The following is a 107,351-nucleotide window of genomic DNA, read 5'->3' on the forward strand; positions in this document are numbered from 1 at the left end:
CTCTGCCCGACGTCTCGTACGCCGACTTTGCCCGGCAGCTCGGCCTCGCCGCCGAGCACCTCGATGACCCCGACCAGCTCGGACCCGCTTGGGACCGGGCGCTGTCCGCGGACCGACCGACGCTGCTCGACGTACGCGTCGACCCGAACATCCCGCCGATCCCGCCGCACGCGACCTTCGATCAGGCCAAGTCCACGGCCGAGGCGTTGGCCAAGGGCGACACCGATCGGTGGGAGGTCATCAAGGAGGGTCTGAAGACCAAGGCGCGTGAAGTGATGCCGCATCACAGCTGAGTGCGGCTGTCCACCAGCTGGCTGGCCCGGGCGAACCGAGAGCGGCGCACGGCCCGACTCAACCCCGACGGGCAGGCGCCGGCCCGGGCTGGTCCACCTTCTCCGACCGTGGCCGGACCAAGGGGAACACCACCCACAACAGCACGAAGACGACCCAGGCGACCACACCTGCGACGATCCCGGCCGGGAGCCCTGCGGTGATGTCGAAGACCAGGAACGCGACGCCGCCCGTGGTGAGCGCGATCATCCCGAGACCGGCCAGGGCGAACCTGTTCGCCGTGGCCACCAGCCAGGGCCGCTTGCCCCGACGGAACAGCATCCGGTGGCAGGCACCGGGCGTCATGATCAGGGCCGTGGAGAGGACTGCGCCGGTGAGCACCCCCAGGTAGAGGTCGCGCTGGAGCGTGGTGAGGCTTGCGAAGCGGTGGCTGAACGGCACGGTGAGCAGGAATCCGGTGAGCACCTGGATGCCTGTCTGGGTGACACGCAGTTCCTGGATCAGCTCGGCCCAGTTGCGGTCCAATCGTTGCGCGGGGGTCTCGTGGGATTCGATGTCGCGCTCGGACCGATCCATCCCGTCGGCGTACCCGGGCCCGGATCGTGCGAAACCGGGCCCGGGTACGCCGAGATGGGTCAGTGCAGAGACATCCGCGGCTCACCGTTGGTCAAGCCGGTGCTGGAGATCGTGCAGGTGCCCGACTTCGGGCTGCCTGCGTTGTAGGCCTGACGCACGCACGAGCGCAAGGCGAGCTGGCCCCAGTAGTTCGGGTGCAGCGACTCCTGGATGTAGTAGGGGCTGCTGCCCGCGGTAGACGTCGTACGGATCTGGTTGATCCACTCGGTCTTGTTGACCGCCCCGGGCTGGGTCCACGACGTGAGGCCCTCCTCCTCGAGCAGCCCGACGGTGTTCTCGCAGAGCCGACGGCCGTTGAACGCGCTGGCGAGGTTCAGCGTCCTGGTATTGGTCAGTCCGCTGGAACCGATCGCCCCGGTCACGGTGTTGTTGATGGTTGGCAGCAGGGTGCCGTTGGCGTAGTCGGCGTCGGCGTTCCAGAAGCCGCAGCCGCCGGTGCTCTGCCGGGTGTAGCCGCTCTGGCTGTATCGGAAGCCGGAGCCGTTGGGGAGCGGCGAAGGGTAGTTCTGCACGAGCAGGGTCCAGCTGTTGTCGGCGTACCCGGCGTTGCGCATCGCCTGTCGGATGTTCTGATAAGCGGTGGCGATCTTCGCCTTGACTGCGGCCACGTTGGACGACGTCATCTCTGAGGTCACCGTGCTGTCGTCCTTGCAGTAGTTGGGCCACCACGACGGCGAGCCGAGGAAGTCGGCGACGCAGTCGGTGACGATGCCGGCGAAATTGAAGTCGTTGCCGCCGATGGAGACCGCGACCATCGTGACGTTGTGAGTGGCGGCGAAGTTCTGCAGCATCAGCGCTTGGCCCTGCTGGCCGTTGCTGTTGTAGAAGTCCAGACCGGGCTTGAAGTAGCCGCTGGAGTCGGTGTAGGTCGACGTCTCGGCTCCGGAGCAGGCCAGGTTGAGGCCGTTCACCCCGCCGCCGATGTAGATCTCCGCGGACTTGCTGCGGTGGCAGCGTGGAATCTGCTCGGCGGTGTTGGTCGGGTTGTCGTAGTACGCAGTGCCGCCGAGGGCATCGATGTAGGACGGACTGACATTGGAGTTGCCGGCCCAGCGGCCTGCCTCGCCGGAGATGTAGGAGTCGCCGACCGACACGACCCATGGGGTCCCCGAACCGGGCCCGTCGGCCTGCGCGGGAGCGGCGACCCACAGGCCGGCGAACACGAGAGGTGCGAGAAGCAGCGCGAGCGAACGTCGCGTGCGCATGAATCCGAGCATGTATCCCACCTAAGTGTGACGTGGGTCTCACGGTGAGACCGAGGCGAATCTACTCGTGGGTAGCCGGATGCGGAAGGGGTCTGACCGGGCGTGGGTGCCCAGGGGATCGCGGTTGGGCGAGAACGCAAAGCCGCAGGTCAGACGGGCTCTCGTCGGCGGTTTCGCGAGGTCTTCCGCACCGACCCGCGCAACGTCGACACCGACGGCGACCACGCAGACGAGGAGGTCGAACTCGACGGTGGCTCGGAGCGCGTCAGGCGAACCCGCTGCGCGGCTCGTGCCCGTGGCCACATCTCTGCTCGGCCACAAGGGTTGTCGCCCGACGCAGTCATGGTGGACTGACCTCAAGGGAGTCTGAGGAGCTGCGAATGGCCGTGATCGAGGACGTCCGGCCGCTTGGCTCCGAGTTGGAGCGCTCCTACGAGGTGTACGTACGCGGCCGCCTGAAGTTCCGCGTGAAGCAGATCGTCTACGTGGCGTTCTCCCTCGACGAGACCGTCATGGAGTTCGCTTTCCCCAAGGAGGAACGTGCGGCGCTCGTGGAAAGCGAACCGCACAAGTTCCAGATGCCGTCGACCTCGGACCTGCGCTTCCACTGGGTCCGCGCCGACCTTGAGGCCCTGGAACCGACCGAGGCCCGAGAGTTCGTCGTCGACGCGTGGCGCATGGTCGTCCCGAAGAAGGTCTCCCGCGCATACGACCTCACCCATCCGAACGGCCCGGGTTAAGGCCTGGGAACCCGCGGCGAATGATCAGCTCTCCGCCGCGAAAGCGGCAACGTCGCAGGGCCACGTGCGCCCAAGGTCTACCGCTGTCACCGGTAGTCAGAGGCGCAGAGGGAAGGGCAAAGGGATGTCCCGAACGGCTACCCTCGAGAAGGCCTCGAGGCCACGAGATCAATGACGACCTTGCCGTGCACGTGCCGCCCCGCCTGAAGATCGATTGCAGCGCGGATCTGCTCTACCGGAAAGGTGGCCGCGATCGGTACTCGGAGTTGACCGGCCGCAACCAGGCCAGCGATCTCCTCGATGGCGCCCGGCGCTGCGTTGCCGCCGTTCGCAGGTGTGATCCCATCGACTTGGGCGGCAATGGTGGTGATGCGCTCGTCGGGTACGCCGAGCTCGCGCGCGGCCTGCGCCGTGTCGGTTCCGTGGAGGTCCATCGCCGAGGTGACGCCAGCGGGAGCCAACGCGCGGACCCGGTCGACCAGACCATCGCCGTAGGTGACCGGCTCGGACCCCAGGGCGCGCAGCGCATCGGCTGAGCTTGCCGACCCGGTCCCGATCACTCGCGCGCCCGCGAGGCGCGCGAGTTGGACGGCGAACACGCCTACTCCGCCGCCTGCGCCGCCGATGAGCACCGTGTCGGTCGGGCCAGGATTGATCACGGCCAGGGCTGCGGCCGCCGTACAGCCCGCAATCGCGAGGGTGGCAGCGGTGCGGTCGTCGACGCCGTCAGGGGTACGGTGCGCCTCGCCGCCCGCCGCGATGATGCCCGACTCGTCCACGACGACGTAGCTGGCAACGGCGCGGGACAGGGCGCCGCCGAACACCCGGTCACCGACCGCGAAGCGGCGGACGTCGTCACCGACCTGATCCACCACCCCGGCATAGTCGGTGCCGAACCCGCAAGGCAGGCTCAAGCCGAATCGCGCGGCAGTCTCTGCATCAGAGGTCATGAACCAGTCCATCGGGTTCAGGCCAGCCGCGTTGACCCGCACCCGAATCTGTCCCGCTCCGGCCTGCGGTACGGGTACCTCCCGGACGCTCAAAGCCTCCGGCCCGCCGAACGACTCGACGAACTGGACGGCCCGGCTCGTGCTCGCCGACGTGTTGGCGCTCGGTTCTTTCATACTCACCCGTCTCCTAGAGCAACTCGTGAAGCAACGCAAACGGACTACGCATCCGCTTGGATGATCTCAGCCAAGCACAACGGGAGCGCGATCCGTTGTGACCGCCACATGTCCGTGGCCATGGAGAAGGTCCTCACTGGTGGCCAGGTCTGGGTCCCAGTGGACCTCCATGCTCGAGACCGATGGGGCCCGGCACGAGCCTGCGCATCAACCTCTACGACACCTCGACCCGAACGCTGGCGCCCCACGCCCGTCTGGTGATCGTGCCCACCCACGCCGACGCACGCGACGACCAAAGGCATGGCAGCCCTGCTCGACAACCACCGCGCCGCGCTGCTGACGCTGTAACTCCCCCGGATCGGTAGGCGGTCACCTCAAGGTCCTGCTCGAAGCCGGCGTACTGCTCCGCGGGCGATCCCGACGCTCGACCGCGCGGCTCCGGGCGCCTAGTGTCATGGACATGTCGTCTCCCCGAATCACGCTCGGCGCGATCAACAGTGAGGCCACCGATCCTGAGGCACTTGCGCGGTTCTGGGCGGCTGTCATCGGGAGCAGCCAAGAGTCGGCCGGGGGCTCGGTCTATCTGCCTCCGGCCCAGCCGGGTGGTCTCGCCATGTTCTTTCAACCTTTCAACGGTCCCCGGCCTGACCGCCAGACGATGCACCTTGACCTGACCGTCCCTTGGGGGGAGCGGCGTATGGAGGTCGCTCGATTGGAGAAGCTCGGCGCGACCACGCGCTGGCATGTGTTGGACGAGTACCCGCATGTGCAGTGGACGACGATGGCCGACCCCGAGGGCAATCTCTTCTGCCTCGCGGAGCACCCGCCCAAGTCCTGATCCCGATAAGCGATCGGCCGTTGCGCCGACGCACCGCCGCATGCGCTCCGTTGCCCTAGAACCGGAGGAGGGCTACGCAGGACTAGGCGGCGATGCTGCGGCTGGGCCCCTGCGGTACGTCATGGGCCGACCGGCGGCTCAACTGCGAGCGCCGGGCCACGACGCGGCGTCATCCCGAGAGCGACGCTGGCCGCGGCCAGGGCGGCGCCCACGACGAGCACCCACGCGAGCGTGAAGGCGTCGTGGGCTGCAGCGTATGTCGCGGGAGCACCCAGGACGGCGACCAGCACCGCGACCCCGAGGACAGTGCCGATCTGGCGGCTCATGTTCATCACTGCGCTGCCGGTCGCGGTTGCCTGCGCGGGCAGGTCGGCGGTCCCGGACGCGAGGATTGTGGGGAGGGCGAACCCCACGCCGGCGCCGACCAGGACCTGGCCGGCCAGCATCTCGCGCACCCAGTGCGGCTCGGCGCCCACCTGGGCGAGGATCGAGGTGTAGCCGGCCGCGATCAGCAGGCACCCGAGCGCGGCGAGACGTCCCGCCGGGACCCCGCGCCGGGCGAGCCGGGTGCCGGCGTACGCCGTGAGCTGCACCGTGACCGGTCCTGGGGCGATAGCCAGCCCGGTGCGCACCGCGCCGTACCCCCAGACCTCCTGGAACCACAGAATCGTGGACAGCAGGCCCGCACCGAAGGACATGCTGAAGACGAACGATGCGGCGTTCGACCAGGCGAAGGTGCGAACCCTCAGCAGCGCCGGAGACACGACCGGCGAGGGGTGCCTGCTCGTGCGGGCGACGAAGAGGAGGGACCCGACGACCGTGACCGCGAAAGCGGTCAGGCACCTCGCGTCCGACCAGCCCCAGTCCGGCCCCTTGACCACGCCGAGGGCGAGGGCACCGACCGTGAGCGCGAGGACGGCTGCGCCCAGCAGGTCCGGCACCCGGTCCCCGCCTCCGTCGCGCACGTCGGGCACCCAGGCCAGCGTCGCGATGACAGCCGCCGCCCCGATGGGGATGTTCACCAGGAAGACCCACTGCCACGCGAGATGGACAAGCAGGCCGCCCACGACGGGCCCCACCGCGGCTGCGAGTGCGCCGGTCGCCGCCCAGACGCGTACAGCATGCCCGCGGTGCTGCGGGTCCGTGGCGCGCAGGAGGAGGGAGAGGCTGGTCGGCGTGAGTGCCGCAGCACCGGCGGCCTGGAGCATCCGGAACGCCACCAGCCACCAGAGTCCCGGGCTCACCGCGCAGGCGGCGCTCGCCAGCGTGAAGACCACCAGGCCGATCAGGAGGCCCTCCTTGCGGCCGTAGCGGTCCGCGAGGCGCCCGAGCGGAACGAGCAGGGCGGCGTACACGATCGCGTAGGCGTTCAGAACCCAGCTCAGGTCCGAGAGCGAGGCGTTCCCGAGGTCGCGCCCGATGGTGTCGAAGGCGACGTTGACGATGAAGAGGTCGAGGCTGGCCATGAAGGCCGCGGCCGAGAGCACCAGCAGCACCCGGCCTTGGCGAACGCGGCCCGGCGGGTCGGAGGGCACCGCCGACTCTACGGACAGCTGACTCTGGATTTCCATAGTCAGAGGGTGCCAGCCTGAGTATGGTTTGCACAAGTCAGGGGTAGGCTGGGTCTATGGCTTTCGCACTCGCCGGCGCCATGGCGCGCCGTAGCCGCCGGTCTCCCGGCGACCGCTGCCCGATCGACCGGACCATGCAACTCATCGGGACGCGCTCGGCCGTGCTGCTCCTGCGCGAGGCGTACTTCGACACCAGTCGCTTCGATGACTTCGTCCGTCGCACCGGACTCACCGAGGCGGTCGTCGCCGCCCGGCTGCGCGACCTCGTCGATGCTGGCCTCCTGGAGCGGCAGCCCTATCAGGAGCCCGGCCAGCGCACCCGACACGCCTACGTGCTGACGCTCTCCGGTCGCGACCTGATGCCGGCCGTGATCGCACTGGGGCAGTGGGGCGCCAAGCACTTGCCCGGAACCCGGCCCCGAGTCCTCGAGCACCTCGACTGCGGCAAGCGCGTGCGCGTCGTCGCAGAGTGCGACGCTCACCACCGCGTGGGCGTCGACGAAGTCGTGGTCAGTTGACCCGGAGGAATCACCCGAGTACCGCACTGACTGGATAGCGTCCTACGCATGCCCATCAGACTCGAGAACGTCGGTATCGCCGTCCGTGACCTCGAAGCGACGATCGCCTTCTTCACCGACCTGGGGCTCACCGTCCTCGGCCGCGACACGGTCAGTGGAGAGTGGACGGACACTGCCGTCGGACTCGACGGCAATCACGCCAAGATCGTCATGCTTCAGACGCCAGACGGAAACGGCCGCCTCGAGCTCTTCGAGTACATCCATCCTGACGCAATCGAGACAGAGCCCACCCGACCGAACGAGATCGGCATGCACCGCGTCGCCTTTTCAGTCGACGACATCGACGCGGCCCTGGAGATCGCCGCGAGACACGGGTGCCACCCGCTGCGCGGCGTGGCCACGTACGGCGACGTGTACAAGCTCAGCTACGTCCGCGGTCCCAGCGGGATCATCGTCATGCTTGCCCAGGAGTTGAAGCGTTAGACGATCCGATCGCTCCTGTGGGAGCCCGCGAGAGAAGTCGCCGATCGGCGGACGGCGGCCGAAGGTGACCAAGACGCGGCGCATGTGGGCACACCAGGTGGCTAGCGTGGTGTCCATGGACTTGTACGAGGTGATGCGCACGACCGCGGCGGTGCGGGACTTCACCGACGACCCGCTGCCCGACGACGTGCTCCGCACGATCCTCGACAACGCGCGCTTCGCCCCGAGCGGCGGCAACCGCCAGGGGACCCAGGTCGTGGTGGTCCGGGACTCCACGACGCGCGAGCGGCTCGTCGAGATCACCGAACCGGGCGCACGGCGCTACCACGCACAGCGCGCGGCCGGCGAGACGCCGTGGAGTGCGTTCAGACCCAGCACGGTCACCGACGAGCAGGTGGCGCAGACCCGCGTGCCCGCCTCGGTCACCGACCCGATCCGCAGGGCAGCCGTGGTTCTCGTGGTCTGCGTCGACCTGCGTGCGGTCGCGGCGCTGGACCTGCATCTTGATCGGGTCGGCATCGTCGGAGGCGCCTCGGTGTATCCACTGGTGTGGAACATCCTGCTGGCTGCCCGGAATGAGGGGTTCGGCGGAACGATCACCACGATGGCCGTCGCCGAGGAGCCGGCGTTGAAGCAGCTGCTCGGCATCCCCGAGCCGTACGCCGTCGCGGCCGTCGTGCCACTGGGCAGGCCGGTCAAACAGCTCGCCCGCCTGACCCGCGCCGAGGTCGAGGACTTCACCCACCTCGAGCACTGGGACGGCGGGCCGCTCCGAGCCTAGTCTCAGGTCATGAGCGAAGTCGACTTCGCGGCAATCGACGCCGAGCGCGAGCGGATCCGAGCGACGTACCTGCAGCCCGCCGACGGCCGCCCGGCGTCCAGTGCCCGGGGACTGCACCACTTCGCACTGGTCGCCCGCGACGTCGAGGAGACCGTGCGGTTCTACCAGGAACTGCTGGAGTTCCCGCTGACAGAGATCTTCGAGAACCGCGACTACCCGGGCTCGAACCACTTCTTCTTCGACCTCGGCCACGACAACCTGTTGGCGTTCTTCGACTTCCCCGGCCTGGACGTCGGCCCGTACGCCGAGGTGCTCGGCGGACTCCACCACATCGCGATCTCCGTCGAACCCAAGAGCTGGGAGCGCCTCAAGGAGAAGCTCGACCAGGCAGGGATCGAGTACCTGGAGGAGAGCGGCACGTCGATCTACTTCCGCGATCCGAACGGCGCGCGGCTTGAGCTCATCGCCGACCCGCTTGGGGAGATGTACGGCACCGCGGTGCTGTGAAGCACAGGCACCGCGATCCACGCCGGACTACTCAGCCCACCAGGAGGTACGCCGAGAGGCCCAGTCCGGCCGCGCCGATGGCCCAGCGGAGCGGCCGTTCGGGGAGCACCCGGACCAATTGGGGCCCGAGCCAGCTGCCGATCACCCCACCGGTCGCCAGCGCGATTGCCGGCGGCCAGGCGACCGGCGCGAGGAGCATGTAGGCAACCGCGGCCACCACGTTGGCGGTGCTGGTGGCGACGTTCTTCACTGCGTTGGTGATCGCGAACGGTTCGCTCGTGCGCAGGGCGAGCACCGCCAGCAGGATGATCCCCGACCCGGCGCCGAAGTAGCCGCCGTACACGCCGACCACGACGATCAAGAGGTGGCCGCGCCACGACGTGGTCACGGCCGGCAGTTGCTCCGCGCCGAGAGCGGCGGCGCGACGGCGGCGTTGCGACCACCGGCGGATCTGGTCCCTCATCAACAGCAGCAGGGCACCGAGCGCGACCAGCCAGGGGACGATCGCGGTGAAGGTGGACTCGTCCGTGGTGAGCAGCAATGCCGCGCCCAGGGCGCCACCGAGACCGCACTGGAGCATCAACCAGCGCAACCGCCGCCACTGCCCGGCAAGCTCGCGGCGGGAGCCGAGCGCGGCACCGGCCGAGTTGGCGACCAGGGCGACGGTGTTGGTGACGTTGGCGTGCAACGGGGAGAGGCCGATGAGCAGCAGTGCCGGATAGCTGACCAGTGACGACAGCCCGGCCACCGATCCGGTCAGGCCGGCGCCGAGGCCCGCGACCACGAGGAGCAGGGCCTCGGCGTGGCTCACTTCTCTGCAGGCTGGACGGGTGCCTTCACAGCGGTCACGGGGCAGTGTGCGCTGAGCAGGATGCGCTGCGAGGTGGACCCCATCACGAGCTTGCCCACCGGGGAGCGGCGGCGTAGGCCGATCACCAGCAGGTCGGTGGACTCCTCGTAGGAAAGGTCGATGAGCTCGGTGGCCGCGTCGAAGTCGGAGTCGACGCCACGCACGGACACGACGGGGTGGCCGATCGAAGCCTGCGCGAGCGCGAGGTCGGCGGCGAACTCGGCGGTGCCCTCGACCGACGTCGTGACGACCAGCGTGAGGTCGGTCTTGCGGATGGTGCACTCGCGGATGGCGTGGCCGAGTGCGGCGCGCCCCTCCGAGGTCGGGAGATAGCCCACGCAGACGGTCATCGCACGACCTCGGGAACAGGCGTCAGCACTCTGCCGGCTGCCAGGTAGCTGGCCAGGTTGTCCAGGGTCAGCTGTTCCATGGCCGCTCGGGTCTCGACGGTGCCACTGCCGACGTGGGGCAGCAGCACCACGTTGTCCAAGCCGAGGAGAGCCTCGGGAACCTTCGGTTCGGCGGCGAACACGTCCAGCCCGGCGCCGGCGAGACGACCTTCCACGAGCAGGTCGACCAGCGCGTCCTCGTCGACGACGCTTCCGCGTGCGATGTTGATCAGGTAGCCCTCGGGACCCAGCGCAACCAGGGCGTCACGGTCGACCAGGCCACGGGTGCCGGCGCCTCCGGCAGTGGCGACGACGAGGATCTCGACGGCAGCGGCGAGGGATGTCGCGGTCGGGTGATAGCCGTAGTTGCTGCCGGAGAGCTCGGTGCGCTGGTGATAGCTGATCGGACAGCCGAACGCCTCGAACCGGGTAGCGATGGCACGGCCGATCCGGCCCAGGCCGAGGATGCCGACCCGCTTGCCGGACACCCGGTGCATCAGCGGGAAATTGCCTTCGGTCGGCCATGCGCCCCGTCGGACGTAGCGGTCGGCCGCGCTGAGTCCGCGGAGCACGTCCAGGGTCAGGCCGAGGGCCGTGTCGGCGACGCAGTCGGTGAGCACGTCCGGGGTGTTGGACACCAGGATCCCGCGCTCGACGGCCTGCGCGATGTCGGTGGTGTCGTAGCCGACCCCGAAGTTGACCACGGCGCCGAGCGACGGCAGCGCACGCATCAGGTCGGTGCCGACGCCGGTGCGTCCCGAGGTGACCGCGACCGTGACGGCTGCGCCATGCTCGGCGAGGAAGGAGCCACGCTCGCTGCCCTCAGGGAGCACCAGCGCGTCGTACGTCGTCGCCAGCGTCTGGGCGAGCGACGGCTTGAGCGGCCCGACCTGGAGCACGCGTTTCATGAGGTTGCCTCTCTGTCGAGGGCCGGCCGCTTCGGGTCGAAGGTCCAGCCGGGGATGAGGTACTGCATGGCGAGCGCGTCGTCCCGGGCGCCGAGGCCCTGGGTGAGGTAGAGCTCGTGGGCGGCCTGGAGCCGGTCCTCGTCGATCTCGACGCCCAGCCCGGGCGCCGAGGGGACGGTGAGGCAGCCATCGGTGATCGTCAGGGGGTGACGGGTGATCCGCTGGCCGTCCTGCCAGATCCAGTGGGTGTCGATCGGTGCGATCTCGCCGGGGGCGGCGGCCGCAACGTGGGTGAACATCGCCAGCGAGACGTCGAAGTGGTTGTTGGAGTGCGAACCCCAGGTGAGGCCCCAGGCCTGGCAGAGCTGGGCGACGCGGACCGAGCCCGCCATCGTCCAGAAGTGCGGGTCGGCAAGGGGGATGTCCACCGCGCCCGACCGCACCGCGTGCCCCAGCTCTCGCCAGTCGGTGGCGATCATGTTGGTGGCGGTGGTCAGTCCGGTGGCGCGCTTGAACTCGGCCATCACCTCGCGACCGGAGAAGCCGGCCTCGGCGCCGCAGGGGTCCTCGGCGTATGCGACGACGTCGCGCATCGCCCGGCCGTACCGGATCGCGTCGTCGAGCAGCCAGCCACCGTTGGGGTCGAGGGTGATCCGGGCCTCCGGGAAGCGTTCGGCGAGGGCCTTGACGGTGGCGACCTCCTGCTCGCCAGGCAGCACGCCGCCCTTGAGCTTGAAGTCGCTGAAGCCGTAGCGCGCTTGTGCGGCCTCCGCCAGCGCGACCACCGAGTCCGGGGTCATCGCCTCCTGGTGGCGGATCCGGGTCCACGCGTCAGCGCCTTCCGGCTCGCTGAGGTAGGGCAGGCCGGTGCGTTCCTGGTCACCGACGAAGAAGAGGTAGCCGAGGGCGCGGACCCGGTCCCGCTGCTGGCCCTCACCGAGCAGCTCGGCGACCGGCACCCCGAGCGCCTGACCGTGCAGGTCGAGCAGGGCGGACTCGAGCGCGGTGACCACGTGCACCGTGGTCCGCAGGTCGAAGGTCTGCAGCCCACGGCCGCCGGCGTCACGTCCGGCGAAGGCGGCGGACACCGCGCGCAGCACGCTGCGGTACGTCGCGACTCGCGCGCCGACCACCTCGGACGCCGACTCCTCCAGGGTGCGCCGGATCGCCTCTCCGCCGGGCACCTCCCCGACCCCGACACGGCCCTCGGAGTCGCTCACCAGCACGATGTTGCGGGTGAAGAAGGGGCCGTGGGCGCCGCTGAGGTTGAGCAGCATGCTGTCGTGGCCCGCGACCGGCACCACCCGGACGCGGGTGACCACCGGCCCCCGGACCTCACTCACGGGTGAGCTCACCGTCCACCAGGCGCCATAGCTCGAGGGGGTTGCCAGGAGCGACCGCCGCCGGCAACAGTCCGGTCGGAACGTCCTGGTAGGCGACCGGACGGACAAAGCGCTCGATCGCCAACGTGCCGACCGAGGTGCTCCGCCCGTCGGCCGTCGCCGGGAACGGTCCGCCGTGCACCATCGCGTGGCTGACTTCGACGCCGGTCGGCCAGCCGTTGAAGATGACCCGGCCGACCTTGTCCTCGAGCACGGGGACCAGCGCGGCGGCAGCCGGGTGGTCGCTCTCGACGGCGTGCACGGTCGCGGTCAGTTGACCCTCGAGGCTGCCGGCCGCATCGGCGAAGGCAGCCGCGTCGCGCAGCCGGACGACGAGAGAGGACGCACCGAAGACCTCCTCGCGCATGGCCGGCTCGGCCGCGAAGTCCGCCCCCGAGGTCTCGAAGACGTGCGCTTGCCCGGCCGCGGCGAGGGTTCCGTCCTGCTGGCCGGCTCCCACCTCGGAGACCGTGCCCAGGGACTGCAACCGGGCGACGCCCTCGACATAGGCCTGCTGGATGGCCGGGTTGAGCATCGGCAGGGCCGCGCTCTCGACGACCGCGGCGCCGGCAGACCTGACGAACGCGTCGAGGTCCGGGCCGTCGACCCCGAAGACGAGGCCGGGATTGGTGCACAGTTGGCCGACGCCTACGGTCAGGGACGCGACGTACGCCCTGCCCAGGCCCTCGGCGTCCGCCGCCAGGGCTCCGGGCATCAGGAAGACGGGGTTGATGCTCGACATCTCGGCGTACACCGGGATCGGCACCGGGCGGGCGGCGGCCGCGGCCATCAGCGCAAGACCCGCCTGTCGGGACCCGGTGAACCCGACCGCCTTGATGTGCGGGTCGCTCACCAGGGCGATGCCGGCATCGGCCCCGCCCCCGAAGACCATCGAGAACACGCCTTGCGGGAGGTCGCTCTGCGCGACTGCGTCGGCGATGGCTCCGGCCACCAGCTCGGAGACGCCGGGGTGGGCGTTGTGCGCCTTGACCACGACCGGGCAACCGGCCGCGAGGGCCGAGGCGGTGTCGCCGCCGGCCACCGAGAACGCGAGCGGGAAGTTGCTCGCACCGAAGACCGCCACCGGACCGACCGGCACCTTGCGCTGGCGGATGTCCGGCCGCGGCAGCGGGGTGCGGTCGGGCAGGGCTGGGTCGATGCGGGCACCCACCCAACTGCCGTCGCGGACCAGCTTCGCGAAGAGGCGCAGCTGGTTGATGGTGCGAGCCATCTCACCGCGCACCCGCGGCTCGACGATCCCGGTCTCCTGCTGCACGCGGTCCACCAGCGTGTCGCCGAGGGCGTCGATGTTCTCGGCGATCCGCTCCAGGAACGCGGCCCGCTGCTGCGGATCGGTCTCGCGGTAGACGGGGTGGGCCGCGCCCGCCAGCCGGGCAGCCTGCTGCACCTGGGCGAGCCCGGCCTGTCCGTACGCCGGCTCGAGTCGTTCGCCGGTGCGCGGGTCGACGCCGTTGACGCTGCCCTCAGTCCCGTGCACGCGGTCCGCGCCGATGAACATCGCTCCAGTGAGCGAGGGTGCCGTCATTCTCAGATCACCTTCTTGACCAGGTCGGTGAGCTCGGCGAGCTCAGGGGTGGTGAGGTCGCTCAGCGGGGGACGGACCGGGCCCGCGGGCCGGCCCGCGGCGGTCAGCCCCGCCTTGACGATCGACACGCCGTAGCCGGGCTGCCGGTCGCGGATGGCGATGTAGGGGACCAGGAAGTCGCGCACCTTCTCATAGACCGCTGCCCGGTCCTGGGCGCGTGCGGCGGCGTAGAAGTCCAGCGCCCACTGCGGGGCGAAGTTGAAGATCGCCGAGGAGTAGGTGGAGGCACCCAGCTCCATGTAGGGCAGGGCGTAGGTCTCGGCGGTGGGCAGCCCGCCGATCAGCACGAGCCGGTCGGCGTACTGGGAGTAGAGCGTCGCCATCAGGTCGATGTCGCAGATGCCGTCCTTGAACCCGATGAAGTTCGGGAACTCGTCGACCAGGCGACCGATCGTCTCGGCGTTGTAGCGCCCGTTCGCCCGGTGGTAGACGACCACTCCGACCGACGTCGCCGCGCACACCCGTGCCACGTGGGTGTACAGGCCCTCGGCGGTGCCCTCGGTCAGGTAGGGCGGCAGCAGCAGGATGCCGTCGGCGCCGTCCGCCTCGGCCTGTTGGGCCATCTCGATGGCGGTGGCGGTGCCGTAGCCAGCCGAGCCCATCACCGGGAGCCGTCCCGCGGTCTCCTCGATCGTCGCGCGCAGCACTCGGGACACCTCGTCGGCCGTCAGCGAGAAGAACTCACCCGTCCCGCCCGGCGCGAACAGGCCGGCGACGCCGTACTGGCCGAGGAACTGCAGGTGCTCGCGGTAGCCCGACTCGTCGAACCCGTAGTCGGCGGTGGCGTGGGTGACGGGGAACGACACCAGGCCGGCGCCCAGGGCTGTGCGCAGTTCGATGGGCGAGTAACGGGTCATCAGGATCTCCAGGAGGTTCGTCGAGGGCCGGGATTTCGAGCGGATGTGGTGCCCTGGGAAGCGGGTGCCTCCGCGTCATCAGAATTCACGCTAACAGATTGCGGCTACCTATTGGAACATCATCTACATATGTGTATCGTCACCCGCATGATCTGTGCCCGTCGCCACAGCGCCGACCCCCGGGCTGCCCGGGCGCCGTACCCAGGTCAGCCCGCCAGAGCCGGTCACCTCCCCGCCCGAGCTCGCTAGCACCGGAGGAAGTCATGTCCCAAGCCCCATCTCGTCGGCCGGTCCGATCCCGCCGTCGTCGGAGCATCGTCCTGACCGCCCTAGCCCTGGGCATCTGCACCGTGGGATCCGCCTGCGGCGTCAGCTCGGGGTCCAGCAGCTCGGCCGACAACGTGCGGATCGTGCTGCAGAACGAGCCGCCGACCCTGGAGCCGTGCGACTCCTCCAACACCGGCGACGGCGTGGTCGAGCGCTCCAACATCACCCAGCCGCTGATGGAGCTCGACCTGTCCAACGGCAAGCTCAGCCCGCTGCTGGCCACGGCGTGGAAGAAGACCTCGCCGACCACCTACACCTTCACGATGCGCAAGGGTGTGAAGTTCAGCGACGGCTCCACCTTCGACGCGAAGGACGCCGCGTACTCCATCGACCGCACGGTGAACAACACCAAGCTCGGCTGCTTCGTTGACGGCTACGTCTTCGGTGACGAGAAGGTGCAGGTGAAGGCGGTCGACGCCAACACCCTCACGGTCTCGACGGCCAAGCCCGACCCGATCCTGCCGCTGCGGCTCTCGTTCGTCGAGATCGTGCCGACCTCCACGAGCGACACCGCGAAGGTCCGCGAGCCGGTCGGCACCGGCCCCTACAAGATCAAGAGCTGGGATGCCGGTCAGAAGCTGACCCTCGAGGCCAACCCGGACTACTGGGGTCCGGCGCCGGCCTACAAGACGGCGACCTACGTGTGGCGCTCCGAAGGGACAGTGCGGGCGGCGATGGTCAAGGACGGTGAGGCTGACATCGCCACCCAGATCGGTCCCGACGACGGTGCCGGCGACCTCGCGGTCCAGTTCCCCGACGACCAGACCGTGGCGCTGCGCTCGCAGGGGTACATCGCCCCGCTGAACGACATCCGGGTCCGGGAGGCCATCAACTATGCGATCGACCGCAACGGGATCGTGAAGTCCCTGTTCAACAGCGAGTCGACGGTCGCGGCACAGCTGGTCCCCAAGGGGATCACCGGTTACAACGACACGATCAAGCCCTGGCCGACCGATGTGGCGAAGGCCAAGCAGCTCATCGGCCAGGCGAAGGCAGCCGGAGTGCCGGTCACGACGCCGATCACGCTGTACGCCCGCACCGCCCAGTTCCCCAAGATCGCCGAGATCGTCCAGGTCGTGCAGAAGGAGCTGAGCAACGTCGGTCTGAACGTCAAGATCCAGATGGTCGACACCACGCGCTCGAACGAGCTTCAGCAGCGTCCGTTCCCGAAGGGGATAGGCCCGTACCTGCTGGTGATCCAGCACGGCAACCAGGCCGGTGACGCGGCATTCAGCGTCGACCAGTACATGCTGAGCGACGGTTTCCAGAGCGCGTTCGGGACCCCCGCCCTGGACAAGCTGATCAAGTCGGCCGAGGCCAAGTCGGGCCCGGCCCGGCAGCAGGCGTTCGAGAAGGTCTTCGCCTACGAGCCGACTCACGTCAACCAGTTCGCCTACATCGCGCACATGACCGGCATGATGGCGATCGCGAAGGACGTGCACTACCAGCCGGACGTGAACACCGAGAACGAGATGCACCTCGCGGCGATGTCCCCTGCGAAGTGAGTGGCGGGCGGCCGGCCGCAGGCCGGCCGGCCGCCCTACCACCCCTTCGTCCCCCGTGCTTTGATCAACCCCGTCGATCCATGAGGACGTCTGATGCTCCTATTCCTTCGCAGGCGGACGCTGACGAGTCTGCTGCCCTTGCTGTTCGTCCTGATCGGCGTCTTCGTGCTGGCCCGGCTGACCGGCAACCCGACGTCGCTCTACCTGCCTGAGTCGGCCACGCCCGAGCAGCGCCACGTCTTCGCCGCCACCCACGGCTTCAACAACCCGATCTGGCAGCAGCTCCTGGACTACCTCAAGGGCATCCCGCACCTCGACTTCGGCACCTCCCTGCGCACCGGCGAGACGGCCGCATCGATGGCGCTGCGCGCCTTCCCCAACACCCTCCAGCTGGCTGTTGCCACCATGGTGCTCTCGATCGTGATCGCGGTGGTGCTCGGTAGCTGGGCGGCGTACCGACCGAACTCGCTGGCAGACGGGATCTCGTCGGTGCTGTCGATGACCGCGGGCAGCGTCCCGGACTTCTGGTTCGCGATCATGGGGGTCTGGATCTTCGCAGTCATCCTGGGCGTGCTGCCCACCTCCGGCGTGGACAACGGGTTGCTGTCGTGGGTGCTGCCGGTGGCGACCCTGGCCGTGAGGCCGGTGGGCGTGCTCACCCAGGTCGTCCGCGGCGCGATGGTCTCGGCACTGTCGGCGCCGTACGTCCGGCTGGCCCGCAGCAAGGGCGCCACCGACGTCCGACTGGTGACCCACCACGCGTTGCGCAACGCCGCCGCTCCCGCGCTGACCGTCGCCGGTGACCTGGCGGTCGGTCTGGTCAACGGCGCCGTCGTGGTCGAGACCATCTTCGGCTGGCCGGGCATCGGCAAGCTGATGATCGACTCGATCGTCGGCCGGGACTTCGCGGTCCTGCAGGCCTGCGTCCTGCTCACCGCGCTGTCGATCTTCGTGCTGAACATCCTCATCGACCTCGGCTACGCACTGCTCGACGCGCGCGTCCGCGAGACGGTCAAGGCCTAGGAGACGGACATGACCTCACTGATCGACCCGATGGAGTCCACCGCGGACGGGCCCCTGGACCCGCCCGAGGGAGCCGACCCGCGCAGCGCCAAGCTCGGGATGTGGCGTCTCCTCCTGAGGGACAAGATGGCGACCGTAGCGCTCGGAGTGCTCACCCTGATCGTGCTGGCCACCGTGGTCGGATCGCTGCTGATCGGCGGTTCGGCCAACGACCAGAACCTGTCCAGGGGCGCGGTCGGCCCGTTCTCGCTCGACCACGGCTGGTTGTACGTGCTGGGCAGCGACACGCTCGGCCGGAGCATGGTCGCCCGGATGGTGATCGGCGGTCGCACCACCCTTCTGGTCGCCGTGCCTGCTGTGCTGATCTCGCTGGTCGTCGGTTCGTTGATCGGGATGTGGGCCGGCTACCACCGCGGCTGGCGGGAGACCCTCGCGATGAGGGTCGCCGACGTGATCATGAGCTTCCCGTCGCTGTTGATGGCCGTGGTCGTGCTCTACGTGTTCTCCCCGAGCGCCAGCATGATCGTGCTGGTCCTGGCCATCACGCGGATCCCGATCTACCTGAGGACCGCGCGGGCGGAGTCCGCCGAGCTGCAGAGCCGCACCTTCGTGGATGCGGCGCGGACGTTCGGCACCAGGCCCACCTCGATCATCCGGCGCCATGTCTTCCCGATCGTGCTTCCGACCCTGCTCACGGTGGCGACGCTCGACTTCTGCTACGTGATGCTGGCCGAGTCGTCGCTCAGCTTCCTGGGCATCGGGATCCAGCCGCCGGGCGTGAGCTGGGGCCTGATGGTCTCCCAGGGCCGGGACTACCTGCAGACGTCGTGGTGGCTGTCGTTCTTCCCCGGCCTGGCCATCGTCATCACCGCGGTCGCCTCGACCGTGTTGGCCTCGTGGGTCCGGATCGCGACGGATCCGGCGCAGCGCTGGCGACTGACCCTGCCGCGACGTGCCGGCCGCCGCCGGTTGCGGCGGGCCCCGATAGCCGAAGGAGAAGTGCTGTGACCGCGACCTCAGCAGGCCTTGACGTGGCACCCGCCCCGAACGGGGAGGTGGCCCTGGACGTCGAGGGCCTCAGCGTCGACATCCGGACGCCGTTCGGCACGGTCCGTGCGGTGAACGAGGTCTCGTTCGTGGCCCGCCGTGGCGAGACCCTCGCGCTGCTCGGTGAGTCCGGCTGTGGCAAGTCGCTCACGGCGACCGCCGTGGTGGGGCTCCTGGACCCGGTGACCGACATCGCAGGCGGCGCCGTACGTCTCAACGGCACCGACCTCATCGGGCTCCGCGGGAAGAAGCGCCGTGATCTGGCTGGTCCCGAGCTCGCCATCGTCTTCCAGGACGCGCTGACCGCGCTCAACCCGGTCTACACCGTCGGCACGCAACTCGCCGAGCCCTTCCGCATCCACCGTGGGCTGTCGAAGAAGGAGGCGCGACGGGCCGCGATCGAGCTGATGACCAGGGTCGGCATCCCCGAGCCTGAGACCCGGGTGGACGCCTACCCGCACCAGTTCTCCGGCGGCATGCGGCAACGACTGCTGATCGCCATCGCGGTGGCGCTCTCGCCGGCGGTGCTGCTGGCCGACGAGCCGACGACGGCGCTCGACGTGACGGTCCAGGCGCAGATCATGAAGCTGCTGCGAGATCTCCGGGCCGAGCGAGACATGGCGGTCGTGCTGATCACCCACGACCTCGCCCTGGTGGCCGAGCAGGCCGACCGCGTGGCGGTGATGTACGCCGGCAACGTGGTGGAGTCGGGCCCGGTCGCGGAGGTGTTCACCTCGCCGAAACACCCCTACACCAAGGGCCTCCTCGAGTCCGTGCCGGTGGCGGCCGAGCGCGGGGCAGACCTGAAGTCCATCGGTGGCTCACCACCTGAGCTGCACTCGATCCCGGAGGCCTGCGTGTACCAGGACCGCTGCCCGCTCGTTCGCGATCTCTGTCGTACGGCGCGGCCGCCACTGTTGCAGGTGGCCCGCGACCACGTGTCCGCCTGCCACTTCTCCGAGGAGGTGAACTCATGACCAGCGCCTCCCAGGAGCCGTTGCTCGAGGTACGCGATCTCAGCAAGGTGTTCCCCGTCAGGCATGGTGGGAAGACTCGTCAGCTCCGAGCGCTCGACGGCGTCAGCCTCCAGCTCGGCCGCGGAGAGACGCTCGGACTGGTCGGCGAGTCGGGGTGTGGCAAGTCGACCCTGGCCCGGACGCTGCTGATGCTCGAACGTCCCGACGGCGGCTCGATCCGGTTCGACGGGGTCGACCCGCTCTCGCTGAGCGGCAAGGAGATGCTCGACTTCCGGCGGCGGGTCCAGATGGTCTTCCAGGACCCGTTCGCCTCGCTGAACGCCCGGATGTCGGCGGGTGACATCGTCTCCGAGCCGTGGCGCACACACCGCGGGATGTACAAGACCTCACGCGACCGGGCCGCCCGCGTCCGCGAGCTCCTGCACCTCGTCGGGCTTCGCCCCAGCGATGCCGCGAAGTACCCCCAGGAGTTCTCCGGTGGTCAGCGACAGCGCCTCGGCATCGCGCGTGCGCTCGCCCTGAACCCCGACCTGATCGTGTGCGACGAGCCGGTCTCGGCGCTCGACCTCTCGGTGCAGGCGCAGGTGCTGAACCTGCTCAACGACCTGCAGAAGGAGCTCGGCGTCGCCTACCTGTTCATCTCCCACGACCTCTCGGTGGTGCGCCACGTGGCAGACCGGGTCGTGGTGATGTATCTGGGGCGGGTGGTCGAGCGCGGCACCACCGAGCCGACCTTCGACCGTCCGGTCCACCCCTACACCAGCGCGTTGATGTCGGCGGCCCCGTCACTCGACCGTGCGAAGCAGCGCAACCAGATCATCCTCGAGGGCGAGATCCCCTCACCGTTGAACCCGCCGTCGGGATGCCGCTTCCGGACCCGCTGCTGGCGGGCGACCGAGGAGTGCGCGACCACGATCCCGCCGGTCGCGCCCGACCCGCTCGACCCCACCCACGAGGCCGAGTGCTTCCACCCGCTCACTGACCAACCCGCGACCGTGGCGTCGTGAGCGGGCTGACCCCGCTCGGATTCCTCGTCATCGCCCTCGTCGTCCTCGTGGCGGCTGCACTTCAGGCCTCGATCGGTTTCGGGATGGGCATGCTCGCGGCCCCGGTGGTGGCCATCGTCGACCCCAGCCTGATCCCGGCGACGTTGCTGTTCCTCGCCCTGGTGGTGACGTCGATGACGGTGCTGACCGAGCGGCGGCACGTCGACATCGGCGGCACCGGCTGGGCCATCGCCGGGCGGGTGCCGGGAACTGTCGCCGGCGCAGTGCTGGTCGCGGTGCTTCCCGAGCGGGGACTCGCCCTGCTGCTCGCGGCCGTGGTCCTGCTGGGCGTCGTGCTCGCCACCCTCGGCTGGGCCCCGCAACCGGCCCGACCCACGCTGGTGCTGGCCGGCGCGACCTCCGGCCTGCTCGGTACGGCGACCTCGATCGGCGGCCCGCCGATGGCGCTGGTGTGGCAGGGCAAGTCCGGCCCGGGCCTGCGTGGGTCGATGAACTCCTTCGGCCTGATCGGCGGGATGCTCTCGATCACGGTGCTGTTGGCATCCGGTGCGGTCAGCGGCGAGACCTTCCGGGTGGCCGTGCTGCTGCTGCCGATGCCGATCCTGGGCTTCTGGGCCTCGCGCTACATCAACCGGTTCCTGGATCCGCGCAGGCTTCGTCGTACGGTCATCGTGGTGTCCTGCTTCGGCGCGGTCATCCTGATCGGCCAGCAGTTGGCCGGTCTGCTCGGGTAGCGCCGCTCAGCGGACGCGGTTGCGCAACGGACGGCCCTCGGCGAGGGCGTCGACGTTGTCCGTGATGTCGCGGGCGCGTCCGGCGAAGACCTCCTCGGTGTGCCCGGACTGGTGCGGGGTCAGCACCACGTTGTCGAAGCCGGCGAAGTCCAGGTGCGACGGCGGCGGCCGGTCCGGGTCGCGTGGGTTTCGCCACCACACGTCCAGGGCTGCACCCGCGATGGCGCGATCGGTGAGCGCATCGTGCAGTGCCTGCTCGTCGACGACCCCACCGCGGCTCACGTTGACCAGGATCGCGGTCGGCCGCATCCGGGCCAGCGCAGCACCATCGATCAACCCGAGGGTGGCGTCGTTGAGTGGGACGGTCAGCACGACGACGTCGGAGGACTCCAGCAGCGCATCGAGGTCGTCCCCGATCCGGACGCCCTCCAGCCCGGCCGGCACCGGCGCGGTGGTGTCGCGACGTACGGCGCGCACGTCCATGCCGAGGGCCAAGCCCATCCTGGCGACGCTTGTGCCGATCTCACCGAAGCCGACCACACCGAGGGTGAGGTCCGCGAGCACCCGGCCGAAGGGGAAGTCGGGGGTGACCATCAGGTTGCGCCACACGCCGGCGCGCATGTCGTGCTCGGAGCGAAGCACTCCTCGCAGCAGCATCGTCGAGACCATCAGCACGTGCTCGGCGATCGAACGCCCGTGGTGGAACGTGTTGGCCACCCGGACGTCGCTCGGGAGGATGTCGAGCGGGATCTTGTCGAGGCCCGCGCCGGTGACGTGCAGCAGCCGCAGGGCCGGCATGGTGGACAGCAGGGCAGGGGAGACGGACGAGCAGACCAGGACGTCCGCGCTCGGTGCCGCCGCCGCGAGCGCAGGGTCGTCGCCGAAGGCGAAGGTCCAACGGTGCGGGCTCGAGCCTCCTCGGGTGAGCACCTCGGCGAAGCGGGCCATGATGGGTTCGGTGACGAGGACCTCCAACCCGGTCATCGCGCCCTCACCACCGCTGCGGCGAGGGATCGAAGTCGGGCTCGAACCGCCGCATGTACCCGGTGTCGTCACGGGTGCGTACGTCGCACCTCTGGTACTGCTCGTGCAGGCGGGCCAGCCGGTCGCGGTCGAGCTCGACCCCGAGCCCGGGGGTGGTCGGCACCTCGACCGCACCGTCCTTGAACACCAGTGCCCCCGGAACGACGACGTCGTCCTCAGCGTCCTTCCACGGCCAGTGGGTGTCGCACGCGTAGTCGAGGTTGGGCGTCGCCGCGGCCAAGTGCGTCATCGCCGCGAGGCTGACGCCCAGATGGCTGTTGGAGTGCATCGACAGTCCGATGCCCCAGGTCTGGCAGATCGATCCGAGCGTCTGCGAACGGCGCAGTCCGCCCCAGAAGTGGTGGTCGGACAGCACCACCTGGACGGCGTCCTGGGCGACCGCAGGGGGCAGGTGGTCGAAGCTGACGACGGCCATGTTGGTCGCCAGCGGCATGCTCACCTCGCGCGCGACCGCCGCCATGCCCTCGATGCCCAGGGTGGGGTCCTCGAGGTACTCCACGATGCCGTCGAGGTCTCGGCCGACGCCGATGGAGGTCGGCACGGTCCAGGCGGTGTTGGGATCAAGACGGAGCGGGTGCTCGGGGAACTCCGCGCGCAGGGCCTTGATCGCCGCGACCTCCTCCTCGGGATGGAAGACCCCGCCCTTGAGCTTGATCGCGGAGAACCCGAACTCGTCGATGATCCGACGCGCCTGGGCGACGATCCCGTCCGGATCCAGGGCGGCGCCCCAGTCGTCGTCCGCGGCGCCGGGGTGGCCGGCCCACTTGTAGAACAGGTAGGCGGAGTACTCGACCCGATCGCGCACCGCACCCCCGAGCAACTCGCTGACGGGAACCCCGATCAGCTTGCCCTGGACGTCGAGCGCGGCGACCTCGAACGGCGAGAGCACCCGGTCGGCGGTGGACGAGGTCATCACCATGCCGCCCATGCCGTGCCCACCGAGACCGTCGTCGGCAGCGAGCGACCGGGTCACCGCGCGCAGCATCGCGTTGAGGTCGAAGACGCTGAGCCCGACGATCAGATCGGCGGCGCGGCTGAGCCGCTGCAGGTGCGGGAGGTCGCCGTAGGACTCGCCCAGGCCGTAGGTGCCGTCCTCGGTGACCACCTCGATGACCGCGCGCAGCGCGTACGGCTCGTGCACGCCGACCGTGTTCAGCAGCGGCTTGTCGCGGAAGGCCACCGGGGTCACCCGGACGGCGGTGATCCGGTGGTCGGCGGGCGGGGGCGGCGTACGGGGGACATCCACGTCGCCATCATGCCACCTGTCTACGTGTGTGGACAAGTGTCGCCCATGAAGACATCAGCTCCAGGCGATGCGGCTCTGCATCGGCGCCACCACCCGGGCGATCTTGTCGCTGGCGGACCGCAGCAGGGCGATGATCTCGGCCTCGCGCTCGGGCGAGAGTCGAGCGATCGGGATCGATGCGCTGATCGCGTCCGTCGCGGGGTGGGCGTACTCCAGCGCGATCGCGAAGCAGCGCAGGCCGAGGGTGTTCTCCTCGTTGTCGATCGCGTATCCACGCTCCCGGGTCGCGTCGAGCTCCTTGTCGAGGGCGTCCGCCTCGACGAAGGTGTGCGGGGTCAGCGGCGTCAGCGTCTGCGGCAGGTGCTGCTGGATCTCCTCGCGCGGTTGCGCCGCCAGGATCGCCTTGCCGAGCGAGGTGGAGTACGCCGGCAGGCGGCGCCCGACCCGGCTGTAGGGGCGGAGGTACTGGCTGGACTCGCGAGTGGCGAGATAGACCACGTCCTCGCCGTCGATGCGGCCGAGGTGGAAGGTCTCGTCGGTCTGCTCGCGCAGCTCGTCGAGGAAGGGCGTGACCAGCGGCAGGTAGGGGTCGGTGTCGAGGTACGTCGTACCGGCGAGCAGCGCCCGGATGCCGATGCCGTAGAGCGTGCCGGACGTGTCCGCGCGCACCCAGCCATAGGTCACCAGCGTGCGCAGCAGCGCGTGCAGGCTGCTGCGGGGGACGCCAAGGGCTTCGCTGAGCTCACGCAGACGCACCGGCTTGTTCTGCCGCGCCGCGAGGAACTCGAGGATTTCGACGGTCCTGGCCGCGGACTTCACCTCGCGAACACCCGGACCACCGTTCGGGGACGCGTCGCGAGCTGCCGCGTCGATGCTGGGGGGCGTGGTCATCTTGACTCCGTTCGAAGGCCTGGGTCGCAGCATAGTCGCCTATGAAGCAACCGGTTCACATATGTATACATCAAGCGCGTTTGTGGGCATCTCCTTTCGGGACTGCTAGCGTTCGGTTATGGAGACATCATCTACCCACGTAGATGCGATGCTGGCCTCCGAGCCGTCCGGCTCGCTCGGCGGCCGGGTCGCTGTCGTCACCGGCGGTGGCAGCGGGATCGGTCGCGCCATCGCCGCGGCCTTCGCCCGCGCCGGCGCCCAGGTGGTCATCGCCGGGCGTGGCGGCGACCGGTTGCGCCTGGTCGCGGAGGACCTCGGTCCGGCCGTGCACCCGGTGGTCGCTGACGTGACCGACGAGAACGACGTCCGCCGACTGTTCGACGAGGCGACCCGCCGGGCCGGTGCGATCGACCTGCTCGTCAACAGTGCCGGAGCGTTCGCCGGCGGGGTCGTCGACGACCTCAGCCTGACCGAGTGGCGCACGGTGATGGAGGTGAACGTCACCGGCACGTTCCTCTGTGCCCGGGAGGCCTTCCGGCACATGCGGCTGCGAGGCGGCCGGATCATCAACGTCGGCAGCATCGCCGGGTCCCGGGCCAGGGCGCACTCGACCGCCTACGCCGCATCGAAGCACGCGGTCTGGGGCCTGACCCAAGCGCTGGCCCTCGACGGTCGCGAGGACGGCATCGCGGTCAGTTGCCTCAACCCCGGGAACACCGCGGTCGAGCGCCGGGCTGACGCGGTGGCGCACGCCGGCCGGCCCGAAGGACCCGAGCCGATGATGGACCCCGAGCAGGTCGCCCGGCTGGCGCTGCTGATGGCGACCGTGCCCGCCGACGTCAACCTGCTGGAGGCGACGATGCTGCCGGTCGCCCAGAGCTACCTCGGCAGGGGCTGAGCGTGCTTATGCCGATCGGGTATCGACACCGTCCGAAACAGTCTTGGACGGCAACGAAGCAGCCCTCCTACGTTGGACCGGCCAACCCACATCGATCCCCGGAGACCACCAGATGAGCATCTCGAGCGCCCCACGAAGCGCGCTGTCCGAACCGAACGCCGCCCTGCGCGCCCTCGCCCCGGGTGCGGCCACGATCGACCGGGTCGAGTCGCTGCACCTGTCCTCGATCGCGTTGCCGCTGGCGACACCCATCAGCGATGCGAAGGTGCTCACCGGTCGGCAGCAGCCGATGACCGAGGTCGCGTTCCTCTTCGCCGAGATCCGCACCGAGCAGGGTCACGAGGGGGTCGGGTTCTCCTACTCCAAGCGAGCGGGGGGAGCGGGCCAGTACGCCCACGCCTGCGAGATCGCGCCGGTGCTGATCGGCGAGGACCCCAACGACATCGCCCGGCTCTGGACGAAGCTGGCGTGGGCGGGTGCCTCGGTCGGGCGCAGCGGGCTGGCCACCCAGGCGATCGCGGCGATCGACATCGCGCTGTGGGACCTCAAGGCGAAGCGGGCCGGGCTGCCGCTGGCGAAGCTGCTGGGCGCGCACCGCGACTCGGTCCGCACCTACAACACCTCGGGCGGATTCCTGCACACGCCGATAGAGCAGGTGTTGGAGAACGCGACCGCATCGCTCGCCGCGGGCATCGGCGGGATCAAGCTCAAGGTCGGCCAGCCGGACTGGCGCGCCGATCTCGCGCGACTGGAGGCGGTGCGGGCACACCTCGACGCCGACGTGCCCCTGATGGTGGACGCCAACCAGCAGTGGGACCGCAGTACGGCGATGCGAATGGGACGTCTGCTCGAGCCGTTCGGGCTGGTCTGGATCGAGGAGCCTCTCGACGCGTACGACGCCGAGGGGCACGCCGATCTTGCCCGCGCGCTGGACACCTCGATCGCCACCGGCGAGATGCTGTCGAGCGTTGCCGAGCACGTCCGGCTGATCGAGGCCGGTGCCGCGGACATCCTCCAGCCCGACGCTCCCCGGATCGGCGGCATCACCCAGTTCCTCAAGCTGGCGGCGCTCGCCGAGCATCGACAGCTGCAGATCGCCCCACACTTCGCCATGGAGATCCACGTGCACCTTGCCGCGGCGTACGAGAGCGAGCCCTGGGTCGAGCACTTCGACTGGTTGGCGCCGCTGCTCGAGGAGGAGCTGGAGATCCATGACGGGCGGATGCACGTGTCGGACCGTCCCGGCCTGGGCTTCACGTTGAGCGAGCGTGCCCGGGCGCTGACGGTCGCCTCGCGGACGTTCGGGCCTGGCGCCCGGTGACGCCCATGCCGTCATGAGCTTCTCGTTCGAGCAGCTACGTGGCTTCGTCGCTGTGGCGGAGGAGCGCCACTTCGGTCGCGCGGCGGCCCGGCTGAACATGACCCAGCCGCCGCTGAGCCGACAGGTCCAGAAGCTCGAGAGGACCGTCGGGGCCGCGTTGCTCGACCGCGCGAACCGTCGGGTGCAGCTGACCCCGGCGGGTGCCGCGTTCCTGGTGGAGGCGCGTCGGCTGCTGTCCTTCGGCGACACCGCGTCCGAGCTTGCACGTCGGGTCGCGGCGGGGTCGGCCGGCACCGTCCGGCTGGGGTTCACCGCGGCCTCGACCTTCCGTGCGCTGCCGGACCTGCTCGGACGCATCTCGGCCGAGCTTCCCGACATCGACGTCGAGCTGCGCGAGATGATCACCCGTGAGCAGGCCGCGGCGCTCGCCAGCGGTGAGATCGACCTCGGACTCGCCCGGCCGTGCTTCGACGCCGCGGTGCTGGACAACGTCGTGGCGGAGCGCGAGGACCTTGTGGTGGTCGTTCCCGTCGGGCACCGGTTGGCTGCACTGGGTCGACCGGTCGCGGCCGCGGACCTGGTCGACGAGCCGCTGATCATGCACTCGCCGCAGGACGCGGCGTACCTCCACCAGCTCGTCCTCAGCGTGGTCCCGGTCCAGCGCAACGTCGTGCATGCGGTGAGCCAGCTGGTGACGATGCTCGCGCTGGTCTCCGCCGGCCGCGGGCTGGCGTTCCTGCCGGCCTCGACTCGGTACCTCAATGTCGCCGGCCTGGTGCACCTCCCGCTCGCACCACCCTGTCCGGCGGTCGAGCTGCATCTGCTCTGGCCGAGGGACTCGGAGAACCCCGCTCTGTGGAAGGTCCTCGAGGTGCTCAGACCCGCCTGACCGTCCCGCTGACCACGCCCTCACCCACGTCCCGGAGTCGCCATGTTCACTGCCGTACCGCTCGTCGCCTGGCTGCTCACGATCCTGGGGCTGCTGGCCATCGTGGGCCTTGACCTGGTCGTCATCGCCCGCCGCCGCCGCGAGATCACCGTCTCCGACGCGGCTCGCTGGGTCGTGCTGTATGTCGGGCTCGCGGTTGCCTTCGGGGTGGTGCTCCTGCTGTGGGGGCCGCCGGACACGGGGAGCCAGTTCTTCGCCGGTTACGTCACCGAGTACAGCCTGAGCGTCGACAACCTGTTCGTCTTCGTGATCATCATGGCGAGGTTCGCGGTGCCGCCGCTGGCGGTCGACAAGACGCTCTACATCGGCATCGTGCTGTCACTGCTGATGCGCGCGGTGTTCATCGTCGCCGGAGCAGCCGCGATCGCGGCTGCGACCTGGACGTTCTACGTGTTCGGCGCCTTCCTCGTCTACACCGCCGTGAAGCTCGTGCTCGAGGGTGAGAACGACGAGGCGGACTTCCAGGAGGGCCGGCTCCTACGACGACTGCGCCGCGTCCTGCCGTTGACGGCCGACTACCACGGCGACCGGATCGTCGTTCGCGCCCACGGGCGTCGGATGGCGACCCCGCTGGCGATCGCCATCGCGGCCATCGGCGTGGCGAACGTCGTCTTCGCCCTGGACTCCATCCCGGCCATCTTCGGCCTGACCCAGGACACGTTCGTGGTGCTGACCGCCAACGCCTTCGCGCTGATGGGCCTGCGTCAGCTCTACTTCCTGATCGGCGGGCTGCTGGGGAAGATCGTCTACCTCAACGTCGGCCTGTCGGTGATCCTCGCCTTCGTCGGGGTGAAGCTCCTCGTCGAGGCACTGCACGGCTCGGGGGTCGACCACCTCGGCGCGGTCGGCCTTCCGGAGATCACCACGGGCTTCTCGCTGATGTTCATCCTGGTCGTGCTAGGTCTGACGATCGCCGCGAGCCTGGCACGGGATGCGTGGCAACAGCGGCTTGCCTGGCGGCGAGGCAGTCGAGGTGTCGACGTGATTCCCGCTGCTCGGCGTAACAGGGACCAGGCGTCATGGCCGACAAGCGGCGCCAACCGCGACCGACACCCCTGACCCGCCAGATCCGCGAATGGGTCCGGGCTCCGTTGCGCTGCTACCGGCGCACCTGCCCGCATGCTTCCAACGCCGATGCCTCAGATGGGCTGGGCGGGGGGCTGTCGCTGGGCACCGCCTCGGTGGCAGCCTGGGAGAGCACTCCATGACTCGGCGGAGGGAGACTCGTGATGACCACCCCGGCCACCCCTGCCCCGGGAGGCCCAGCTGGCTTTGCGGGTGTCGAGCACCTGGTGGTGCTGATGTTGGAGAACCGCTCCTTCGACCACATGTTGGGCTACCTGTACGCCGAGGCCGGGAACGTGTCGCCGGCCGGGGACCCGTTCGAGGGCCTGACCGGCAGCGAGTCGTGTCCGGGCAGCGACGGCCAACCGGTTCCGGTCTACCAGCTGACTCCCCAGACCCAGGACGTGTACTTCTACCCGGGCGCCGATCCGGGCGAGGGGTATGCCGCGACGAACAGGCAGTGTTACGGATCATCGGGCCCACCGGCGGCCGGTGCCACGGCGCCCATGAGCGGCTTCGTGACCGACTACGCCTCCGCGATCGCCGCGAACAGGGCCAAGGGCTGGTACGTCTTCGCGGGCACCGCCGAGTCCTGGATCATGGGCTGTCACACCCCGGCCACACTGCCGGTGCTCTCCGCTCTCGCCCGAGGCTTCGCGGTCTGTGACCACTGGTACGGCGCGGCGCCGACGATGACGATGCCGAACCGGGCGTTCGTGTGCGCGGGCACCAGCCAGGGACACATGGATGACGTCACCAAGGCGTTCACCTGTCCGTCGATCTTCGGGTCATTGGGTGCGGCGAACCTCGCCTGGAAGATCTATGGCTACACCTCGGCGCCGTTGACCAAGTCCGACTTCCCCGACACCAAGACCGCCCCGGCGGCCAACTTCGGTCACTTCGCCGACTTCGAGGCCGACTGTCGGACCGGGTCGCTGCCCGTCTATGCGTTCCTCGAGCCCTCCTGGGGGTCGGACGGCAACAGCCAGCACCCGAACTACAACCTCGCCCTGGGCGAGCAGCTGCTGCTGGAGACGTACCGCGCCCTACGGGACAGCCCGGCCTGGGAGCAGACACTGCTGGTGATCACCTACGACGAGCACGGTGGCTGCTACGACCATGTGTCCCCGCCCTGGGGCGCGACGCCGCCGGACCAGACCGTGGGGGAGTACGGCTTCGACTTCACCCGCTTCGGACCTCGGGTCCCGGCCGTGCTGGTCTCCCCATTCATCGAGGCCGGCACCGTCTACCGGGCTCCTGGCCAGACACCCCTGGACCACACCAGCATCCTGGCCACCATCGAGAAGAGATGGGGCATCGCCCCGCTCACCGCCCGCGACGCCGCAGCCCCTGATCTGGCCGGGGCGCTCACCCTGACCACAGCACGCACCGATGACCCACTGGCCAGCGTCACCGCCCCGCCGGCCCCGACGAACCCGACCGGCCTGGTCGTGCAGGCCTCGCACCTGCAACAGATCCAGGCCGCCCTGATCGCCGACCAGGCGGGCAGGCCTCCCGAAGAGCTCGCCGTACTGCAGACCAACGCCGACTACCAGCGCTACATAGACGAGCACGGGTAAGAAGCGGTCGATGTGCATAGCGCCTGCCGGCGACCGGACGAGCTCCGACTTCGGTCCGTCGAGCAGATGGCGATCGCCGACCCCTGGTCCTTGACCAGGCTACCGACCGAGTAGCGAACCACTGGTCGCGATCACACCACCGTGCGTCGGTGAGGTATCCCCGTTCGTCGCGACAACTCCCCACCTCGTCGCACCTCGCCCCCAGATGATGTACCACTGCCCGCTGGTGCTGGAACCATCCCAAATGCTTGTGACCCCACTCACGTCCCTCGGGAGGACATCCATGAGATTGACCGCCTTTGCTCGCCCCTATGTCGCCACCGGCTCGATGATCGCGGTCGCAGCCGCCATGCTGGTCGCCAGCGGAGCCGTCGCTGGTTCCCAGGCCGGCGCCGCTCCAGCTCGTCCACTGAGCACCGTCACTACCTGGGCCTCGGCCGACGACAAGGCCGGTGGCAGCCTCACCGATGTCACGTTGCGCGACCTGGTGCACACGACCATCGGAGGCACCAACCCCCGGTTCCGGCTCTCGAACTACTCCGGAACCGGGCCGGTCACGTTCTCTTCGGTCTATGTCGGTACGCCGACCGCGACCGACTCGGCTGCGATCGTGCCTGGCACGAATCAGCAGATCACCTTCGGCGGACAGACCTCGGTGACCATCCCGGCCGGTGCAGTGGTGCTTAGCGACCCGCTGCCGGAGACGCTCGCTCCGGGCGCCGACCTGTCGGTATCGCTGGCGCTAGAGGGCACAGCGAGTGTCCTCACAGCCCACAACAGGAGCATGCAGTACACCTTCAAGTCAGGCTCCGGCGATTGGGCTGCCGATGTGTCGGCGGACCACTTCGGAACCCAGGACGCCAACTGGTTCTTCCTCGACGGCGTCAGCGTCGAGGCGCCGACCCACCAGGGCACAATGGCAGTCCTCGGGGACTCGATCACCGACGGTGTCGGATCGACGATCAACGCCAACCGCCGGTGGACCGACGACCTGGCCAGACGTATCGCGCACCTGCCCGCGCTCAAGCAGTTCGGCATCGCCAACGAAGGCATCTCCGGCAACCATGTCGCCTCTGGCGGTGGCGCTGCCGGTCTGCCCGGCCAAACCAGGCTCGTACGCGATGTGCTCACCCAGCCGGGCATCGGCTCGGTGTTCCTCTTCGAGGGCATCAACGACATCAGCGGCGGCATCTCCGCCGACGCTCTGATCGCCGCCGACCAGCAGATCGCCGCCCAGGCACACGCCATGGGCAAATGCGTCTATGCCGGCACCATCACCCCGACCAGCATCTTGACTCCTGCGCAGGAAGCCGTTCGCAACCAGGTCAACCAGTACCTGCGGACGAGCAGCGACTTCGACGCCGTCTTCGACTTCGATGCGGCGGTCCGCGATCCCGCAGATCCCACCCGGTTGGCCACCCTGTACGACTCCGGTGACCACATCCACCCCAGCGACGCCGGCTACCTGGCCATCGCCAACTCGGTCGACCTATCCGACCTAGCCTGCTGAGCAGCAACCTCGGAAGAAAGCGGAGGGGGGCGCCGCACTCTCGGCGGCGCCCCCTCTCCGTCATTTCACCAAAACCGCAGGTCAGACGGGGTCTGGCCTGCGGTTTCGGTGGTGGCCAGGGGCGGGGTCGAACCGCCGACCTTCCGATTTTCAGTCGGACGCTCGTACCAACTGAGCTACCTGGCCGGGCCGCGGCACACGATACCGGAGCAGTCGGGGTGGGCGACAATCGAGTCCCGCGCGTCGCGCTCAGCCCCAGCCCCATGCGTGCAGCTGGGCGTCGTCGAGTCCGAAGTGATGGGCCACCTCGTGCACCACGGTGATCCGCACCTCCTCGACCAGCTGGTCGCGGTCCTGACACATCCGGGCGAGCGGGCCGCGGAAGATCAGGATCCGGTCCGGCGGCACGAAGGTGTAGCTGCTGGTCCGCTCGGTGAGCGGGATGCCGTCGTACAGCCCGAGCAGGTGCGGGTCGTGCGAGGGAGGCTCTGCCTCGACCAGTACGACGCAGTTGTCGATCAGCCGGGACAGCTCGACCGGCATCGAGTCGAGGGCGTCGGCGACCAGCCGCTCGAACTCGTCCGCGGTGACCTCCATCGGGACAGTCTCCCCGACGCCACCCAGCGGTTCGGACCAGCCGAGGATTTGAGGGGTCGCCGAGGCCAGCCCTATGCTGGGGCGGCCGCCCGCCGGGCGGTGGGGCCCCCATCGTCTAGTGGCCCAGGACCCCGCCCTTTCACGGCGGTAGCACGGGTTCGAATCCCGTTGGGGGTGCTGTAGAATCATGCCTCTGACCTGCGGAAACATACCGATGCAAGACCGGTCGTGAATCCCTGTCAACACCCGGTCAACAATCCCGAGGCAGGATGGGCACATGGCGAGCATCCGTGAACGCACCTACAGCAGCGGTGAAACGACCTGGGCAGTGCTCTACCGGCACGGAAAACGACAGACCTCGCTGACCTTCACGGACCCCAAGTCGGCCGCGAAGTTCGCTCAGTTGATCGACCTCTTGGGCGCCGACAAGGCGCTGGCCGTCCATCGCGGCGAGGCCCACGACGACCGGCTCACCGTCGCCGAGCTCGCGGAGCAGTACCTCGCCAACCGGGCCACCAAGGTCACCGAGCGCACGATGACCGACTACCGCCGCGACGTGGCCAACTGGATCCTGCCCTGGTTCGGGCACCGGACCGCCGAGTCCCTCAACGAGGCCGACGTGCAGAAGTGGGTCGACCACATGGCCCGCAGCCTCGCGCCCAAGTCGGTGGGCGATCGACACATGCTGCTGCACTCGATGTACAAGTACGGCACCGCCCGCTCACGCCAGCTCGTGAGCCACAACCCGTGCCTGGAGACCGAGTTCCCCGCACCCGTCCGCAAGCCGCCCAAGGGCACCACCACGCCGGAGTTCCGGTCGATCCTGGCCGCCGCGCTGGCCAAGGGCAACCCGGACGCCCACGACCTGATCCTGTTCCTAGGCGAGACCGGGTGGCGGTTCTCGGAGGCCATCGCGCTCGACACCCGCGACGTCGACGACGACGGGATCGACGTGTGGGTCAACATGTCGCGGGTCTACCGTCTCGACGCCTCCGGCCGCCCGTTCATCGCCGAGGACGCAGCCAAGACCGAGGCCGGGTTCAGACGCATCAGGATGCTGCCCGAGTCCGCCGCGATGGTCCGCGCCCGGATGATCGGCAAGGCTCAGGCGGGCGAGCTCGTGTTCACCAACTCGCGCGGACGGCCGTGGAACCAGAACACCTTCCTGCGCACGACATGGCCCGGCATCCTCAAGGTCGCCGCCTTGGGCGACCGGAGGCCGACGCCGCACTGGCTGCGGCACATGCACGTCGCCGTCATGGCGGCCGCCGGCGCGCCGATGCACGAGATCCAGCGGCGCATCGGCCACGACCACTACTCCACCACCGTCGACGTCTACGGCGGCATGATCGGCGACGTCTCCGACGACACCCTGGCGCGGGCGGCCGCGTTGATGTCGGGCCGCGCGTCGGCGCCGGGCATCGCACCCGTGGTCGCGGGCGAGGTCGTGCGGGCCGAGCTAGGCCAGATGCAGGAGTGACCCGTTCGACGCCTGACGACACGGCGTGTGCCGCCGATCCAGGCGCCGATACGCCGCCCACAGCTCGGCGACCGTGCACAGCCCCAACGCGGACTCCTTGACGAGCGCCGTCACCGAGCCGTCGACCTCAACCAACGCCCAGTCGTGCCCCGTCGGCAAGTCCTGAGGGCCGATTACTCGCACCTGATACATCCGAGAGGTCTCCTTCGCCATTGAGCCCCGTCGCCGTAGTCCGGCGAGGTTGGGGCTTACGGTAGGCGCGGTTCGAACCGGTGTTCGCGGAACGCCGAAGTTACTGCTCGGTCCCCGTGCGGATGTCTCGAATCAGTCGCGCGACCGACTCCTCGAGCTCGGCCGCATTCTCAATCGGTCCCTTGACCACGACGCGCACGCCGAAGTCGCCGGTCACCTCGAACTCAATCAGGCCTACCTCGGTGCTCATGATCGCATCGGGACCCCCGTGCCCTAGTTCGTTCTCCAGCCGGTCGAGGGTCCACTCAAGCCGCTCGAACGTTGCGGTCTGGGTTTGCGGCACGTCGTCGAGCGCCCGCGTGATCGTCTTGCGGTCGACGCCGGACTCCTTGGAGAGTCCGCTGTTCGTCAGTCCGATCCTGCGCATCCGTCGCCGGATCGCTTCCCCGCGCGACTGCGCGCCGTCGTCCGTAGTCACGGGCGCAAGTGTCTCAGTGAGCGCCGCTGTTGGCATGACAACCCTCCGATTAGTCGAAGTACCTGGCCCATCTTGCTCTCAATCCACAGCAATCCACAAGAGTCCCGGAAAAAAGGTCAAATCTGTGGAGTGTTGGTGTTGCGTGATGGGGAATGCGGTGGCACAGTCCCCGTCATACCCCAAAACACCGACAGGAGGATGCGGCATGGTCCACACGGTCACCGCTGACGAGGCCCCGTTGCTGCTGAGTCCCAAGCTCGTAGCCAAGTCCCTAGGCATCTCGGAGATGCAGGTCAAGCACCTCGTCGACGGGGGACAGTTGCCGTCCACCCGCATCAAGAACCGCACATACATCCCGGCCGAGTCGGTGCGGGAGTACGTCGAGAACATCGCGCGGTCAGCATGAGGCTCACCACCGAGGCCGACCTCGCCGAGCAGTTCGGGCTCAGCGTCGAGAAGTTGCGCGAACTGCGCCGCCGTCACCGCTGGCCGCACGTCCGGCTCGGCCGCTTCGACGTCCGGTTCACCGACGCCCAGGTCGAACAGATCGTCGCGCAGCACTCCCAGACCCCGGAGGCTGCGATCGCCGGACCCGTGAAGGTGCCCGGTCAGACCGCCCGCTCAGCAGCACGGAGGCGGTCCGCATGACCACCTCATCCCAGGCGATCGACCTGCTCACGCAGATCCGCGACCTGCTCCGCCAGCAGGTCCGTCCGTTCGACCAGCGCATCGACGACCTTCGCAAGTCGAATGCCGCCGTCGATTGCAGCATCAGCAGTCTCCTTCACACCCTGGACAACCTCGAACAGCGCATTGAGGTCGGCGCGCGCCTTGGGATCGCTCATCGGGATTCCTCTCCTACTTCATCGGGTGACACGGGTGAAGGTAGTGCCCCGGCGGGTTCGGCGGCCGAGAACGTCACGCCCGCCGGGGTCGCGATGATCCGCCTCAAGCGCCTCGTCGTCGCCGGGCTCGAAACGCTCTGCGCCACCCTCGACCTGCTGCCCGCCTACGACCGGGAGGACCGCCGCTGGTACAGGCCGGGCCAACTGGGCTGCCTGCACAACGTCGCCCGCCTGTCTGCCGAGTTGGACGAGAAGTGGGGCACGGGGGTGTGGAAATGACCCCCGGCTACCTCGCCCCCGACGAATACGACCTTTTGTCGCTGATCGCCGACGAGCACACCGTCCCCGGCGCCGATGCCGTGGACCTGTTCTTGGCCGCGTGTGAGGCCGACGCGAAGGCGCACGGCTGGGTGTCGGTGCCAAGGGTCCGGCTCGCGCTCGCTGGCGCCGACATCCCGCCCGCTCGGCTCAGCAGTCTTTGGGGCCACTTCACCGGCGACGGCAAGCCGATGCGTCGGATCGAAGGCTGCTTCGACGACAACGACGGCGGCACGATCCGCAACGGCAACAAGACCTACCCACGGCGCAAGTGGGTCGGCTGACCCTCCAAAAGCCAGACCCCGGCATCCGTAGGGCCGGGGTCCAGACAGAAGGAAGTATCTCATGGCAGAACCCGCCGCCGAGGATCTCGTGGTCCGGCCATTCGCCGACTGGCTGCGCGAGCAGTCCCACGGCAAGACACACGACGAGATGGGCGATGCCCTGTACGACCTCGTCTCCCGTGTCCGTGACACCGGCAAGAAGGGCACCGTCTCGCTGACCATCAGCGTCTCGCTGCTCGACAAGGACCCCGAGGGTCCGCTGCTCATCGCCGACGAGATCAAGCTCCGGCTGCCCGAGCACGACCGCAAGCCGTCGATCTTCTACGCCGACAAGGACGGCAACCTCACCCGCACCGACCCCGGACAACTGTCCTTCGAGTCTCTGCGTGAGGTCCCGCCGCCCAACGTCGACCCGGCCACGGGCGAGATCAAGGAAATCAAGGAGATCAAGGCATGACCAGCGAACTGCTCAGCACGTCCGGGGATGCTCAGGCGATCATCGACACCGCGACCCGCGCGGCCGAGCCGACGATCGTGGGCGACAATCTCGCCCTCGTCGTCGTGCCCGACCAGGGACGCGTCGAGGTGGTCGACATCGAGGCCAAGCTCGCGTCCTACCGCGACCACCCGCAGCGCAAGCGCGGCTCGTTCACGGTCCACAACGCCGAGTCGTTCTGCGACTACCTCGCCAAGCACGGCGTCTCGGCTACCGAGGTATGGGCCGACACCATCGGCAACAAGATCGTGGGCGTCATCAACGCGCACGGGGGCACGAAGGCGGGCAACGAGGTACCGGCAGCCGCCGGTTGGGCCGACCACCGGGTTACCTACGCCGTGCAGCACACCCCGGCGTGGAAGGCGTGGGTGGAGCACAACGGAAAGCTGCTCGACCAGGCCACCTTCGCCGAGTTGATCGAGGACCGGGCGGTCGACATCGTGCGACCCTCGGCGGCCGACATGCTCGAACTGGCGCAGCACTTCTACGCATCGAAGGGCGGCGCGTTCGAGTCCTCGAAGCTGCTCTCCTCCGGCGAGAGCCAGTTGGTCTACCGCGAGGAGATCGACGCCAAGGCGGGCAGGGCTGGACGGCTCGACATCCCGAAGGACTTCGACCTCGCGTTGGTGCCGTTCGAGGGCGCCGACACGTACAAGGTCACGGCCCGATTCCGGTTCCGCATCGTCGACGCGGCGCTCCGGGTCGGCTACCGACTCCAGCGGCCTGAGGACGTGCTGCGCGAGGCGTTCGAGGGCGTCGTCGGTCAGGTCGAGTCGACCGTGACCGAGCCCGTGTTCCGCGGCGTCTCGCCCTAAAGACCCGGCTCGGGCGGGCTGCCCAATCCCTCCCGCCCGTCCGAGCCGACCAGACCGCGCCGGGGAAGCGCGGAAGCCACCCGGCGGGCGCAATGCCACGGGTCCGCCGGGTGGCACCCCAGACAACCAGAAAAAGGCCCGCCGGGGTGCATCCGACGGGCCGAGCAAAACCACTCACTCAGGAGGATACATGAGCACCACCACCAGCGCCGACGCGCAGGTCTCCACGCCCTACGAGGCCCCCGTCACATCCCAGGTCGTGCCCATCGAGCACGGCGGCGGCATGATCCACATCGAGCGCTGGCCCGGCGGCGAGATCACCGCCCAGTGGCGCGCCGGCATCGGTGAGCCGTGGGGCCGCATGGTGACCGTGGGGCAGGCGTCATGACCACCTACGCGATCACCGTTACCGTCGTCGCCCTCCTGGCGATCACCTTCCTGGCGATCCTGCTGGCCGACTACCGCGCGATGTTTACCCGCGAGCAGCGCCTGGTCGTCGAGGTCGCCCGCTTGAAGCGGCTGATCCATCCCTCGACGCGCCCCGTGCGCCCGGCGCCGCTGTCGGTGGTCTGCCTGCCCGACGAGGGCGACGTGGACGGCTGGGCGGACGTGGCGCGGCTCTTCGCTGACGTGCCGGTGCCGTACGTGCCCGCCGAGTCCGACCCGTTCATCGCCTCGCTGATCGAGTCCGACGTCGAGCGCGACCTGCGGCTCATCGACGGAGGCGAGGGCGCATGACCGCCGCGCTCGCCTTCATCCTCGCCGGACTCCTCGGCGCCCTCTGCATCGGACTCGCCCTGTTCGACGCGTGGACCGAGCACCAGTGGGCCAAGCGCGGCGACATGCGCGGCGCCGACTTCCTCGCCCGCTGGGACGCCGCCCTCTCCGACACCCCGATCCACGATGCCCTCGCCGCCGAGACGTTCCGCGACCAACTCGACGAAGGGCGGCAGGGATGACCACCGCGCCCGAGACGCCCATCGGCCACCCGCCCGTCGCCTACGCCATCTGCCGCGAACTGCACCCCTACGAGTGGGCCGCACCCGTGCCGCGCACCACACCGTGCGTCGACTGCCTGCGCGCCGCCCACGTCGCGATCCAGCGGGGCGCCCGATGACCTGGACCGCAGCAGACGCCCGCCGAGACGCATCCGACCTCAACGAGCAGGCCAACGCCGACGCCCGCGACGAAGCACGGGCAGCGGCCTACGACGACCACGGACAGCCCAGATGGGCAGGCGAGTTCTGCCCACGCTGCCGCCTCGACGAGTGCAGGTGCCGAGCATGAGCCGCTACATCCCCGAACACGCCGACGAGTGCGTGATCTGCCAACGGAGCACCGAGCCGCTCGACGACGACGGCTGGTGCCGGGGCTGCATCGACGCCGAGCGGGCTGTCGGGGAGGCATCGTGAGCGACGACATCAAGCCGGGGCTGCACTTCGACCTCCCGAACGACGACTATCACGCCCTGACCGACTGGTGGTCCTCGACGCAACTCAAGCGAGCCCTACCCGAGCTATACGACGAAGGCTCGATGTCGCAGGCCGCGCTCGACTTCGGGACGCTCGTGCACTCGGTGGTGCTCGAGCCGGACAACCTGAGCCAGTACGTCGCCGCAGACGCCGCCGTGATCGGTCTCAAGGCGGACGGCACCAAGGCCGACAACCCGACCAGCACCAAGGCGTGGAAGCTGTTCGTAGCCGAATCCGAGTCTGACGGCAAGGTCATCGTCACCCAGGACGACTGGGAGCGTGCACATCGGATGCGCGACGCGATCCTGGCTCATGGCGAGGCAGCCGAGCTGCTGTTCAGCGGCGACGGGCTGTCCGAAGTCTCCGCATTCTGCACCGACGAGGACGGCATCCAGCACAAGGCCCGGTTCGACCGGCTCGTCCCAGACTCGGTGATCGACCTCAAGACCACCGGGTCAAGGCCCGGGGAGGATTCGCTGACACGCACCGTCATCGGCTTCCTCTACGACCTCTCGGCGTCCCATTACCTCGACGTCGCCGACTTGCTCGACCTCGATGTCGAGCGGTTCACGTGGGTGTTCGTCGGAAAGACCGAGCCCTATCGGGTCACCGTCGCGGACGCCAGCAAGGAGTTCATCGAACGGGGTCGCACCCTTCGGGACCGAGCCCTCAACCGGCTTTGCGGTGACGCCGAGCCCTACGAGGGCGCCACTGGTCGCCTCACCCTGACGCTGCCCCCGTGGGCGCGTCTATCCCTCCCTGCCGCGGGCATCCCGGCCGACTTCGAATGGAGCATCAATGACTACGCCTGACGTCATCACCCCCTCGCAGCTGATCGCCAAGCACTCCGAGGATCTGTCCTCGGTGCTTCCGTCCCACGTCCACGCGCCGGTGTGGATTCGCGTCGCGCAAGGTGCCGTACGTCGCGATCCCAAGCTCATGAAGGCGGCGACCGAAACGCCGGCGTCCCTGATGGTGGCGCTCCTCAATGCGGCGCGGCTCGGCCTCGAGCCTGGAACCGAGGAGTTCTACCTGACGCCGCGCAAGGTCAAGGGCAAGATGGAAGTGCTCGGCATCACCGGCTATCAGGGCATCGTGGAGATGATGTACCGGGCAGGGGCCGTGTCCTCGGTGGTCGCCGAATGCGTCTATGACAGCGACGGCTTCGACTATCAGCCCGGCCGCGACGAACTGCCCATGCACCGCATCGACTGGGACTCCAACGACCGCGGCGAGTTGCGGCTGGTCTACGCCTACGCCCGACTTCGCTCGGGTGCCACGTCCAAGGTGATCGTCCTCAACCGCGCCGAGATCAACAAGATCAAGGCATCCTCGATGGGGTCGGACGGGGACTATTCACCGTGGCGCACCAACGAGGCCGCCATGTGGCTCAAGTCGGCGGTTCGCCAGTTGCGCAAGTGGGTGCCCACGTCCGCAGAGTTCCGCGACCAACTGCGTGTCGACGCTCAGGGAATCGCCCGAGTGCAGGCCGAGGTTGCAGCCGGTCGGCCCCGCGCCGTGGTGCTGAACACCGAGACGGGCGAGATCGAGGACTCAGACCTCGACGCGATCGACGCCGAGATCGTGGACCCCGCCGACCCGTGGCTGACCGGGGAGCGCACCGACGACCCGGAGGCCGACCAGTGACCCCCGAGTCGGGCGGCACGGACGCCCGCCTGTCGGTGCTGTTGGCGTGCGTGCTGGGGCTGGTCGTGGTGGTCGCGTGGGCAGCGACGGGGGTGGCACGGTGAGCGGGCCACGTCTCGGCATCCAGTCGGTCAGCAAGCGCCCGGACCTGCGCCGCTACGTCGGCGTGTGCATGTCGTGCGAGCACTGGCAGATCGACATCCGACCCGGCGCGATCTCCGACCTTGGTGGCTGGCTCGACGCCATGAAGGCCATCGGTGAAGCCCACGCCGCCCACATCGGCGCATACCCGGAGCCCGACCCCGACTTGTGCCCCGGCGCTGGTGGCCGGGTGAAGTACGAGGGCCAGTGGGTCGAGCCTCCGTTGATGCAGTCCGGGAAGCCTGCAGAGGGGACGTTGGCTCTGACGCCGACTCCGCGTTGGTGGGTGGCACGGTGACCGCCCCGGCCACCCTGCACGCCGCAGCCGACCGGCTGCGGACGCTGGCGCAGGCGACTGACGGCGAGTGGTACAGCGCAGCCGCGTGGGCAACAGCCTCCCCGATGAGCCTGCCCATCGACCCCGCCGATGCCGCCTACATCGCCGCCATGTCCCCGCCCGTCGCGCTCGCGGTCGCCGACCTGCTCGACGCCGAGGCCAACCGCACCAACACGTGCCGACCCTGCGACCGCCCCGACTGCGAGGCGTCCGACTGCCGCGCGATCCGCGCCGCCCTGGCGGTCGCTGAGGCGATCGGCGGCGGAGCGTGAGCCGCCTCATGTCGGTCGCGATGACCACCGACGCCGTGATCGAGCGACGCAAGACCGTGACCCTCCGTCTCCGCGTCCTGACCGCCGCCACCGACACCATCGCCCGCGCCCTGTGCTGGGCGCTCGACCACCACGACCGGCATCTGAGCCGGACAAGCAAAGGAGACCACTGACCATGACCACCACCATCAACCCCGACAAACTCGCAGCCCTCGACGACATCCAACTCCACGAAGGCTCACACGGGTCCTTCGAGTCCGGCCATTGCGCAATGGAGGTCGTGTCCTGGCTCGCCGACGAAGGATTCACCGACGCACCCTCCTGCGCATCCCCCGTCCTCGCCCGATACGTGATCCGCCTCAATGACAGGTGGGACGACGCGAAGCGCCAGACCCTCAAGCCCTACCTCGTCCGCATGATCGGCACCGGCGACGACGGCAAGGACACCATCCGCGAGCAGATCGCCACCCGCTACCTGACCGAACGACTGCTGCGCCCGTGGCTCGACCTGGCCGGAATGAGCGAACAGGCCGCGCAGCTCGACGCCCTCGCAGCCGACTCCCCGCAGGAGCGTCGGCGGGTCCTGTATGCGATCCGTGACGCCGCATGGACGCTGCGCCAATCGCGCTGGGCCACGCTGCGTAAGGAGGTCGAGGTCAAGGTGCGCGAGCAGCTGGCAGACCGCCCCGTTGCCGATGCCGTTGCCGTTGCCGTTGCCGTTGCCGTTGCCGTTGCCGTTGCCGATGCCGATGCCGATGCCGATGCCGCTGCCGCTGCCGCTGCCGATGCCGTTGCCGATGCCGCTGCCGCTGCCGATGCCGATGCCGCTGCCGTTGCCGTTGCCGTTGCCGTTGCCGTTGCCGTTGCCGTTGCCGTTGCCGATGCCGTTGCCGCTGCCGATGCCGTTGCCGTTGCCGTTGCCGACCTAACCCCGTACTCGGACGGTTGGTACAAGGTTCGCTCTGCCGCCTACGCAGCCGCTCGGAAGTACTACGACGAGCACCCCCTGCCCGTCGTCCAGGAGATCGCCGACCTCGCCGCCAGTCAGGAGCCGATCGCGCTCGAACTGCTCGACCTGATGATCGAGGCACGCGCGTGACCGCCCACGACGGCCTCGGCTCCGTCCGCGCCGACGCCCGCAAGAACACCACCGAGACCCACTGGGACCCCGCGACCGCCCGACTCATCGACACCGCCGTCGCCGAGCGGGACGCATGGTGGCGGGGACGGATGGAGGCGCTGGCGTCGGGGATCGAGCGCGCTGCCATCAACGCGCGCCGCGCGGCATCTGGACAGACCGACGCGGCCTGGTCCCGGGGGCTCGATGCGATGGCAACGCAGGCCGAGGCGGCAGTGATCGACCTCCGCGACCTGCTCGACGCCGCGCCCCAGCCCGAGACGACACCGGAGCCGACTGCAGGAGGCATCTGCTGCAACGGTACCTGCCGCCAGCCTGCGATAGCCGTACTCCCCGGCGGCTGGCCCGTGTGCGGCGAGCACGGCGGCGGTGCGATCGACCGACTCGCCGAAGCAGTCAAGGACGTGTGCTGGCGAGCGCAGCAGTACGGCCAGACCGAGGACGGCGACACGTTCGCCTACCTCGTCACCAAGGGCGCGATGCACCGGCTCATCGGCGCAGCTCAGGGTGCTCGCATCGCCGCCGCGTTCCGGACGAGCGACGAGCCGCTACCTGACGCCCAGTCCGTCCCCGCGCCGCCCGACGCCCCGAGCATCGAGGACGTGCTGGATGCGCACCCTGCGACACACACAGAGCACGGTCCGCTCTACTGCCCACCCTGCTCGGAAGCGATCGGCCAGTGGGTTCAGTGGACTCCGGTCCACGTCGCGCAGGCGATCCGCGAGAGCGGGGCGAAGTGATGAGCGTCTACATCGACACCGCCGACTGGTGGATCGGCTACTACCGAGGACCTAACCATCACTACGTGTGTCCGCTGCCTTGCGTGGTCGTGCGCTGGCCGAGAAAGACAGGTGCCCGATGAGCGCCGACTGGCATAGCCCTTGCCCCTACAACGGCCCGGCTCACGACTTCACGCCATTGTCCGATGGCCATAAGCGATACATCGGGAACCGGCTCATCCGCGCCATCTGCAAGAAGTGCGGGGTGTACCGATGAGCGGCACCGAGCGGGACGACGTGGAGACGCTGGCCGACTGGCTCGGCGCACAGGTCGAATCATCCAACGTCGTCGACCCGAGCGACGAACAGACGACGTGGATTGAGGTTCAGGTCGACGACCTGGCCGACCGCCTCATCGCCTCCGACTGGCTCGCCCAGCACGACGCCGCCGTAGCCGCGAAGGCGCGAGCCGAGGCCCTGGCACCGATCCGGGAACTGGCCGACCTGTGGGACGAGCGCCGGGCCCCGAACGGCAGGCCGATGCTCACCACCGCCAACGTCGTGGACCGCCTCCGTGCCGCGCTCGCTGCCGCCGAAGGAGACAAGGCGTGAGCACCCGCATCCCAGCAGCCTTCTGGTGGAACGCGCTAAGCGACACCTTCAGCAAGGTCTGCCACGAGTACATCCACAAGGCACGGACCGCCGAACAGGCCGAAAAGGGCCACGACTGCGGCCACCGATTCGAGATCACCATCCGGTCCTCGCTACACGCCAGCGGACCCGCAGACCACACCGACGCCGACTGGTTCGGCACCTGCGGCCCGGTGACAGTCCGAGCGCACAACCTCCGCGATGCGCTCCTGATCGCCGCCACCCTCCCGTTGGCCGCGTGGTTCAGCGACGACAGCGCCGAAGGAGACGAGACGTGAGCCTGACCATGACCGACATCTTCTGCGGCGGCGGAGGCAGCTCTACCGGCGGCGCGATGACCGGCACCGTCAAGATCGTGATGGCCGCGAACCACAACACCCTCGCCGTCAACACCCACCAGGCCAACCACCCCGACTCTGACCACGCCTGCGTCGACCTGCACATCGAGGACCCCCGCTACTTCCCACGCACCGACATCCTCTGGGCGTCACCAGAATGCACACGCTGGTCCCAAGCCGGCGGATCGAGGAACGGCGACCTGACCGGCGCCATGGGCGACCCCACGCTGCTCGACCTGCTCACCGAGGACGATCTGGTCACCAACGACGAGGACGAGGCCACCCGATCCCGACTCCTCATGTTCGACGTCCTCCGCTTCATCGACCACCACCACTACTCCGCCGTCATCGTCGAGAACGTCGTCGACATCGCCATGCGCCCCAAGTACCGCCGCGCCTGGGAGGCATGGCAGAAGGGACTGACGAACCTCGGCTACGACTACCGGGTCATCAGCTTGAACTCGATGCACGCCCAAGCCCTCGGAGCACCGGCGCCACAGTCCCGCGATCGGCTCTACGTCGTCGCGTGGCCGCGCGGCAGCAAGGCCCCCGACGTCGACAGGTTCATGCGACCGCAGGCGTACTGCCCGCGCTGCGACCGCGTGGGCGAGTCGTTCCAGGCGTGGAAGCCCGGCAAGAGCGTCGGCAAGTACCGCGACCAGTACGTCTACCTGTGCGCCACACCCGGCTGCGCGACCCGCGTCGAGCCCGGCTACCTCCCAGCCGCCGCCGCGATCGACTGGACGCTGCCCGGGAAGCGGATCGGTGACCGGGCCAAGCCGCTGGCAGAGAAGACCATCGCCCGCATCGCCGCTGGGATCGCCCGCTACTGGGGTCCGTTCCACCTTGAGGCGTCCGGCAACCAGTACGACGCCGCCGACCCCAAGCACCCACAGCACGGCGACCCGAACGCCTACTACCGGACGTGGCCGGTCACCGAGTACCTGCGCGTCCTGCACACCCAGGAGACGAAGGCGCTTGCGATCCCAGTCGAAGGCCGCGACGGCAAGACGGCCCGGCCTCTGAGCCTGCCCGCCCGCACGCAGACCTGCCGCAACGAGACCGCGATGCTCGTGCCTTCCGGCGGCACCTGGAACGACGAGGCGCGCCCGGTCCGCGATCCGCACCGCACCCTGACGACGCGCGAGCACATGGGGCTACTGGCCCCGTACTACAGCGCCAGTGACCACGCCCAGTCCGTCGACAAGCCCATCGGCACCCTGACCACCGTCGACCGATACGCCCTGATCCACCGACACAACACGGGCGGCGCCGAGATGACAACCCCCACCTCCGAGTACCTGCGCACACTCACCACGGCAGGCCATCAGTCGGTCATCACGCCCGGCGACGTCAAGGCCGCCGAAGCGCAGATCGACGACTGCCTGTTCCGGATGCTCGAGCCCCACGAGGTCGCCGCCGGGATGGCCTTCCCGCCCGGCTACGACTGGCACTCCGCGGTCGACGAGAAGGGCAGGCCAGCGACGCGGCGCAGCCTGGTGCGACTCGCCGGCAACGCCGTCACACCCCCGGCGGCACGCGACCTCATCGCAGCCGTCGCCGAATCCCTCGGCGGTGCCGCATGACCACCTGGCACTGCCTCACCTGCCCAGCCCACGGCACCGGACCCGACGCCGACCGGGCAGCCGACAAGCACACCCGCGACACCGGCCACGCCACCAGCACACGGAGCACCGCCATGACCATCACCTGCCCACGCTGCACCCGCCCCCTGTATCCCCGCACCGCACGCCGCACCGACGACGGCTGGATCTGCGCCAACGCCCGATCCTGCGGCAAGGCCCGCGCCGCCCTCCCACGCATCGAGGACCTGCGCTGGATGGCCGCCCACGGCGAGTCCGCACAAGGCGCCGCCGCACGCCTCGGCATCACCAAGGCAGAGGCACTGCGCCGCTGGTGCGTGCGCCACGACATCGAGGACGTGTGGCGCACCCTGCGAGCCCGCGACCCCCTCGACCTCGACCCCGGCAGACAGATCCAGCGACTCGGATGGGAGGCCGTCGCATGACCACCATGCTCCCCCAGCCCAGCCTGACCGCCGACGAACTCCACGCCGCCCTCGGAGGCAGCCACATCCTCACCGACGGCGGACCACCCGGCATCATCGCCACCCACCCGATGAGCCTCCAATGCGCCGACTGTGGCGCCGTCGAGACCCAGCCCGAGGGCCGCTCCTGGCCGGCGTTCATTCTCACCTGCGGCTACGGGTTCCACACCTGCACCCGAGGCGCCGAGGGACGGCTGTGCCGCGACTGTCTGGCCGTCGTCAAGGGCGCCTGCGACAAGGCAGCGTGCCGCGCATGAGCCCCGTTCGGAGCGGTTTCGTCACGAAAACGGTCGATTACTGGTCGGTAGGACGCGATCTACTCACGGGTAACACGCGGTTACCGGCGAGTAGGTCGCACGCCGCGACCATTTCGTCACCCCGTTACTCACCGGTAACCCGCGCGGTTTCGGAGGCAATCGCATGACCGTCACAGCCTCGTCCGCCGGATTCACAGCCACCTGCCCCTGTGGATGGGCCACGCTCTCCCAGACCCGCGCCGTCGTCGAACGCCGACTCAGCGACCACACAGCCATGTGCGGGGAGCCGGAATGAGCGACCTGCTGACCATGCTCCACGACCACGACCTGCCGCCGAAGTGGGACGACCGGGCCGTCGTCTGGGAGGGCTGGGAGTACGCGCCGTCCGGTGTGTTCATCTGCCCGGCGCCGAAGCCGGACGTGTGCGAAGGCTGCGGGATGCCGACGATGGAACGCGGGTTCCCGTGCTGGTCCACGAACAAGGGCCTGCGCGCCGACTCCACCCGGCTCACACTCGACGACTTTCACGCCGAGGAAGCGGCACGAGCCCGGCTGCCGTGGCGCGTCCAGGGCAAGATGCCGCGCCACTGGTGGATCGAACTGCACGCCTTCCGCTGCCACCACTGCTCGCTCGATTCGGTCTGGGATACCACCAGCGGCGGGTGGTGGACCCTCGACCACACCGACTACGGCGACGACGGGTCGGTGGCCCCGTGAGCATCTTCGGCTGCTGTAACTCGGCACCCGGCGCCGTACCCGACCAGTACCACGCGGTCTGCATCGGGCGGTTTGTCGACCAGTTCGGGGTCGAGCACGTGTGCGGCTGCGTGAACCACGAGTACGACGAGGAGGAGGAGTAGTGAACATCGAACAACCATTCCAGGGCATGACGTGGGGTGACCTGCGCGCCTTCGTAGCGCTCAGCGACGCTGCCGACGCCGAGGAGATCGTCTATGACTGCGACGACCAGCTAGAGCGCGTGAGCATGCTCATCACGGGCATCGACCTCAAGCGGGTGACCCATGGCCCGTGACCACGCCCGCATCCTCACCGCAATCTGGCGAGACCCCGACTTTCGCGCGCTCGACGTTGGCGGCCAGCACGCCTACCTCGCGCTCGTGAGCCAAGAGGCGCTGACCTATGCCGGAGTGCTCGACTACCGGCCCGGTCGCATCGCCGCACTGAGCAAGGGCAACACGGCCAGCAAGGTTGAGCGGGCCATCCGTTCGTTGGCAGCCGCGCGCTTCGTCGTCCTCGACGAGCAGACCGAAGAACTCCTGGCCCGCACCTACGTCCGCTACGACGGCGTGATGGACCGCGTGAACATGGGAAAGGCGGTCGGAAGGGCCATAGACAAGATCGTCTCTCTCAACCTCCGCGCCGCAGTTCTGACCGAGCTCGGGCGCCACTACGCCGAGAAGCCGACCCTCGCCGGATGGGATGGCTTGGCCGAAGTCAACGCCGATGCCATGAACCACGTAACCGCGATGGCATCCACCATCCCATTGCCAATGGCATCGGGCATGGCAACGGCAATGGCATCGGGAAAGGCATAAGCGATGGCAGCGCGAATGGAGACCCCAACTCCCTTAGTTCCTTTGTTCCCTAGTTCCCTAGTTCCGAAAGATCGCCCGTCGCATGCATCTCACGGTGACCTAGCGCGAGGCCGGATGCATGCACTCGACAACGGCGGTGTCCGATGCCCGTGACCAAGGACCAAGCTCGTATCCTCACATCGCTCATCGTCGCCAGCCGACCCCACGGCGCACCACGCTGGGACGAACCCGGCATCATGGCCGCACTCGCCAAGGTCGCAGACCGCTCGCTGCCCGAGGTCGTCATCGCCAGCATCCGAGCCGCCTGCGACGCCAGCGCCCGCAACCCCGGCGTGATCGCCGCACCCGGCAAGGCGTGGGACTCAGACACCGTTCCCATCGAAGCCAAGTCCCGCCCACACCCGCCCAAACGCGGACAGGACTGCCCACGCCACCCCGGCCAGTTCGCCGACCGATGCGGCGGATGCCGCGCCGACCAGCTCGCCGGACCCGACGACGACGAGGACACGCCGGACAGCCCGCCGCCCTCATGGCAGCCGGGCGACACCAAGGCCGGGGCCGCGATGTGCCGGGCCGCGATCAAGGGGGACGCATGAGGCGTGCGAAGGGGTCCCAGCCTTGCGAGGATGCCCGCTGCCGCGACGCGGAGTCACAAGCGGGTAGTTACGTCACTGGCATTCCGAACGGGCCGCAGAACGGCGCACAGCGAACCATGGGGGACGCATGAACACCTTCGACCAGCGCTGCACGTACAGCGAACTGCCACGCTGGGCCTGCGACCACTGCGGCGCCCACCCCGGCAACGCAGGCGTCACCGCCCACCACGACCCGAAAGAGCCGCCCCGAGCGCTCCGACTCGTGTTCGCCGACGTCCCCGCCACCATCGGCGAACGCCCCGACCTGCACCTGACCCGACCCGGCGACGGCACCTGCGCCTGCGGACAGCCCACCCGCGACGACGCCTACGGCTGCGAGGACTGCGCCGACGAGCTGGCCCGCATCCTCGGCGACGTGCCCTGGCTCGCCGAGCAGCTCGACATCGCCATCGCCGGACAGCGCGCCAAGCGATTCGGCGCCGAACACGGAGACGACGGCCTGCCCTGGAACGCCGCCGCATCGACCGCCCTCGCCGAACTGCGAAACGAGCTCGTCGGCGTCGTGCGGATCTGCATCGAGGACCACGTGCGGCACCAGTCCCCGGCCGACGGCTGGCCCGCCGACACCCTGCCCGCGATCTCCGGGTGGCTGCTGTGGCGCGTCGACGGCCTGACCCGGCACGAGACATGGACCGAGACGCTGCGCAACCTGCGGCGCATCGAGGGCGACACGCTGCGGATCATCGACAACCCGCCGCGCCGGCTGTTCCTCGGCTGGTGCACCGCGCGGAGCATCGTCGGGGAAGGCCCCGACGTGCGCATCGAGTCGTGCCCCGGAGCCGTCTACGCCACCGAGGGCGCCCTGCAGGGCAAGTGCCGCGAGTGCAAGGCGCCGTACCCGGTCAAGGAGTCGCGCGAGGCCCTGGAGCGCGAGTTGGACGACCGGCTGTGCACGGCTGCGGAGATCGCCCACCTCATCACGTATCTGGGGCTCCAGGTGAGCCGCGAGCAGGTCCGCAAGAGGATCAACCTGTGGGACGCACGCAAGCGGATCACGGCATCGGGTACCGACGACGCCGGGCAGCCTACCTACCGGTACGGCGCGGTGAGGCCGCTGCTGTCGGTGGCATTCGAGAAGCGGGAGGCATGATGGGAACCATGACGATCACGGAGTTCCTGCTGGCCCGGATCGCTGAACGTGAGTCCGTAGCACGGGACATGCAGCATCAGGCACGAGTCGGCCGCCCATTCTTCCGCACCGACCTCCTCGCCGGCGGTACGGGCATCCGAGAGTTGATCGACCCCGCCCGCGTGATGGCCGACTGCGAGGCGAAGCGGCGGATCGTGGAGTTGCACAAGAACTGGCCGGTACTGATCGACCAACCAGTCAAGCTCGAGCCGATCGTGAGCAGCGACCCGACACAGTTCGCGTTCCGAGCATCGCAGCAGATCGCCTGGGCGACCGAGCAGGAATACCGCGCCAAGTTCGGCGACGAGCCACCGACCGCGCCGATGCTGGCAGCCCTCGCCGCCGTCTACGCCGACCACCCAGACTACCGCGAGGAGTGGCGCCCGTGAGGCGGCACCGCTGACCCGAAACACCCGTGACGCGCGGTGCTTGATTCCTGCCCACCCGGCGTGCAACCATGAAGCGCACCAGAATTCGCGCGCCCTGAGCCAGACGGCCGGGGCGCTTGCCATGTCCGGCGGATGGGGGCAGCGATGAACGACGACCCCGCGCTCACCTGCACCAAGTGCACGCGCCCGCTGACCCACCACTGCAAGGCCGGCCTCTGCGGCTGGCTGATCTGCAGCAACCGCACCTGCGAGGCCGGCACCTTCGACACCGTGCGCGGCGTCCTCGTGCTGCGTGGTGGGACCGTGGAGCGGCTGCGGTACTAGCCGTGAACCGTCACCACGTCCTCGACGCATACGGCTGCCACCTGCACGTCGCCACCGACCGACGCGGCTGGGCCACCCTGCGGCGCAGACTTCCCGGCCTCGTGGACGGCCCGGCACCGGAGTCGGCAGGCTGGACACGGTTCGCCGCCTGGCAGCCCAAGAGCGGCATCACGGTCCCGGTGGTCGTGGTCTACATCAACGCCGCCCAGCACACCGCGCCGGTCGACCTGATCGACACCGCCGCGCACGAGGCCGCACACGTGGTGTCCGCGCTCATGGACCACATCGGGCACACCATCAGCGGCATCGACGAGCCGAGCGCGTACCTCGTTGGGTGGGTCACGGCGTGGCTGTGGGGCGCGGCGAGCGATCAGCCCGTCACGGCCGACAGGACCGCGAGATAGACCAGGAACGACACGCCCCACAGCAGCGGGATCGCCCACATTCCGACACGGCGAGCACGAAGCACCAGATAGACCGGGACCAGGATGAGGCCCCACAGGGCGCCCACCTCGACGTAGCCGGCAGCCTGTACCCGCTTGTCGTCGGCCACCGCGAACACGACGTTTAGCACGACCATGGCCAGCCCCAGCATCCCGCCGCTGATCGTCGGGAAGGCGAGCGGCAGCAGCAACGAGAGCAGCGGCACGGCGACGATCGCCCACGCGAACGTGTTGTCCAACGGCAACGGACGTCGCATGCTCAGCGGCACGTCGCTACGGCAGAACGGGCACCATCCGCCGCCCTCAGGAATCGTCTCCGCGCATCGCGGGCACGTCATCGTCGCCACGGAGGGCACGCTACGCCGAACGGAGGCGGTCGACATGGTGAACACCGATCCCGCCGCCACCGAACGACTCATGCGCTACTGGGCAGAAGGCGAAGGCGCGGCGAAGATCCAATGGGGAGTGCCCGGCGACTTCGACAGGTGCGTCGTCGAGCTGGGCAAGTACGTCGGACCACGCATCGTCAAGGGCCTGTGCTCCAACCTGCACGAGCGTGCCACCGGCGCACGACCGGGCCACGCACCGGGCGAACAGCACGGCTGATGCCGTACCGGTACGCCCAGCCCGGCAACTGGAAGACGACCCGGCGCCGCATCCTGCAGCGCGACGAGGGCCGCTGCTACAGCCCGTACCCGGCGCTGTGCATCGGCGAGGCGACACAGGTGGACCACGTTCAGCCGGTCGCAGCGGGTGGCAGTCACGACGACGACAACCTCGCCGCCATCTGCGCGCCCTGCCACGACGCCAAGTCCAAGGCCGAGCGCATGGCGGGCGTCCAGCGCGTCAGACACGCCCGGCACCGGCCGCCCGAACCGCATCCAGGTGCGATCTAGCGGCTCGCACGTCGGAGGGGTGGGGGGGTGACCCCCTCGCGCTGCCGTCGCCTTCCGAACCGGTATAGCACTCGCCGGCCTGCGTGCGGTCTGGCTCTCGTTTTTCCGGCTCACCCAGGCGGTGGCCGTTCTGCCCAGGAGGCAACCCGTCATGCCCGCAAAGAAGAAGTCGACCGCGCCCGCTGATCTGTCTGACGCGGGGCGCGCGGTGTGGGACTCGATCGCGAGTCGCTATGCGCTCCGTCCTGATGAGGTCGCTCGGCTGCATGCGGCGTGCCGCACGGCGGACATGGTGGCGAGTCTCGAGGCGGCGTGGTCGGAGCGCGGTTGCCCGATGATCACGACGGGGTCGATGGGCCAGGAGGTGATCCATCCGCTGATCGGTGAGCTTCGTGCTCAGCGGTCGGCGTTGGACGGGGCTCTGACTCGGTTGAAGCTGCCGGACGACGAGGGCGGTGGCGTGGCTGTGAACCAGCAGCGCGATGCCGCGAACTCGAAGTGGTCGACGGGTCGAGGACGTGGCGCGTAGCCTCTCGGCTGCAGCGCAGGTCCGTTCGAGCGAGTCCGAGTACCGGGAGATCATCGGCTGGTACGAGGACCAGTTGCAGCGGGCGACCCCGCCGACTGGGTTGGCGTGGGAGCCGGTCAAGATCGGGCCGACGTGGCGCTACGAGAACGGCTGGGTTCTGCCGGCGGTAACGCTGGGGTGGCGGAATCTGGCGTGGGCGGGGAAGTGGCTCTCGGCGCCGAAGGGCGGCCCGTGGACGTACACCCTCGAGCAGGCGCGGTTCATCCTCTGGCATGACGCGCTGGACCCGGAGACGGGCGAGTTCCTGTACCCGTTCCAGGTGCTCCAGCGGCTCAAGGGGTGGGGCAAGGATCCGCTGGCGGTGGCCGCGTCGACGACGCACATCTGCTCGCCGGATGCGATGTTCTCCCATTTTGACGGCGATGTCCCGGTGGGTCAGCAGGTTCCGAATCCGTACGTGCAGATCGTCGGCGTGGCGCAGGATCAGATCAAGCGGAACACGATGCCGCTGTTCCCCGCGCTGATCCCGCCTGAGACTCGGGCCGAGTATGGGATTCAGCCGGGCAAGCTCGACGTGTGGGCGCGTGGTGACACCGCGCATATCGAGGCGGCGACGTCGTCCGTGCTCTCGATCGAGGGTCCGCGGCCGACTCTGGTGATCCGCAACGAGACTCAGAACTGGGTCGAGTCGAACGGCGGCCACGAGCTGTCGGGCGCGATCGAGGGGAACTTGGCGAAGTCGGCCGATGCGCTGGCTCGGCAGTTGGACATCTGCAACGCGCACCGTCCTGGTCAGGACAGTGTGGGGCAGCGGCAGCGCGAGGCCTACGAGGCGACGGTGGGCGTGCGTTGCCCGGTCCACGTCGATGAGGTCGAGTGGCCGGACTGCTTGGACTGTCAGCCGCCGAAGTCGATGGACTTCGGGATGCTGTACGACTCGCTGGAGGCACCTCCCGAGGCCCCGCTGACCGTCGATGACGCGCCGGGCGTCGTGGAGTCGATTCGGGGCGACTCGACATGGCTGAACTTGAAGCGGATCTTGAACTCGATCAAGAACCCGTCGAACCCGGCGTCGGAGTCGCGGCGCAAGTGGTACAACCAGATCACCGCCGCCGAGGACGCGTGGTGCGACCCGAACGATGCGAGGGCCGCGCAGCAGACGGGCCGGTTTCTTGCCGAGGGCGACCGGGTGGTCCTGTTCGGGGACGGCTCGAAGTCCGATGACGCGACGGGCCTGATCGCCTGCCGGGTCTCTGACGGGTTCGCGCAGGTGTTGCACGTCCAGCAGCCGAAGAAGGGCCGGATCGTCGACCGTGACGCGGTCGACCACGCGGTCATCGCGGCGATGGGCCGCTACAAGGTGGTCGCCTTCTGGTTCGACCCCTCGCACGCGAAGGACGACGACGCCGAGGGCGACAACCGGTTCTGGTGGCCGCTGTGCGACGAGTGGTCGCAGCGGTATGGCCGCAAGTTGAAGTGCTGGCCGGTCAAGAGCGGCAACCGGGCGCACGCGGTCGCCTTCGACATGGCCCTGGACACCAACCAGCGCACGTTCGTCGAGGCCTGCGACCAGGTGCTCACCGAGATTGCGGGCGGCGAGGTGGCGTTCGCCGAGTCCGGGGTGCTGGTCGAGCACCTGCGCAACGCGAAACGGGCGCCGGGCCGTTGGGGCGTCTCGGTCCGCAAGGACAACCGGGAGTCGCGCCACAAGATCGACCTCGCCGTGTGCCTGATCGGCGCCCGCATGTTGCGGCGCATCTACCTGCTGAGCCTCAAGTCCGGGGCCGGCGCGCCCGGCAAGGGCCGCGTGATCATCCTGCCCGACTGAGCGAACGGAGCGTCCACAGTGGTCCCGCTCTCCAATGCGTTCTTCGCGCCGATCGCGACGTTTCCGCAGTTCCCCGACCTGAACCTGTCCGACGACGAGCTGGGGATGGCGAACTGGCTGGCGATGCGCCTGTTCGAGCAGCGCGCCTACTTCGAGCTGCGGTGGCTCTACTACGACGCCGAGCAGCGGATGCGCGACCTGGGGATCAGCATCTCTCCGACGCTGGCGAAGATCCGGCCCGCGTTGGGTTGGACGATGGTCGGCGTCGACGCGCTGGTGCACCGCACGGTCGTCGAGGGCTTCCGGTTCCCCGGCGCCACTGACGTCGACGATGACCTGATGGGGATCTGGTCGGCGAACAACCTCGACGCCGAGGCGCCGATGACGCACCTGGAGGCGTTCGTCTCGGGTCGGGCGTACAACGTGGTCGGCAGCGGTGACGACTCCACGAACGGTCAGCCGTTGATCACCTCGGAGTCGCCGATGAACATGGCGGTCCAGTGGGATGCGCGGATGCGCAAGGTTGCCGGCGGGGTGCAGGTCTACTACGACGGCGACTTCTCCTCGGACATGTACGGCGCCGAGGTCGCTGCGCTGTACGTGCCGGGCACGACGATCCACATGGCCCGCGAAGCGTCGTTCGGGAACCCGATGGCGGCGAGGTGGGAGGTCACCTCCCGCGACGACCACGGGTTCGATCCGCCGATCGTGCGGATGGCGAACCGTCAGCGGCTCACGAACCGCGACGGAGCCTCGGAGATCGGCGCGGCATGGATGTCGACAACCGACTCGGCGTGCCGGACGTTGGCAGGCATGGAGGTCAGCCGCGAGTTGCACGCCGCGCCTCGCCGCTACGCGCTGGGCGTCACCGAGTCCGCGTTCCAGAACCCCGACGGCACACCGGTCTCCAAGCTCAAGTCCTACATGGACATGCTGTGGCTCCTCGAGCGCGACGAGGAGGGCAACGTCCCGCAGGTGGGCGAGTTCAAGGGCTCGGACCCCTCGACGTTCACCAAGGTGCTCGACGCCTACAAGGAGCTGATGAGCGTCCACATGGGTGTGCCTCCGTCGATGATGGGGATTCACGCGGACGGCAACCCGGCGTCGGCGGACGCGATCCGCGCAGGGTTCGAGGAGCTGACGCAGCGGGCCCGGTCCAAGCAGTTGATCCTTGGCACCGGTTGGGCCGACACGATGCGGATGGCGCTGCTGATCCGCGACGGCCATGTCGCCCCGGATGCGTACCGGATCGAGACGGACTGGCGCGACCCGGCGCCGTCGACCCCGGCGGGCACCTCGGACGCCGTCACCAAGCAGATCACCTCGGGTGCGATCCCGGCGACCTCGGACGTGACGTTGAAGCGGCTGGGCTACTCGGCGGTGGAGCGGTCGCGTCTGGCTCAGGACCGCGATGAGGACCAGGGCGCGTCGTTCCTGCAGGAGATCGCCCACAGCCTGACCGCGAAGGCGGCACGGGTCGACAAGGGCCTCTCGAACGACGTCATCTCGCCCGCGTCGACGACGTCGGGCAGGCAGGCGGTTCCGACTCCGGCTGAGGTGTTCGGTGGCGCGCAGCGGAACGGCTGAGCAGCATCAGGTCGCGCAGGCGGGTCTGGCTGCCGCTACGGGCCCGCTGGTGCTGGCGGCGTGGGCGCACTTGCTCGACCTGCACGACTTGAAGGGCTCGGTGCCGCGTCTGGCGGCGGCGCTGCGGTCGATCCTCGCCCAGTATGGTCGCGCGTCGGCCTCTGCCGGTCTGACGTACTACCGCAACGAGCGTCGTGCGGCCGGTGTCACCGGGCGGGTTCACCTGTCGTTGCCGCCGCTGCCCTCGAACGCCGAGGTGACCGCCGCGGTCGAGCACGTCATCTCGCCGCTGTACGGGGCGCCCGATGCTCAGGCCGAGCGGGATGCGCGTGATGCGCTGGCCTCCGAGGTCGAGCAGATGGTCCTGGACCAGTCGCGGCAGGCCGTGATGAGCGCTGCCGAGGCGGACCGTGAGGCGAAGGGCTGGGCGCGGGTCACCGAGCCGGGCGCGTGCTCGTTCTGTCGGCTGCTGGCCACCCGTGGCGCGGTGTACGGCACGAAGGTCAGCGCGGACTTCCGGGCGCACACCAAGCAGCCGAACGGCTCAGGTGGGACGTGCCGCTGTCACGTCGAGCCCGTGTTCGGTCACTACGAGCCGACCGCGCAGGCACGAATGGACCTGGCCGAGTACAAGCGCCTGACCGACGAGTTCGGGAAGTCGGGTCGCGCCATCCACATCGCGTGGCGCCAGCACGTCGAGGGTCGTCCCGTGACGGGCCCGCTAAGGAAGCTCGCCTGAGCGTTCAGGCACCCACACACCTCCCCGCCCGGAGCGGGGGAACCAACCGCCCCAGGAGGGCAACGTCATGTCCGTATCACCCGCAGAGCCCACCCCGACCGCCCCCGTTCAGGCGGCCGAGAGCACGACACCGGAGCCCGTCCCTCAGGCGCCCGCAGAGGCCGCACCGGTCGCCAAGCGATCCCTGGAGGATCTCCTCGGCGGACTCGACGACGACGCCCGTTCGGTCATCCTCGGGGAGGTCTCCAAGGCGCGCAACGAGGCCAAGAACCTCCGCGACCGTTTCAAGGAGGCCGAGCCGAAGCTCACCGAGTACGAGCGGCTCGTCGAGGCGTCCAAGTCTGACCTCGAGCGCGCGCAGGAGGCCGCCAAGGCTGCCAACGACCGCGCAACGGGGATGCTCCGGGATGTCGCATCGGCCAAGGTCGAGGCCGCGCTCTCCGCGCTCCCCGACGACGTCCGGGCGACCCTGCTCGAGGACATCAACGTCGACAAGTTCATCACCGATGGCGAGGTCGACGCCGAGAAGATCGGCGCACTCCGCGAGAAGTACGCCGCGTTCGCCAACCCCGAGAAGCCGGGCATGAAGCCGAACCCCTCGCAGGGACGTTCCGCTTCGCCCGCGCCGAGCCTCGGCGAGCAGATCACCCAAGCCCAGGCGGCCGGTGACTTCAAGACCGCCATCCGACTCAAGTCGCAGATGGCGCTGAACAGCAGCAACGACTAGGCGCAGGCGACACCGCCTGCCCGCTAACCCGAAGGAGCCAAGACAATGGCTGCAGTTTCCGGGCAGGGCACCACATACAACCTGCCGAACTATCACGGCGAACTCTTCACCGTGACCCCGACCGAGACCCCGTTCCTGTCCGCCATCGGCGGCCTGAACTCGGCCAAGCCGTCCGCGTCGACCACCTTCGAGTGGCAGACGATCGACCGTCGTTCCTCGAGCGCCAACAACGCGGCCCTCGAGGGCGCGGCCGCGCCGACCGCCGCCGAGCGATCGCGCGCGAACCTGACCAACGTCGTGGAGATCCACCAGTCCGCTATCGAGGTGTCCTACACCAAGATCGCGGCGCGGGGGAACTTCGCCGGTGCGAACATCGCCCCGGAGGCCGACGACGCGGTCCTCGACGAGCTGACCGTGCAGACGATGGCCGAGCTGGAGTCGATGGCCGTCGACGTGGAGAAGTCGTTCCTGTCCGGCACCCTGCAGGTGCCCGCGGACAACACGACCGCCCGCCACACCCAGGGCGTCCTCGGTATCGCTGGCACCGTGTCCGCGAACGGCGGCACGGCCCGAGCGCTCACCTCGGACATCATCAACGCCCACCTGCAGGCCATGTTCGACGCGGGCGCGAAGCTGCCCCAGGCGACCACGGTCCTGCTGGCAGGCTCGGCGCAGAAGGTGGCCATCACCAAGGCTTACGCGCAGGCGACGCTGAACGCGCCGACCCGTGACCGCAACGTCGGCGGCATCGACATCGAGACCGTCGTGACCCCGTTCGGCACGTTCGGCGTGATGGTCGACCGGTGGATGCCCGCCGGTCAGGTCGGCGTCGTCGACCTCGGGGTCTGCTACCCGGTGTTCCTCAACATCCCCGGCAAGGGGCTGCTGTTCACCGAGGAGCTGGCCCGCACGGGTGCCTCGCGCAAGTTCCAGCTGTACGGCGAGATCGGGCTGGAGTACGGCCCGACCAACGCGCACGGCGTGATCAAGGACCTGAGCTGAGTCCTCGCCGGGATGGTCGGTCCTCTGGATCGGCCATCCCGGTGACCACCTTCCACGCGGAAAGACAGGAGCCATTGCGATGGCGAAGTTTCACGGATCGACCAATCTGAACCTCGGCGGCCCCGACCCGTGGGCCGTCGCGGCCTGGGACGACGAGTCGCAGAGCTACGTGATCGACGTGACGGGCGAGGACTTGAAGAAGTTCCGCGCCGTCGCCGAGGACTACGGCTTCGCTGAGTCCGGGTCCAAGAAGGCGGACAAGGACGACTGATGTCGGACCCTGTCGCGGCGCCGGCCGACCTCGCCCTGTTCATGGGGCTTCCTGCGGTCGACGAGGGCCGGGCGACCCTTCTGCTGGCGCTGGCTCAGGGCTTCTGTGAGGACGTCGTCCTCCCGCTGCCCGCGAGCGCGAAGGGTGTCGTGTTGGCTGCTGCGGCTCGGGCGTACTCGAACCCGCAGCAGAACACGGCCGAGAACACCGGACCGTACGGGGTGTCGCGGACCGCGAGCGTGTATCTGACCCGGATGGAGCGTGCGACCCTTCGCAGGGGCGCGGGCCTCGGTGGCGCGGGGTCGGTCTCCGTGCTCGCGGTGGCCGCGAACGCTGTCCAGTCGGTGACGGTGGCCGCTACGGCGGGCACGTTCGCGCTGATCCTCGATGGTGTCGCGACGGCCCCGATCGCGTTCGACGCGTCGGCCGCCGACGTCCAGGCGGCGCTGTCCGCGCTGCCGAATGTGGGCCCCGGGAACGTCGTCGTGACGGGCGCCTTCGTGGTGACGTTCGTCAACGCGCTGGGCAACACGGAGGTGTCGCTGCTGACCGCTGACGCCTCGGCTCTGACCGGGACCGTGACCGTTGCGGTGGTGAGCGTCGGCGTGGCCGGGCCGGGCGCGAACCTGCCGCCGTGGGACTACGACTACTCGACGCGTGAGGGCTCGGCATGGTGATGCCGTTCGGCGAGACGGTCACCTTGCACACCCGCTCGGTGCTCGACCAGGACGCGGACGGCAACGACGTGCTCTACGACGTCGACACGGTCCTGTCCGGGGTGCCGGTCTGGCCCGCTGGTGGCACGGAGCTGGTGCAGGGTCAGGACACGCTGATCAGTGGCCTGTTCGCGCTGCTTCCTGCCGGGACCGACGTCTCGGGGATCGACTCGGTGACGGTCTACGGCGACGAGTACGAGGTGGACGGCGAGCCGGGTCGCTTCACCAATCCGTTCACCGGCACCGACCCCGGTGTGCAGGTGCATCTGACTCGGGTGGGGCTCTGATGACTGCCGACGACTTCCGGCTCGACTACGCCGGGATGGGCGAGTATCTGCGCTCGGAGGACATGGAGGCCGCGATGCTGGCCCATGCCGAGAAGGTGAAGGCGGTCGCCGAGTCGATCGCCCCGGTCTACGAGCAGGGTCCGCATCCGGGCCGCTACAAGGCGGCGTTCTCGGCGTCGGCGGGCGTCCAGGAGCACAAGACGACCCGCGCCTACGGCGAGGTGTCCAACGATGCCCCGGAGGCGTTCTTCGTCGAGTTCGGCACCGAGCACAACCCGCGGCACCGGACGTTGGGCAAGGCGGTGGGAATCGCATGACCTCCCACGTCGAGCCGCTGCTTGTCACATGGCTGGCCGCCCGGTTTCCTGGCGTGCGGGTGTGCACGGAGACGCCCGCGAACCTCGCCGAGGTGGTGCCGTGCATCCAGGTCGTCGGGATCGGCGGGTCCGGTGATCGGCTGCAGTTCGACTCTCCGCGCGTCGACTGCGACGTGTACGACGCCGCGCATGACCAGGCGTCGGCTCGTGAGAACGCCCGGACGTTGGCCCAGCAGGTCCGCGACGCGCTGCTTCAGGAGTTGCCGGGCCAGTCGGTCGGGGATGCGTTCGTGCTGTCGGTCGATGAGTTCATGTCGCCGACGTGGACGCCCTACGACAACACCGTCCTGCGGCGCTTCACCCTCTCGGTGGGGCTCCGTCTACACACCAGGAGCGCCGTATGAACGTGACCGTGAAGCATCCGAGTCTCCCTGTGGCCTACAGCGTCCCGGAGGGCGACGTGGCCCGCTGGGAGGCCTCCGGCTGGCTGGTCCCGTGCTCGGACGGCACCCAGGAGCATCCCGGCTTTGTAGCCGAGCACGCTGCCGCGCCCTGCCCGACGTGCGGGGCTTCCGGCGACGAGCCGTGCCGCACCGCGTCCGGCAACCCGACCAGCCGCCACAAGGCGCGCGGCTGACCCACAGACCCCTCCCCGGCATCGGCGAGGTAGCACCACAGCAGCACATCCACCAGGGACCGGGCACGTCCTATGGAGGAACCAATGACCAACGTGTTGAACAACGTCGTTGCCGGGCGGCCCAAGTCCACCGGTGGCGCGTACAGGGCCCCGATCGGCAGCGTGCTTCCAACCGACTCGACCACGGCGCTCGATGCGGCCTTCAAGTCGCTGGGCTACATCGGCGACGCCGGTGTCACCGAGACCATCGGCCGCACCACGACCACCGTCAAGGCGTGGGGCAACGACATCGTCAAGGTGCTGCAGACCGATTTCGCGGTCACCTACCAGGTGACCCTGATCGAGTCGCTGTCCGAGAGTGTCGCGCAGGCCGTCAACGGGGACGCGAACGTCGTCGCGACCGCCGCGACCACGACCGCCGGCAACAAGCTGGCCATCTCGGTCAACTCGGCCGAGCTCGAGCACAGCGAGTGGGCGTTCGACATCGCCGACCTCGAGACCTCGATGCGGCTGGTGCTCCCCAATGCCCAGGTGCTCACGGTCGGTGATGTGACCTACAACGACGGCGCCGTGGTGGCCTACCCGGTGACCATCCAGGCCTTCCCGGACGCCTCGGGGAACTCGGCCTACAAGTACAGCGACGACGGCCAGAAGACGGCCTAGTCGCTGGTCCCCTCTCTCCCTCGGCGCACGTAGCCAGCCCGGTCCCGCGTGCGCCGAGGGGCTCCATCCTCACCTTGACCGGGCAGATACGAAAGGACCGGGGCGATGGCATTTCAGGTGCCTGCAAGCAAGGCCAGCAAGGGCCAGGATCAGTTCGAGTTCACGATCGGGATGGCGACGTTCTCGGTCACCAAGACCAAGTACGTGCCGGTGCCGACCTTGATCGACATCGAGGACGATCTGCGCGCCGCCGTGGCGTTCTTCGCGGGCTCGACCGCCCTGCAGGGCAAGGCGGTTCGCGGGCTGGACCGTGAGCAGTTCGCGGACCTGCTCGAGGCGTGGCGCGAGGACTCGGAGTTGACCGAGGGGGAATCGCAAGCCTCCGACGGCTGATCGCCGAGCACAAGGAGGCGCTCGAGTACGACCTGATCCGTCTCGGCCTGCGGCTGGACTGGCTCGGCACGCCGGAGCTGTCGTGGCGCGATCTGCTGGTGCTCGTCCGGCAGGCGCCTGAGTCCTCTGCGATTCGTCGGGCTCTGCTGGGCGATTCGGCCGGGTGGGGGCTGCCCGAGCACCTATTGGCGCGGCTCTCGGACCAGGTGGCGAACCTGGTGTGGCTGCAGACCGAGGACGGCGCCAAGGGTGTGAACCGTCCGGTTCCGCTCCCGCGTCCGGGAGTCGAGCCGGTCGCTGACGAGTCACGGATGGGCGGCCGGGCCGTCGATCTGATCGACATGGCCGAGTGGCTGGCCAAGCGAAACCCGAATCAGCACCGACGCGAAGGGGGCCCGTCTTGAGTGACATCATCGTCGGCTCTGTCGGGGTGCGGCTCGTCCCGTCGGCCGAGGGCTTCACCGCGAAGGCGAAGGCGCTCACCAAGGGCCTGACGGCCGACGTGCGGGCCGAGCTGGACGACAAGGATGCGAAGGCCCGTCTCGCTGAGATGAGCCGTCCGCGTGACGCGAAGGTCGAGGCGAACGCGGACACCGCGAAGGCCGACGCCGAGCTGGACCGCGCGGCTCGGACCCGCACCGCGAAGATCAACACGCAGGTCTCGGGGCTGGATCGGGTCGGGTCGCTGCTGGGGGATACGAAGGGGTTCTCGGGCCTGACGACCGGGATTCTCGCGCTCGGGCCCGCCCTGGTCCCTGTCGCTGCTGCCACGGCCGGTCTGACCGCCGCTCTCGGTGCGCCGCTGGTGGCCGGCGGCGGCGGTTTGACGCTGTTCGGGTTCCTGGCCGGTGCGGGGGTCAAGCAGACCGACAAGGTCGCCAAGCAGATCGCCGCGCTCAAGGCTCAGGCGAACACGCTGACCAGCCCTGCTGCCCGCAAGGCCGCGCTCGCGCAGGCGGCGGCGCTGGAGAAGTCGCTGACCGGGCCGCAGAAGGCGCTGGTCTCCACCGAGCAGGCGTTCGCTGCGGCGCTCAAGCCGATCGTGACGTCCAAGGCGGTCCTCGGGCCGGTGACGCAGGCGCTGGGGCTGGCCGCCGACATCCTGCCGCATCTGAACCCGCTTTTGAAGGCGACCTCGGGGGCGCTCTCGGACCTGCTCGACGAGGCGGACCGGGCGGTCAAGGGCGGCGGCCTGGACACGGCGGTCGCGGATCTGTCGAAGATCGCGGGCCCGACGATCCGCACCGCCGGCGACATCCTCGGCAACGTCGCCAAGGGGTTCGTGGGCATCGGCTCCGCGTTCGCCCCGGTGGGCAAGGATGTGGGTCGCAGCCTCGATCACTGGTCGAAGGGCTTCGCGCACATCGGGCAGTCCAAGGACTTGAAGGACTTCGTGGGCTACGTGCGCCGCGAGGGGCCGGTGGTGGCTCACACGCTCGGCGACGTGGCGAAGGCGACCGGACACATCGTTCACGCACTGGCCCCGATCGGCGACGTCGGGTTGAAGGCGATCGACGGGCTGGCGAAGGGCATCTCGAAGATCCCGACGAAGACGCTCACGATCGCGGCCGGGTCGCTGGCCGGTATCGCGCTGACGCTCAAGGGCATCTCGCTGGCGAAGGGCGGCATCGGCGCGCTGAGCAAGCTCGGCGGCCTCGTCGGAATCGGCAAGGGCGGCAACCCGCTCACGGGTGGCATTGCCTCGAAGGCGTCCCCGGTGCCGGTGTTCGTCGTCAACGAGGGCTTCGGGGGCGTCCCAGGCGGAGGGCCCGGCGGCTCCCGTGTTCCTGGGGTGCCGGTGCCGAACATCAGTGGCGGCACCCCGAAGAGTCCCACCTTCGGCGGCTTCCCGGACAAGTTCTTCCTGGGTGAGGGCAGCGCCGCAACCGCGTTGAAGGGCCTGCAGGGCGGCGGACTCCTCGCGGGGCTCATCAAGGGGATCGGCGTGACCGCGTTCGCGGGAATGCCGAACGAGCACACGCTGCCGGTGGCCTCCGACAACGCGCAGGTGATGGCCAACATCGCCCGCGAGAAGGCGGTCAAGCTCACCCAGAAGCAGGCCGCCGCACAGGCGGGCCTGAACAGGCTGCTGCTGTCCCCGGCGCTGCCCGACTACGGCAAGCGGCTGGCCTCGCTGCCCAAGGCCGTGCAGACCAAGATCGCCACCCCTGGCGCGGTCCAGTCGCTCAGTGATGTCACGTCGCTGGCCAAGCAGTACAACCTGACCCCCAAGCAGGTTGCCACCATCGTCGCGCTGACCAATGTCAGCGCGTCGAAGGCGCAGATCGCGGACCTCGCGCGGATGTACAACCTCACCCCGAAGCAGATCCGCACCATTGTGGGGATCTCGGGCATCTCTGGTGCACTGTCGTCGATCGCGGCCATCAAGTCGCAACTGGCCAGCATCCCCCGCTCGGTGCGCACCGACTACTACGTCAACCAGGTCAACGCGCTCAACAAGCGTTCGCAGGCGCACGCCACCGGTGGCCTGATCGTGGGCCCCGGCACCGGCACGTCGGACTCGATCCTCGCGCGGCTCTCGAATCGCGAGTTCGTGGTCAATGCTCGCGCGACATCGCGCAACCTCGCGCTGCTGCAGAAGATCAACGCGGGCGCGCCGGGGTTCGCCTCCGGTGGCCCCGTGGGCAAGAACCCGCTGACCCGCTCGGAGTTCCGCTCGGCTGCCTCGGCGTTCAATCTGACCGAGGATCTCGGAATCAAGGCGCTGCGCAAGGAGTTCCACAAGTTCGCGGTGACGATCCACAAGGACGGCGGCCACCTGGGCAAGTCGTTCGACGATCTGCGTCGGCACGCGGTGAAGAACTCCAAGGCCTATGACGACATCTCGGCGAAGTTCGACCTGGTGTCCTCGCGGCTGCAGGCGGCTCGGCAGACGCAGTCGCAGGCCCGGTCTACGGCGGCGGGCTCGTTCGCGCACGACCTGTTCTCGGGCTCGCTGGCCGACTTCCGCACTCAGGCGGAGGCGGACCGCAACGACGCCAAGCGGATGCGGGCAGCGATCCGCGCGGCCAAGGGCAAGGGCCTCTCGGGTGCGCTGGGTGCGCAGTTGACCGGGTCGGGCAACCTCGCTCTGGCCCAGCAGTTCGCGCACGAGTCGCGTTCGCAGATCGCCTCGCTGGAGTCGCTGTTCGGTCAGCGCTCGAAGGCCGACAACCGGCTCGGCGCGGTGGCGGCGTCGTTCTCCGACCCGCTGATCAAGGAGCTGCGGCATCAGCGTGAGGCGGACCGCGACGAGATGCGGCGGCTTCGCAAGGTGCTGGAGCACCTGGAGGAGCGTGTGCAGGAAGGCGCCCGCAAGGGCATCGCGGACCGCAACCAGGGTGCGGGCAACCGGAAGAGGACGCGCTGATGCCGATCCTGAGGTTGACCGATGCGCCGTCGTCGTCGGCGAACGTGCTCTACGACTTCAACCCGTCGCCGGATCAGTTCGCTGGGCATGAGGGTCTGTCGTGGGGTGCGCCTGAGTGGACGGCGGCTCCGGGCTCGGTGGGTGGCTTCGACGGTCCTCGGACGGTGGCCTTCAACCACTACATGTCCGGCGGTCTGATCGGCGCGTACTCGGAGTTGGCGGATCTGGCGCGGGCTCTGCTGCGGCCGGATGCGTGGCTGCTGGTGCAGGTGACGTCGCTCTCGGAGCCGCGTTGGTTCCACGTGTGGCGCTCCTCGCCTGCGGAGTTGACGCCGGAGAATCTGTTCGTCCGCAGCGGCATGCCGGCGGGGCTGCATGGCATCAACGTGTCGCTGACCGCTGACCCGTACCTGTATGGGGAGCGGGTGAGCCTGCCGTCGGTGACGATCGACAACGACCCGACGGCGGCGCTGCATCCGATGTCGTGTGTGCTGGACAGCATCGTCGGGGACGCTCCGGCGCCGCTGCGGTATGGGGTGGCGAACTCGCCGGGTCACTCGGTGGACATGGTGGTGGCCTCGACTGCGGGCGTGGACGGGTCGACTCCTGCTCTGCGGGTGATCGACGTGGGCACCGGGGACGAGTGGACGGCGCAGGCCGACACGGGCGCCCCGGTTGCGGATGCGTCGATGGTGGGCGGCTCGTACCGGGCGACGACGTTCGCCGACAACGCGATGCAGCGCCGGCTGCTCGGTGCGGACATCTTCACGGGCCGGTGGCTAGCCGTGGCGCGGCTGGCGGCGTCGGTCGCGTCGGTGGGGCTCGATGTCAAGATCCACCTGGAGACCTCTGCTGGCGCGTCGACCGATGACGTGACGGTGCAGATCCCCGCCGGTGCGGGGCCGTGGTGGCAGGTGCTGGGCGAGATCGACCGGGGCATTCCGAACGCGCCGACCGATACCGGTGTGGTGGACGGGTCGGGCACGTTGCAGGTCTACGCGCAGGCGGTCTCCGGTGCGCCGGAGCTGCGCTGGGACTGTCTGCTGCTGGTGCCCATCGGGCCGCTGTCGGGCGAGTGCGTGGCGCATGTGATGACCGAGACGAACGTGGTCGCGGTCGGCGGCGACGTGAACGCATGGACCGATGGGGATGCGCAGACCCATTGGGAGGTCGTGTCCGTCTCGGGCACGGACGTCTCGACCTTCGACCTGGGCCGCGTGCAGTCGGGGTCGTTCCCGGTGGTGGTGCCGGGTGTGCCGAACCTGCTCACGTTGATCGTGACTCCGGGTGCGAACAGCGGCGGCAGCGATGACATCACGATGACCACCGACCTGGACCTGTCCTACCGTCCGCGCTTCCTGTGGCCGGCGCCGTGAGCCTGTCGCTGCGGATCGCCTCGGAGGGCGGCACGGATCGGCTGCTGTCGGATCGGCGCTACCTGTCGGGGCTGACGTTCCGCAAGGTCGCGGGCGGTGGCCCTGCGGACATGCAGGCGACGCTGAACATCCCCCGGTCGGCGTTCCCGGACCTCGGTGCGGGCGACCGCGTGTACGTCTACGCCCCGTCGGGTCGCTGTCTGTGGGAGGGGTTCGCGAACAATCCGGGCCACTCGCAGGGTCAGGCGGGCGAGTCCTTCGACTTGAACGCGACCGGGACCATGACGTTGGCCGCCGATGGCGCCTCGCCGCTGCTGTATCGCGACACGGCCTATGACGCGTGGATGACGACCGGCTCGAACACGCCATCGGCGAACGTCGGCGTCTCGGTGTACCCGGACGGGTCGGGGCTGCTGGCCGGTGAGCCCGCGATCCTGCTCGGCTTCAACCCCGGTCAGCCGCTCGCGGGCGGTCAGGGCCTCGCGTCGATGACCTACACCCCGACGCTGGGCGAGAGTCAGGTGATCGGCGCGGTGTGGATCAAGCACGACGCCGGGCTGACGACCACCGACTACTCGATGTTGCTGCGGGCGGGTGCTGACGCGGCATGGTGGACCGCGACGCTGACCGGCGTGGTGGGCACGGTGATCGGCTACGTGGGGGCCGACTTCGTCCCCGAGACGACGCACCGGGCGCAGTTGCATCACGACGGGGTGGCGACCAACGTGTCCACGACGGTGGACACGCTGTGGCTCGGCTGGCAGCCGCAAGCGATGTTGGGCACGCTGCGCACGGCGGCGGGTGCGGAGGTCGCGCCGCCGAGGGTGGACTACCTGCTCGCCTCGGAGGTCGTCGCGGATCTGGTGTGGCGCTTCCTGGGCGGTGTGGTCGCGGCGGGCCGGGTGTCCATCGCGGACACGGCCTACCAGATCGACCAGCTGGTCTACTCGGCGGCGACCCGGATGCAGCAGGTGCTCGACGACCTGACCCTCTACGAGCCGGACATGACGTGGGAGATGCTGCCCGACCAGGGCGCGGGACGCGGCTTCGCGTACCGTCCGTGGCCGACGACGCCGCGCTACATCATCTCCACCCGCGACGGGTTCTCCCAGCCGGGCTCGGACGCGGATCTGTGCAACCGGGTGGCGGTGTCGTGGACCGACGCGCAGGGCCGTCCGCAGACGACGGTGGTCACCTCGAGCGTCCCGGCGCTGGGTGGCCGGACACGTGACGCGGAGCCGGTGAGCCTGCCGGACGGTCAGGGGTCGACGGCGAACGCGACGAAGCTGGGGCAGGCGATCCTGGCGGCGGCGTCCGGTCCCCCCGTGTCGGGTACTGCGGTGGTGGCGCGTCCGGTGCTGGATCTGGCGACGGGTCGGATGGTGGCGCCCTTCGAGCTGGAGCCGGGCTACGTGGTGCGGGTTCGGGAGACGGGCGAGGACTTGCGCTGCACGGAGGTCTCCTACGCCCACGACGACCTCGCGGCGACGTTGACGCTCGGTGACCCGACGTACACGACCGAGCAGTATGTGGCGGCGCTGGCGTCGGGGCGGCGGCTGATCCCGCTGAACTCCGGCGGCACGTACACGGCGGCATGAGGGAGGCGACGAGCGTGATTGACCAGTGGTGGCCCGTCCTGACGCCCTCGGCTCTGCTGGGCATCGCGGTCCTGATGGTGCTGACCGGGCGGCTGATCCCGCGCCGCACCTACGAAGAGAAGTCACACGAGGCCCAGGAGTGGCGCACCGAGTCGCGCATCAAGGACGCCCAGATCGCTGAGAAGGATGAGCAGCTTGGGCATCTGCGTGAGGTCGGGGAGACCGTCAACGAGGTGATGCGCTCCATCAAGCGCAAGGCCGCCACCGACGACGGTGAGGGGTCGTCGTGAGGTGGCCGTGGGTGGGCCGCCGTGAGGCCGCCCAGGGCGCCCAGGAGGCCACGGCTTCGCGTGAGCGGGCCGAGCGTGACCTTGCCCGCACGAAGGCTCAGACCCCCGACGTCGCCGCCCTGGCGGCCCGTCTGCGTGGGCTGCGTGAGCAGAACAACTTCGCGGCCGCTATCGCCGCCACCATCGGGAAGGACACCCGGTAATGCGCACCGTTGCCCTGTGGATCATCGTGGCTGCCGCACCTGCCGCCACCGCCGTCCCGATCGTGTACGCCGCGACTGCGCGTTGGTGGCGGTCCCTGATCGGGCGGGCGATGATGACGTCGGCTGTCGGGCTGGCGCTGCTGGTCGACCTGTCGCTGATCTTCCACGGCTGGTCGGGGCATCTGGGTGTCAAGGAGGCCATCGCGCTGGTGGTCTACGGGATCGTGGCGTGTGGTGCGTGGCTGACCTTGTTCGCGTTGGCGCGCACTCAGGTGCTGCAGCGGCGTGAGGACAGGGCCGCCGTCGAGGCGGGCGAGTGACCCATGGCGCCGCTGGGCCGCGATCTGCCGTGCCCGCGCTGCTCCCACGCCCATCGTTTCGCGCCCTGTGACCCGCCCTGCGACTGCCCGCCGCACGACCTCGCGGACGACGTGGAGCCGTAGCTAGGGCTTGCGAGGCCTCCCGGTCCTGCCGGGACGTCTCACCATCCACTCGCGGATTGTCTCAGCTCGCCAGACCGGCGACCGACCGAACATCATGTCGGGCTGGGGCAGGTCGCCGCGCGCCTTGTAGCGGGTTACGGACTCGGGCCGGATGCCGAGAACCCGGGCGACCGCCTCGGTGTCGAGGAGGTCGCTGTTGGCCGTGGTCACTTCGCGGCCTCGTGCTCGGCGACAACCTGCCAGAACTCGTCGTCGGTGACCTTGCAGGCGTAGCCCTCGTCGTAGTCGCCAAGGATTGTCTCGGCGATGGCCTCCACGTCGTACTCGGCGTAGGCATCCGAGACTTCGCCGGTGCCCTGGATGGGCTTCACGACCTCCCAGAGGATCGCGTCGTCGCGACTGGTGTAGCGGGTGCCGGTGAGTGCGTCGTCGTGGTCGTCGGTCCGGTAGGTGAAGCCTTCGCTGTCGCGGCCCTGGTAATCGGTCATCGTTCTGCTCCTGAATGTTGTCTTGCTGACATGGACAACATTACTCCCGTTTGAGCCACTGTCAAGGGTTCCCGGACAACTTTTCTAGGAGGCCACCATGCGCATCATCGGCTGGAACGTCGAGAACACCCACGCCCCGGACGCCGTGCGCCGCGAGGTCGCCAAGCTGATCGCCGTCCATGACCCGGACGTGATCTGCCTCCAGGAGACCTACCACCTGCACGGCCACCTCGACGGCCTCGGCTACCAGGTGGTCCAGTTCCGGCCGCGTCGTGGCGAGTCGGAGCGCGCGGAGACGGCGATCCTCGTGCGTGACGGGCTGCGGATCAAGGGCCGTCTGGCGATCCGGCTGCGGCAGCACTGGCGTGGTCCGAAGGCGGGGAAGCGGCACGACGGGCGGGTGTACCGCTACGTGCGGGTGAAGGTGCGCCGCGTCGTGTGGAAGGTCGGCTGCGTTCATCAGCCGTTCGGTCAGGGTCCGAAGGCCGAGAGCATCGCCGCCGTGCAGCGGTGGTTCGACCGTGCCCGCAAGGGGCGCCCGGTCGCGATGGTGGGCGACTGGAACATGACCAAGCACGTCGTCGCGGCTCGGTTGCACGGCGTGGACGTGGCCGGATTCGGGATCGACCTTGCCGCCGTGCGCAACGCGAGCGTGAAGGCCACCCGGCTGGGCAAGCACGGCAGCGACCACCACGCGATCAAGTACGACCTCGAGGAGCACCAGTGAGCAACGCCCAGCGCATCATCCGCATCGCCAAGGCCGAGGTCGGCTACCACGAGGGTCGCTCCGGTGGGCACTGGAACAACGACGAGAAGTACGCCGCTCAGGTGCCGGGCCTCTCGTGGGCCAACGGGCAGCCGTGGTGCGCGACGTTCGTCTCCTGGTGCGCGATGAAGGCGCGGCTCGCGAAGTACTACCCGCGCACGGCGTCGACCGACACGGGTGCGCGGTGGTTCCAGGACAAGGGCCAGTGGTCGCAGTACCCCGCCGTCGCCGCTCAGGGGTTCCTCGGCCACAATGGCGACATGTTCCATACGTTCCTCGTGGCCCGGTACGACGACACCTACGTCTACACGGTCGAGGGCAACACCAACGACAACGGCTCTGCTGAGGGCGATGGGGTCTACGAGCACAAGCGGCTGAGGCGTGATCCGGAGATCCAGGGCTACGGCTACCCGGCGTTCCCCGAGGGCCTGGACTCTGCGGACCCGTCCTACCGGCGCCGTGTCGCACCCAAGCCCAAGCCCGCGCCGACCCGTGGCGCGAACGTGGACGCTGCGATCGCCGCCGCATCGAAGGCCGAGCACGCCAACCCGGCGTCCAAGAGGCCGGGCAAGCACCACAAGCTCAGCCGGGCACTCGCCTGGCTCAGGAAGATCGGACCGCACCGATGAACCCGCTGACCGACATCATCCCCTCCGCGTACCGCAAGGCCGTGTACGCCGTCTATGCGCTCGCCGGGGTCGTCCTCGGCGCGCTCGGGATCGCCTACGTGGCCGCCGAGCCGACGTGGCTCAAGACCGCGCTGGCCGCCTACGCGTTCGTGGGCACCGCGCTCGGTGCGACCGCGCACGCCAACACGCCCAAGGCGCGCAAGGGCTAGGCGTGCCATGCCTGCCCGGTTCGACGAGGCCAGCACCGTCGCCGTCCCCATCGCCTACGGCGTCGCGCTCGTCCTGTTCCACGTCGCGTGGCGGCTCACCGGCCGTCCGTCGCTGACCGCACGCCTGCTCGACCTCGCGATCCGGCGGCTCGATGCCGCATGGCAGCGCCGCTACTACGACCTCTAGGGAGCCACGCATGTCCGCGTTCTCTGACCTGCTGCAAGGCATCGCCGCGCAGAATCCGCCGCAGGGCTGCCTCGGCGCGTTCGCCGAGAAGGCCGTGGTGGGTGCATCGTTCCTGGTGCCGTCCTCGGTGTTCCTCGACTCGGACGGCGCCCCGATCGACTTCTCGACCGGCATCACCGCGACCTGCCGCATCGTGGACGCGTCGGGTGGGGTGATCGCATCCCCCACGTTCACCGGCTTCAACGACGGCACGTTCACCCTGTCGCTGGACGAGTCGGTGACCGCTGCCATCACGCCCGGCCGCTACGCCTGGGGCTGCCTGCTCTCGGACGGCACCGACGTCGTGCCGTTCTGGGTCCCGTCCTCGTCCCCGTTCATGTTCCTCGCCGCCGCTTAGGAGATCGCGATGCCCTTTCAGCCGTTCCCCCCCGGCAAGGCCGGTGGCCCGCTCCTCATCGGCAAGCCCGGTCCTGCCGGTCCGACCGGCCCCGAGGGTCGGCAGGGGCCTCCCGGACCCGGCACGGGTGCCGGCGCGTGGCAGCCGACCACGGCGTACACCGCCGCCCAGGTGGTGCAGGCCCCCGATGGCTCGATGATCCGCCGCGTCGCCGACGGCACGTCGCGGGCGTCCTTCGACGCCACCGAGCAGGCGGCGTGGACGGCGGTGCTGGCGAGCTCGGGCACCGTCGAGAACGACGCCCTTACGGCCACATTCGCCCGCAAGTCCATCCTCCCCGCAGCACGCGCCACCGCAGACGGCCACTCCTACATGAACGGCGTCGGGACCGGCGTCACCAAGGGCACCAACGACATGGCGACCCTCATCGCAGCCGGACTCGACCTGCCTCTGTTCAACCGCGCCATCGCCGGGTCGGTGCTCTACAGCCACCTCGGGACCGGCGACGACTGGGCACAAGTGCTCCAGAACGAGACGCGACCGACCCGGTTCGCGCCTCCGGGCGGCTTCTACCCGATCATGTGGGGCATCAACGACGCCCACGCGCTCGGCAACACACAGACCGCGCAGGCCCCGTTCAAGCAGGCGCTGCGCAGCGTCATCTCCCGCTACCGTTCCGGTGCGGTGTTCGAGTCCAGCGACTCCACCGTCACTCTCGGCGGCTCGGGAACATGGCTGCAGAGCCTCACCGCGATCTCCAACTCCGGCGTCGGGTTCCACTACAACCCGACTGCCGGTGGCACCATCACGATCACCACCCCGGCATCGTTCCCCGGCGGCACCATCGCACTCGGGTTCATCAACTGGGACGATTCCTCGGCGTTCACCGTCACCGGCCCCGCCTCCCTCGGCTCGCCCGTCCTGACCCCGACGCCCACAGACGGCACCTACCGCAGCCCCGCCGTCATGCGCATTGCGGACGTGCCCGCCGGGTCGGCGTCCTACGTGTTCACCACCAGCGCCGTGACCGGCGGTGTCGGCTGCGCCTTCGACTTCTGGGCGTGGGAGCCCGACGAGGAATCGTGCCCCCTGATCGTCTTCGTCGGGCAGGCCAAGCCGCTGGACTACACCCAGTACGGCGACTCCAACCTCACCGACGCCGGGGTTGACGCCCTCAACGCCGTCTCCCAGGCCGTCGTCGCGGAGTTCGGCTCTCGGGTGATCTACGTGCCCACCACCGACATGGACCACTCGACCACCTACTACGAGGCCGGCAACATCCACCCCAACGCCGCCGGTCACGCCCACATCGCGGACCTCGTGGTCGCCGCCGTGCAGGACCAGCAGCTCTCCTTCCTCCGCGCCGACCTCAACATCGGACCGCTGCCCGCCTCGGCCTCGACCCCGCTGTGGGTCTCCTACACCCCGACCCTCACCGGGGCAGGCACCACGCAGGGCAACGCGACCGTGCTGGGCGCCTACCAGGAGGACACACAGAAGCACGTGGCGTTCTACGCCCGCGTCACCCTCGGCTCAACGTCGGTGGTCGGCACCATCATGGAGATCAGCCTGCCGGTGGCCGCGATCGGTGCCAGCAACGGGATCGTGGTGTTCGACGGCATGGTCAACCGGGGCGCGGGCACGACGCTGTTCCGGCTGGCCTGCCGCATCCAGTCCTCCACGTCCTCAGTGCGGCTGTGCGTCATCGGCACCAACGGCGCGCTGAGCAACGCCGGAGCCACGACGCCGCTGACGTGGGCGTCGGGTGACGTCATCACCATCGGCGGCGTCTACCGGGCGGCGTGACCGCCTGCCACTTACTGCGCGCATAGCACCACCCCGCACGACCCCAGCGCCCCATCCGCTTCGGCGGGTGGGGCGCTGTTCTGCGTTGGTGGGGGAGGGGTGCGCGTGTTGACCAGTCAACACATGAACCGTTTTCGGCCCCTCCGAACGGGTCCGAACGGCCCCCGGTTACGCTCAGCAGACCCCCCTGAGCGTGGTGTCGGGCGCGTTCGAATCCCGTTGGGGGTACGGAGCCGGCCGCTGATGGCGGCCGGTCGACGAGCCTCGATTTAGAAGGTGGGTCGTCGATGCGTTAGCATTCCGTGGCTTCACAATCATGGCCCCGTAGCGCAGTTGGTTAGCGCGCCGCCCTGTCACGGCGGAGGCCGCGGGTTCGAGTCCCGTCGGGGTCGCCGAAGCGAGATCCCCCAGTCCAGGCAATAGCCCGGGCTGGGGGATCGTTCGTCTGCGCCGAGGATGTGCCCGGGGGTGCGGCGAAGATGCGCGGAGTGCCAGGACGCGCGGGGTGGAGCGTGTCAGGACACCGAGTAGACGCGAGCGGGCTCGACGTGGTCCACGGCGCCGTGCCACGGCCGGGGTGCCTCCCCGCGGCCCTGGCGGACGAACTCGTTGAAGTACCAGTGCTGCAGCTCGCGGAGCGGCTCTCGCGGCGCCATCGCAAGCAGGTGCTCGTCAGCGAAGACGCGGTAGACCTCCTCGAGGACCTGCTGCAGCCGTCGCATCGTGTGCGGCGTGCTGGCAGGCACGGCGTACTCAAGGTCGACCGTGGACCGGCCCCGCTCGATCGCCTCGTCGAGTCGGTTGATGCCGCTCGCCGCACGCCGCTCCGCGTCCGCGGCACTGAAGATCTCGGTGATCTCGGCGGCGATCGGGAACCGGTCGCGGTCGGAGAACAGCAGCAGGCGCAGCTCGCGACGCAGCTCGAAGTGGTAGCGACGCAGCTCGCCGAAGAGCCGGGCCGGCAGGTTCAGCAGCACGACCGAGACGGAGTCCTCGGGTGGCGGGACGGCGACGCTGGGCTCATCGAGCGGGGGGCCGAGGTAGACGTCGAACAGGTCGGCGCCCTCATGCATCTCCGGCGCCGGCTCGAACCAGACCCGCTTGCCGACGCCGTCGGCGTCCGCCTCGGAGCCCCACTGTGCAGCGTTCATCGCCACCAGGGCGAGGCCGCGGCCGTACGTCGTCGGGCAGTCGTCGGTGACCGCTGCGAGGGTGGCCGGGTGCAATGCGTTCGGGCTGTGGTCGAGCACCTCGATGCGTGGGTGCCGGGCCGTGCCGCGGACCGAGATGGTCAGTGGTGGCCGGGCGTGCAGGATGGCGTTGGTGACCAGCTCGGAGACGCCGAGCTGTGCGGTGTGGACCAGGTCAGCGCGCCCGACCTCGGTCAGCACATCCGCCACCCACGCGCGCGCAAGGCGAACCGACGGCGGCTCCGCTGGCAGAGCCAGGGACCTCTTCGTCAGCAGCACGGCCCTGTGACCTCTCGAGCATTGATGGAACCACGGATCCCCCGATCGGCACCCACCATATTCCCCCATTTTTCGGGTTTTGATTCAACCGATCATGAACTTTCTGCATCGAGTGGCCCCGAAAACGGATCTGACCCGCCCCGATGATGACGCAGCGGCCGTTTTCGGGACAATGGATGCATGGACACGACTGCGAAGAAGGATCAGGCGGCGAGTGGGCGGCACCGCGTCGTCGTGATTGGCTCGGGCTTCGGCGGGCTGTTCGGTACCAAAGCGCTGAAGCACACCGATGCGGACGTAACAGTGATCGGGAAGACCACCCACCACCTCTTCCAGCCGCTGCTCTATCAGGTGGCCACCGGCATCCTCTCCGAGGGCGAGATCGCGCCACCGACCCGCGAGGTGCTGGCCACCCAGAAGAACACCCGGGTGCTGCTCGGTGAGGTCACCGACATCGACCTGGACGCCCGCACCGTGACCCATCACGTCCTGGGCCGGGAGACGGTGACGCCGTACGACAGTCTGATCGTCGCTGCCGGGTCGAGCCAGTCGTATTTCGGCAACGACCAGTTCGCCGCCTACGCGCCGGGGATGAAGAGCATCGACGACGCCCTCGAGCTGCGCGGCCGCATCTTCGGCGCGTTCGAGCTGGCCGAGGTCAATGCGGCCCGCGGAGAGAACGTCGACCATCTGCTCACCTTCGTCGTGGTCGGCGCCGGCCCGACCGGCGTCGAGATGGCCGGTCAGATCGCCGAGCTGTCCCGCCAGACGCTCAAGCGTGACTTCCGTTCGATCAACACCCGCAAGGCCCGAGTCATCCTGCTCGACGCCGCCGGTCAGGTGCTCCCGCCGTTCGGGGCGAAGCTCGGACTGAGCACCAAGAAGGCGCTGGAGAACCTCGGCATCGAGGTCCAGCTCGGCGCGATGGTGGTCGACCTCGACGAGCGCGGCATCGTCGTGCAGGACAAGAACGGCGAGAAGCGCCGGATCGAGGCGGTCACCAAGATCTGGGCCGCCGGGGTGCAGGCGAACCCGCTGACCCACACGCTGGCCGAGCAGACCGGCGCCAGCCTGGACCGGGCCGGGCGGATCGGTGTGAACTCCGACCTCACCCTCCCCGGGCACCCTGAGGTGTTCGTCGTCGGCGACATGATCTCGCTGGACCACCTCCCCGGCGTGGCGCAGGTCGCCATCCAGGGCGCGAAGTACGCCGCCAAGCAGATCGACCATCGGATCCGGGGCAAGGCACCCCAGGGGCCGTTCCGGTACTTCGACAAGGGCAGCATGGCCACAATCTCGCGCTTCCGCGCGGTCGCCCTCGTCGGCAACCTGCGCCTCACCGGGCTGGCTGCCTGGCTGATGTGGCTGGGCGTGCACCTGTTCTACATCACCGGCTTCAAGAACCAGGTGACCGCGTTGCTGCACTGGTTCGTCACGTTCTTGAGCAACGACCGATCCGAGCGCACCGCGACCGAGCAGCAGATCTTCGCCCGGCTCGCGCTCGAGCGGGTCGCCGGCGGCACCACCGAGTTCGTCAGCGCGCCGGGCGAGTTCCCGACCCGCGAGGAGCTCGAGGACATCGCCGCCGAAGAGGCCCGGCTCACCGATGCCCGCGAGCGCGGACGCGCCCAGGTCTGACGGCGTTGACCAGGAGCGGGCAGGGGCCCGATGTTCGGACGTGACCCGCGGGAGATCCTGGCCATCTTCGTCGGCGGTGCGGTCGGTGCGCTCGCACGTGGCCTGCTCGCCGAGGCGGTTCCCGCCCACCCCGGGGAGTGGCCGTGGGCGACGTTCGTGGCCAACGTGGTCGCGGCGTTCCTGCTCGGCTACTTCACCACCCGGCTGCTCGAGCGGCTGCCCGTCTCGACCTACCGGCGGCCGTTCCTCGGCACCGGGATCTGTGGGGGCCTGAGCACGTTCTCGACCATGCAGGTCGAGTTGGTCCGGATGCTCCAGGCCGGCGCCTGGGCGGTCGGGCTCGGCTACCTGCTGGCGAGCCTGGTCTGCGGGCTGCTCGCCATGCACCTGGCCACCGGCCTGGTACGACGGGTAGCGCTGCGGTGAGCGTCGTGCTGGTCTGGGCCGGAGTGATGCTCTGCGGGGGCGTCGGCGCGGTGCTGCGGTTCACGGTCGACGGCGAGATCACCCGGCGCGCCGTACGCCGGCTGCCGGTGGGGACCCTGCTGGTCAACCTCAGTGGCGCCGTACTGCTCGGCCTGGTGGACGGTCTGGTGCTGGACCGGGACGCTGCCCTGCTCGTCGGGACTGGGATCATCGGGTCCTACACGACGTTCAGCACCTGGATGTACGAGACCCACCGGCTGGCCGAGGAGCGCCAGCTTCCGGTCGCGATCACCAACGTCGTGCTCAGCGTGGTGGCCGGCGTGGCGGCTGCCGCGCTGGGACTCTGGATCGGAGGTGGCCTGTGACGCAGTCGGACATGCACGAGGCGCTGAAGGCCAGCTGGTGGTTCGGTGAGCGGACCCGGGTCGGCGGCCGCTTCTTCTCCGACGTACTCCTCGACGAGCTGGCTCGGCACGAGGTGGCGAGCAGCGTGCTGCTCCGCGCCACCGCAGGGTTCGGGCTCGCCCACCACCTGCGCGGCGACCAGCTGTTGACGATGTCCGAGGACCCCTCCGTCCTCGCGATCGCGGTCGACCGCGCCGAGCGGATGGAGGCGCTGCTGCCCGAGCTCGCCGACCTGCTTCCCCGGGGGATGCTGACCGTGGAGCGCGCCCGGCTCGCGGACCTGCTGCCCGACACGCTGCCGGGCGGCCTCGACGAGGCGATCAAGCTGACCGTCCATCTCGGCCGGCACGAGCGGATCGGCGACCGACGCGGGCACCTCGTCGTGTGCGACCTGCTGCATGCGCACGGCGTCGCCGGGGCGTCGGTGCTGCTCGGCGTCGACGGGACCAGCCGGGGGATCCGGGAGCGGGCCCGCTTCTGGGACCGCAACGTGGACGTGCCGGCGATGGTGGTCGCAGTGGGCGCGGGTGAGGACGTGGCCCGGGCCTTCGGGCAGTTGCGCGCCCTGCTCCCGGCGGCCACCATGACGGTCGAGCGGGTCCGGGTCTGCAAGCGCGACGGGGTCCTGCTGGCGCGGCCGCACCCGTTGCCCACCCACGATGCATCCGGGCTCGGCCTGTGGCAGAAGCTCAGCGTCTACACGTCCGAGTCGGACCAGCACGCGGGCCAGCCGATCCATCGGGCGCTGGTGCGCCGGCTGCGGTCCGGTGGGGCCCGAGGCGCGACGGCGGTCCGCGGCGTCTGGGGCTACCACGGCGACCACCGCCCGCACGGGGACCGGTTGCTGCAGTTGGGGCGCCGGGTGCCGGTCGTGACCTTCGTGGTCGACACCCCCGACCGCATCGAGGCGGCCTTCCAGGTCATCGACGAGGTCACCGGCGAGCGCGGGCTGGTCACCTCGGAGATGGTGCCGGCGCTGCGTTACTCCGGGCCGGGTACCGCGCTGGGCGGCGTCACGCGGGCACGGCACCGCTACTGACGTCGTACGACGGGCTCACTCGAACCGCGGCGGCGCGGACTCATGGCGCTGCAATGCCTCCCGGGCCCATCGAGGCAGGATGAAGACCCCCTCGGCCTCGACCGTGGTCTCGCCGTCGGCGTCGCGCATCACTCCGCGGACGAAGGTCTTCACGCCCTCGCGACGGTCGATCCACGCCTCCGCGGAGCATTTCCCCAGCGGCGTGTTCTTCCGGTAGCGCAGCGTCAGGGTGCCGGTCATCCCCGGAGTGCCCCCGTCGGCGGCGGCCTCGCCGAAGACCTGGTCGAGCACGAGCGCGATCACGCCGCCGTGCACCATCGTCGGCGGGCCCTCGTAGAGCGCGTTGAGCACGAACTCGCTGCGGGCCCGGCCGTCGCCGGTGCGCTCGATCTCCAGGGGTACGGCGACGGGGTTCCGCAGGCCCACCACCGCGTTGCCGTGCCCGCGGACAGTGCCACCGCTGGTGAGCTGGACCCCGAACGAGCCGGGGATCTGGGCGGCCCGCAGCCGTTCGGTCAGCGCCTCGATCTCGTGGCGGACCTGGTCGGCCGCCTCCGGGTCGATCGTGGTGCGCAGCGAGGCCTCGGCGAGCTCGCGGATGCTCTGGGCGAGTCCCCCGAAGACCTCGCGCTCGGCCTCGATCTCCTCGGTGGACATCTCCACGACGTCGTACCGGAACGGTGCAGTCATGACCGACACCCTAGAGACCCTGGTGGACCACCCCCGAGTGGTGCCCGCGATGATGGGCCCATGACGACACAGGCAGACCAGGGCGGCTTCCCCGGCGCGGAGGACCTCGCCGGCGCGTTCATCGAGCACCTCGGGCTGGAGTTCGACGAGGTGGAGGAGGGCCGGGTCACTGCCCACTGGACCGCGGCCGCACACCTTCACCAGCCCTACGGGATCTTGCACGGGGGCGTGCATTGCAGCGTCGTCGAGACGTTGGCCAGCGTCGGCGCGGCGACGTGGCTCGGGGACAGGGGCAAGGTCGTCGGGGTCAACAACAACACCGACTTCTTCCGTGCCGTGAGCGAGGGGGACCTGCGCTCGACTGCGACCCCGCTGCACCGAGGCCGCTCCCAGCAGCTCTGGCTCGTGGAGACCCTCGACGACCAGGACCGGGTCGTCGCCCGCGGCCAGGTCCGGCTGCAGAACCTCTACCCGACGGCCTGACCCGGCGTACTGCTGTCTCCCTGCGAACCGCAGCTTTCCGTGGCGTCGAACCTGCGCCTTGCAGGGAAACAGGCGAGGTGGGTGACCCAGCCGCGGAACGTACAGCCTTCGGGTGGGCCCCGTGGGACTCGAACCCACAACCCGCGGATTAAAAGTCCGCTGCTCTGCCATTGAGCTAGAGGCCCGCGGTCGTCAGTATGGCCGACCCGGTCAGCCCTGCTCGACCGTGGTGCGGCCCTCGGCCGGCTCGCGGTAGTGCGCCACGATCCTGGAGAACTGCTGCGGCCTGACCTGACGGGCGTGGATCACTGCGTCGGTGCCGTTGGGACGGCCCAGCTTCGTGGTCCAGCCGCGCGCTCGCGGGTCGTCGCCGACGTCCACCTTGGTGGCCGGGTCGCGCAGGTCGAAGCGCTCGCTGTTGGCGCCCTGGGCGATCTCCACGACACCCTCGGAGACGCTGATGATCCTGGGCGCCCAACTGAGCAGCCCCCACCAGAAGGCCAACGCCAGCACGGTCACCGCGATGGCTGTGATGATCGGCGAGACACCGCCCTGCTGCACGGCGTAGAAGATGGCGAGCACGGCCAGCACTGCGCACGCGATGAACAGGACGCCGAGCAGGTAGCGACCGAGGTCGGAGGGGCGGTACTCGACGAAGGGTGGGATCGGCTCGTCGTCTGCGGTGACGGCAGCGTCCGTGCCGGACGTTGTGGCGGCGCCGGTGTCGGGCTGGTCGACCGCGTGCCCGCCCGCGATGAGCGGTACGCCGGAGGCCGTGGCGGCGCCGGTGACCGTCCCGGTCGGGGGCCGGTGCTCCGCTGTCGGCGTGGTCCCTGAGTCCCACTCGGTGTCCCAGCTGGACGTCTCGTGCTCGGCGGAGGACACCGGGACGAGAGGCTCGACCCAGTCCTCCGACGGGGTCGGGGTGGCGGGCTCCGTCGTGGCAGTCGAGTCGGCGTCTGGTGTGGCGTGGTTCGGGGTGTTGGTCGCGTCGTGCGCGGTGCTCGGACTCTTGAGGTCGGCGTCAGTCGTGCTGGTCGCGCCGGGCTCGTCGAGCGGGGTGGTCGACTCGGGCGCGGCTGGCGGTGCCGGCGCGGACTGCGGGCTCGCCTCCGCCGTGGCCGGGACGTCGACGCCGTCCGGCTGTCCGGCCGGGTCGGCCTCGTCGGTCGGCTCGAGAGCGCGTCGGGCCCATGGCTGGGGTGCAGCCGGCTCGACCGGCTCCGCAACCACGGAGTGGCTGGACGAGGCCCACGGCTGAGCCGCTGACGTCGTCTCCGGGACAGCCGCCTCCGGGGCAGCAGGTGCCGGGTCGGGTGCGTCGTCCGGTCCCTCATCGGGTCCCGGGCCCCCACCGGGACCATCGTCGGGGCCGTTCGGTTCGTCGTCGGGGCCGTTCGGTTCGTCGTCGGGGCCGTTGGGTCCGTCGTCGCGGCCGTCCTCGTCCGGCTCGCCGACGGCCTCGATCGCGGGCTCTTCCGTGGCGGGTGTCTCGGCGGAGGGCTCCTCCGCGGCGGGTGCCTCGACGGCCGTCTCGATCGCGGGCTCTTCCGTGGCGGGTGCCTCGCCGGAAGGCTCTTCCGTGGCGGGTGCCTCGGCGGGAGTCTCGACCGCGGTGGCCACGTTCTCGACCGCGGACGCCGAATCGTCGCTAGGCGCTTCCGGCGAAGCGGACTCGTCGGCCAGCGCTGCCGAATCTGCCGACGTCGGCGCCTCGGTCTCCGGGGTTGCCGGCGGCTCGTCGGCTACCGGCGGCTCCGGCTCCGGGCTGGCCTCCGCCGCGGGCGGTGCAGGCTGGGCCGCCTGGGCCGGTGCTGGCGCTGCCGGGCGTGCCTGAGGCGTCAGCGGAGCCTCGATGTCGAAGGTCTCCAGGTCGTAGTTGTCCAGCGGCTCCTCGTCCAAGAACAGCTCGAAGTCGCTGGCGGAGACGTTCTGCGCCGCCGGCCGGGCCGCCGGGACCTGGGCCGGTGCGGTGGCCTCCCCGGTCTCGACCTGAGCCACCGGGGCGGGTTCTTCATCGACGACCAACGGCTCGGGCTCCGGTGTGGCTTCGGCGGCCTCTGGGGCCTCCATCGGCGCCTCCGCCGGCGCCTCCGTCTGGAGGCCGTCCGTCTCGACAGCGCCGTCTGCCACCGGAGCGGGCGCATCCGTTTGGCTGTCCGCAACGTCTGCCGCGGCCTCAGCCGTCACCTCCGGCAGGTCTGCCGAAGCAGCCTGGGCTGCCGCGTCGACCGCCGGGTTCTCCGATGCCTGTCGATCGGTGGCCCCGTCGTCGGCAGGCTGGTCTGGTTGCGTGTCGGTGTCGGTGTCGGTGTCGGTGTCGGTGTCGGTGTCGGTGTCGGCGTACTCAGTGGAGGCCTCTGCCGTCGAGGGGACCTCGTCGGTGGGCGGCTCGTCCGCCCGGTGGCTGCCGGCACCCTCAGCGACGAGCGACGCCGCAAACGACTCGTCGGCGGGTGCGGCCTCCGTCGAGGGTTCCGTCCCCGTCCCGACCTCGCTCGCGGTCGGGGAGGTCTCGTGTGTCGGGATCGGCTCCGGCTCGACCTCGCTCGCGCTCGGGGAGGCCTCCTGTGTCGGGGTCGCCTCCGACTCGACGTCGCTCGGCGCTTCGGGCCGGGGCTCCTCAGCGGCGGCGTCGCCCTGTTCCGCGGCGGCCTCGTCGGCGGCAGCCGCAGTGGACGTGGCGGCGGGCTCGTCGTGGTGGTGCCGGCGGAACCGCCCGAGCAGGCCCAGGTGATGGCCGCCGTCCGCGGCTTCCTCGGACGCCGGTGCGGTGTCGGATCCGCTCGCCGTGGCGGTCTCCGAACCAGCCTCCGAACCAGCCTCCGCGCCGGCCTCCGAGCCGGCCTCCGAGCCGGCCTCCGCGCCGGCCTCCGAGCCGGCCTCCTCGGGTGCGCTCGTGGCTGTGTCGGGGGCCGCGTGATGGACCTGCTGCCAGCCGATCTCGGCCAGCAGGTCGTCGGTCCACCCCGCCTGCTTGAGGTCCTCGGTCGTCCATCCTGCGGCCGCGAGCTCCTCCGCGGTCCATACGTGGTCTGGGTCGTGGATCGCCTCGTCCGTCGTGTCGGTCGTCGAGCTCTGCTCGTCGGGGTTCTGACCGCTCGTGGTCACGTCCGCCTCCTTGGGCTGCTCGTCGCCAGTCTCGGGGGTCACCGCGTCGCCGTCTAGGTTCGTGGGGGCTTCGTGGTCGGGCAGCCGGCGTCGCTCGCCGCGGCGGCGGCCTCGCCACAACCCGTGCGCTGGCATGCCGTCATCGGAAGCGTCATCGGTGTCCGGCTCCGACCACAGGTCGTCCGTGCTCGCCACAGCGGGCGCGGGCTCGGCGGGCGCCTGCGCAACGGGTTCGACCGGGCTGGGCTCATCGGCCGGCTCGCTCGGCTCGCTCCGGGGTTCATCGCCTGCGGCGGCCTCGGGCACGGCGGCCTCGCGAGGCTCCCCACCCGCCAGTCGGGCCTCGCGGACCTGCGCCTGCGTGGCAGCGGTGTAGCCAGAGAGGAGGTCCAGCGGGCTGGCGAAGCCGGCATCCGCCTCACCTGCATCGGACGACTCGGCGGGTGAGTCAGTGGATGTGGGCTGCTCGGGCACGGATGCCTCCGTCTCGCTGGTCCGCGGCTGGCTGACCCGATGGGCGCCGGCTGGTTCCGTGGATGTCTCTGGGGCGCTCGGCTCGTCGGGTCGGTCGGTAGCGGCGTGCCGGGCATCACGCTCGGCGCGGAGGCGTCGCAGCCAGTGGGCACGCGCCCGAGACTGCTGCTCCGCGACGGCCTCGCCGGGGCCGCTCTCCTGGGCCGAGCTCGACGCTGGCGCGGGTTCCGCTGCCGCGGCTCCGGCCGCGCTGGCCGCCTCTCCAGGCGCCTGCTCGACGGAAGCGTCCGGGCCCGCTGTGGCGGCCGGTGTCGGAAGCTGGGGCCACCACTCGGTGGCCTGCAGGTCGTCCAGCGACCACTCGTCGGTCACCGCGTCCGGGTCCGCGGGACCGGGAGCAGCAGTCAGCTTCGCCTCCGTCGGGCGAGCGGGCGCAGGCTCGGGTGCCGGTTCAGGTGCCGGCTCGCCGGTGGGTTCTGGGGTCGCCGCAGCCACCGGCTGTGCCGTGCGTCCGTCATCCGCTGCGTCAGCAGACACAGGTGCGGCGGCGGGTTCGGCGGCCTGCATCGGGTCCTGGGTTGTCGCAGCGACAGGCGCGGCCGAACGCTCATCACGGCGCTCGAGAACCGGCTCCTCCGGCGGCGCCGAGCTGAATGCAGCGGGCGGCGCTGCCTCCTCGGCGTACGGCTCGGGCTCGTAGAGCTCGTGCCAGGTCTCGGTAGTCGCCGTGGACGCCTCCCGGCTTGCCGGTACGTCGTCGGGCGCGCTCGGCCAGGCCTCGGGTTCGGGGGTCTGGCCGGACTCCTCTGTCACTGCGTCCGCCGCGGGCTGCGCAAGTGGCATGGTCTCCGTCTCACGCTGAGCCTCGGGACGCACCTCGACGCTTGGTCCAGCCGACTCGGCTGGCTCGGTCGGCTCGGTCGGCTCCGTCGATGCGAGCTCGACCTCGTCGGGAGCCGTCGAGGACGCGGCGAACGGCTCTCCGCCCGCCTGGAGCTCGCCGGGCTCGTTGGGGACCTCGGCCGTCGCCGCTGTGGGCTCGGGGAGCGTGTCCTCGCTGGGCCGTTCGGGCTCGGTGGGCTGTTCGGTCTCGGTGGTGACCGGTTGCGGGGGGTCTGCGTGGTCGTCGGTCTCCGGCGCCTGCTCGGGCTGGCCTTCGGTGTCCGCTGCCGGGACTCCGGTCTGCTGGTCGGCGGGCGTCGGCTCCGTTGCCTGGGCGCTGACCGCGGACAACTCGCCTGTGTCGGGCTCGGCCATGGCGTCCTTGGCATCGGCGTCTGCCACTTCGACCTCGGCGGGCGAGACGGTCTGCTCCAGCTCTTCGGCGGGGCTCGGCTCCGCGGACGCGGCGAGTGTCTCCGGCTCAGTGACGTGCTGGACCTGGGCCGTCGCCGCTGTGGGCTCGGGGCGCGTGTCCTCGCTCGGCTGTTCCGCCTCGGTAGTGACCGGCTGCGCGGGCTCTGCGTGGTCGTCAGTCTCCGGCGCCTGCTCGGGCTGGTCTTCGGTGTCCGCTGCCGTGAGCCCGGGCTGCTCGTCGGCGGGTGTCGGTTCCGTTGCCTGGGCGCTGGCCGCGGACAACTCGCCGGCACTGGGCTCGCCCATGGCGGCCTCGGCCTCGGGGTCGGCGGCGTGCGTGACGGGCTGCTCCGGCTCGTCGGCGGGTGTCTCCGGAGCGGGCTCCTCCTGGACCTCGGCCGCCGCCGCTGTGGGCTCGGGGAGCATGTCCTCGCTGGGCTGTTCGGTCTCGGTAGTGACCGGTTGCGCCGGCTCTGCGTGGTCCTCGGTCTCCGGCGTCTGCTCGGGCTCGCCTTCGGTGTCCCCTGCCGGGACCCCGGTCGGCTCGTCGGCGAGTGTCGGTTCCGCTGTCTGGGCGCTGACCGCGGCCAACTCGCCGGCATCGGGCTCGGGTTCGGCGGTCTCGGTCTCGTTCTCGGCCTCGGAGTCGGCGGCGTCCGCGACGGTCTGCTGGTCGCCGGGTGTCTCCGGCTCGGGCTCCTCCTGGACCTCGGCCGTCGCCGCTGTGGGCTCGGGGCGCGTGTCCTCGCTCGGCTGTTCGGTCTCGGTAGTGACCGGTTGCGCGGGCTCTGCGTGGTCCTCGGTCTCCGGCGCCTGCTCGGGCTCATCTTCGGTGTCCCCTGCCGGGACCCCGGTCGGCTCGTCGGCGAGTGTCGGTTCCGCTGTCTGGGCGCTGACCGCGGCCAACTCGCCGGCATCGGGCTCGGGTTCGGCGGTCTCGGTCTCGTTCTCGGCCTCGGAGTCGGCGGCGTGCGCGACGGGCTGCTCCGGCTCGTCGCCGGGTGTCTCGGGAGCGGGCTCCTGCTGGACCTCGGCCGTCGCCGCTGTGGGCTCGGGGCGCGTGTCCTCGCTGGGCTGTTCGGTCTCGGTGGAGACCGGCTGCGCAGCCTCGGCCTGGTCCTCGGTCTCCGACAGCGGTGGCTGCGCGTACTCGGGCTCGGTCGAGACATCGACCTGCGCCTCACGGCCCGGGCCCGTCGGAATCTCGGTCTCTGGCTGGTCGTCGCCTTCTGCCAGAACGTCGGGCTCGGACAGTGCGTTCTCCGCAGCGGAGGCGGAGGGCTGCGGCTCTGGCTGGGCTTCGGTCTCTGGTGCGAGGGTCGCGGCGTGCTTCGCTGCGGGCCGGCGGGCCTCTGCCTCCGCTTGGTCCTCGAGTTCGTCGGTTGCCGTGATCGGCCGCTCTGGCTCGGCCGACGAGCCGACCTGCGCCTCGGTGCCCGAGTCGACAAGGATCTCGGCCGCAGGCTGGTCGGTGAGGGGAGCCAGCGATGCGCCGGCTCCGGCCTCGCTCCGGCCAACGGATGAGTCCGGCTCGTCCTCGGCCCCGGGGGTAGCCGCCGCAACCGGCAGGGGCTCCTGACTGGACATGGCCGGCATCTCAGCGGTGGTCTCGCTGTCGGCCTCGGGTCGGACCGAGGCCCAGATCGGCTCAGTGTGCGCCGATGCCGATGCCGATGCCGATGCCGATGCCGACGCCGATGCCGATGCCTCGTCATCAGCTGGGACGTCGTCGCGCACCGCCTCGAGTTCGGTGGTGGAGTCGACCTCCGACGGCTCGGTGAGGCGCTCGGCTCGCTCAACTTGGGAGGCGCGCGACCGGGCGAAGGTGCCACGGCGACGCGGTTGCAGCGGGACAGGCTCGTCGGCAGCGGCGGCCAGCTCGACCAGTTCCGGCGGGAGGTCCGCGGCCGGGTCGGTGCCCGCGCCGCTCTCGACGTACGGCGGCTCCGGCTCGACCCTCGCGTGCTGCGGAGTGTGCGGCGACTCGGGAGCCGCGGCTGTGGGCTCAGCAGCGCGCCCTGGGGGAGCGGTGTGCTCGTCCCGTCGTCCGAAGCGCCGACGCTTGACCTCGGGCTCAGGGACCACCGCGGTACCGGCGTCGAGCGCATCGGCGAGGACGTCGAGCGGGTCGACCCGTCGCTCGCTGTCGTCCTGGTTCGACGGGCTTGTCGGTCGATCGGCCGGTGCCGGTGGCTGACGGGCGTCGTGCCGGTGCTCGGTACGGCGACGCCCGAGCCGTCCCCTCAGCCCAGGCCGGTCATCGGGGATGTCATTGACGTCGACGAGCCCGGAGAGGGCGATGCTCAGCGGATCGACCCGGGAGTCCTCGTCCTCGGGCAGGGGAGGATCCGGATTGCGGCGGTCAGCCACGTCCTGCCCCTCTCCTGGTCGTGCCGGGTCGATTGCGCCCTGGTCCAAGACTTCCACGCGTGCGGGCACGGCGTGTCGACTTACGGGCATTTTCGTTGCGTGTCACTGGTTCTCAGTGCCGCTCCATCGTCTCAACGACCGACCTCACGGCAGGGCACGGCCCCCCGGGCCGACCCGCTCGGGCGGCGGTCTCGCCACGAGGTGCACTGACTTGGTAGTGTCGGCGGCGGCAGGATGCAAGTTCCAGCGGTTACATAACGCGGTTGGAGTTTGTGATCCAACGGCGTTTCAGCTCTTTGCTCAATGCTTGCGAGTCGGGACGACGTGTCACTGCATTCCTGCCGAGGCTGCCGATGTGGTGGTCTCTCGCCCCGTATAAGGAGAAATTGAGCATGGCTCAGGGCACCGTCAAGTGGTTCAACGCCGAGAAGGGCTTCGGCTTCATCGCACAGGAGAACGGCGGAGACGACGTCTTCGTGCACTACTCCGCGATCCAGTCGCAGGGTTACAAGTCCCTCGACGAGAACCAGAAGGTCGAGTTCGACGTCACCCAGGGTCCGAAGGGCCCCCAGGCGGAGAACGTTCGTCCTCTCTGACCTCATCGCACGCAAGCGGGGCCCCGACCAGCTGGTCGGGGCCCCGCTCTGCGTCTCGGGCCGAAGCGTGTCCGGCGTTGCGCCCCGGGGAGTAGGTTTCCAGGCAAGACCCTCGGGGTATACGTGGCGACGGCGTGGCCGTCGGATGCCTTGCTGGGGAGGTTGGACAAGGTGGATCCACTCGACGTCGAGCTTGAGGACTCTGCCCTCCTGAGCGAGGTCGAGATCACCGCCGCCCTCATCGTGGCCGCGAACCAGGCCAAGGGCCCCCTCTCGCTGGCCGAGATCGACGCCGTGCTGGGTCTGCCGGACCGATCCGAGACGACCCCGATCGACTCTGGACCGGCGCCGTCCGGGCGCGCCCAGGCGCAGTGAGCTGCCCCCGCCCGATGTGCTGATCCTCACCCCCGCGGTGCACCTCGACTGACCGGGTTGCGCCGTCGGGTGTTGGTGCGCCTAGCATGAGGACCGTTCTGATGCCGCACACCAGGAGACCAGTAGTGGCGTTGCGCTTCAAACCCGTCGACTCCGCCTTCTATGACCTGCTGGCAGAGTCCGCCAGGCGCCTCGTCGACGGGGCCGGTCTCCTCGCGGAGATGCTCGTCGAGGGCTGTGACCGCAAGGACGTCGCCCGCCGGATGCGGGATGCCGAGCACGCTGCCGACGAGACCACTCACGAGATCGTCCGGCGGGTCAACAGCACCTTCGTGACTCCCTTCGACCGTGAGGACATCTATGCGCTGTCCTCCCAGCTCGACGACTGCATGGACTTCATGGAGGAGGCCGTCGACCTGACCTTGCTCTACGAGGTCGAGCAGCTACCCGGCGAGCTGGCCGAGATCGTCGAGATCATCCGGCACTGCGCCGACCTGACCGCCGAGGCGATGCCGAAGCTGAAGAGCATGAAGGACCTCGAGGAGTACTGGATCGAGGTCAACCGGCTGGAGAACGCCGGCGACAAGTACTACCGACGTACGGTCGCGAAGCTGTTCAGCGGACAGTACGAAGCGCTCGAGGTGCTCAAGCTCAAGGACATCGTGGACTCGCTCGAGAGTGCGGTGGACGCCTTCGAGCGAGTGGCGAACACCGTCGAGCAGATCCACGTCAAGGAGTCCTGAACGGTGGAGCTCGCCATCGTCATGACGGTGGTGGCCGTTGCCCTCGCGTTCGACTTCACGAACGGTTTCCACGACGCTGCGAACGCGATCGCCACCTCGGTGTCGACGCGGGCGCTGACCCCACGGATCGCGCTGACCGTCGCCGCGGTGATGAACTTCGTCGGCGCCCTGCTCGGCCAGGAGGTCGCGCACACCGTCAGCGACGTGATCAACACCGACACCGTGCACGTCAACCACGGCCTGGTGATCGTCCTGGCCGGCCTGCTCGGTGCGATCAGCTGGAACCTGATCACCTGGTACTTCGGACTCCCGTCCTCGTCCTCGCACGCCCTGATCGGCGGCCTGGTGGGGGCGGCGATGGTTGCGGGCGCCACCGTGCACTGGACGACCATCGTCGACAAGGTGCTCATTCCGATGGTCGTCTCGCCTGTGGTCGGCTTCGCGGCCGCGTTCGTGGTGATGCTGGCGATCATGTGGCTGCTGCGCCGGCGCAACCCGCACCGGGTGCAACGGGGCTTTCGGCTGGCCCAGACGGTCTCGGCGTCGGCCCTCGCCCTCGGCCACGGCCTGCAGGACGCCCAGAAGACGATGGGTGTCATCTTCCTGGCACTGGTCACCAGCGGCCACGCAGCCGCCAGCGACTCGCTGCCGCTCTGGGTGGTGATCGTGGCCGCGACCGCGATCTCGCTGGGTACCTACTCCGGCGGCTTCCGGATCATGCGCACCCTGGGTCGCAAGATCATCCACCTCTCCCCGGTGAGCGCGTTCTCCGCGGAGGCGGTCGGAGCCAGCGTGCTCTACACCACCGCGTTCTTCTTCCACGCCCCGATCTCCACCACCCACACGATCACCTCGGCGATCATGGGCGCCGGCGCGACCAAGCGCTTCTCGGCCGTGCGCTGGGGCGTGGCCCGCTCCATCCTCACCGCCTGGGTGCTCACCTTCCCCGCAGCAGGTGGCGCCGCAGCGCTGGTGTATCTCGTGCTCAGGTTCGTGCTCCGGCTGCCCTGACCAGCGCCGTACGCCGTGCCCTCAGCGCGTCGCCCGCCAGCTCCAGCCCAGCAGTCCCAGCGCCAGCGCTCCGGACACGATCAGCGTCCCGCCGGTGCCCCAGCCGCCGATCAGCCAGTAGCGCTCGTGCACCGGCCACCAGTCCGGCGCGGCGGGGGAGATCCCCCAGAGCACGCCGACGCCGACCAGGGTGAGGGCGGCCGCCGTCGAGAGCAGCACCCGAGGCCAGGTCGCCACCCCCTCCCGCGCGGCGCGCAGCGCTCGTTCGCGGACCGGGTGCATCCGGCGCTCGGCCCACGCGTACTGCTCGGAGAGCACCAGCAGCCCGACGAACAGGAGCAGCAGGCCCGGCCCGGGGAGGACGAGGGCAGCCATCCCGAGGAGCACCAGCGTCCAGCCGAGCACCTCCAACAGCAGCCGTCGCGTCGCAGCTCGCACGCCCATGCGGGAAATGATGACAGCCGGGTGGGTACTCAGGCCCGCTCGGTGGCGACGACGCGGCCACGGCGACGGTGGCAGACCGCCGACTCCGCCGGTGCGAGCGGTTCCTCGTGCACGCCGAGCCGCTCGAGGAGGACCGGCAGCACCGGCCGGTGGGTGCAGACCGCGATCGACGCGCGGTCATCGAGCAACCGGGCGGCCAGTGCATCGACGTCGGCCGGGCTGCAGCCCTCTTCGCTGAGCGCGACGTCCTCCTCCGCGACCAGGTCGTGTGCCTCCAGGAAGGGCGCGACGGTCTGCATGCAGCGCACGCTGGGCGAGGTGACCACCCGGCTGACGCCAAAGGCCGACAGCACCGATGCCAGCGCGGCCGCCTGCTCCCTGCCCGCGGGGGTGAGCGGTCGCTCCTGGTCCGCGCGATGCCAGGTCCGCCGGGCTCGCGCCGCGGCATGGCGCAGCACCACCAGGGCGTCGGTCCGCTTCGGGGTACGGCGGAAGGCCGCGAGCAGGCTTCGGTCGAGCTCGTGGCTGAGCCGGCCGACGGCGTCGTCCACCGGCAGCCAGGCCAACGCGTCGATCTCGTCGTTCACGGGGTAGCCCGACAGGTCGCCGTCGACCTCGGGGTCGCCGATCACCCGGCCGACCCAGTAGTGCACGGTCTTGGTCCGCCCGCGGGAGACGACGTACTGCTGCAGCGGCAGCGGGCGGCCCAGCCGCACCCGCACCCCGGTCTCCTCGAGGACCTCGCGGACGGCGGTCGCGGCGATGTGCTCGCCGGGGTCGCGCTTTCCCTTGGGGAAGGACCAGTCGTCGTACTTCGGTCGGTGCACCAGCAGCACCTCGCGCCCGCCACCGCTGCGACTGCGGCGGGTGACGACTGCGCCGGCGGCGACGACCTCGGCGGGCTGGGGCATGCCAGTAGTCTCACATCGGCAGTCTCAAGGGCGAGGAGGAGCGCGTGCGCACACGCTGGCTTGTCGGCGGTCTCGTGCTCGTGGTCCTGGCCGGCCTCGGGTACGCCGGCAGCGTGGTGTGGGGGCGCGCGCACCGCACCGATCTCGAGCGCGCGGTGTCACTGGTGCCGGCGGCGACCCAGCGGCTGTCCTTCACCGACTGGGCGGCGGTACGCCGCAGCCTGCACGTGCCGACGACCGCGGCTCCGTCCCCCACGACCGTCACGAAATGGCTGAACCGCGCCTACGACCGCGACCTGTCGACGGTGTCGAGCATCTCCGACTCCGCGCGGGCGCTGGCCGAGCACTACGGCTGGTCGCCCGGAAACGCCGACTGGGAGGCCTACGCGCAGGCGGGGTCCGGGTCCGCGATGGTGCTCCGGATGGCGGACCAGGTCAGCTTCGACGCCCTCGCCGGACACCTGCGCGAGCTGGGGTACACCAAGCCCTCGAGCGAGACCGGGGTCTGGCTCGGCGGCGCCGACCTGGTGGGCCCGCTCGATCCCAGCCTCACCCCCGAGGTGCAGTACGTCGTCCTGCTGGCCGACCAGCACCTGGTGATCAGCAGCGACACCGCGTCGTACGCCGAGACTGCGGCGCGGGCCGCCCAGGGCAAGGGCGCCTCACTGGCCGCGACCTCCTCGGTGACCGACATGATCGGGCGCATCGGCGAGCCGGGCGCCGCGATGATCTGGGCGCGCGACTTCGCCTGCAAGGATCTCGCGATGGCCCATGCCGACAGAGCGTCGCAGCGCCAGGCCGACCAGCTGATCGCCGCGGCCGGGCGCACCAGCCCGCTCTCGGGACTGGTGATGGCGCTCTCGCCCGGTCGGGTGCTCACCATCGCGGAGGAGTTCGAGTCCTCCGACCAGGCGCGCGAGAACCTCCGCGCCCGAGCACGTCTCGCCGTCGGGGAGGCCGTGGGGCGGGGCGAGTCGACGTTCAACGACGATCTCAAGCTGACCGCGTCGAAGGCCGTCGGCTCTACAGTTCTCCTGACCATGAGACCCCGTAGCGCCGGCGTGTTCCCGCTCTCGTCGCTCTACAGCGGCCCGGTCATCTTCGCCACCTGCTGACTCGAGGACCACCATGCCCCCACCAGGCGCCGCGCGGCCCGAGCGGGCGAGAACGACGCGCGAGCACGCGCTGCGCGGTGCCCTGACGATGGGCGGCAGCCAGTTCGCCCGCATCGTGCTGCAGGCCATGAGCATCGTCGTCCTTGCGCGCCTGCTGAGCCCGTCGGACTACGGACTCATCGCCATGGTCACCGCGATCGTCGGTGTCGCCGAGGTGCTGCGTGACTTCGGACTGACCTTCGCCTCGGTGCAGGCGAAGGTGATGACCCGCGAGCTCCAGGACAACCTGTTCTGGCTCAACGCGCTGGCCGGGTTGGTGCTCAGCGTGGCGGCTTATTTCGCTGCCGTACCCATTGCCGACCTCTACGGCGAGCCGCGGCTGGTCCCGATCACGCACGTCGTGTGCTGGGTCTTCTTGATCAACGGGATCAGTGCGCAGGCCCGGGCGGACCTCAACCGACGTCTGCGATTCGGGACCTTGGCCCTCGGCGACACCGGCGCCGTGCTGATCGGCTTCGTCGCCACCCTGGTCGCCGCCCTGCTCGGCGCGGGCTACTGGGCCCTGGTCGTTCAGCTCGTGCTGCCCACGATCCTGGCCACGGTCTTCTATCTCGTCGCGGCAGGCTGGATTCCGGGTCGCTACCACCGCGAGGTGAGCACCATGGCCATGCTGCGCTACGGCGCTTCGCTGGTGGCCAACCAAGTGTTGAACTACGCGATGATCAACTCCGACTCGGTGATCATCGGCACCCGGCTCGGGGCGGCGAGCCTGGGCATCTACGACCGAGCGTTCCAGCTGCTGGCGCTGCCGCTGAGCAAGCTGAGCGTCCCGGCGACCAAGGTGGCGCTGCCGCTCCTGTCCCGGGTCCAGGCCGAGCCGGAGCGCTTCCGTCGGCTGCTGCTTCGCGGACAGACCGTGGTCGTGCACCCGGTGTTGCTGCTGTTCAGCGTGATGGTCGGCTTCGGGGAGATCCTGATCCCCCTCGTGCTCGGTGGTCAGTGGCACCCGGCGGTGGTGCCCTTCCAGATCCTGTGCTTCGGCGGGTGCCTCAATGCCCTGACCGTGGTGACCAACTGGGCCTTCATGGCGACGGGCTCGATGCGTGCCTACCTCAAGGTGACCGCTGTCACCGCGCCGGTGACCGTCGCCTGCATGTACGTCGGGTCGAGGTGGGGGATCGACGGAGTCGCCGCGGGCTTCACGCTGGGTACGGCGGCGTACTGGCCGATGAGCCTCTGGTGGCTGCGGCGCCAGCCGCAGGTGCCCGGCATCGTGTTGCTGCGTCGTGGACTGCGTGCCCTTCTCTGGCACGGGGCGCCCGGGGTCCTGGCCGCCTGGCTGGTGCATCGTGGCGGAGCCAGCGCCGCATCCGGTGGGATCGCGCTGGCTGGCTATCTGGTGCTCTGGCTCGGAATCCTTGCAGCGCTGCCTCCGCTGCGCGACGAGGTGCGGGTGATCCTCGACCTGGTCCGTCGCCGGCTGCACCGGGCGGCCGCTCCGGATGCTGACCTCAGCGCCGGCGCCGGTGCAGGTTGATCAGCGTCTCCTGGAGGTCCCGCAACGGCTCGTCCGGGGCAGTGGGGTCGGAGCGGATCCACTCGCCGTCGGCGCTCAGCTGCCAGGCGGCCGTTCCCGGGTCGAAGGCCAGGTCGAGCATGCGTCCCACCTGCGCGACGGTCTCCTCGGTGGGCAGCCTGACCAGCACCTCCACGCGTCGGTCGAGGTTGCGGTGCATCAGGTCGGCCGAGCCGAGGTAGGCCGAGGGCTCGCCGCCGTTCTCGAACCAGAACACCCTGCTGTGCTCGAGGTAGCGGCCGAGCACCGAGCGCACCTCGATGCGGTCGGAGAGGCCGGAGACCCCCGGGCGAACGGCACAGATCCCGCGGATCAGCAGCTGTACGGCGACTCCGGCGCGTGAGGCTCGGTAGAGCTCGTCGCAGATCGCCTCGTCGACGATGGAGTTGGCCTTGATCCGGATCCGCGCCGGTCGACCTGCCTCGTGGTGGGCGACCTCGGCGCGGATCAGCTCGATCAGGCCGGTGCGCACGGAGTCCGGCGCCACCATGATCTGGTCGTAGGAGGCCTTGCGGGAGTAGCCCGACAGGTTGTTGAACAGGTGTGCGACGTCCTCGCCGATGGTCTCGTCGGTGGTCAGCAGGCCGAAGTCCTCATACATCCGGGCGGTCTTCGGGTTGTAGTTGCCGGTGCCGATGTGGGTGTAGCGACGGATCCCTTGCCCGGACTCGGCCTCGTCGCGCACCACCATGGCCAGCTTGGCGTGGGTCTTCAGCCCGACCAGTCCGTAGACGACGTGGCAGCCGGCCTGCTCCAGCTTGCGGGCCCAGCGGATGTTGGCCTGCTCGTCGAAGCGGGCCTTGATCTCGACGATCACCAGCACCTGCTTGCCGGCCTCCGCGGCGTCGACCAGGGCGTCGATGACCGGAGAGTCCCCGGAGGTGCGGTAGAGCGTCTGCTTGATCGCCAGCACCTGGGGATCGGCGGCGGCCTGCTCGAGGAACCGTTGGACCGAGGTGCTGAACGAGTCGTAGGGATGGTGCAGGAGAACGTCGGAGCGTTGCAGCGCCTTGAACACGTCGACAGGGGAGGCTGACTCGACCGGGGCCAGGGCGGGGTGGGTCGCGGGCACGAACGCGTCGTACTTCAGGTCCTCCCGGTCGAGGTCGGCGATGTCGTGCAGGCCGCGCAGGTCCAGTGGCCCGGGCAGCCGCACCACCTCGTCCGTGGTGATGCCCAGCTCGGAGACCAGCAGCGCCAGCACGTGCTCGTCGACCGACTCCTCGACCTCGAGCCGCACCGGCGGGCCGAACCGGCGTCGGGACAGCTCCTTCTCCAGGGCAGCCAGGAGGTTCTCGGCGTCGTCCTCCTCGACCTCGAGGTCCTCGTTGCGGGTCACCCGGAACGTGTGCACCCCGAGCACGTCCATGCCCGGGAAGAGCCGCTTGAGGTGCTCTCCGATGACATCCTCGAGCGGGACGAAGCGCTGGTTGCCGAGAGCCACGAAGCGGTCGAAGATCTGCGGCACCTTGACGCGCGCGAAGTGCTCCTTGCCGGTCTCCGGGTTGCGCACCAGCACGGCCAGGTTCAGCGACAGCCCGGAGATGTAGGGGAACGGGTGCGCGGGGTCGACGGCGAGCGGGGTGAGCACCGGGAAGACCCGCTCCTTGAACAGCCGCTTGCAGAACTTCTGCTCGTCCCTGTCCAGGTCGTCCCAGCGGACCAGCTCGATGCCCTGCTCGCGCAGCGCCGGGATGATCGCGTCCCGGAAGGTCGAGGCATGCCGCGTCATCAGGTCGGCGCTGACCGACCAGATCCGCTCGAGCACCTCACGCGGCATCAGCCCAGACGCGGCTCGTACGGCGACGCCCGCGGCGATCCGGCGCTTGAGCCCAGCGACGCGGACCATGAAGAACTCGTCGAGGTTGCTGGCGAAGATCGCGAGGAACCGGACCCGTTCGAGCAGCGGCAGGCTCTCGTCCTCGGCGAGCTCGAGCACCCGCTGGTTGAAGTGCAGCCAGGACAGCTCACGATCCAGGAACCGGTCCTCGAAGCCGGCGGCATCCAGGTCGTCGTCGGTCTCATCGAGCTTCGGCTCGTACGGCGGCTCCACGTCGAACGTGTCCGCGGCCACAGCGGCGCTGCTCACGACGCTCCCATCCCACGGAGCCGGTGCGGCGCACCCGGGCGGCGGTAGTCCATGTGGCCAGTCTGACACTGCGCGGTGGAGGGGGATTGAACTACGTTCAACTCCATGACCCATCGACGAGAGCTGTTCGAGGCCGCCGTACTCAAGGGCCTGCTTGCACTGCCCACCCCGGCGCAGAAGGTGCTGGCCGGCCGGCCGGTAGTCCGGGACGGGCAGCGCCTGTCCACCGAGATGCAGCTGATGCTGCGGTTGCAGCGGCTGGCGCGGGTGCCAGCCCTGGAGGACCTGCCCTGGGAGCAGGGACGTGCGGAGCTGGCGCGGCAGGCCAGGATGGTCGGCGGCCGGCAACCGATCGGCTCGGTGCGCGACCTGACGATCGAGGGACCGGGCGGCCCGCTGCCGCTGCGGCTCTACACCCCCGCCAGCGCTCTCAGGAGCGCCCGCGTCCCCACGATGTTGTTCCTCCACGGTGGCGGCATGGTCCACGGTGGCGGTCACGCCGCCCACGAGCAGGCGTGTCGTCACCTCGCCGAGCACTCCGGCGTACAGCTGCTCAGCGTCGACTACCGGCTGGCCCCCGAGCACCCGTTCCCGGCCGCGGTCGAGGACTGCCTCGCGGCGTACGCGTGGCTCGTCGAGCATGCCGCCGAGGTGGACGCGGACCCGGATCGGCTGGCGGTCGGTGGCGACTCGGCCGGCGGCTACCTCTCGGCCACCACGGCCATCCAGGCCGCCGAGAGGGGCCTGCCGATGGCCTTCCAGTTGTTGATCTACCCCTGCACGGACTTCGTGGACGGCACCGCCAGCCAGCGGATGTTCAGCGAGCGGTTCTTCCTGACAAAGGCGTTCATCGACCTGGCGTCCGGGGCGTTCTTCCCCGACGAGGCGGCCCGGCGCGACTCGCTGGGCTCGGTGGGGTTGCGTGACTCGTTTCCCGCCGGCCTGGCCCCGGCGTACGTCGTGACCGCCGGCTTCGACCCGCTGCGCGACGAGGGCGAGGCGTACGCACGCCTGCTCGCCGAGCACGGGGTCGAGGTCGAGGCCAAGCGGTATCCCTCGATGATCCACGGCTTCTTCAACATCGTCGGCGTCGGCCGCGAGGCGTCGTCGTACAACGTCGAGATCGCGGAGCTGCTCGGTCAGCGGCTGGGCGGCGGACTCGGCTAGTGTTCGGCCCCGAAGACACCGCCACGAGCAGCCGGAGGATGCATGGAGCACAACCCGGACCGGCTCTACCGTGGGCCCTTGGGCGTGGTGCTCGAGCCGTTCGTCCGCGCCGTCCGCGGACACGGTCTCACCCGGCGGCACCGGCTCGTCTGGTGGGCACATCGCGCTGTCTGGCGGCTGACCCGCAGCAACAGGGTGCGGCTCGACGGCTTCGAGCTCGAGGTCGACCTGCACGACTCGCTCCAGCTCGCCCGCGGCTCCTACGAGCCTGAGGAAGTCGCTTGGTACAAGGAGCACGTCAAGCCGGGTGACCGGGTGCTCGAGCTCGGTGCCAACATCGGCTACTTCACCTGCCTCTATGCCCGGCTGGTCGGCCCTGATGGTCGGGTGGTCGCCTACGAGCCCGACCCCAGACTGCATGCGATCTGTCAGCGCAATCTGGTCACGAACGGCTTCGCCGACCGGGCCGAGGTGCGCATGTGTGCCGTGTCCGACCACCCCGGTAGGGCAACGTTCTTCCGCGCCGGCCGCAACTATGGCAACAACAGCCTGGTTCGTGACGACGCGGATGCGCTCGGCGGGACCAGCTTCGAGGTCGAGCTGGTGCGGCTCGACGACGATCTCGCCGATCTCGCCAAGCCGTTCGACTTCGTGAAGATGGACATCCAGGGAGCCGAGTCCCACGCGCTGTCGGGCATGCAGGCGATCCTGCGGGATCGGCCGCCGAGGCTGATGCTGCTGGAGTTCTGGCCCAAGGGTCTGGTCGGTATGGGGCGGGACCCGCGCGACTACCTCGACCAGCTCGCCGGCGCCGGCTACCGGGTCTCGGAGCTCGGCTCCGAGGGTCCCGTCGATGTCGACTCCCTGCTGCGCCGACTGACCCCGGAGAACAGGGGATGGACCAGCCTGGTCTGTGCCCGCGACTGAGTGTGCTCAGCCGCCGACCGGCCCGCGGTACTGCACCTCGGTGCGCAGGTCGCGGAAGCCGAGCCCCCGGTAGAGCGCGACGGCGGGATCGTTGTCGCCGTCGACATAGAGGATCACTCGGTCCACCCCGGTGGTCGCCAGGTGCCGCAGGCCGGCGACCGTCAGGAGCTTGCCGAGACCCCGCCCCGCCGCTTTGGGGTTGACCGCGACCACGTAGACCTCGCCGAACGGTGGCTGCTCGTCGATGTGGACCTTGGTCCAGTGGAACCCCAGCAGCGCGTCGTCCTCGTCCTTGGCCAGGATCAGCCCGGCTGGGTCGAACCATGGCTCGGTGGTGCGCTCACGGAAGTCCTCCTGGGTGAGCTCGCCCTGCTCGGGGTGGTGGGCGAACGCGGTGGCGTTGACGTCGAGCACCGCGGCCCCGTCGTCCGGCCGGTACGTCGTCAGCCGCACGCCGTCGGGAGGGGCCAGTTGCGTCAGCGGCTCGCTGGTGGGGCGCTCCATCACCAGCAGCTCGCGCTCGCGGGGGATGGCATGTGCCTGCGCGATCCGGGCGGCCGCGGGGTGGTCGGCGTGCGACCAGGCCTCGACGCGCTGGAGGTCGGCCAAGGCGGCGGTCGCGAGCGCGCTCCCGATGCCAGCGCGCCGCTCATCGGGGTGGACGGCGAGGTCCAGATCCTCCCCGCGCAGCAGCGCGAACCCCAGCACCCCGCCCCCGGTCCCTGAGCTTGTCGAAGGGCCTCGTTCGGTCCCTGAGCTTGTCGAAGGGCCTGGTCTTGGTTCGGTCCCTGAGCTTGGTTCGGTCCCTGAGCTTGTCGAAAGGCCTGGTCTTGGTTCGGTCCCTGAGCTTGGTTCGGTCCCTGAGCTTGTCGAAGGGCGCGCGACCCAGAGCCGGGCAGCGGCGAGCCCGCGGTGCTTCAGCTCCAGGCAGGTCTGCTCGTTGAGTGTGGTCACCCCGTCGGCCAGGTCGCAGGCCTCTGCGACCCGACGTACGTCGGCGGCGACGCCGGATCCGGACGCGGGGTCGTAGTCGGTCGGGGCGATCTCTACGAGCTCGGGCATACCGCGCAGGCTATCGGCCTCAGTGGACCGGAGCATTCTCGCGAGCCGTCTCCTTCGGTGGGAGCACGAAGCGGTAGCCGACGTTGCGGACGGTGCCGATCAGCGCCTCGTTCTCCGGCCCGAGCTTCGCGCGCAGCCGGCGCACGTGCACGTCGACGGTGCGGGTGCCGCCGAAGTAGTCGTAGCCCCAGACCTCCTGGAGCAGCTGGTCGCGGGTGAAGACCCGGCCGGGATGCTGGGCGAGGTACTTCAGGAGTTCGAACTCCTTGAACGTCAGGTCCAGCACGCGACCGCCCAGCTTCGCGGTGTACGCCGCCTCGTCGATGACGACCTCCCCGGAGCGGATCAGGTGGTCCTCGTCGCCGTCGTCGTGGCGCGAGGCGAAGCGGTCGAGGGCGACCCGGATGCGCGCGTCGATCTCGACCGGCCCGGCGGTGTCCAAGACGAGGTCGTCCATGCCCCAGTCCGCGGCCACAACGGCGAGGCCGCCCTCGGTGACGATCAACAGCACCGGCTGCTCCGAGCCCGTGGTGCGGATCAACCGGCAGAGGTCGCGGGCGTGAGCGAGCTCGCGACGCCCATCGACCAGGACGATGTCGCAGTCAGGCGCCTCGAGCAGCGCGCTTCCCTCGGCGGGCAGGATCCGCACCTGATGGTTGAGCAGAGCGAGTCCGGGCAGCACAGCGGCGGACGGCTGCGTCGTACTGGTCAGCAGCAGCAGCGTACTCATCGCACCTCCCGGCACGGTCAAAGCGGCGGAGGCGCCTCGGACCACTGGCAGAATATCGGAGGTGACCACCGACCACGGCTCGAGCCATTCACCTGACGGACAGGTGACCCTGCGCTACTGGGCCTCGCTGCGTGCCGCTGCGGGCGTCGACGAGGACACCGTCGAGGTCTCCGGCCCGACCAGCCTCGCCGACCTGACCGGCCGGGCCCGCAGGCTGCACGACTCTGGACGCTTCGCCGACGTCCTGGGGACCTGCTCAGTGCTGGTGGGTGATCGTCCGGCCAACACCGAGAACCCCGAGTCCGTCCTGGTGCCACCCGGATCCACGGTGGAGTTCCTGCCTCCGTTCGCGGGGGGCTGAGCCCGGCGATAAGGTGCCCGGGACCATCTGGGCCGCCGAGACGAGGGGTGCACTTGTTCGAACTGGTCAGGGCCGACCTGCGTGGCACCGTCGACGAGTTGCGCGTGACCGGATCGACCTTCTGGCTCAAGGTGCTGGCGAAGGCGCTCGTGACTCCTCAGACGCACGCCGTCCTCGTCTTCCGCCTCGGCTCGGCTCTCGCAAGCACTCCGTTGCGACCGTTGTCGTTCGTGCTGCGTTCGCTCGTGCTGGCCTGGTCGGGCGCCGAGATCCATCCCGACGCCACAGCCGGGCCGGGTCTGGTCCTGATCCACTCGGCCGGCGTCGTCATCGGTCCTGGAGTGGTGATCGGCAAGGACTGCAGGATCGGACAGGGAGTGACACTCGGCGAGCCGGGACGGGGGAGTCGCCCGGAGTCCTGGGGCTTTCCCACGGTCGGTGACCATGTGACCTTCGGAACGCACGCGGTCGTCCTCGGCCCGCGCCGCATCGGCGACGGATCCGTCATCGCCGCCAACGCCGTAGTCACACACGATGTCCCGGCCGGCGCCGTCGTGGGCGGCGCACCGGCGCGGGTGATCCGCGAGGTCACGCTGGGGGAGATCCTGGGCCGCCCCGTCGATGGCCCGGCAGATCGCTGAGGCCCGGCCCGGGCTGGGCGGCCGAGCCGTCAGCGACCCGCGAGTCGCGCCCGCACGGTGTACGCCGCGTCGAGAGCGCGACGGCTCACCGCGACCGGCGACGCGACCGCTTGGCGCTGCCGAGCGACGGCGCGGTCGAAGACCTGGGCCTCAAGGTCACGGAGATCGCTCGTGGCCGGCAGCACCCGGCCGGCAACCGCCTCCCAGACGCGCTGGTCGACCCGCGAGCGTGCCCACAGCAGCGAGCCTGCCTCATCGACCTCGGCGTCGACGTCGGGCCGGAGCCGACGCGGCATCCCGCGTGCCTCGTTGAGCCTGCGACTGGGGATCGTCGTCCCCAGCCATGTCGACAGGTTGGCCAGCATCTCCGGATCCTCGACCAGCCCGACGTAGTCGAAGCCCTCGAGCGCGCCGAGGATCGCCTCGACAAGCTCGTTGTCGTGCGCGGGGTCGATGAAGTCGGCATCGGGGATCAGGGCATGCGGCCACAGGAGCATCCGCGTCATCGCGTTGTCGGTGTGGGCTGCGACCGAGGGGTCTGCGAGATATTCCGCGAGCCGGCTGCGGGCGCGACGGATCCAGTCGCCGTACGGCCCCCAGTGCCGCAAGGTGAGCTCGGTGTGGGCCCGGGAGAAGAGCCAGGTCGAGAGCAGCCGTGCGCGGGGTGAACGGAGGACGGTGAAGTGTGGCGACGTGGGATAGCGGGCCCTCGTGGTCGACGGCGAGAAGTGGCCCGCCACGAGGTCAGCGGCCGCAGGCAGCTGGTCGGGCGCGAGGATCACCCGAGCGGTGGGAATCGCGTGCATCGTCGCGAAGTCGCGGAAGGAGCCGAAGCCGGATCGGTCGACGCCGATGAAGGCTGCGGCGGGGTCGAGCGCCTCCACCAGCCCACTGACGAGCGAGGTCCCGGCGGTCTTCGGCAGGTGGATGAACACCAGCGGCGATCCAGGGCCGAAGGCCGGGGCTGACTGAGTCAAGTGATCTCCCGTCACGTGTTCTTCGGCGAGGCAGTGCTTCGCGGCGTCGGCCGTGCCCGAGTGCCCGAGAGTCTATCCGTCGAGCCGCCCTCGGGAGAGTCCCACCTTCGCTATTATCGCGACCTGCGGCAGCTCTGCCGCCGTAGTGAAGGCAGGTCATGCTCCACACCATCGCCAACTTTCTTCGTCGGCTCCGCTACCTGCTCAGGCTTGCTGCGACGGGGCTCGTGGTCAGTCCACATCGGGCCGAGCTCAACCGGCTCATCAGAGCCGGAAGGGTGGAGATCGGCGAGCACAGCCGGAGCTACGCCGTCCCTACTGTCGTCACATTCATGCACGACGACACGCGACTGACCATCGGCGACTACTGCTCGCTGAGCGCTGACGCGAAGATCTACCTCGGCGGCAGGCACTCGCTGACAAGTGTCACGACCTATCCGCACCGGATCCTGTTCCGGATGCCGGGTGCCGGCGAGGACGGCTTTCCCACGCCGACGGGCGACACCTTCATCGGGTCTGACGTCTGGCTCTGTCCGGGAGCGCAGGTCCTCAGCGGTGTCCGGATCGGGCACGGCGCGATCATCGGGGCGGGCAGTGTGGTGACCAAGGACGTGCCCGACTTCGGCATCGTCGGCGGCAACCCGGCAAAGCTGATCAGGCACCGTTTCAACGAGGAGCAGCGTGAGGCGCTGCTGGAGATCGCCTGGTGGGACTGGCCCGAAGACGAGGTGCGGCGAGCCGTGCCGCTGCTCGCGGGTGAGGACATCGACGAGTTCATCGCCTATGCACGCGAGCGCTTTCCGCACGGCGACGCCGGGGCCGATCAGTCGGAGCGTCGCACCCGGACGACGTAGTCCACGGCGACCAGGCTGCCGAGACCGAGATGCTGGGCAGTGCGGGCCAGCCGCGGATGGCGACCCCGGTCGGGGGTGACGACCTCCTCGAGCTCCAGCCCGGTGTGGGTCATCAGCTCGATCGCGGTCTCCTTGACGAAGAAGCGCAGGTGGGTGCGGTCGAGGATGCCCGAGTCCATCAGGTGCCACCTGTTGCGCAGGAACAGCCCGCCCGAGACGCGGTAGTGGCGGACGTTGGGGATGCTCGCCACGATCCGCCCCCCTGGGACCAGCGCGTGGTGCAGCGTCTCGATGACCCTCCACGGGTCGACGAGGTGCTCGAGGATGTCCAGGCACAGGATCGTCTGGAAGGGCCCGTGGCGCTCGATCACCGTGGCCAGGAAGCCTTGGTCCTCCAGGTCCCCGGACTCGTGGAAGTCCACCGAAGGATCGGCCAGGTCGGAGCTGATCCGGTCGACAGCGCCGACCCGTTCGGCGAGCCCGAGTGACCTGAAGTGTGCGGCGGTGGCCCCGGTGCCGCCGCCGACGTCGAGTAGGGTGCCACCGGCGGCGGGGACGTACGGCGCTACGTCCCGACGTACGTCGTCGTGGTAACCCGGCGGGAAGCTGTTCACCCCCCGACCGGCCGGCTGCCCCATGGAGGTCGTCTCGTTCACGACGCCTTGCGCCAGTAGGCGCCGGTGCCGTCGATGTCGATGATCTCCTCGGTGATGCCGTGCTGCTTGCGGTAGTCGTGGCAGGCCTGCTGCGCTTGGTCGACCAGGATCCAGTCGTCGATGATGCAGAAGCCGCCCGGCGAGAGCTTCGGATACAGCGCGTCGAGCGCTTGGATGGTCGACTCGTAGAGGTCGCCGTCGAGTCGCATGAGGGCCAATTGCTCGATCGGCGCGGTGGGCAGCGTGTCCTTGAACCAGCCCTTCAGGAAGACGACCTGGTCGTCGTAGAGGCCGTAGCGTTCGAAGTTGTGCCGCACGATCTGCTCGCCGACGGACAGGCCCTTCTGCTCGTGGAACACTTGACCCGCATCGGCCGGGAAGTCGCTCGCGTTCGGCTCGGGTAGCCCTTCGAAGGAGTCGGCGACCCATACCTTGCGCGTGGTATCGCCCCAGGCCTTGAGGTTGCCGCGCATGAAGATGCACGCTCCGCCGCGCCACACCCCGGTCTCGATGAGGTCGCCGGGCACCTGGCCGACCTCGATGGCCTCGATGCAGTCCTGGATGTTCTGCATCCGCTTGAGGCCCACCATCGAGACGGCTCGCGAGGGCCAGTCCCGGCCGGCTTCCCGAAGGCTGGCGTCGTAGGGCTTCTTGTAGGCGATCTCGATGTCGAACCGTCCGGCCAGTCGGCCGGCATGGTTGGCGAGCTTCTTCCTCCAGTCCCGCATGCCCTGGGTGCGGACACCACCGAGGATGCTGTCGTTGTCCTCGTCGAGAGCACCGACCAAGCTGCGTTTGAGCAGGTCAAGATAGAGTTCTCGGGTGTCGGTCGCCGTATCCACGGGGCGCACGGTAGCAGTCTCCGGACGGGTGGGTGCGGGCAACTGTATGGTGACGGCGTCCGCCGCGGTGTGCGGTTGCGGTTTCCCCCCGAGCGCCCCCGGGAGAGTGGGTCAATGACGTCCAGCGGCAACGCCCGAAGGGCGTACTGCACCATCCTCGCGCGCAACTACCTGCCCAAGGCGATGACGCTCGCCGACAGCCTGCGTCGCCACCACGACACCGACCTCGTGGTGCTGCTCATCGATGTCGCGTCCGACGACCAGCTCCCTAAGCTGCCCGGAGTCCGTCTGGTGAGCACCGCCGGTCTCGGCCTGAGCGACCGCGAGGTCCTCCGGCTGGCGATGAGCTATGCGCTGGTCGAGTTCGCCACCGCCGTGAAGCCGTTGCTGCTCAAGCGGCTCCTGGAGGACCACGACGAGGCCTACTACCTCGATCCCGATCTCTACGTGACCGCGCCGATGGTGGAGCTGTCCCCGGCGCTTCAGGCGAGTGAGGGCGGCATCATCCTGACTCCGCACTTTCTGAGGCCGCCCGCTGCCGACGCACCGCTCACCGAGGGGCATGTTCTCAGCGTCGGCATCTTCAACCTGGGCTTCTGCGGAGTCGACCGCCGGGCGTCTGCCTTCTTGGACTGGTGGTGGGGGAAGCTTCGCAACGAGTGCCTCTTCGATCCGCTCTCCGGGCTCTTCGTCGATCAGAAGTGGGTCGACGTCGGTGCCTCGCTATTCCGGGCCGCGACGTTGCGACATGCCGGCTACAACACAAGCGTTGCCAATCTCCAGGAGCGTCCCTTGGCTGAGGACGCCGACGGTTTCGTGGTCAGCTCGACGGGGGATCGCTTGCGGCTGTTCCACTTCCATGCCTTCGACACCGACGCTGTAGGCGAGCTGTCCACTCGGTATGACTGGTCCACCGCGCACATGCGCGACTCGAGCACTGCCGTGGAGCATCTCTGTCGCGAGTACGGCAGTGCTCTCCGCGAATGGGAGGAGCGCCTTCCGCGTCCCGACTACTGCTACACCCATGACGCCCGCGGTCGCAGGATCCGCCGGATTCTGCGACGCGTCTACCGGGTCCAGTCTCAGCACGCCGACCTGCCCTCCCCGTTCGTGCCGGCCGAGTCTGCGGCCTACGACCAGTGGCGGCGCAGGGCGTGGCGCGCCGCCGCTCGGTCACTGCTCGGAGATGCGGTGAAGACCGCGCGCAGTTCCCTGCCTGACGAGACCCGGCAGCTCCAGGACCGGTTCCCCCGGTTGATGGGCCGGATGCGCGACAGCACGGTCGAGCGGATCGGTGGCTGGGGCTGAGCTGAGCCCGGCTCGCCTCCGGACTAGAGGATCCCGCGCGCCAACGCGTCCCTGATCCAGGGGATCAGCTCGTCGAGCATCTCGTCGAGGGTCACCTTCGCCTCGAAGCCGATCAGGTCGCGAGCCTTGTCCACCGACGGGATCCGCTTCTGAACGTCGTTCGCGAAGGGTGGGTCGCTGACATAGCGCAGCGGTATGTCGGGACCCTTGAGTCGGGTCCAGATCTTCTCGGCGAGTTCGAGCACGCTGGTGTGCACGGGCGTCGAGAGGTTGAAGTCCTCGTTGCGTGCGGCCGGGTGATCAAGGGTCGCGATGATGCCGGCGGCGAGGTCGGAGCCGTGGGTGTAGCAGCGGATCTGAGATCCCTCGCCGAGGATGTGAAGCGGGTCCTGGCCCTTGAGCAGCTTTTGGATGATGTCCGGTACGACGTGGCTCAGCGCCAACCTGACGTTTCCGGACTCCTCCTCCAGGTCGCCGAGCGCACGCTGCTCGCCCACGCCGACGGCGTTGAACGGTCGGACGATCGTGTAGGGCAGCCCGTACTGCTGCCAGGCGGCGCGGGCCCAGTACTCCACGGCGAGCTTCTGGAAGCCGTAGCTGTTGGCGGGCGGCGGGATGGTGAGCTCGTCGCCTTCGACGGAGGGCCACCGGTCGGTCGAGCCGTAGGCCATCGAACTGGACACGTAGGTGACCTTCTGCAGCTTCCCGCCGCTATGAAACCGCTTGATGGCGGCGTCGCAGGAAGCGCCCATGATGGCCTCGTTGACGGCCATCAGGTCGTAGGCGTGCTTGGTGAAGTAGGAGATCCCGCCGATCATCGCCGCTGCGGCGACGAAGTGATCGCAGCCCTCGAGCAGCTTCTCCACGAGCTGCGCGTCGCGGGCGTCACCTTCGGTGAAGTGGTAGTTCGGGTGATCGTCGTACGAGCGCACGACAGGTCCGTACTTGGAGTAGTTGTCCAGCCCGACCACCGTCCAGCCCTGGTCGAGTAGAGCCTGGACGAGATAGCCGCCGATGAAGCCGGCAGAGCCGGTCATGAGGACCTGGGGCACGCGGTTGCTCCTGGAATCGGTAGGGATCAGATCTGGACGCCCTGCTCGAAAATGCCCCATACGTCGGCGACAGGCTGGGTCACCTCGAGATCGCGGTAGTCCGGGTGCGGCGTGGCCACGATGAGCAGGTCCGCCTTCGCGAGGACCTGGTCGAGCGGCACCACCTCGGGGTCGTTCGTCACGTAGGGGTCGGTCGTGAGGACCTCGGCGGCCTTGAATGTCAAGATCCGCTTCAGCTTGTAGGACAGGCTCTCGCGGGTGTCGTCCGAGCCGCCCTTGAACGACATGCCCAGGATGCCCACTGTCATGGAGCCGAGGTCGTAGGTCTGCTCCAGGCGACTGACCACGTGGAGTGGAAGACCCTCGTTGACCAGCATCGCGGCGTGACCGAGGGCGAAGTTGTTGTCGTTGAACGCGCCGAGCTGCATGGTGTCCTTGAACAGGCAGGGGCCCGCTGCGAAGCCGGCCCGAGGCATGTCCGCGGCGCGGGCGTAGTCCTGTGTGATGGCCTGCCGGATCTCCTCGAAGTCCAGGCCGCGCTCGTTGGCGATCATGTAGAACTGGTTGACCGTGGCGAACTGGATATAGCGGTAGACGTTCGTGAACAGCTTCGCGAGCTCGGCTTCCTGCGGTCCTGTGTGGACGAGCTTGTCTGCCAGCACGCTGAAGAGCTCGGTGGCCCGCGCCTTTGCCGACTCGGTGCGGGTGCCGATGATCTGTGGAAGTGAGTGGAGCTCCTCCATGGCATGACCCTCGAGGATCCGCTCGGGGCAGAACGCCACGTCCACGTCGACCGCGGCCTTCTCGAAGGTCCGCGTGACCATGTCGGTCACCCCCGGGAAGACGGTGCTGCGTAGGACCACCAGCTGCCCGGCACGGAAGAACTCGAAGCAGCCGGCCAGGGCGCGGGGTAGGGCGCTGGGGTCGGGGTTCAGGTGCTCGTCGACCGGCGTGCCGATCACGACGATGACGTTGCGCGCCGTGCCGACCACGGACGGGTCCGTGGTTGCCACGAGACGGCCATCGGCGACGGCGTCTCTCAGCGGCTCGTCGGCGCCCGGCTCGGCAAAGGGCATGGCTCCGTCGTTGACGACCTTCACCGCCTGCTCACTCAGGTCGTACACCGCGACCCGCAGTCCCTCCTTTGCGAAGGCGATGGCGAGGGGGAGACCGACACGGCCGCAGCCGCCGACGACGACGACGTCGCGATCGAAGTCCGGATGCGCTGTCACGCGCACACCCTACCGACGGCTCACCCGTTGCGGGCGCGCTCCCCGAACTCGTGCCATAGGGTTCCGTGCGTGCAC

The 107,351-nt window shown here is 69.5% G+C and carries 131 protein-coding genes and 4 tRNA genes (2 of these 135 only partly in view); 102 read left to right on the plus strand and 33 right to left on the minus strand.

Features of this window, described 5'->3' with window-relative positions:
• On the plus strand, positions 1-293 hold the 3' end of the coding sequence (locus Q9R13_RS15465; protein ID WP_310962067.1) for a thiamine pyrophosphate-requiring protein. 1,495 nt of this gene lie to the left of the window's left edge; only the last 293 of its 1,788 coding nucleotides appear in the window; its start codon lies off the left edge, out of view; its stop codon occupies positions 291-293.
• A 58-nt stretch (positions 294-351) separates the two neighbouring features.
• Here the strand turns inward: Q9R13_RS15465 and Q9R13_RS15470 are convergent, their stop codons facing one another.
• Positions 352-867 carry a DUF6328 family protein gene (locus Q9R13_RS15470; protein WP_310962068.1) on the minus strand — a complete coding sequence of 172 codons (516 nt, stop codon included), beginning with the start codon at positions 865-867 and terminating at the stop codon, positions 352-354.
• 59 nt (positions 868-926) lie between these two features.
• Positions 927-2,132: an SGNH/GDSL hydrolase family protein gene (locus Q9R13_RS15475; protein WP_310962069.1), complete on the minus strand. Its 1,206-nt coding sequence runs from the start codon at positions 2,130-2,132 to the stop codon at positions 927-929.
• 380 nt (positions 2,133-2,512) lie between these two features.
• On the opposite strand from Q9R13_RS15475, the gene Q9R13_RS15480 reads away from it, so the two are divergent.
• Positions 2,513-2,872: an MmcQ/YjbR family DNA-binding protein gene (locus tag Q9R13_RS15480; protein WP_310962070.1), complete on the plus strand. Its 360-nt coding sequence runs from the start codon at positions 2,513-2,515 to the stop codon at positions 2,870-2,872.
• A 137-nt stretch (positions 2,873-3,009) separates the two neighbouring features.
• Here the strand turns inward: Q9R13_RS15480 and Q9R13_RS15485 are convergent, their stop codons facing one another.
• On the minus strand, positions 3,010-3,996 hold the full coding sequence (locus Q9R13_RS15485) for an NADP-dependent oxidoreductase (protein ID WP_310962071.1): 987 nt from the start codon (positions 3,994-3,996) through the stop codon (positions 3,010-3,012).
• A gap of 460 nt (positions 3,997-4,456) precedes the next feature.
• On the opposite strand from Q9R13_RS15485, the gene Q9R13_RS15490 reads away from it, so the two are divergent.
• Positions 4,457-4,834 carry a VOC family protein gene (locus Q9R13_RS15490; RefSeq protein ID WP_310962072.1) on the plus strand — a complete coding sequence of 126 codons (378 nt, stop codon included), beginning with the start codon at positions 4,457-4,459 and terminating at the stop codon, positions 4,832-4,834.
• A 119-nt stretch (positions 4,835-4,953) separates the two neighbouring features.
• Here Q9R13_RS15490 and Q9R13_RS15495 read toward each other — a convergent pair whose 3' ends face one another.
• Positions 4,954-6,405 (minus strand): MFS transporter, encoded by a 1,452-nt coding sequence (locus Q9R13_RS15495; RefSeq protein ID WP_310962073.1) that lies wholly within the window; start codon positions 6,403-6,405, stop codon positions 4,954-4,956.
• Positions 6,406-6,461: 56 nt separating this feature from the next.
• On the opposite strand from Q9R13_RS15495, the gene Q9R13_RS15500 reads away from it, so the two are divergent.
• The 4 genes from Q9R13_RS15500 to Q9R13_RS15515 all read left to right on the plus strand — a co-directional run bounded on the left by Q9R13_RS15500 (position 6,462) and on the right by Q9R13_RS15515 (position 8,694).
• A complete protein-coding gene (locus tag Q9R13_RS15500; RefSeq protein WP_310962074.1) occupies positions 6,462-6,923 on the plus strand; it encodes a winged helix-turn-helix transcriptional regulator in 462 nt (153 codons plus the stop codon).
• A gap of 48 nt (positions 6,924-6,971) precedes the next feature.
• Positions 6,972-7,406: a VOC family protein gene (locus tag Q9R13_RS15505; RefSeq protein ID WP_310962075.1), complete on the plus strand. Its 435-nt coding sequence runs from the start codon at positions 6,972-6,974 to the stop codon at positions 7,404-7,406.
• A gap of 115 nt (positions 7,407-7,521) precedes the next feature.
• Positions 7,522-8,187 (plus strand): nitroreductase family protein, encoded by a 666-nt coding sequence (locus tag Q9R13_RS15510; RefSeq protein ID WP_310962076.1) that lies wholly within the window; start codon positions 7,522-7,524, stop codon positions 8,185-8,187.
• A 9-nt stretch (positions 8,188-8,196) separates the two neighbouring features.
• The gene (locus tag Q9R13_RS15515) at positions 8,197-8,694 is read left to right on the plus strand and encodes a VOC family protein (RefSeq protein ID WP_310962077.1); all 498 of its coding nucleotides are present in this window, start codon (positions 8,197-8,199) and stop codon (positions 8,692-8,694) included.
• Positions 8,695-8,725: 31 nt separating this feature from the next.
• Here the strand turns inward: Q9R13_RS15515 and Q9R13_RS15520 are convergent, their stop codons facing one another.
• From Q9R13_RS15520 to kdgD, 6 genes are read right to left on the minus strand one after another with little or no spacing between them, the layout of a single operon-like run.
• Positions 8,726-9,505: a sulfite exporter TauE/SafE family protein gene (locus tag Q9R13_RS15520; protein WP_310962078.1), complete on the minus strand. Its 780-nt coding sequence runs from the start codon at positions 9,503-9,505 to the stop codon at positions 8,726-8,728.
• Positions 9,502-9,894: a universal stress protein gene (locus tag Q9R13_RS15525; protein WP_310962079.1), complete on the minus strand. Its 393-nt coding sequence runs from the start codon at positions 9,892-9,894 to the stop codon at positions 9,502-9,504. The genes Q9R13_RS15520 and Q9R13_RS15525 overlap by 4 nt, the downstream gene beginning before the upstream one ends.
• A complete protein-coding gene (locus Q9R13_RS15530; RefSeq protein ID WP_310962080.1) occupies positions 9,891-10,841 on the minus strand; it encodes a 2-hydroxyacid dehydrogenase in 951 nt (316 codons plus the stop codon). The genes Q9R13_RS15525 and Q9R13_RS15530 overlap by 4 nt, the downstream gene beginning before the upstream one ends.
• Positions 10,838-12,184, minus strand: coding sequence for an enolase C-terminal domain-like protein (locus Q9R13_RS15535; RefSeq protein ID WP_310962081.1), 1,347 nt, complete (start codon positions 12,182-12,184; stop codon positions 10,838-10,840). Before Q9R13_RS15535 ends, Q9R13_RS15530 begins: the two co-directional genes overlap by 4 nt.
• On the minus strand, positions 12,177-13,769 hold the full coding sequence (locus tag Q9R13_RS15540) for an aldehyde dehydrogenase (NADP(+)) (protein ID WP_310962082.1): 1,593 nt from the start codon (positions 13,767-13,769) through the stop codon (positions 12,177-12,179). Before Q9R13_RS15540 ends, Q9R13_RS15535 begins: the two co-directional genes overlap by 8 nt.
• Before the next feature lie 2 nt (positions 13,770-13,771).
• Positions 13,772-14,686: a 5-dehydro-4-deoxyglucarate dehydratase gene (kdgD, locus tag Q9R13_RS15545; protein WP_310962083.1), complete on the minus strand. Its 915-nt coding sequence runs from the start codon at positions 14,684-14,686 to the stop codon at positions 13,772-13,774.
• Between the two features lie 350 nt (positions 14,687-15,036).
• On the opposite strand from kdgD, the gene Q9R13_RS15550 reads away from it, so the two are divergent.
• From Q9R13_RS15550 to Q9R13_RS15575, 6 genes are all read left to right on the plus strand, one after another.
• The gene (locus Q9R13_RS15550; RefSeq protein WP_310962084.1) at positions 15,037-16,518 is read left to right on the plus strand and encodes an ABC transporter substrate-binding protein; all 1,482 of its coding nucleotides are present in this window, start codon (positions 15,037-15,039) and stop codon (positions 16,516-16,518) included.
• Between the two features lie 93 nt (positions 16,519-16,611).
• Positions 16,612-17,541, plus strand: coding sequence for an ABC transporter permease (locus Q9R13_RS15555; RefSeq protein ID WP_310962085.1), 930 nt, complete (start codon positions 16,612-16,614; stop codon positions 17,539-17,541).
• 9 nt (positions 17,542-17,550) lie between these two features.
• Positions 17,551-18,549, plus strand: coding sequence for an ABC transporter permease (locus tag Q9R13_RS15560; RefSeq protein ID WP_310962086.1), 999 nt, complete (start codon positions 17,551-17,553; stop codon positions 18,547-18,549).
• A complete protein-coding gene (locus Q9R13_RS15565; protein WP_310962087.1) occupies positions 18,546-19,565 on the plus strand; it encodes an ABC transporter ATP-binding protein in 1,020 nt (339 codons plus the stop codon). Before Q9R13_RS15560 ends, Q9R13_RS15565 begins: the two co-directional genes overlap by 4 nt.
• Positions 19,562-20,572, plus strand: a complete 1,011-nt coding sequence (locus tag Q9R13_RS15570; RefSeq protein ID WP_310962088.1) for an ABC transporter ATP-binding protein — start codon at positions 19,562-19,564, stop codon at positions 20,570-20,572. The genes Q9R13_RS15565 and Q9R13_RS15570 overlap by 4 nt, the downstream gene beginning before the upstream one ends.
• On the plus strand, positions 20,569-21,306 hold the full coding sequence (locus Q9R13_RS15575; RefSeq protein ID WP_310962089.1) for a sulfite exporter TauE/SafE family protein: 738 nt from the start codon (positions 20,569-20,571) through the stop codon (positions 21,304-21,306). Before Q9R13_RS15570 ends, Q9R13_RS15575 begins: the two co-directional genes overlap by 4 nt.
• A gap of 6 nt (positions 21,307-21,312) precedes the next feature.
• Here Q9R13_RS15575 and Q9R13_RS15580 read toward each other — a convergent pair whose 3' ends face one another.
• From Q9R13_RS15580 to Q9R13_RS15590, 3 genes are read right to left on the minus strand one after another with little or no spacing between them, the layout of a single operon-like run.
• Entirely contained in the window at positions 21,313-22,290 is a 978-nt protein-coding gene (locus tag Q9R13_RS15580; RefSeq protein WP_310962090.1) for a 2-hydroxyacid dehydrogenase, read from the minus strand.
• A 7-nt stretch (positions 22,291-22,297) separates the two neighbouring features.
• The gene (locus Q9R13_RS15585; RefSeq protein WP_310962091.1) at positions 22,298-23,596 is read right to left on the minus strand and encodes a glucarate dehydratase family protein; all 1,299 of its coding nucleotides are present in this window, start codon (positions 23,594-23,596) and stop codon (positions 22,298-22,300) included.
• Positions 23,597-23,650: 54 nt separating this feature from the next.
• The gene (locus tag Q9R13_RS15590; RefSeq protein WP_310962092.1) at positions 23,651-24,487 is read right to left on the minus strand and encodes an IclR family transcriptional regulator; all 837 of its coding nucleotides are present in this window, start codon (positions 24,485-24,487) and stop codon (positions 23,651-23,653) included.
• A gap of 118 nt (positions 24,488-24,605) precedes the next feature.
• Between Q9R13_RS15590 and Q9R13_RS15595 the strand changes: the two genes are divergently transcribed.
• The 6 genes from Q9R13_RS15595 to Q9R13_RS15620 all read left to right on the plus strand — a co-directional run bounded on the left by Q9R13_RS15595 (position 24,606) and on the right by Q9R13_RS15620 (position 31,810).
• Positions 24,606-25,385 carry an SDR family oxidoreductase gene (locus Q9R13_RS15595; RefSeq protein ID WP_310962093.1) on the plus strand — a complete coding sequence of 260 codons (780 nt, stop codon included), beginning with the start codon at positions 24,606-24,608 and terminating at the stop codon, positions 25,383-25,385.
• A gap of 112 nt (positions 25,386-25,497) precedes the next feature.
• On the plus strand, positions 25,498-26,706 hold the full coding sequence (locus Q9R13_RS15600; RefSeq protein ID WP_310962094.1) for an L-talarate/galactarate dehydratase: 1,209 nt from the start codon (positions 25,498-25,500) through the stop codon (positions 26,704-26,706).
• A gap of 13 nt (positions 26,707-26,719) precedes the next feature.
• Positions 26,720-27,595 (plus strand): LysR substrate-binding domain-containing protein, encoded by an 876-nt coding sequence (locus Q9R13_RS15605; RefSeq protein WP_310962095.1) that lies wholly within the window; start codon positions 26,720-26,722, stop codon positions 27,593-27,595.
• 42 nt (positions 27,596-27,637) lie between these two features.
• Positions 27,638-28,714 (plus strand): TerC/Alx family metal homeostasis membrane protein, encoded by a 1,077-nt coding sequence (locus Q9R13_RS15610; RefSeq protein WP_310962096.1) that lies wholly within the window; start codon positions 27,638-27,640, stop codon positions 28,712-28,714.
• A 170-nt stretch (positions 28,715-28,884) separates the two neighbouring features.
• Entirely contained in the window at positions 28,885-30,300 is a 1,416-nt protein-coding gene (locus tag Q9R13_RS15615) for an alkaline phosphatase family protein (RefSeq protein WP_310962097.1), read from the plus strand.
• Between the two features lie 283 nt (positions 30,301-30,583).
• Positions 30,584-31,810, plus strand: a complete 1,227-nt coding sequence (locus tag Q9R13_RS15620) for a GDSL-type esterase/lipase family protein (protein ID WP_310962098.1) — start codon at positions 30,584-30,586, stop codon at positions 31,808-31,810.
• 109 nt (positions 31,811-31,919) lie between these two features.
• Here Q9R13_RS15620 and Q9R13_RS15625 read toward each other — a convergent pair.
• Together Q9R13_RS15625 and Q9R13_RS15630 are read right to left on the minus strand one after the other, a co-directional pair.
• Positions 31,920-31,996, minus strand: a tRNA-Phe gene (locus Q9R13_RS15625).
• A gap of 63 nt (positions 31,997-32,059) precedes the next feature.
• Complete coding sequence (locus Q9R13_RS15630; RefSeq protein ID WP_310962099.1) at positions 32,060-32,407, minus strand: metallopeptidase family protein; 348 nt, start codon at positions 32,405-32,407, stop codon at positions 32,060-32,062.
• 104 nt (positions 32,408-32,511) lie between these two features.
• Here Q9R13_RS15630 and Q9R13_RS15635 point away from each other — a divergent pair.
• A tRNA-Glu gene (locus tag Q9R13_RS15635) sits at positions 32,512-32,584 on the plus strand.
• A 100-nt stretch (positions 32,585-32,684) separates the two neighbouring features.
• A complete protein-coding gene (locus Q9R13_RS15640) occupies positions 32,685-33,887 on the plus strand; it encodes a tyrosine-type recombinase/integrase (RefSeq protein ID WP_310962100.1) in 1,203 nt (400 codons plus the stop codon).
• On the opposite strand, the gene Q9R13_RS15645 is transcribed toward Q9R13_RS15640, so the two are convergent.
• Both Q9R13_RS15645 and Q9R13_RS15650 read right to left on the minus strand, forming a co-directional pair.
• The gene (locus Q9R13_RS15645) at positions 33,867-34,100 is read right to left on the minus strand and encodes a hypothetical protein (RefSeq protein ID WP_310962101.1); all 234 of its coding nucleotides are present in this window, start codon (positions 34,098-34,100) and stop codon (positions 33,867-33,869) included. The genes Q9R13_RS15640 and Q9R13_RS15645 overlap by 21 nt on opposite strands.
• Positions 34,101-34,179: 79 nt before the next feature.
• Positions 34,180-34,557, minus strand: coding sequence for a hypothetical protein (locus Q9R13_RS15650; protein ID WP_310962102.1), 378 nt, complete (start codon positions 34,555-34,557; stop codon positions 34,180-34,182).
• Positions 34,558-34,762: 205 nt separating this feature from the next.
• Between Q9R13_RS15650 and Q9R13_RS15655 the strand changes: the two genes are divergently transcribed.
• From Q9R13_RS15655 to Q9R13_RS15815, 33 genes are all read left to right on the plus strand, one after another.
• Entirely contained in the window at positions 34,763-34,963 is a 201-nt protein-coding gene (locus Q9R13_RS15655) for a helix-turn-helix domain-containing protein (protein WP_310962103.1), read from the plus strand.
• Complete coding sequence (locus Q9R13_RS15660) at positions 34,960-35,205, plus strand: hypothetical protein (RefSeq protein ID WP_310962104.1); 246 nt, start codon at positions 34,960-34,962, stop codon at positions 35,203-35,205. The genes Q9R13_RS15655 and Q9R13_RS15660 overlap by 4 nt, the downstream gene beginning before the upstream one ends.
• Positions 35,202-35,681, plus strand: a complete 480-nt coding sequence (locus Q9R13_RS15665) for a hypothetical protein (RefSeq protein WP_310962105.1) — start codon at positions 35,202-35,204, stop codon at positions 35,679-35,681. Before Q9R13_RS15660 ends, Q9R13_RS15665 begins: the two co-directional genes overlap by 4 nt.
• A complete protein-coding gene (locus tag Q9R13_RS15670; protein ID WP_310962106.1) occupies positions 35,678-36,004 on the plus strand; it encodes a hypothetical protein in 327 nt (108 codons plus the stop codon). Before Q9R13_RS15665 ends, Q9R13_RS15670 begins: the two co-directional genes overlap by 4 nt.
• Positions 36,005-36,065: 61 nt before the next feature.
• Entirely contained in the window at positions 36,066-36,461 is a 396-nt protein-coding gene (locus Q9R13_RS15675; protein WP_310962107.1) for a hypothetical protein, read from the plus strand.
• Positions 36,458-37,315 (plus strand): DUF2303 family protein, encoded by an 858-nt coding sequence (locus tag Q9R13_RS15680; protein WP_310962108.1) that lies wholly within the window; start codon positions 36,458-36,460, stop codon positions 37,313-37,315. The genes Q9R13_RS15675 and Q9R13_RS15680 overlap by 4 nt, the downstream gene beginning before the upstream one ends.
• Positions 37,316-37,505: 190 nt before the next feature.
• Positions 37,506-37,703, plus strand: coding sequence for a hypothetical protein (locus Q9R13_RS15685; RefSeq protein WP_310962109.1), 198 nt, complete (start codon positions 37,506-37,508; stop codon positions 37,701-37,703).
• Entirely contained in the window at positions 37,700-38,053 is a 354-nt protein-coding gene (locus Q9R13_RS15690) for a hypothetical protein (protein WP_310962110.1), read from the plus strand. Before Q9R13_RS15685 ends, Q9R13_RS15690 begins: the two co-directional genes overlap by 4 nt.
• Positions 38,050-38,274, plus strand: coding sequence for a hypothetical protein (locus Q9R13_RS15695; RefSeq protein WP_310962111.1), 225 nt, complete (start codon positions 38,050-38,052; stop codon positions 38,272-38,274). The genes Q9R13_RS15690 and Q9R13_RS15695 overlap by 4 nt, the downstream gene beginning before the upstream one ends.
• Positions 38,271-38,432, plus strand: coding sequence for a hypothetical protein (locus tag Q9R13_RS15700; RefSeq protein ID WP_310962112.1), 162 nt, complete (start codon positions 38,271-38,273; stop codon positions 38,430-38,432). The genes Q9R13_RS15695 and Q9R13_RS15700 overlap by 4 nt, the downstream gene beginning before the upstream one ends.
• Positions 38,429-38,602: a hypothetical protein gene (locus Q9R13_RS15705; RefSeq protein WP_310962113.1), complete on the plus strand. Its 174-nt coding sequence runs from the start codon at positions 38,429-38,431 to the stop codon at positions 38,600-38,602. Before Q9R13_RS15700 ends, Q9R13_RS15705 begins: the two co-directional genes overlap by 4 nt.
• Complete coding sequence (locus tag Q9R13_RS15710; protein WP_310962114.1) at positions 38,599-38,727, plus strand: hypothetical protein; 129 nt, start codon at positions 38,599-38,601, stop codon at positions 38,725-38,727. The genes Q9R13_RS15705 and Q9R13_RS15710 overlap by 4 nt, the downstream gene beginning before the upstream one ends.
• Positions 38,724-39,599 (plus strand): PD-(D/E)XK nuclease-like domain-containing protein, encoded by an 876-nt coding sequence (locus Q9R13_RS15715; RefSeq protein ID WP_310962115.1) that lies wholly within the window; start codon positions 38,724-38,726, stop codon positions 39,597-39,599. The genes Q9R13_RS15710 and Q9R13_RS15715 overlap by 4 nt, the downstream gene beginning before the upstream one ends.
• A complete protein-coding gene (locus Q9R13_RS15720) occupies positions 39,586-40,434 on the plus strand; it encodes a recombinase RecT (RefSeq protein ID WP_310962116.1) in 849 nt (282 codons plus the stop codon). The genes Q9R13_RS15715 and Q9R13_RS15720 overlap by 14 nt, the downstream gene beginning before the upstream one ends.
• 100 nt (positions 40,435-40,534) lie before the next feature.
• Complete coding sequence (locus tag Q9R13_RS15725) at positions 40,535-40,873, plus strand: hypothetical protein (protein ID WP_310962117.1); 339 nt, start codon at positions 40,535-40,537, stop codon at positions 40,871-40,873.
• A complete protein-coding gene (locus tag Q9R13_RS15730) occupies positions 40,870-41,184 on the plus strand; it encodes a hypothetical protein (RefSeq protein ID WP_310962118.1) in 315 nt (104 codons plus the stop codon). The genes Q9R13_RS15725 and Q9R13_RS15730 overlap by 4 nt, the downstream gene beginning before the upstream one ends.
• The gene (locus Q9R13_RS15735) at positions 41,181-41,357 is read left to right on the plus strand and encodes a hypothetical protein (RefSeq protein ID WP_310962119.1); all 177 of its coding nucleotides are present in this window, start codon (positions 41,181-41,183) and stop codon (positions 41,355-41,357) included. Before Q9R13_RS15730 ends, Q9R13_RS15735 begins: the two co-directional genes overlap by 4 nt.
• Before the next feature lie 2 nt (positions 41,358-41,359).
• Positions 41,360-42,283 (plus strand): hypothetical protein, encoded by a 924-nt coding sequence (locus Q9R13_RS15740; RefSeq protein WP_310962120.1) that lies wholly within the window; start codon positions 41,360-41,362, stop codon positions 42,281-42,283.
• Positions 42,280-43,062 carry a hypothetical protein gene (locus tag Q9R13_RS15745; RefSeq protein WP_310962121.1) on the plus strand — a complete coding sequence of 261 codons (783 nt, stop codon included), beginning with the start codon at positions 42,280-42,282 and terminating at the stop codon, positions 43,060-43,062. Before Q9R13_RS15740 ends, Q9R13_RS15745 begins: the two co-directional genes overlap by 4 nt.
• A gap of 252 nt (positions 43,063-43,314) precedes the next feature.
• Positions 43,315-43,653: a hypothetical protein gene (locus tag Q9R13_RS15750; protein WP_310962122.1), complete on the plus strand. Its 339-nt coding sequence runs from the start codon at positions 43,315-43,317 to the stop codon at positions 43,651-43,653.
• Entirely contained in the window at positions 43,650-43,970 is a 321-nt protein-coding gene (locus Q9R13_RS15755; RefSeq protein WP_310962123.1) for a hypothetical protein, read from the plus strand. Before Q9R13_RS15750 ends, Q9R13_RS15755 begins: the two co-directional genes overlap by 4 nt.
• Entirely contained in the window at positions 43,967-45,616 is a 1,650-nt protein-coding gene (locus Q9R13_RS15760) for a DNA cytosine methyltransferase (RefSeq protein ID WP_310962124.1), read from the plus strand. The genes Q9R13_RS15755 and Q9R13_RS15760 overlap by 4 nt, the downstream gene beginning before the upstream one ends.
• On the plus strand, positions 45,613-46,059 hold the full coding sequence (locus Q9R13_RS15765; RefSeq protein WP_310962125.1) for a hypothetical protein: 447 nt from the start codon (positions 45,613-45,615) through the stop codon (positions 46,057-46,059). Before Q9R13_RS15760 ends, Q9R13_RS15765 begins: the two co-directional genes overlap by 4 nt.
• The gene (locus Q9R13_RS15770; protein WP_310962126.1) at positions 46,056-46,355 is read left to right on the plus strand and encodes a hypothetical protein; all 300 of its coding nucleotides are present in this window, start codon (positions 46,056-46,058) and stop codon (positions 46,353-46,355) included. The genes Q9R13_RS15765 and Q9R13_RS15770 overlap by 4 nt, the downstream gene beginning before the upstream one ends.
• Before the next feature lie 291 nt (positions 46,356-46,646).
• Positions 46,647-47,072, plus strand: coding sequence for a hypothetical protein (locus tag Q9R13_RS15775; RefSeq protein WP_310962127.1), 426 nt, complete (start codon positions 46,647-46,649; stop codon positions 47,070-47,072).
• Positions 47,069-47,215 carry a hypothetical protein gene (locus tag Q9R13_RS15780; RefSeq protein ID WP_310962128.1) on the plus strand — a complete coding sequence of 49 codons (147 nt, stop codon included), beginning with the start codon at positions 47,069-47,071 and terminating at the stop codon, positions 47,213-47,215. Before Q9R13_RS15775 ends, Q9R13_RS15780 begins: the two co-directional genes overlap by 4 nt.
• Entirely contained in the window at positions 47,215-47,388 is a 174-nt protein-coding gene (locus Q9R13_RS15785; RefSeq protein ID WP_310962129.1) for a hypothetical protein, read from the plus strand. The genes Q9R13_RS15780 and Q9R13_RS15785 overlap by 1 nt, the downstream gene beginning before the upstream one ends.
• Positions 47,378-47,911: a hypothetical protein gene (locus Q9R13_RS15790; RefSeq protein ID WP_310962130.1), complete on the plus strand. Its 534-nt coding sequence runs from the start codon at positions 47,378-47,380 to the stop codon at positions 47,909-47,911. The genes Q9R13_RS15785 and Q9R13_RS15790 overlap by 11 nt, the downstream gene beginning before the upstream one ends.
• 143 nt (positions 47,912-48,054) lie before the next feature.
• Positions 48,055-48,507, plus strand: coding sequence for a hypothetical protein (locus tag Q9R13_RS15795; protein WP_310962131.1), 453 nt, complete (start codon positions 48,055-48,057; stop codon positions 48,505-48,507).
• A gap of 127 nt (positions 48,508-48,634) precedes the next feature.
• Positions 48,635-49,657: a hypothetical protein gene (locus Q9R13_RS15800; protein ID WP_310962132.1), complete on the plus strand. Its 1,023-nt coding sequence runs from the start codon at positions 48,635-48,637 to the stop codon at positions 49,655-49,657.
• A gap of 8 nt (positions 49,658-49,665) precedes the next feature.
• Positions 49,666-50,085: a DUF6221 family protein gene (locus tag Q9R13_RS15805; RefSeq protein ID WP_310962133.1), complete on the plus strand. Its 420-nt coding sequence runs from the start codon at positions 49,666-49,668 to the stop codon at positions 50,083-50,085.
• A 144-nt stretch (positions 50,086-50,229) separates the two neighbouring features.
• The gene (locus Q9R13_RS15810; protein WP_310962134.1) at positions 50,230-50,409 is read left to right on the plus strand and encodes a hypothetical protein; all 180 of its coding nucleotides are present in this window, start codon (positions 50,230-50,232) and stop codon (positions 50,407-50,409) included.
• 2 nt (positions 50,410-50,411) lie between these two features.
• Positions 50,412-50,813 (plus strand): hypothetical protein, encoded by a 402-nt coding sequence (locus tag Q9R13_RS15815; protein WP_310962135.1) that lies wholly within the window; start codon positions 50,412-50,414, stop codon positions 50,811-50,813.
• On the opposite strand, the gene Q9R13_RS15820 is transcribed toward Q9R13_RS15815, so the two are convergent.
• Complete coding sequence (locus Q9R13_RS15820) at positions 50,780-51,199, minus strand: hypothetical protein (RefSeq protein WP_310962136.1); 420 nt, start codon at positions 51,197-51,199, stop codon at positions 50,780-50,782. The genes Q9R13_RS15815 and Q9R13_RS15820 overlap by 34 nt on opposite strands.
• Positions 51,200-51,233: 34 nt before the next feature.
• Between Q9R13_RS15820 and Q9R13_RS15825 the strand changes: the two genes are divergently transcribed.
• From Q9R13_RS15825 to Q9R13_RS15935, 23 genes are all read left to right on the plus strand, one after another.
• Positions 51,234-51,458, plus strand: a complete 225-nt coding sequence (locus Q9R13_RS15825) for a hypothetical protein (RefSeq protein ID WP_310962137.1) — start codon at positions 51,234-51,236, stop codon at positions 51,456-51,458.
• Entirely contained in the window at positions 51,458-51,748 is a 291-nt protein-coding gene (locus tag Q9R13_RS15830) for an HNH endonuclease (protein WP_310962138.1), read from the plus strand. Before Q9R13_RS15825 ends, Q9R13_RS15830 begins: the two co-directional genes overlap by 1 nt.
• A 151-nt stretch (positions 51,749-51,899) precedes the next feature.
• A complete protein-coding gene (locus Q9R13_RS15835) occupies positions 51,900-52,277 on the plus strand; it encodes a hypothetical protein (RefSeq protein WP_310962139.1) in 378 nt (125 codons plus the stop codon).
• Positions 52,267-54,105, plus strand: coding sequence for a hypothetical protein (locus tag Q9R13_RS15840; protein ID WP_310962140.1), 1,839 nt, complete (start codon positions 52,267-52,269; stop codon positions 54,103-54,105). The genes Q9R13_RS15835 and Q9R13_RS15840 overlap by 11 nt, the downstream gene beginning before the upstream one ends.
• A gap of 18 nt (positions 54,106-54,123) precedes the next feature.
• Complete coding sequence (locus Q9R13_RS15845) at positions 54,124-55,692, plus strand: phage portal protein (protein ID WP_310962141.1); 1,569 nt, start codon at positions 54,124-54,126, stop codon at positions 55,690-55,692.
• Positions 55,670-56,431, plus strand: coding sequence for a VG15 protein (locus tag Q9R13_RS15850; protein WP_310962142.1), 762 nt, complete (start codon positions 55,670-55,672; stop codon positions 56,429-56,431). Before Q9R13_RS15845 ends, Q9R13_RS15850 begins: the two co-directional genes overlap by 23 nt.
• A 67-nt stretch (positions 56,432-56,498) precedes the next feature.
• Positions 56,499-57,158, plus strand: a complete 660-nt coding sequence (locus tag Q9R13_RS15855; protein ID WP_310962143.1) for a hypothetical protein — start codon at positions 56,499-56,501, stop codon at positions 57,156-57,158.
• Between the two features lie 45 nt (positions 57,159-57,203).
• The gene (locus tag Q9R13_RS15860) at positions 57,204-58,160 is read left to right on the plus strand and encodes an SU10 major capsid protein (RefSeq protein ID WP_310962144.1); all 957 of its coding nucleotides are present in this window, start codon (positions 57,204-57,206) and stop codon (positions 58,158-58,160) included.
• 79 nt (positions 58,161-58,239) lie between these two features.
• Positions 58,240-58,431: a hypothetical protein gene (locus tag Q9R13_RS15865; protein ID WP_310962145.1), complete on the plus strand. Its 192-nt coding sequence runs from the start codon at positions 58,240-58,242 to the stop codon at positions 58,429-58,431.
• Complete coding sequence (locus tag Q9R13_RS15870) at positions 58,431-59,108, plus strand: hypothetical protein (protein WP_310962146.1); 678 nt, start codon at positions 58,431-58,433, stop codon at positions 59,106-59,108. The genes Q9R13_RS15865 and Q9R13_RS15870 overlap by 1 nt, the downstream gene beginning before the upstream one ends.
• Positions 59,102-59,434 (plus strand): hypothetical protein, encoded by a 333-nt coding sequence (locus Q9R13_RS15875; protein ID WP_310962147.1) that lies wholly within the window; start codon positions 59,102-59,104, stop codon positions 59,432-59,434. The genes Q9R13_RS15870 and Q9R13_RS15875 overlap by 7 nt, the downstream gene beginning before the upstream one ends.
• Positions 59,434-59,751, plus strand: coding sequence for an HK97 gp10 family phage protein (locus tag Q9R13_RS15880; protein WP_310962148.1), 318 nt, complete (start codon positions 59,434-59,436; stop codon positions 59,749-59,751). Before Q9R13_RS15875 ends, Q9R13_RS15880 begins: the two co-directional genes overlap by 1 nt.
• On the plus strand, positions 59,748-60,155 hold the full coding sequence (locus Q9R13_RS15885) for a hypothetical protein (RefSeq protein ID WP_310962149.1): 408 nt from the start codon (positions 59,748-59,750) through the stop codon (positions 60,153-60,155). Before Q9R13_RS15880 ends, Q9R13_RS15885 begins: the two co-directional genes overlap by 4 nt.
• Positions 60,152-60,388: a hypothetical protein gene (locus Q9R13_RS15890; RefSeq protein ID WP_310962150.1), complete on the plus strand. Its 237-nt coding sequence runs from the start codon at positions 60,152-60,154 to the stop codon at positions 60,386-60,388. The genes Q9R13_RS15885 and Q9R13_RS15890 overlap by 4 nt, the downstream gene beginning before the upstream one ends.
• Before the next feature lie 84 nt (positions 60,389-60,472).
• Positions 60,473-61,051, plus strand: a complete 579-nt coding sequence (locus Q9R13_RS15895; RefSeq protein ID WP_310962151.1) for a phage tail tube protein — start codon at positions 60,473-60,475, stop codon at positions 61,049-61,051.
• A 105-nt stretch (positions 61,052-61,156) separates the two neighbouring features.
• A complete protein-coding gene (locus tag Q9R13_RS15900) occupies positions 61,157-61,444 on the plus strand; it encodes a hypothetical protein (RefSeq protein WP_310962152.1) in 288 nt (95 codons plus the stop codon).
• Positions 61,390-61,848 (plus strand): DUF5361 domain-containing protein, encoded by a 459-nt coding sequence (locus Q9R13_RS15905; protein WP_310962153.1) that lies wholly within the window; start codon positions 61,390-61,392, stop codon positions 61,846-61,848. Before Q9R13_RS15900 ends, Q9R13_RS15905 begins: the two co-directional genes overlap by 55 nt.
• Complete coding sequence (locus tag Q9R13_RS15910; protein ID WP_310962154.1) at positions 61,845-64,814, plus strand: hypothetical protein; 2,970 nt, start codon at positions 61,845-61,847, stop codon at positions 64,812-64,814. Before Q9R13_RS15905 ends, Q9R13_RS15910 begins: the two co-directional genes overlap by 4 nt.
• A complete protein-coding gene (locus Q9R13_RS15915) occupies positions 64,814-66,190 on the plus strand; it encodes a hypothetical protein (RefSeq protein WP_310962155.1) in 1,377 nt (458 codons plus the stop codon). Before Q9R13_RS15910 ends, Q9R13_RS15915 begins: the two co-directional genes overlap by 1 nt.
• The gene (locus tag Q9R13_RS15920) at positions 66,187-67,788 is read left to right on the plus strand and encodes a hypothetical protein (protein ID WP_310962156.1); all 1,602 of its coding nucleotides are present in this window, start codon (positions 66,187-66,189) and stop codon (positions 67,786-67,788) included. Before Q9R13_RS15915 ends, Q9R13_RS15920 begins: the two co-directional genes overlap by 4 nt.
• A gap of 14 nt (positions 67,789-67,802) precedes the next feature.
• On the plus strand, positions 67,803-68,078 hold the full coding sequence (locus Q9R13_RS15925) for a hypothetical protein (RefSeq protein WP_310962157.1): 276 nt from the start codon (positions 67,803-67,805) through the stop codon (positions 68,076-68,078).
• Between the two features lie 11 nt (positions 68,079-68,089).
• The gene (locus Q9R13_RS15930; protein ID WP_310962158.1) at positions 68,090-68,281 is read left to right on the plus strand and encodes a DUF7620 family protein; all 192 of its coding nucleotides are present in this window, start codon (positions 68,090-68,092) and stop codon (positions 68,279-68,281) included.
• Positions 68,281-68,601 carry a putative phage holin gene (locus tag Q9R13_RS15935; protein WP_310962159.1) on the plus strand — a complete coding sequence of 107 codons (321 nt, stop codon included), beginning with the start codon at positions 68,281-68,283 and terminating at the stop codon, positions 68,599-68,601. The genes Q9R13_RS15930 and Q9R13_RS15935 overlap by 1 nt, the downstream gene beginning before the upstream one ends.
• 329 nt (positions 68,602-68,930) lie before the next feature.
• On the opposite strand, the gene Q9R13_RS15940 is transcribed toward Q9R13_RS15935, so the two are convergent.
• Positions 68,931-69,212: a hypothetical protein gene (locus tag Q9R13_RS15940; RefSeq protein ID WP_310962160.1), complete on the minus strand. Its 282-nt coding sequence runs from the start codon at positions 69,210-69,212 to the stop codon at positions 68,931-68,933.
• A 97-nt stretch (positions 69,213-69,309) separates the two neighbouring features.
• On the opposite strand from Q9R13_RS15940, the gene Q9R13_RS15945 reads away from it, so the two are divergent.
• The 7 genes from Q9R13_RS15945 (at position 69,310) to Q9R13_RS15975 (ending at position 73,598) form a co-directional block, all read left to right on the plus strand.
• Positions 69,310-69,939, plus strand: a complete 630-nt coding sequence (locus Q9R13_RS15945; protein WP_310962161.1) for an endonuclease/exonuclease/phosphatase family protein — start codon at positions 69,310-69,312, stop codon at positions 69,937-69,939.
• A complete protein-coding gene (locus tag Q9R13_RS15950; protein ID WP_310962162.1) occupies positions 69,936-70,607 on the plus strand; it encodes a hypothetical protein in 672 nt (223 codons plus the stop codon). Before Q9R13_RS15945 ends, Q9R13_RS15950 begins: the two co-directional genes overlap by 4 nt.
• A complete protein-coding gene (locus Q9R13_RS15955; protein ID WP_310962163.1) occupies positions 70,604-70,816 on the plus strand; it encodes a hypothetical protein in 213 nt (70 codons plus the stop codon). The genes Q9R13_RS15950 and Q9R13_RS15955 overlap by 4 nt, the downstream gene beginning before the upstream one ends.
• 7 nt (positions 70,817-70,823) lie before the next feature.
• Positions 70,824-71,003 (plus strand): hypothetical protein, encoded by a 180-nt coding sequence (locus tag Q9R13_RS15960; RefSeq protein WP_310962164.1) that lies wholly within the window; start codon positions 70,824-70,826, stop codon positions 71,001-71,003.
• A gap of 10 nt (positions 71,004-71,013) precedes the next feature.
• Entirely contained in the window at positions 71,014-71,400 is a 387-nt protein-coding gene (locus tag Q9R13_RS15965) for a hypothetical protein (protein ID WP_310962165.1), read from the plus strand.
• A 9-nt stretch (positions 71,401-71,409) separates the two neighbouring features.
• Positions 71,410-73,206, plus strand: coding sequence for a hypothetical protein (locus Q9R13_RS15970; protein WP_310962166.1), 1,797 nt, complete (start codon positions 71,410-71,412; stop codon positions 73,204-73,206).
• Between the two features lie 318 nt (positions 73,207-73,524).
• Positions 73,525-73,598, plus strand: a tRNA-Asp gene (locus Q9R13_RS15975).
• A 123-nt stretch (positions 73,599-73,721) separates the two neighbouring features.
• On the opposite strand, the gene Q9R13_RS15980 is transcribed toward Q9R13_RS15975, so the two are convergent.
• The gene (locus Q9R13_RS15980; protein ID WP_310962167.1) at positions 73,722-74,744 is read right to left on the minus strand and encodes an ATP-binding protein; all 1,023 of its coding nucleotides are present in this window, start codon (positions 74,742-74,744) and stop codon (positions 73,722-73,724) included.
• A 111-nt stretch (positions 74,745-74,855) separates the two neighbouring features.
• On the opposite strand from Q9R13_RS15980, the gene Q9R13_RS15985 reads away from it, so the two are divergent.
• Genes Q9R13_RS15985 through Q9R13_RS16000 form a run of 4 tightly spaced genes read left to right on the plus strand, consistent with a single transcriptional unit; the run spans position 74,856 to position 78,183 of the window.
• On the plus strand, positions 74,856-76,313 hold the full coding sequence (locus tag Q9R13_RS15985; protein ID WP_310962168.1) for an NAD(P)/FAD-dependent oxidoreductase: 1,458 nt from the start codon (positions 74,856-74,858) through the stop codon (positions 76,311-76,313).
• Positions 76,314-76,343: 30 nt separating this feature from the next.
• A complete protein-coding gene (gene crcB, locus Q9R13_RS15990; protein WP_310962169.1) occupies positions 76,344-76,739 on the plus strand; it encodes a fluoride efflux transporter CrcB in 396 nt (131 codons plus the stop codon).
• Entirely contained in the window at positions 76,736-77,104 is a 369-nt protein-coding gene (gene crcB, locus Q9R13_RS15995) for a fluoride efflux transporter CrcB (RefSeq protein ID WP_310962170.1), read from the plus strand. Before crcB (Q9R13_RS15990) ends, crcB (Q9R13_RS15995) begins: the two co-directional genes overlap by 4 nt.
• Positions 77,101-78,183, plus strand: coding sequence for a DUF190 domain-containing protein (locus tag Q9R13_RS16000; RefSeq protein ID WP_310962171.1), 1,083 nt, complete (start codon positions 77,101-77,103; stop codon positions 78,181-78,183). Before crcB (Q9R13_RS15995) ends, Q9R13_RS16000 begins: the two co-directional genes overlap by 4 nt.
• Before the next feature lie 15 nt (positions 78,184-78,198).
• Here the strand turns inward: Q9R13_RS16000 and Q9R13_RS16005 are convergent, their stop codons facing one another.
• On the minus strand, positions 78,199-78,873 hold the full coding sequence (locus Q9R13_RS16005; protein WP_310962172.1) for a PaaI family thioesterase: 675 nt from the start codon (positions 78,871-78,873) through the stop codon (positions 78,199-78,201).
• Positions 78,874-78,933: 60 nt separating this feature from the next.
• On the opposite strand from Q9R13_RS16005, the gene Q9R13_RS16010 reads away from it, so the two are divergent.
• Positions 78,934-79,356, plus strand: coding sequence for a PaaI family thioesterase (locus tag Q9R13_RS16010; protein WP_310962173.1), 423 nt, complete (start codon positions 78,934-78,936; stop codon positions 79,354-79,356).
• 113 nt (positions 79,357-79,469) lie between these two features.
• Here the strand turns inward: Q9R13_RS16010 and Q9R13_RS16015 are convergent.
• Together Q9R13_RS16015 and Q9R13_RS16020 are read right to left on the minus strand one after the other, a co-directional pair.
• Positions 79,470-79,541 (minus strand) — tRNA-Lys (locus Q9R13_RS16015).
• A gap of 25 nt (positions 79,542-79,566) precedes the next feature.
• Positions 79,567-86,607, minus strand: coding sequence for a hypothetical protein (locus tag Q9R13_RS16020; RefSeq protein WP_310962174.1), 7,041 nt, complete (start codon positions 86,605-86,607; stop codon positions 79,567-79,569).
• Between the two features lie 392 nt (positions 86,608-86,999).
• On the opposite strand from Q9R13_RS16020, the gene Q9R13_RS16025 reads away from it, so the two are divergent.
• The 4 genes from Q9R13_RS16025 (at position 87,000) to Q9R13_RS16040 (ending at position 89,332) form a co-directional block, all read left to right on the plus strand.
• Positions 87,000-87,203: a cold-shock protein gene (locus tag Q9R13_RS16025; protein ID WP_056540883.1), complete on the plus strand. Its 204-nt coding sequence runs from the start codon at positions 87,000-87,002 to the stop codon at positions 87,201-87,203.
• Between the two features lie 171 nt (positions 87,204-87,374).
• Complete coding sequence (locus tag Q9R13_RS16030; RefSeq protein ID WP_310962175.1) at positions 87,375-87,578, plus strand: hypothetical protein; 204 nt, start codon at positions 87,375-87,377, stop codon at positions 87,576-87,578.
• A gap of 86 nt (positions 87,579-87,664) precedes the next feature.
• Positions 87,665-88,321, plus strand: coding sequence for a DUF47 domain-containing protein (locus tag Q9R13_RS16035; protein WP_310962176.1), 657 nt, complete (start codon positions 87,665-87,667; stop codon positions 88,319-88,321).
• A gap of 3 nt (positions 88,322-88,324) precedes the next feature.
• A complete protein-coding gene (locus Q9R13_RS16040) occupies positions 88,325-89,332 on the plus strand; it encodes an inorganic phosphate transporter (protein WP_310962177.1) in 1,008 nt (335 codons plus the stop codon).
• Between the two features lie 21 nt (positions 89,333-89,353).
• Here Q9R13_RS16040 and Q9R13_RS16045 read toward each other — a convergent pair whose 3' ends face one another.
• Positions 89,354-89,776 (minus strand): PGPGW domain-containing protein, encoded by a 423-nt coding sequence (locus tag Q9R13_RS16045; protein WP_310962178.1) that lies wholly within the window; start codon positions 89,774-89,776, stop codon positions 89,354-89,356.
• Positions 89,777-89,805: 29 nt separating this feature from the next.
• Positions 89,806-90,687 (minus strand): NUDIX hydrolase, encoded by an 882-nt coding sequence (locus Q9R13_RS16050; protein ID WP_310962179.1) that lies wholly within the window; start codon positions 90,685-90,687, stop codon positions 89,806-89,808.
• A gap of 44 nt (positions 90,688-90,731) precedes the next feature.
• Here Q9R13_RS16050 and Q9R13_RS16055 point away from each other — a divergent pair, with 44 nt between their 5' ends.
• Both Q9R13_RS16055 and Q9R13_RS16060 read left to right on the plus strand, forming a co-directional pair.
• Positions 90,732-91,802, plus strand: a complete 1,071-nt coding sequence (locus tag Q9R13_RS16055) for a hypothetical protein (protein ID WP_310962180.1) — start codon at positions 90,732-90,734, stop codon at positions 91,800-91,802.
• Between the two features lie 13 nt (positions 91,803-91,815).
• Positions 91,816-93,339 (plus strand): lipopolysaccharide biosynthesis protein, encoded by a 1,524-nt coding sequence (locus Q9R13_RS16060; protein WP_310962181.1) that lies wholly within the window; start codon positions 91,816-91,818, stop codon positions 93,337-93,339.
• On the opposite strand, the gene Q9R13_RS16065 is transcribed toward Q9R13_RS16060, so the two are convergent.
• Positions 93,314-95,467 (minus strand): RNA degradosome polyphosphate kinase, encoded by a 2,154-nt coding sequence (locus tag Q9R13_RS16065; protein WP_397218381.1) that lies wholly within the window; start codon positions 95,465-95,467, stop codon positions 93,314-93,316. The two genes, Q9R13_RS16060 and Q9R13_RS16065, sit on opposite strands and share 26 nt — an antisense overlap.
• A 105-nt stretch (positions 95,468-95,572) precedes the next feature.
• On the opposite strand from Q9R13_RS16065, the gene Q9R13_RS16070 reads away from it, so the two are divergent.
• Positions 95,573-96,634: an alpha/beta hydrolase gene (locus Q9R13_RS16070; protein ID WP_310962182.1), complete on the plus strand. Its 1,062-nt coding sequence runs from the start codon at positions 95,573-95,575 to the stop codon at positions 96,632-96,634.
• A 42-nt stretch (positions 96,635-96,676) separates the two neighbouring features.
• Complete coding sequence (locus Q9R13_RS16075; protein ID WP_310962183.1) at positions 96,677-97,561, plus strand: FkbM family methyltransferase; 885 nt, start codon at positions 96,677-96,679, stop codon at positions 97,559-97,561.
• 6 nt (positions 97,562-97,567) lie between these two features.
• Here Q9R13_RS16075 and mshD read toward each other — a convergent pair whose 3' ends face one another.
• Together mshD and Q9R13_RS16085 are read right to left on the minus strand one after the other, a co-directional pair.
• The gene (gene mshD, locus Q9R13_RS16080) at positions 97,568-98,623 is read right to left on the minus strand and encodes a mycothiol synthase (protein ID WP_310962184.1); all 1,056 of its coding nucleotides are present in this window, start codon (positions 98,621-98,623) and stop codon (positions 97,568-97,570) included.
• Positions 98,624-98,642: 19 nt separating this feature from the next.
• Positions 98,643-99,353: a response regulator transcription factor gene (locus Q9R13_RS16085; protein WP_310962185.1), complete on the minus strand. Its 711-nt coding sequence runs from the start codon at positions 99,351-99,353 to the stop codon at positions 98,643-98,645.
• Between the two features lie 61 nt (positions 99,354-99,414).
• Between Q9R13_RS16085 and Q9R13_RS16090 the strand changes: the two genes are divergently transcribed.
• Positions 99,415-99,714 (plus strand): MoaD/ThiS family protein, encoded by a 300-nt coding sequence (locus tag Q9R13_RS16090; RefSeq protein WP_310962186.1) that lies wholly within the window; start codon positions 99,415-99,417, stop codon positions 99,712-99,714.
• 47 nt (positions 99,715-99,761) lie between these two features.
• Positions 99,762-100,355, plus strand: coding sequence for a serine O-acetyltransferase (locus tag Q9R13_RS16095; RefSeq protein WP_310962187.1), 594 nt, complete (start codon positions 99,762-99,764; stop codon positions 100,353-100,355).
• A 29-nt stretch (positions 100,356-100,384) separates the two neighbouring features.
• On the opposite strand, the gene Q9R13_RS16100 is transcribed toward Q9R13_RS16095, so the two are convergent.
• Positions 100,385-101,290, minus strand: a complete 906-nt coding sequence (locus Q9R13_RS16100; protein WP_310962188.1) for a hypothetical protein — start codon at positions 101,288-101,290, stop codon at positions 100,385-100,387.
• A 200-nt stretch (positions 101,291-101,490) separates the two neighbouring features.
• Between Q9R13_RS16100 and Q9R13_RS16105 the strand changes: the two genes are divergently transcribed.
• A complete protein-coding gene (locus tag Q9R13_RS16105; RefSeq protein WP_310962189.1) occupies positions 101,491-102,186 on the plus strand; it encodes a CatB-related O-acetyltransferase in 696 nt (231 codons plus the stop codon).
• Here Q9R13_RS16105 and Q9R13_RS16110 read toward each other — a convergent pair.
• Positions 102,156-102,842, minus strand: coding sequence for a class I SAM-dependent methyltransferase (locus Q9R13_RS16110; protein WP_310962190.1), 687 nt, complete (start codon positions 102,840-102,842; stop codon positions 102,156-102,158). The two genes, Q9R13_RS16105 and Q9R13_RS16110, sit on opposite strands and share 31 nt — an antisense overlap.
• On the minus strand, positions 102,839-103,684 hold the full coding sequence (locus Q9R13_RS16115) for a TylF/MycF/NovP-related O-methyltransferase (RefSeq protein WP_310962191.1): 846 nt from the start codon (positions 103,682-103,684) through the stop codon (positions 102,839-102,841). Before Q9R13_RS16115 ends, Q9R13_RS16110 begins: the two co-directional genes overlap by 4 nt.
• A 114-nt stretch (positions 103,685-103,798) precedes the next feature.
• On the opposite strand from Q9R13_RS16115, the gene Q9R13_RS16120 reads away from it, so the two are divergent.
• Positions 103,799-104,992: a hypothetical protein gene (locus tag Q9R13_RS16120; RefSeq protein ID WP_310962192.1), complete on the plus strand. Its 1,194-nt coding sequence runs from the start codon at positions 103,799-103,801 to the stop codon at positions 104,990-104,992.
• Between the two features lie 23 nt (positions 104,993-105,015).
• Here the strand turns inward: Q9R13_RS16120 and Q9R13_RS16125 are convergent, their stop codons facing one another.
• Positions 105,016-106,044, minus strand: coding sequence for an NAD-dependent epimerase/dehydratase family protein (locus Q9R13_RS16125; protein ID WP_310962193.1), 1,029 nt, complete (start codon positions 106,042-106,044; stop codon positions 105,016-105,018).
• A gap of 26 nt (positions 106,045-106,070) precedes the next feature.
• Complete coding sequence (locus tag Q9R13_RS16130) at positions 106,071-107,276, minus strand: nucleotide sugar dehydrogenase (RefSeq protein WP_310962194.1); 1,206 nt, start codon at positions 107,274-107,276, stop codon at positions 106,071-106,073.
• A 69-nt stretch (positions 107,277-107,345) separates the two neighbouring features.
• Here Q9R13_RS16130 and Q9R13_RS16135 point away from each other — a divergent pair, with 69 nt between their 5' ends.
• On the plus strand, positions 107,346-107,351 hold the 5' portion of the coding sequence (locus Q9R13_RS16135; protein WP_310962195.1) for a glycosyltransferase. 1,092 nt of this gene lie beyond the right edge of the window; the window shows 6 of its 1,098 coding nt (coding positions 1-6); it begins with the start codon at positions 107,346-107,348; its stop codon lies off the right edge, out of view.

The sequence above is a fragment of the Nocardioides marmorisolisilvae genome, assembly GCF_031656915.1.
GTDB lineage: Bacteria > Actinomycetota > Actinomycetes > Propionibacteriales > Nocardioidaceae > Marmoricola > Marmoricola terrisoli.

What these genes read in the sequence shown, in the direction of transcription:
- Q9R13_RS15470 (WP_310962068.1), bottom strand. Translation starts at nt 867, where the DNA reads ATGGATCGGTCCGAGCGCGACATCGAATCCCACGAGACCCCCGCGCAA.
- Q9R13_RS15475 (WP_310962069.1), bottom strand. Translation starts at nt 2,132, where the DNA reads ATGCGCACGCGACGTTCGCTCGCGCTGCTTCTCGCACCTCTCGTGTTC.
- Q9R13_RS15480 (WP_310962070.1), top strand. Translation starts at nt 2,513, where the DNA reads ATGGCCGTGATCGAGGACGTCCGGCCGCTTGGCTCCGAGTTGGAGCGC.
- Q9R13_RS15485 (WP_310962071.1), bottom strand. Translation starts at nt 3,996, where the DNA reads ATGAAAGAACCGAGCGCCAACACGTCGGCGAGCACGAGCCGGGCCGTC.
- Q9R13_RS15490 (WP_310962072.1), top strand. Translation starts at nt 4,457, where the DNA reads ATGTCGTCTCCCCGAATCACGCTCGGCGCGATCAACAGTGAGGCCACC.
- Q9R13_RS15495 (WP_310962073.1), bottom strand. Translation starts at nt 6,405, where the DNA reads ATGGAAATCCAGAGTCAGCTGTCCGTAGAGTCGGCGGTGCCCTCCGAC.
- Q9R13_RS15500 (WP_310962074.1), top strand. Translation starts at nt 6,462, where the DNA reads ATGGCTTTCGCACTCGCCGGCGCCATGGCGCGCCGTAGCCGCCGGTCT.
- Q9R13_RS15505 (WP_310962075.1), top strand. Translation starts at nt 6,972, where the DNA reads ATGCCCATCAGACTCGAGAACGTCGGTATCGCCGTCCGTGACCTCGAA.
- Q9R13_RS15510 (WP_310962076.1), top strand. Translation starts at nt 7,522, where the DNA reads ATGGACTTGTACGAGGTGATGCGCACGACCGCGGCGGTGCGGGACTTC.
- Q9R13_RS15515 (WP_310962077.1), top strand. Translation starts at nt 8,197, where the DNA reads ATGAGCGAAGTCGACTTCGCGGCAATCGACGCCGAGCGCGAGCGGATC.
- Q9R13_RS15525 (WP_310962079.1), bottom strand. Translation starts at nt 9,894, where the DNA reads ATGACCGTCTGCGTGGGCTATCTCCCGACCTCGGAGGGGCGCGCCGCA.
- Q9R13_RS15530 (WP_310962080.1), bottom strand. Translation starts at nt 10,841, where the DNA reads ATGAAACGCGTGCTCCAGGTCGGGCCGCTCAAGCCGTCGCTCGCCCAG.
- Q9R13_RS15540 (WP_310962082.1), bottom strand. Translation starts at nt 13,769, where the DNA reads ATGACGGCACCCTCGCTCACTGGAGCGATGTTCATCGGCGCGGACCGC.
- kdgD (WP_310962083.1), bottom strand. Translation starts at nt 14,686, where the DNA reads ATGACCCGTTACTCGCCCATCGAACTGCGCACAGCCCTGGGCGCCGGC.
- Q9R13_RS15555 (WP_310962085.1), top strand. Translation starts at nt 16,612, where the DNA reads ATGCTCCTATTCCTTCGCAGGCGGACGCTGACGAGTCTGCTGCCCTTG.
- Q9R13_RS15560 (WP_310962086.1), top strand. Translation starts at nt 17,551, where the DNA reads ATGACCTCACTGATCGACCCGATGGAGTCCACCGCGGACGGGCCCCTG.
- Q9R13_RS15570 (WP_310962088.1), top strand. Translation starts at nt 19,562, where the DNA reads ATGACCAGCGCCTCCCAGGAGCCGTTGCTCGAGGTACGCGATCTCAGC.
- Q9R13_RS15580 (WP_310962090.1), bottom strand. Translation starts at nt 22,290, where the DNA reads ATGACCGGGTTGGAGGTCCTCGTCACCGAACCCATCATGGCCCGCTTC.
- Q9R13_RS15590 (WP_310962092.1), bottom strand. Translation starts at nt 24,487, where the DNA reads ATGACCACGCCCCCCAGCATCGACGCGGCAGCTCGCGACGCGTCCCCG.
- Q9R13_RS15595 (WP_310962093.1), top strand. Translation starts at nt 24,606, where the DNA reads ATGGAGACATCATCTACCCACGTAGATGCGATGCTGGCCTCCGAGCCG.
- Q9R13_RS15600 (WP_310962094.1), top strand. Translation starts at nt 25,498, where the DNA reads ATGAGCATCTCGAGCGCCCCACGAAGCGCGCTGTCCGAACCGAACGCC.
- Q9R13_RS15605 (WP_310962095.1), top strand. Translation starts at nt 26,720, where the DNA reads ATGAGCTTCTCGTTCGAGCAGCTACGTGGCTTCGTCGCTGTGGCGGAG.
- Q9R13_RS15610 (WP_310962096.1), top strand. Translation starts at nt 27,638, where the DNA reads ATGTTCACTGCCGTACCGCTCGTCGCCTGGCTGCTCACGATCCTGGGG.
- Q9R13_RS15615 (WP_310962097.1), top strand. Translation starts at nt 28,885, where the DNA reads ATGACCACCCCGGCCACCCCTGCCCCGGGAGGCCCAGCTGGCTTTGCG.
- Q9R13_RS15620 (WP_310962098.1), top strand. Translation starts at nt 30,584, where the DNA reads ATGAGATTGACCGCCTTTGCTCGCCCCTATGTCGCCACCGGCTCGATG.
- Q9R13_RS15630 (WP_310962099.1), bottom strand. Translation starts at nt 32,407, where the DNA reads ATGGAGGTCACCGCGGACGAGTTCGAGCGGCTGGTCGCCGACGCCCTC.
- Q9R13_RS15640 (WP_310962100.1), top strand. Translation starts at nt 32,685, where the DNA reads ATGGCGAGCATCCGTGAACGCACCTACAGCAGCGGTGAAACGACCTGG.
- Q9R13_RS15645 (WP_310962101.1), bottom strand. Translation starts at nt 34,100, where the DNA reads ATGGCGAAGGAGACCTCTCGGATGTATCAGGTGCGAGTAATCGGCCCT.
- Q9R13_RS15655 (WP_310962103.1), top strand. Translation starts at nt 34,763, where the DNA reads ATGGTCCACACGGTCACCGCTGACGAGGCCCCGTTGCTGCTGAGTCCC.
- Q9R13_RS15660 (WP_310962104.1), top strand. Translation starts at nt 34,960, where the DNA reads ATGAGGCTCACCACCGAGGCCGACCTCGCCGAGCAGTTCGGGCTCAGC.
- Q9R13_RS15665 (WP_310962105.1), top strand. Translation starts at nt 35,202, where the DNA reads ATGACCACCTCATCCCAGGCGATCGACCTGCTCACGCAGATCCGCGAC.
- Q9R13_RS15670 (WP_310962106.1), top strand. Translation starts at nt 35,678, where the DNA reads ATGACCCCCGGCTACCTCGCCCCCGACGAATACGACCTTTTGTCGCTG.
- Q9R13_RS15675 (WP_310962107.1), top strand. Translation starts at nt 36,066, where the DNA reads ATGGCAGAACCCGCCGCCGAGGATCTCGTGGTCCGGCCATTCGCCGAC.
- Q9R13_RS15680 (WP_310962108.1), top strand. Translation starts at nt 36,458, where the DNA reads ATGACCAGCGAACTGCTCAGCACGTCCGGGGATGCTCAGGCGATCATC.
- Q9R13_RS15685 (WP_310962109.1), top strand. Translation starts at nt 37,506, where the DNA reads ATGAGCACCACCACCAGCGCCGACGCGCAGGTCTCCACGCCCTACGAG.
- Q9R13_RS15690 (WP_310962110.1), top strand. Translation starts at nt 37,700, where the DNA reads ATGACCACCTACGCGATCACCGTTACCGTCGTCGCCCTCCTGGCGATC.
- Q9R13_RS15695 (WP_310962111.1), top strand. Translation starts at nt 38,050, where the DNA reads ATGACCGCCGCGCTCGCCTTCATCCTCGCCGGACTCCTCGGCGCCCTC.
- Q9R13_RS15700 (WP_310962112.1), top strand. Translation starts at nt 38,271, where the DNA reads ATGACCACCGCGCCCGAGACGCCCATCGGCCACCCGCCCGTCGCCTAC.
- Q9R13_RS15705 (WP_310962113.1), top strand. Translation starts at nt 38,429, where the DNA reads ATGACCTGGACCGCAGCAGACGCCCGCCGAGACGCATCCGACCTCAAC.
- Q9R13_RS15710 (WP_310962114.1), top strand. Translation starts at nt 38,599, where the DNA reads ATGAGCCGCTACATCCCCGAACACGCCGACGAGTGCGTGATCTGCCAA.
- Q9R13_RS15720 (WP_310962116.1), top strand. Translation starts at nt 39,586, where the DNA reads ATGACTACGCCTGACGTCATCACCCCCTCGCAGCTGATCGCCAAGCAC.
- Q9R13_RS15740 (WP_310962120.1), top strand. Translation starts at nt 41,360, where the DNA reads ATGACCACCACCATCAACCCCGACAAACTCGCAGCCCTCGACGACATC.
- Q9R13_RS15750 (WP_310962122.1), top strand. Translation starts at nt 43,315, where the DNA reads ATGAGCGGCACCGAGCGGGACGACGTGGAGACGCTGGCCGACTGGCTC.
- Q9R13_RS15765 (WP_310962125.1), top strand. Translation starts at nt 45,613, where the DNA reads ATGACCACCTGGCACTGCCTCACCTGCCCAGCCCACGGCACCGGACCC.
- Q9R13_RS15770 (WP_310962126.1), top strand. Translation starts at nt 46,056, where the DNA reads ATGACCACCATGCTCCCCCAGCCCAGCCTGACCGCCGACGAACTCCAC.
- Q9R13_RS15775 (WP_310962127.1), top strand. Translation starts at nt 46,647, where the DNA reads ATGAGCGACCTGCTGACCATGCTCCACGACCACGACCTGCCGCCGAAG.
- Q9R13_RS15790 (WP_310962130.1), top strand. Translation starts at nt 47,378, where the DNA reads ATGGCCCGTGACCACGCCCGCATCCTCACCGCAATCTGGCGAGACCCC.
- Q9R13_RS15795 (WP_310962131.1), top strand. Translation starts at nt 48,055, where the DNA reads ATGCCCGTGACCAAGGACCAAGCTCGTATCCTCACATCGCTCATCGTC.
- Q9R13_RS15800 (WP_310962132.1), top strand. Translation starts at nt 48,635, where the DNA reads ATGAACACCTTCGACCAGCGCTGCACGTACAGCGAACTGCCACGCTGG.
- Q9R13_RS15805 (WP_310962133.1), top strand. Translation starts at nt 49,666, where the DNA reads ATGACGATCACGGAGTTCCTGCTGGCCCGGATCGCTGAACGTGAGTCC.
- Q9R13_RS15810 (WP_310962134.1), top strand. Translation starts at nt 50,230, where the DNA reads ATGAACGACGACCCCGCGCTCACCTGCACCAAGTGCACGCGCCCGCTG.
- Q9R13_RS15825 (WP_310962137.1), top strand. Translation starts at nt 51,234, where the DNA reads ATGGTGAACACCGATCCCGCCGCCACCGAACGACTCATGCGCTACTGG.
- Q9R13_RS15830 (WP_310962138.1), top strand. Translation starts at nt 51,458, where the DNA reads ATGCCGTACCGGTACGCCCAGCCCGGCAACTGGAAGACGACCCGGCGC.
- Q9R13_RS15835 (WP_310962139.1), top strand. Translation starts at nt 51,900, where the DNA reads ATGCCCGCAAAGAAGAAGTCGACCGCGCCCGCTGATCTGTCTGACGCG.
- Q9R13_RS15855 (WP_310962143.1), top strand. Translation starts at nt 56,499, where the DNA reads ATGTCCGTATCACCCGCAGAGCCCACCCCGACCGCCCCCGTTCAGGCG.
- Q9R13_RS15860 (WP_310962144.1), top strand. Translation starts at nt 57,204, where the DNA reads ATGGCTGCAGTTTCCGGGCAGGGCACCACATACAACCTGCCGAACTAT.
- Q9R13_RS15865 (WP_310962145.1), top strand. Translation starts at nt 58,240, where the DNA reads ATGGCGAAGTTTCACGGATCGACCAATCTGAACCTCGGCGGCCCCGAC.
- Q9R13_RS15870 (WP_310962146.1), top strand. Translation starts at nt 58,431, where the DNA reads ATGTCGGACCCTGTCGCGGCGCCGGCCGACCTCGCCCTGTTCATGGGG.
- Q9R13_RS15875 (WP_310962147.1), top strand. Translation starts at nt 59,102, where the DNA reads ATGGTGATGCCGTTCGGCGAGACGGTCACCTTGCACACCCGCTCGGTG.
- Q9R13_RS15880 (WP_310962148.1), top strand. Translation starts at nt 59,434, where the DNA reads ATGACTGCCGACGACTTCCGGCTCGACTACGCCGGGATGGGCGAGTAT.
- Q9R13_RS15885 (WP_310962149.1), top strand. Translation starts at nt 59,748, where the DNA reads ATGACCTCCCACGTCGAGCCGCTGCTTGTCACATGGCTGGCCGCCCGG.
- Q9R13_RS15890 (WP_310962150.1), top strand. Translation starts at nt 60,152, where the DNA reads ATGAACGTGACCGTGAAGCATCCGAGTCTCCCTGTGGCCTACAGCGTC.
- Q9R13_RS15895 (WP_310962151.1), top strand. Translation starts at nt 60,473, where the DNA reads ATGACCAACGTGTTGAACAACGTCGTTGCCGGGCGGCCCAAGTCCACC.
- Q9R13_RS15900 (WP_310962152.1), top strand. Translation starts at nt 61,157, where the DNA reads ATGGCATTTCAGGTGCCTGCAAGCAAGGCCAGCAAGGGCCAGGATCAG.
- Q9R13_RS15915 (WP_310962155.1), top strand. Translation starts at nt 64,814, where the DNA reads ATGCCGATCCTGAGGTTGACCGATGCGCCGTCGTCGTCGGCGAACGTG.
- Q9R13_RS15935 (WP_310962159.1), top strand. Translation starts at nt 68,281, where the DNA reads ATGCGCACCGTTGCCCTGTGGATCATCGTGGCTGCCGCACCTGCCGCC.
- Q9R13_RS15940 (WP_310962160.1), bottom strand. Translation starts at nt 69,212, where the DNA reads ATGACCGATTACCAGGGCCGCGACAGCGAAGGCTTCACCTACCGGACC.
- Q9R13_RS15945 (WP_310962161.1), top strand. Translation starts at nt 69,310, where the DNA reads ATGCGCATCATCGGCTGGAACGTCGAGAACACCCACGCCCCGGACGCC.
- Q9R13_RS15955 (WP_310962163.1), top strand. Translation starts at nt 70,604, where the DNA reads ATGAACCCGCTGACCGACATCATCCCCTCCGCGTACCGCAAGGCCGTG.
- Q9R13_RS15960 (WP_310962164.1), top strand. Translation starts at nt 70,824, where the DNA reads ATGCCTGCCCGGTTCGACGAGGCCAGCACCGTCGCCGTCCCCATCGCC.
- Q9R13_RS15965 (WP_310962165.1), top strand. Translation starts at nt 71,014, where the DNA reads ATGTCCGCGTTCTCTGACCTGCTGCAAGGCATCGCCGCGCAGAATCCG.
- Q9R13_RS15970 (WP_310962166.1), top strand. Translation starts at nt 71,410, where the DNA reads ATGCCCTTTCAGCCGTTCCCCCCCGGCAAGGCCGGTGGCCCGCTCCTC.
- Q9R13_RS15980 (WP_310962167.1), bottom strand. Translation starts at nt 74,744, where the DNA reads ATGGGGGAATATGGTGGGTGCCGATCGGGGGATCCGTGGTTCCATCAA.
- Q9R13_RS15985 (WP_310962168.1), top strand. Translation starts at nt 74,856, where the DNA reads ATGGACACGACTGCGAAGAAGGATCAGGCGGCGAGTGGGCGGCACCGC.
- crcB (WP_310962169.1), top strand. Translation starts at nt 76,344, where the DNA reads ATGTTCGGACGTGACCCGCGGGAGATCCTGGCCATCTTCGTCGGCGGT.
- Q9R13_RS16005 (WP_310962172.1), bottom strand. Translation starts at nt 78,873, where the DNA reads ATGACTGCACCGTTCCGGTACGACGTCGTGGAGATGTCCACCGAGGAG.
- Q9R13_RS16010 (WP_310962173.1), top strand. Translation starts at nt 78,934, where the DNA reads ATGACGACACAGGCAGACCAGGGCGGCTTCCCCGGCGCGGAGGACCTC.
- Q9R13_RS16025 (WP_056540883.1), top strand. Translation starts at nt 87,000, where the DNA reads ATGGCTCAGGGCACCGTCAAGTGGTTCAACGCCGAGAAGGGCTTCGGC.
- Q9R13_RS16035 (WP_310962176.1), top strand. Translation starts at nt 87,665, where the DNA reads ATGAGGACCGTTCTGATGCCGCACACCAGGAGACCAGTAGTGGCGTTG.
- Q9R13_RS16045 (WP_310962178.1), bottom strand. Translation starts at nt 89,776, where the DNA reads ATGGGCGTGCGAGCTGCGACGCGACGGCTGCTGTTGGAGGTGCTCGGC.
- Q9R13_RS16050 (WP_310962179.1), bottom strand. Translation starts at nt 90,687, where the DNA reads ATGCCCCAGCCCGCCGAGGTCGTCGCCGCCGGCGCAGTCGTCACCCGC.
- Q9R13_RS16060 (WP_310962181.1), top strand. Translation starts at nt 91,816, where the DNA reads ATGCCCCCACCAGGCGCCGCGCGGCCCGAGCGGGCGAGAACGACGCGC.
- Q9R13_RS16070 (WP_310962182.1), top strand. Translation starts at nt 95,573, where the DNA reads ATGACCCATCGACGAGAGCTGTTCGAGGCCGCCGTACTCAAGGGCCTG.
- Q9R13_RS16075 (WP_310962183.1), top strand. Translation starts at nt 96,677, where the DNA reads ATGGAGCACAACCCGGACCGGCTCTACCGTGGGCCCTTGGGCGTGGTG.
- mshD (WP_310962184.1), bottom strand. Translation starts at nt 98,623, where the DNA reads ATGCCCGAGCTCGTAGAGATCGCCCCGACCGACTACGACCCCGCGTCC.
- Q9R13_RS16085 (WP_310962185.1), bottom strand. Translation starts at nt 99,353, where the DNA reads ATGAGTACGCTGCTGCTGCTGACCAGTACGACGCAGCCGTCCGCCGCT.
- Q9R13_RS16105 (WP_310962189.1), top strand. Translation starts at nt 101,491, where the DNA reads ATGCTCCACACCATCGCCAACTTTCTTCGTCGGCTCCGCTACCTGCTC.
- Q9R13_RS16120 (WP_310962192.1), top strand. Translation starts at nt 103,799, where the DNA reads ATGACGTCCAGCGGCAACGCCCGAAGGGCGTACTGCACCATCCTCGCG.